This is a genomic window from Streptomyces sp. NPDC056296 (genome assembly GCF_042268605.1).
In the GTDB taxonomy this organism is placed as follows: Bacteria; Actinomycetota; Actinomycetes; order Streptomycetales; family Streptomycetaceae; genus Streptomyces.
The window spans coordinates 48642-135515 of record NZ_JBHJRX010000019.1 but is presented as its reverse complement, the minus strand read 5'-3'; the positions used below and the strand labels follow the sequence as shown (position 1 = coordinate 135515).

The following is an 86874-nucleotide window of genomic DNA, read 5'->3' as shown; positions in this document are numbered from 1 at the left end:
ACGGGGCGTCAGAGCGGCGTTAGCGTGAGACATGAAGGCCTCCTGGTTGGCGGAGCGGTTCCTCGACAGCTCCACTCCACAACCGGAGGCCTTCGCCGTCCTACAGATTCAGACCGTGTCGTCGCACAAACTCGACCAACCTGGCTGGGCAGTACAACTAGGCGAGCGTTCGCGCCTGGTGTCCGCTAGCCGTTGAAGACGGCTTTCTGCACCTCGTTCGGCCCGTCGAAGCTGTTCTCCTTGAGACCGTCGAGACGGCTCACGACCTTGTCGTCGGCCTTGTTGTTGCGGGCGCAGTCGACGAGCGACTTCTTGTCCGCCGGGTAGTCCATACCGCTGAGGGCCTTCTGCAGGTCGATGGGGCTGAGGTCAGCCATGGCAGGCTCCTTGTCATGCTGGTCACTGGGGCGGAATGTCCGCTATGTCGCGGTACCCATCCCCGTCCGGCGCATGCGCCCCTCTACTTCGCCGTCCGCTCCAGCACCGCCATCGCCGCGTTGTGTCCCGGCACGCCGCTGACCCCTCCCCCGCGCACCGCGCCCGCCCCGCACAGCAGTACGTTCGCCTGCCCGGTCTCCACGCCCCAGTGGCCGGTGCCCTCCTGGGCGTGGGGCCAGGCCAACTCGCGGTGGAAGATGTTGCCGCCGGGCAGGCGCAGGTCGCGTTCCAGGTCGAGCGGCGACCTGGCCTCGACGCAGGGCCGCCCGTCGGCGTCGGTCGCCAGACAGTCGGCGAGGGGCTCGGCCAGGTGGGCGTCGAGCTGGGCGAGGGTCGACTTCAGCAGTTCCTCGCGTACGGCGTCGTTGTCACGGGCGAAGAGGCGGGCGGGCGTGTGCAGGCCGAACAGGGTGAGCGTGTGCATGCCCTTCGCGGCCAGGTCCGGGCCGAGGATCGTGGGGTCGGTCAGCGAGTGGCAGTAGATCTCGGAGGGCGGGGCGGCGGGCAGCTCGCCGACCGCGGCACTGGCGTGCGCGGTGGCCAGTTGTTCGTAGCCCTCCGCGATGTGGAAGGTCCCGGCGAACGCCTCGCGCGGGTCGGCCGCGGGGTCGCGCAGCGCCGGGAGCCGCGTCAGCAGCATGTTGACCTTGAGCTGGGCGCCCTCGGCGGGCGGCGGCGGCGCCTGCCCCGTGAGCGCCGCCAGTTCCCGCGGAGAGGCGTTCACCAGGACGTGGCGTGCGGCGGCGACGCCCTCGCCGTCGGCCGAGCGGTAGGTGACCTCGGCCGTGCGCCCGTCCGTGTCGATCCGCACCGCCTCGTGCCCGGTGGCGAGCACGGCGCCCGCCGCGCGCGCCGCGCCCGCCAGGGCGTCGGTGAGGGCGCCCATGCCGCCGACCGGCACGTCCCAGGCGCCGGTTCCGCCGCCGATCACGTGGTAGAGGAAGCAGCGGTTCTGGCTCAGGGCGGGGTCGTGGGCGTCGGCGAAGGTGCCGATCAGGGCGTCGGAGAGGACCACTCCCCGTACCAGGTCGTCCGCGAAGTGCTCCTCGATCGCAACGTCGATCGGTTCCTCGAACAGCGCCTTCCAGGCGGCATCGTCGTCGACCCGGCGGCGCAGCTCGTCCCGGGTGGGCAGCGGCTCGGTGAGGGTCGGGAAGACCCGCTGGGCGACGTGTCCGGTCATCGCGTAGAAGCGCTGCCAGGCGCCGTACTCCCGCTCCGAGCCCGTCAGCCGGGCGAACGACTCCCGGGTCCGCCGCTCGCCCCCGCCGACGAGGAGCCCGGTGGGCCGGCCGTTCCGCTCGACGGGCGTGTACGAGGAGACGGTGCGTCCACGCACCCGGAAGTCCAGGTCCAGGTCCCGCACGATCTTCTTCGGCAGCAGGCTGACCAGGTACGAGTACCGCGACAGCCGCGCGTCGACCCCGGCGAACGGCCGGGTGGACACGGCCGCCCCGCCGGTGTGGTCCAGCCGCTCCAGCACCAGCACGGAGTGCCCGGCGCGGGCCAGGTAGGCAGCGGCGACCAGACCGTTGTGACCACCGCCGACGATGACGGCGTCGTAGGTGCGGGATGCTCGGGGCTCGGTGGGCGGCGTCATGGCTCTTGGTAACACGGGGTGGCAGTGGGCTGCCAGAGGTCCGTCGGGGCAGGACCGGGCGGCGCGGGTGCCCACGGGCACAGACACGTACGGCCGCCCAGCTCCGGCTCGGGTCGCCCGCTTGCCCGAGCTCACCGACACGGGCGCCCACGGGGCGGTGCCCGGCGCGGGGCTGGTCCCGGATCGGCGCAGTCGGAACTCGGCACGGGCCGGACGCGGCGCAGGCCGGACGCGGCACGTGCCGAAGGTGGCACGGGCCCAAGCGCAGCACAGGCCGGACGCGGCGCGGGCCCGAGCGCGGCGCGGGCCCGGACTCCCCGCGTCCCGCCTCGGACGTGCCGCGCCCCGTCCGGCTCAGCGTGCCCCCGTGGGCAGGGCGGCGCGCGGTGCCTACGGGGCATGGACGCGTACGGCCGCCCAACTCCGGCTCGGGGCTCCCGCTGCCCAGGCTCACCGGCGCGAGCGCCCACGGTGCGGTGCACAGCGCGGGGCTGGTCCCGGATCGGCACGGGCCGGAACGCGGCACGGGCCCGGACGCAGCATGGCCCGGACGCGGCACGGGCCGGACGCGGCGCGGGCCCGAGCGCGGTGCGGGCCCGGACTCCCCGCGTCCCGCCTCGGGCGGGTCGTGCCCCGGCCGGGTCAGCGTGCCCCCGCGCCGCGCAGTACCGCCACCCTGCGGTACAGCTCCACGGCCTCGGCGCCGCGGCCGAGTTGTTCCAGGCAGTGGGCCTCGTCGTCGCGCCCGGCGAGGGTGTCGGGGTGGTCGGGGCCCAGGACGCGTTCGCGGGCGGCGGCGACCCGGCGGTACTCGGTGAGGGCCACGGCCCAGCGGCCCAGCCAGCCCAGGCCGACGGCGACCTCGCGGCGGCTGACCAGCGTGTCCGGGTGGTCGGGGCCGAGGACGCGTTCGCGGATCGCGCACACTTCGCGGGACTCGGCGAGGGCCTCCTCCCAGCGGCCGAGCCGGCCGAGGTTGACGCCCAGGCCGTGCCGGGCGCGCAGGGTCTCGGGATGCTCGGGGCCCTGGGCGCGGGTGCGGTCGTCGATCAGGTCCTGGTAGAGCGCCAGCGCTTCGGCGCTGCGGCCGAGGCGGCCGAGGCTGATGCCGATCTCGTAGCGGGCGGCGAGGGTGTCGGGGTGGTCCGGGCCGAGCGCGCTTCCACGGGCCTCGGCGACCTCCCGGTAGGTGACCAGGGCCTCCTGCCAACGGTCCAGCCTGCTGAGTTCGTAGGCCACCTCGTAGCGGGTGACCAGGGTGTCGGGGTGCTCGGGGCCGAGCACGCGGGCGCGGGCGGCGGCCACCTCGCGGGCCATGCGGTGGGCGTCCTCGGGGCGGCCGAGCCGGCCGAGGTTGAAGGCGAGGTTGTGCCGGCAGCGCAGGGTGTCGGGGTGGTCGGCGCCCATGACGCGCTCGCGGGCCGCGAGGACCGACGTGTAGACCTGGTGGGCGTCGGCGTGCCGGCCCAGCCGACCCAGGGCGTACGCCATCTCCTGCCGGACGGCGAGCGTGTCGGCGTGGTCGGTGCCCAGCACCCGGATCCTCGCCTCGGCGACACGTTTGTACGCGCGCAGTGCGTCGGCGGCATGTCCCGTGCGGCTGAGCGTGAAGGCGACCTCGTAGCGGCTGGCCAGCGTGTCGGGGTGGTCGGGCCCGAGCAGGCGCTCGCGCTCGTCGGCCACCGCACGGTGCACCTCGCCCGCCTCCTCCCAGCGGCCGAGCCGTCCCAGGCTCAGGCCGGCGCCGTGCCGACCGGCCAGCGCGGCGACCGCCTCGGGCGCCGGGGCGGGACGCTCGTCGGGGACGGGTGCGGCGGCCTCGTCGCCCGCGGGCCGCGGAATCCACTCGCCGGACAGGCCGGCGGCCGGGTCCGGGGGTGTGGAGCGCGGCCCCGTGCCGGTCGCCTTGTGGCCGGTGGTCATGCCGTGGGTCCAGGACGGCAGCGCGGCCCGGCCCCCGACCGGCTGGGGCATCCGCGTCCGGGGCGAGACCACGGCCGGCGCGTACGCCGGTGCCGTGCGGCCGGCGGTGATCCGGCGGCCCAGCTCTCGGGCGTCGTGCGGACGCTGTTCCGGCAGTTTGGCGAGCAGGTCCAGGATGATCCGGTCCAGGTACCCGGGCAGTTCGGCGCGGTGGGTGCGGGGCGGTTCGGGCTCGGTGTCGCGGTGGCCGACGAGGATCGCCCAGGCGTCGTCGAGGTCGAACGGCGGGACGCCGGTGGCGATCTCGTAGAGCACGCAGCCCAGCGAGTACAGGTCGCTGCGCCGGTCGACGTCGTCGCCGCCGATCTGCTCGGGCGACATGTAGTGCGGGGTGCCCATGGCGATGCCGGTGCCGGTCAGCCGGGCGGTGAACCCGACGTCGTGGCCGAGCCGGGCGATGCCGAAGTCGCAGATCTTCACGGTGCCGCCGGCCAGCCGGACGATGTTCGCCGGCTTCAGGTCGCGGTGCACGATGCCCTGTTCGTGGGTGTAGGCGAGCGCGGACGCGACCTGTTCGGCGATGTCGACGACGTCGGGCACCGGCAGTGGATGGTGTTTGTTGTCCTCCAGGAGCCGGCTCAGGTCACGGCCCTCCAGCAGCTCCATCACGAGGAAGAGCACACCGTCCGACTCACCGAAGTCGTGGACGACGGTCACCCCGCGGTGCTGGAGCGCGGCGGCCACCCGGGCCTCGCGCCGGAACCTCTCCCGCAGGACGCGGGTGAAGGAGTGGTCGTGCTGAGTGCCCAGTGGCTTGAGGCACTTGACGGCGACGCGACGGCCCAGTGACTCGTCCCGCGCCCGCCACACCTCGCCCATGCCGCCGCGCCCGATCCGCTCCAGCAGCCGGTACCGGCCCTGGATCAGCGTGCTGTCCCCCATCTCGCTGCCCGCCCCCGTAGCAGTCCGCCCCGCCCTCCCCTGGCCGGTCCAGTATGGCGGCTTATGGTCCGAGTTTGTATGGTGCCGGGCGCGCGGCCGGTCCGAGCCGCGCCATGGCGCGCAGAATGTGTTTGGGCGGCAGCTGCCAGCGCAGACGTGCGGGGATGCCGCGCAGCAGGGTGCCCGTGGCGCGCAGTCGCCGGGTGACGGTGGCGGGTGCGGGGGCCGGTCTGCCGTAGAGCTCGTGCGCGTGCCGCGGTAGGGAGTCGTACGCCAGATGTGCCACCCGCCGCCACAGCAGCTCGCGTGCCGGGACCAGGAGGGGGTGCGTGGGCGGACGGAGCGGGAAGTCGTCCACCTCGTGCGCGTCGTCGCCCGCGGCCAGCTCGGGCCGTACCCGCGCGAAGTAGGCGGCCAGCTCGGACCGGCTCGCGGGTACGGCGTCGGGGTCGAGTCCGACGAGGCGGGCACTGTGCCGGTGTTCGGCGAGGTAGCGGTCGGCGTGGGCGTCCGTGAGCGGGAATCCGGAGCGGCGCAGCACGTGCAGGTAGGAGTCGATCTCGGCGCAGTGCACCCACAGCAGCAGCGCGGGTTCGTCGACGCCGTAGCGGGGTGCATCGCCCCGAGCATGCGGTGGATCTTCCGCACCCGGGCGCCGGCCCGCTCGGCGGCCTCGGTGGTGCCGTACGTCGTCGTGCCGACGAAGCTCGCGGTGCGCATCAGCCTGCCCCAGGTGTCGCGCCGGAAGTCGCTGTTCTGCATCACGCCGCGCACGGCGCGCGGGTGCAGGGCCTGGAGGTAGAGGGCGCGGATGCCGGCGACCCACATCATCGGGTCGCCGTGCGCCTGCCATGTCACCGAGTCGGGGCCGAACAGTCCCGGATCGCCTGCCGGGTCACCCGCCCGATCACCCGTCGGTATGGCCGTCATACCGGCAGGCCAACGCCCCGCGCCCGGCCGACCCCAGGGTCTCAGCGCAGGGTGGCCAGGAACTCTCCGCAGGCCCGGGCGCAGGCGCGGCAGGCCTCCGCGCTCTCCTCGGCTCCCGGGTGCTGGTCGAAGACGTGCGCGCTCTCCAGGCACACCTGCCGGCACCACTCCAGCTGGACGCGGATCGCGGCCTCGTCCACCTGGTTCTGTTCGGACAGCACCCGGCAGGTCGCGTCGCACACCTCCGCGCACATGATGCCCTTGCGTCGTACGAGCTCCTGGTTCTCGGTCCCGTCCGGGTCCACGAGGCTCGCCCGCAGCGCGCACGCCCGTGCGCACTCGGTGCACGCCTGTGCACAAGCGAAGCGGTCCTCCAGGAAGCGGAACAGTTCCTGCTGGGAAGTCGTCGTCGATGTCACACCGCGCGGGTTGCCGCTGCGGAGTGCGCCAAACCGCCGGGCCCGTTGTTCCCAAGGGTTCCGGCCCGTTTTCCGGGCGCGCTGCCGGGCACCCGTGGACTCTTCCGAAGCTGGTGACAGCGACGACGTCGACCGCACACGGAGGTGCCCGACATGCCGGGACGACAGGAACTGCCGTCGACCCTGGAACGCTCCCCCCGGGAGGCCCAGCGCACTTGGATCAAGGCCCATGACTCGGCCGTGGAGGAGTACGGCGAGGGCGAGCGCGCCCACCGGGTGGCGTACGGGGCGCTGAAGCACAAGTACGAGAAGGTCGGCGACCACTGGGAGCGCAAGGAGGGCGGCCGCAAGGGCCCCTCCGACCCCCAGTCCGGGCGGCCCCGCGGACAGGGCGGACGCAGCGGCGAGGGCATCGACGAGAAGGCCTCGAAGGAGCACCTGTACGGCGTCGCCAGGCGACTGGGCGTCGAGGGCCGGTCGCGGATGTCCAAGGCGGATCTGCTCACGGCGATCCGGAAGGCAAACCGTTCGCAGACGCGAGCGGCCCGGTCGAGCTGAGCTGGTTGGTGACCTGGTCCGGGGGTACCCGCGCCCCATGACCAACGCATGGATGGACCTGGCGGTGAGCTCCAGCGGGATCGGCATCGGGATCGGTGCTGCGGCCGTCGTGGTGGTGGGCCTGCTGATCGGCGCGTTCGCCTTCGGCAGCCGGCAGAAGCGCAAGGAGTCGCCGCCGCCGCGTCCCGAGGAGCAGCCTCGTATGCCCGATGAGGGGCCCGTCCACGAGACGCGGGAGCGGCGGGAGCCCGACGAGATGACCAAGAGCGACGACCGGACGCTGCCGCACGACCTCGGGCACCAGGGCAGCCGCACCGCCGCCGATCAGGAGCGGCCCCGCTGGGACGAGGGCAGCAGCGGTTCGTTCGGCAGCGGCGGACCGGGCGGACGCTGATCCCGAGGATGTCGTACAGGTCGTACAGAGGGAAGTGAGAACAGAGGGAAGTGAGAACCATGGCCGACCCCGCTCGCAACACCCTGCCGTTGCCGGACTACGACCAGCTGCCGATCGGCGGGCTGGAGAGCCGGATCCGGTCACTGGGCACGGAGCAGGTGGAGGATCTGCTGGCGTACGAGAGGTCGCACGCCGACCGCCTCCCCGCCACGGAGGTGCTGGCGGCCCGGCTGGAGCAGCTGAAGTCCGGTGCGGAGCCGTCCTTGGGCGATCCGAACGCCGTACGCCCGGAGCAGGGGCAGGGCCGCACGGGCTCCCCCGTCTCGCCCGCGACCTCCCCGGAGCCGTTCTCCCCGCCGCCGCACGGCACCCCGGACCAGCCGGGCAAGCCGAAGGGTGACCGTACGTAGTCGGTGTCCGGTGCGGGCGTAGTTTCCGGCCCGGGCGGCGGGGAACTCATGCGCCGTGCTGTTGCAGAGGAGAAGGGCCCGCGCGGGTGCGCGGGCCCGCTACGCGGCCGAACACACCGTCAACTGGGCCGACGGGCGGTTTCCCGTTTCCGAGGGCGGTGGGCTGCTGCGCAAGGCCTTCCCGGAACACTGGTCCTTCCTCCTGGGCGAGATCGCCCTCTACAGCTTCGTCGTGCTGCTGCTGACCGGGGTGTGGCTGACGCTGTTCTTCAAGCCGTCGATGACGGAGGTCGTCTACGACGGGTCGTACGAGCCGCTGCTCGGGCTGAGCATGTCGGAGGCGTACCGGTCGACGGTGGACATCAGTTTCGACGTGCGCGGCGGGCTGCTGATCCGGCAGCTGCACCACTGGGCGGCCCTGGTGTTCCTGTCGGCCATCGGGGTGCATCTGCTGCGGATCTTCTTCACCGGGGCGTTCCGCCGTCCGCGTGAGGTGAACTGGCTGATCGGTGTGACGCTGTTCGTGCTGGCGCTCGCCGAGGGCTTCGCCGGCTACTCGCTCCCCGACGACCTGCTGTCCGGGACGGGGCTGCGCATCGCGCAGGGCATCATGCTGTCCATCCCGGTGGTGGGGACGTACATCAGCATGTTCGTGTTCGGCGGCGAGTATCCCGGCGACGACGTGATCCCGCGGCTGTACTCGCTGCACATCCTGCTGCTCCCCGGACTGCTGCTGGCGCTGGTCACGCTCCATCTGATCCTGGTCTTCTACCTGAAGCACACCCAGTGGGCGGGCCGCGGCCGGACCAACCGCAACGCCGTGGGCAAACCGATGTTCCCGCAGTTCATGACGAACTCGACGGGTTTGTTCTTCATGGTCTTCGGCGTCCTGACGGTGCTCGCGGCGGTGGCGCAGATCAATCCGATCTGGGCGTACGGCCCCTACCGGCCCGACATCGTCTCCTTCGGCTCGCAACCGGACTGGTACGTCGGCTTCCTGGAGGGGTCGCTGCGGCTGATGCCGCCCTTCGAGACGGAGGTGGCGGGGCACACCGTCATGTGGAACGTGCTGGTGCCCGCGGTCGTGCTGCCGGGCGCCCTGTTCGCGGTGCTGTACGCCTACCCGTTCTTCGAGCGCTGGGTGACGGGCGACCACTCGGAGCACCATCTGTGCGACCGGCCCCGGAACAAGCCCGTGCGGACCGGGCTGGGCGTCGCCGCGATCTGCTTCTACGGGGTTCTCCTCCTCGCGGGCGGCAACGACATCCTCGCCCACGTCTTCGACGTCTCGATCAACCTGCTGACCTGGGTGTTCCGGATCTCCCTGGTGCTGCTGCCGCCGATCGCCTTCATGGCGACCAAGCGTGTCTGCCTGGCACTGCAGGAGCGGGAGCGCGAGCGGCTGGCGGAGGGCGAGGAGACGGGCGATCTGGTGCAGACCCTGGCGGGCGGCTACGTCGAGAGCCACGCACCCCTCGACGCCGAGGAGCGGTACGTGCTGCGGTCGCGCAAGGAGCCCGAGCCGCTGGCACCGACGGCGCCCGACGAGGGCGCACCGCAGGTGGGGCGGCTGCGGGCGACGCTCAGCGAGTGGTACTACGGCGACCGGGTCGACGTGGAGGAGACGGAGTCCGAGCCGGGATCCTCCTCGGGCGAGTTGGAGCGCTGAGCGTCCCGGCCGGCGTACTGGAAGACGAGGCCGAAGACGGCCAGGGCGAGCACGCCGAAGCCGATCAGCGCGAGCCACAGGCCGTAGACGATGCCGAGCGCGAGGACGACGGCGCCGAGGGCGGCGACGATGGGCCAGGGGCTGTGCGGCGGGAAGAAGTCCAGTGGGCCCGCCGTCTCCAGGACCTCGGCGTCGCCGCGGTCCTGTGCCCGCGGACCGCGCTTGCGGTGCTGCACGTACAGGAAGAACGCGACGAGCGAGGCCATCAGGAAGGCGAGGGTCAGTGCGGCGGTACCGGCGGGTTCCTCGGAGAACCAGCCGTACCCGGCCGCGGTGACGGCGAAGAAGGCCGCCACGCCGGTGAACAGACGGGCTTCGGTCTTCACTACTGGTACCTCTACTCGTTCCTCTGCTGGTGCCTCTGGTCGTGTCGGCCGATGTCGGGGTGGTGCAGGTCGAACGCCGGGGACTCGGAGCGGACCCGGGGCAGCGACGTGAAGTTGTGCCGCGGGGGCGGACAGGTGGTGGCCCATTCGAGGGAACGTCCGTAGCCCCAGGGGTCGTCGTGCTCCACCCTCGTGCCGTACTGGCGGGTGCGCCACACGTTGTAGAGGAACGGCAGCGTGGAGAGGCCGAGCAGGAAGGCGCCGATGGAGCTGATGGTGTTCAGCGTGGTGAAACCGTCCGCCGCCAGGTAGTCGGCGTAGCGGCGGGGCATGCCCTGCTGGCCGAGCCAGTGCTGGACGAGGAACGTGGTCTGGAAGCCGACGAAGAGCGTCCAGAAGTGGATCTTTCCGAGGCGTTCGTCGAGCAGTTTGCCGGTGAACTTCGGCCACCAGAAGTAGAAGCCGGCGAACATCGCGAAGACGACCGTGCCGAACAGCACGTAGTGCAGGTGGGCGACGATGAAGTACGAGTCCGTCAGGTGGAAGTCCAGGGGCGGTGAGGCGATGAGGACACCGCTCATGCCGCCGAGCAGGAACGTCATCAGGAAGCCGGTCGACCACAGCATGGGTGTCTCGAAGGACAGGGAGCCGCGCAGCATGGTGCCGATCCAGTTGAAGAACTTCACTCCCGTCGGCACCGCGATGAGGAACGACATCAGGGAGAAGAACGGCAGCAGCACGGCCCCGGTGGCGAACATGTGGTGGGCCCACACCACGGCGGACAGCATGGTGATGGCGATGGTGGCGCCGACCAGGCTGACGTAACCGAAGATCGGTTTGCGGCTGAACACCGGGATGATCTCGGAGACGATACCGAAGAACGGCAGCGCGACGATGTACACCTCGGGATGCCCGAAGAACCAGAACAGGTGCTGCCACAGCAGCGCCCCGCCGTTCGCCGCGTCGAAGATGTGCGCGCCGAACTTCCGGTCGGCCTCCAGCGCGAGCAGCGCGGCGGTCAGCACGGGGAAGGCCGGCAGCACCAGGATCGACGTGAACAGCACGTTCCAGGTGAAGATCGGCATCCGGAACATGGTCATGCCGGGGGCGCGCAGACACAGGATGGTGGTGATGAAGTTGACCGCGCCGAGCGTGGTGGACACGCCGGTCACCACCAGCCCCATGGTCCACAGGTCACCGCCCGTGCCGGGACTGAACACCGCGCTGTTCAGCGGCGCGTAGGCGAACCAGCCGAAGGCGGCCGCTCCCCCGGGCGTCAGGAAACCGGCCACCACCATCAGGCCGCCGAACAGGTACAGCCAGTAGGAGAGCGCGTTGAGCCGGGGGAACGCCACGTCCGGGGCGCCGATCTGCAAGGGCATGATCGCGTTGGCGAACCCGGCGAACAGCGGGGTCGCGAACAGCAGCATCATGATCGTGCCGTGGACGGTGAAGAGCTGGTTGTACTGGTGGTTGGTGACCAGCTGGAGTCCCGGACGGGCCAGTTCACTGCGCATCAGCAGGGCGAGCAGGCCGCCGAAGAGGAAGAACCCGAAGGCGGTCGTCATATAGAGGTTGCCGATCGCCTTGTGATCGGTCGTCGTCGCCCACCGGGCCAGCGCCCGCCCGAGCGTGCGGTTCGTCCGCTGCCGCGCCGGCGCCCGGCGCGGCGGCTCGGTCCTCCTGTCCACCGCCATGCGGCGGAGGGTACCCAGGCGTTGTGGGCTCAGTCGTACGGCCACGCCGGAGCCGGTGTCACGCGTCCGGGCCCTCGTCCGCACGGAAGACGTCGTCGGTGTGTTCGCCCAGCTCAGGCGGTGCGAGCCGGTAGCTCGCCGGGGTGGTGCCGAGGCGGATCGGATGGGCCACCTGGCGGGTACCGCCGACGTCCACCACGGCCTCGACGCCCAGTCGTTCGGCGTAGGCGAAGGCCTCGTCGAGGGCGTTGACCGGACCGGCAGGCACTCCGGCCGCGGGCAGCACGTCGGCCCAGTGGTCGGCGGTGCGGGTGCGCAACCGGTCCTGGAGGAGCGGGCGGAGTTCACTCCGGTGGGCCACGCGGTCGGGGTTGGTGCGGAACCGGGCGTCGTCGGCGAGCCGGGGTGCGCCGAGCAGCGCGGCGAGCGCGGCGAACTGCCGGTCGTTGCCGACCGCGAGGGCGATCGGCCGGTCCGCCGTGGGGAAGGTCTCGTACGGGGCGATGCTCGGGTGGGCGTTGCCGAGCCGGCCCGGGACGACGCCCGCCGCGAGGTAGCCGGAGGCCTGGTTGGCCATCGCCGACAGCAGCGAGCCGAGCAGGCTGACCTCGACGAGCTGGCCCTCGCCGGTGCGTCCCGGTGCCGGAGGGCGGCGAGGATGCCGACCGTGGCGTGCAGTCCGGTGATGACGTCGACGAGGGCCACGCCCGTCTTGGTCGGTTCCCCGTTCGGGGCCGGCTCGCCGGTGACGCTCATCAGTCCGCCGACGGCCTGCACCAGCAGGTCGTAGCCGGGCAGTCCGGCGCCCGCTCCGGCACCGAACCCGGTGACGGAGCAGTGGACGAGCCGCGGGTCGGCGGAGCGCAGCTCCTCGTGGCCGAGGCCGAGCTTTTCCATGGTGCCGGGGCGGAAGTTCTCCACCACGACGTCCGAGCCGGCGATCAGCGCGCGGGCCCGGTCCCGCCCCTCGTCGGTGGTGAGGTCCAGGGCGACGGACCGCTTGTTGCGGTTGACGCCCAGGAAGTACGTGGAGGTGCCGGAGGCGTCGGCGGGCGGGCGCCAGGCCCGGGTGTCGTCGCCGGTGCCGGGCCGTTCCACCTTGACGACCTCGGCGCCCAGGTCGGCGAGGAGCATCGTGGCGTACGGCCCGGCCAGCACGCGGGAGAAGTCCGCGATGCGCACACCCTGGAGGGCTCCCGTGCCGTGCGTGCTGTTGGTGCCGGTGTCGGTGTCGGGTGTGCCGTTCTCGGACGGGGTGTTCATGGGCATGGCGCGGCTCCTCGTGGGGTCCGGTTCGTCGGCTCCGGTCTCCTGATCGGCATGCGCGCTCACCGGTGTCCTCACACGTGACCTGCGCCACGTGCACGCGGACCCGGTCCGGGCGGTGCCGGTGAGGCGACACCGGGCGGCAGTTCGGCGGTGCCGTTCAGCTCCCGCCGGAGCCGGCCGTCCCACTGTTCCGGTCGGCCTCCCGGGCCGTGCCCGTCGGGCAGTCGTCGCTGGACCGGCCCGCCAGCCGGCCGCCGGGCTGCTCCACGGTCACCTGCGCGCTGCCCAGTGCCGGGTCCTGGCGCAGACGGGCGACGGCGACCGTGCAGGCCAACTGGTCGACGGCCGTGCCGCTCAGACTCCCGGCGCTCCGCGGCAGCTGGACGACGACCGCCGCTCCGTCGGTCCGGATGGTGGGCACCACGGAGGCCGGCGGCAGTTCGGTCGTCAGCCCTCTCTTCCGCTCCTCCTCGTCCGGGCCCTCGAACAGCATGAGTACGGTGCTGCCGAGGTCGGCCGCGCCGGGCGTCGTGCGGGAGACCGCCACGAGGGCGCCGTCCGTGACGAAGTAGAGCGGGACCGCGGTGACGGGCACGGCAACGGACTCGGCCGGCGACGGGGTGGGGGCCCGGCCCGGTTCCAGGACGCCGGTCGCGGGTTCGCCCGCCTCGACCACGCCGGTCGCGGGGATGCCGCAGGCGGAGAGCGGGAACAGCGCCGCCGCGAGCAGGAGGGGGAGCCTGCGTCGGGCGCTGTCGCCTGCCGGTCCTACGCCCGGGGCCGTCGTGGTCGCCGGTGGTGGGGTCGGCGGGTTCATGGTTGTTCCTCCTTCGCCGCGTGCGGCGCCCGGTCCTCCGTCGCGTCCGCTCTCAGCGGGAGGACGACCGTGAAGACGGCGCCGCCGTCCGGATGGTTGGCCGCCCGGACGGTGCCGCCGTGCAGGCGTACGTTCTCCGCGGTGATGGCCAGCCCGAGGCCGCTGCCCTCGCTGCGGGTCCGGGCGCTGTCCGATTTGTAGAAGCGGTCGAAGACATGCGGCAGGACGCTGTCGGGAATGCCGTCCCCGCCGTCGCCGACCACGACGACCGCCTGCCTCCCCGGGTGGGGGTCGTCCTCTTCGTAGAGGTGCAGGCGAACGGGGGGTGCGCCATGACGGAGGGCGTTGGCGACGAGGTTCGCGACGACGACGTCGACGCGGCGCGGGTCCACCCGGCCGCGCAGCGTGCCCGGTTCCGGCAGGCCGGCCTCCACCGTGTCCAGCCAGCCACGGGAGGCGAGCGTGCGTCGTACGGACTCGGCGAGGTCGATCTCGTCGAGGTGCAGGGCGGCGGCGCCCGCGTCGAACCGGGAGATCTCCATCAGGTCGTCCACCAGGCCGGCCAGTTTCGTGGTCTCCTCGCTGATGAGGCGTACGGCCATCGCGGTGTCGTCGTCGAGGCCGGCCGCGTCCTCGTCCAGCACGTCGGTCACCGCCGACATCGCCGCCAGCGGGGTGCGCAGTTCGTGCGAGACGTCCGCGGCGAAGCGGCGGGCGCCGGCCTCCATGCGCCGCAGTTCCGCCACCGACCCCTCCAGCGCGGCGGCCGTCTCGTTGAAGGTGCGGGACAGGTCGGCGAGTTCGTCGGAGCCCTGCACCGCGAGCCGGGTGTCCAGACGGCCCTCGGCGATACTGCGGGTCGCCCGGCGCAGCGCCCGTACGGGTCGCAGCACCCCGCGCGCGGCCAGGAGGGCGATCAGCACGGCCAGGGCCAGGGCGGGCACGGTGGCGCGTTCGATGGCGGTGACCAGCGCGTCGACGTAGCCCTGTTCCTCCCGCTGCGGCACGGTCAGGTAGACCTCCAGTCCGGAGGCGCGCCGCTCGGTGCCGTACTGGCCCGCGTAGGTGACGGGCATGCCGACGACCAGTGAGGGGTGGCCGTCCCGCGTCACCCGTTGGAACACGGTGGCGCGGCGGGTACGCACGGACTCGCGCATCGCCGGGGACAGTTCCCGGAAGGAGTCCCCGGGGCCGGACGTGGCGCTCGCGTCCCGGTAGGCGACCAGCACCCGCCAGTTCTGGGACCGCCCGCCGCGCGACACGTCGACGGCGAACGACCGCAGGTCGGACTGGTCGGGCGGGAAACGGTAGTTGGGGACCAGGGTGTTGACCCGGTGCCGGAAGTCCTCGATCACCGTGTCCTGGCTCTGCTGCAGGACCCCGGTACGTGCCTCACGGAAGGTCAGCGCGCCGGTGGTCACCGTGGCCACGACGGCGACCAGCGTGAAGGCCACCACCAACCGCACGCGCAGGCCGCTCAGCGCGCGCAGCACCCGGGGAACTCTCACCGGGTCCCGAACCGATAGCCGAAGCCGCGCACGGTGTGGACGTAACGGGGTCTGCCCGCGGGTTCGCCGATCTTGGCCCGCAGGCGCTTGACGCAGGCGTCCACGAGCCGCGCGTCCCCGTGGTAGCTGTGCTCCCAGACGGCTTCCAGGAGCTGTTGGCGGCTGAACACCTGCCCGGCCGAGGCGGACAGCGTGAGCAGCAGCCGCAGTTCGGAGGGGCCGAGGGCGACGGGCCGCCCCTGGTGGGTGACGGTGAGTCCGGCCCGGTCGATGACCAGGTCACCGTGGTGTTCGGTGCGGGGCGTGCCGTGCTCGTCCGACGCGCCGCCCACGCGGCGCAGCACCGCGCGGATGCGTGCGTCCAGTACGCGGGCGCGGACCGGCTTGACCACGTAGTCGTCCGCTCCGGCCTCCAGTCCGACGACGATGTCGGTGTCGTCACCGCGGGCGGTGGCCATGATGATCGGCACCTGGTCGTGGGCGCGTATCCGTCGGCACACCTCCAGGCCGGACACGCCCGGCAGCATCAGGTCGAGGACCACGGCGTCGGGCCTGAAGGACCGCAGCTGCTCCAGTCCGTCCTCGCCCGTGGCGGCCGCGGCGACCTCGTGTCCCTGGCGGCGCAGGGCGAGGCGCACGCCCTCCCGGACGGCGCGGTCGTCTTCGATGATCAGGACCCGTGGCATGGATCTCAGTATGCGTATGAACGTGCGAACGTCCGCGCGTGGGTGGCGGCTGTTACACAGCGGTCCAAAAGCCGTCCACGGGCGATCACACGACGACGGCACGCTTCGTGATCATGAACGAGCACCGATCGACGTCCTCGCCGACCTCCGACGCGGGCCACCGACGCGGCCGCGGCAGCCGCGCCCGCCGCCGACGGGGCGGGAAGCCGCCGAGGCTGTGGGCGGGGCTCGCGGCCGGCGTCGTGCTGCTGCTCGCCGGCGGTCTGGTCCTCAAGGAGCGCGCGGACACCTCCCCTCGCTCCGTCGACGCGACAGACGCGACCGATGCCGCCGGGCCGTCCTCGGCGTCCGAGCGGCCCGCGTCGCGCGAGGTCGTCGAGACGGAGGCGGCGAAGGAGGACGAGCCCGAGGTCGGGACGGAGAAGGAGAAGAAGAAGGAAAAGAAGGAGGAGGGGTCAGAGAGCCGCCCGGATCCCGGCTCGATTCCGTCGTCGGGCCCGGGGACGTTCGCCACCGCGAGCGGCGGCGGCGACCGGGTCGGCGGGAGCGGGCGGACGCTGACCTACGTGGTCCAGGTCGAGGACGGCATCGGGATCCCGGCGCGGGACGTCGCGACCGAGGTCGAGCGGATCCTCGCCGACGAGCGGGGCTGGACGGCCGACGGGAAGGTCGGGTTCCGGCGGGTGTCCGGCGGCACGTCCGACTTCCGGGTACGCCTCGCCACGGCGGAGACGGTGGACGACATATGCGGCCAGTACGGTCTGGACACCGGCGGCGAGGTCAACTGCAACGTGGGTCAGGACGTCATGGTCAACCTCAAACGGTGGCTGCTGGCCACGCAGTACTACGCGGACGACGTGACGTCCTACCGGGCCCTGATCATCAACCACGAGGTCGGGCACTTCCTCGGCCACGGCCACGAGGGGTGCCCCGGGGCCGGGCAGCCCGCTCCGGTGATGATGCAGCAGATCAAGGGACTGCACGGGTGCCGGACCAACGTCTGGCCCTACGACAGCGAGGGCCGGCCCGTCACCGGACCGGCCGTCGGCTGAGAAGAGCGTGCGTACGCGTCGGAGGGCCGCCTCGGAGCGGGCCCGGCCGCTCAGGCGGTGGTGGTCCGCTCCACGGGAATCCACAGCTCCGCGTCGGCCTGCGCCCCGTCGTCCGACAGACGGACGCGCAGGATCTCGGGGCCGGGCCTGCTCCGGTACGGGTTCGAGGGGAACCACTGCGTGAACACGTCCCGCCACAGGTACTGGAGGGCCTGCGGGAACGGACCGGAGCTCTCGAACACGGCCCACGTCCCCGCCACGACCGGGAGGGCGTCCAGGTCCGGGGGTGTCTCCGCGCGGGTCACGACGCCGTGGTAGTAGTCGAGTTCGGTGCCCTCCGCGCGGCTCGGGTCGATCTGGTCGGAGACCCCTACGATCCCTTCCGGCTCCTGGTCGGAGAGCGACGTGATCCGCTCCAGCGTGCCGGGACCGATGCCCCGGATGAACTGGGCGATCGCGGGGTTGGCCCCCTCGTGGACCAGGGGGACGCGGGCCTTCTTCCCGACGACACGGAATTCCTCCTTGTCCTGGACCCGGTATCGCATGCTGCTGCTCCCTTCGATGATGAGGCGGAAGGACATCCGGGGCTGGGACTGCAGAGCCGCGCCGGTTCGCCGGGCCTCGCCCGGGCCCACACCGTGCATGGCGCGGAACGCCCGCGCGAAGGCCTCGCCCGAGCCGTAGCCGCAGCGGACCGCGATGTCCAGCAGCGTCCGCTCACCGGCGAGCACCTCGGCGCCCGCCACGGTCAGCCGCCTGCGGCGGACGTACTCCGAGAGCGGTATGCCGGACAGCGCGGAGAACATGCGCCGGAAGTGGTACTCCGACGTCACCGCGATGCGCGCGAGTTCGGCGACGTCGACCGGCCGGTCGAGATGCGCCTCGATGTGTTCCATGGCCTGGTTCAGGCGTTCCAGCACCCCGGGCTCCTTCCCTTTCGCTCATCACGTTAGGGAGCCCGCGTCCTTTGGGACCCGACATCCTGTGCCCGGCGCGGTCGGGTCGTGCCAGGTCTCGCGGCGCCGAGGAGCGCACGGCGGCAGCCTGCCGGCGGAGGTCGTCGGCAGGCTGGGGGCCGCGTCGTTGTGGTGAACCGGCGGTTACTGATGCCGGTCGGGTGCGGACTCGGCGCAGTCGGGGTTCCGGCAGGTGCCCCGGTGCCACTCCGGGACGTAGATCCCGAGGGTCTTGTGCCGTTTGATCTCCGCCGGGACGTGGTGGCCGCAGGACGGGCAGGTGTGCCCGCGCTGCACGTCGGCCTGCCGCGGTTCGGCCTGTGTCGTCTTCGTGTGCTGCGTGTGACTGCTCATGATTCTCACGTCCACGCTAGGAAGAGCCTTTTAGAAGCTTTTGCCCCTACTTTACGTTCCCATGTCCGGGGGGACCAGTCCTGTGCCGCGTCGGGCTTCACCGGGGGTCCTGCCGCCCTCCTGGGGGTGGCGCCAGGGCCTCCTCCTCGTCCGGGCCGTCCGTGTCCTCGCCGGCCCCGTCGGCCCCGTCGGCCGTGTCGGCGGGGCGTCGCAGGCTCAGGATCACCGAAACGGTCAGGACCACGACGATGACCGCCAGGCTCACCGGGGAGGGGATCTCCGGCACGGAGGGGCTGACCATCTTGTGGAGCGCCTGGAGGATGAGCTTGACGCCGATGAAGCCGAGGATGATCGCCAGGCCCTTGCTCAGGTAGTGGAAGCGGTCCAGAAGCCCCGACAGCAGGAAGTACAGGGCCCGCAGGCCGAGGATGGCGAAGGCGTTGCTGGTGTAGACGATGAAGGCGTCGTCACTGACGGCGAGCACGGCCGGCACGCTGTCCACGGCGAAGATCAGGTCGGCCGCCTCGATCGCGGCGACGACGGCGAGCAGCGGCGTCGCCACCCGCTTGCCCGCCTCCTTCACGAAGAACTTCGGGCCCGCGTAGGTGTCCCGCACGGGGATGACCTTGCGCAGCAGCCGGACGGCGAAGCTCTTGCCCGGGTCGAAGCTCTCCTCCTCACCCTTGAGGATCTTGTAGACGCTGTAGAAGAGAATGGCCGCGAAGACGAACAGAACGGCGGTGAACCGGCTGACCACGGCCACGCCCGCGGCGAGGAAGATGCCCCGGAACACCAGGGCGCCGATGACGCCGAAGAAGAGAACACGGTGCTGGTAGGCGCGGGGCACCTTGAAGTAGGCGAAGATCAGGGCGAAGACGAAGAGGTTGTCGACCGAGAGGCTCTTCTCCAGCAGCCACGCGGTGGTGTACTCCGTGCCCGCCGTCCCGCCGAGGACGAGGAAGACGACCCCGCCGAAGACGAGGGCGAGGCCGACCCACAGCGCGCTCCAGGCCGCGGCTTCCTTGAAGCCGATGACGTGCGTGTCGCGGTGGGCCAGCAGGTCGACGGCGAGCGACACGACGACGGTGGCGGCGAAGGCTATCCAGAGCCAGAACGGCACATCGAACATGCGGGCCTCGCAATGATCCTCAGGGACACACCCCTACACCCGAGTGTGCCCCACGCGACGGCCGGGGACGATCTCAGCGGTCCTCGGGCAGGGGGGCGGGGCGCAGCGCCTCGGACGGCACCCTGTTGGCCTTGGCCGCGTCGGCGAGGGCCTGGGCGGCCGCCTCCGCGGCCTGCGCCGTGTCGTCGGCCGCCTGGGCCGCGCCGTCGTCGGAGTCCTTCTCGCGGGTGGCGGGCGACTGGGGCAGCGCTTCGGTGAAGGCGCGGGAGACCCCCTGGAGTGCGGAGGTGACCTCGCTGGGGATGACCCAGAAGGTGCTGCCCGACCCCTGGGCGAGCTGGGGCAGCACCTGGAGGTACTGGTAGGCGAGGAGTTTGGGGTCGGGGTCGTTGCGGTGCACGGCCTGGAAGACCTCGTCGATCGCCCGGGACTGTCCCTCGGCCTTGAGGATCTCGGCGGTGCGGTTGCCCTCCGCGCGCAGGACGGCGGCCTGCTTGTCGCCCTCGGCGGTGAGGATCTGCGACTGGCGCTGCCCTTCGGCGCCGAGAATGGCGGCCCGCTTGTCCCGCTCGGCCCGCATCTGCTTCTGCATCGCGTCCTTGATGGACTGCGGGGGGTCGATGGCCTTGATCTCCACCCGGTTCACTCGCAGCCCCCATTTACCGGTGGCCTCGTCGAGCACACCGCGGAGCTGGCTGTTGATGGTGTCGCGTGACGTGAGGGTCTTCTCCAGATCCATGGAACCCACGACATTGCGCAAAGTGGTGACGGTGAGCTGCTCGACCGCCTGGAGGAAACTGGCGATCTCGTAGAAGGCCGCGCGTGGATCGGTGACCTGGAAATACAGCACGGTGTCGATCTCGACGACCAGGTTGTCCTCGGTGATGACCGGCTGCGGTTTGAAGGAGACGACCTGTTCCCGAAGATCGATCACCGGGTAGACGCGATCGATGTACGGAATGACGAGGCTCAGGCCGGGTTTCAGGGTGCGGTGGTAGCGGCCGAGCCGTTCGACGTTGCGGGCGCGGGCCTGGGGCACGATGCGTACCGCCCGCACCACGGTGAAAACCGCGAGAAGCGCGACGATCACACCGGCGACGAGGAACGCCGAGACTTCCATGGTCACTCCCGGGGGTAGACGAGCGCGGTGGAACCGCTGATCTCCATGACGTCGACGGTCGTTCCCCGCGGAATCACCAGCGTCTCGTCATAGGAACGGGCCGTCCACTCCTCACCGCCGATACGGACCCTGCCCTCCATGCCCGTCACCTCGGAGACGACGTAGGCGGCTTTCCCGACCAGCGCTTCCACCCCGAACCGCTCTCTCTGGGGCTGGATGACGTGGCGCAGCGCGATGGGGCGCACGAAAAGGAGGGTGACCGTGGCGACGACGGTGAAGACCACGAACTGGAAAGGCGGTGAAAGTCCGGCCGCGGCGGACCCGGCCGTGATCAGCGCGGCCGCGCCCAGCATTCCGAGCGCGGCGGTGAGAGTGAAGATCTCCGCCACGATCAGCACCACCGCGACGATCAACCAGATCAGCCATGGATCCATTACGACCCCCTCCTGGAGGGTGCGGGTACGCGAATGGCTGGGCGTAACCTCTATACCTCTGTTTTACCTTCTTCCAGGAAAACAGAACCCTTTCGGTGCTGTCACGGTTCCGTACGTAGAAACGTCCCGGACCGAAGTGGGAGTCGAGGCCGTACGAGTGCCCCTTGCGCCGCGTGGTGCCGTGCAGTGGGCTGTCCCCATGAAGAAGAGAAGCCTTGCGGCGCTGACCGCTGCCCTGGTCGTCACCCCTCTCTTAGCGGCGGGTGCGCCGGGGCAGCGCGCGGCGGCCGCCGAACCGGGCACCGCCGGTCCGTCGCCGTCCGCCGACGCGCCCCTCGCGCCCCTCGCGCCCCTCGCGCCCCTCGCGCCCCTCGCGCCCCTCGTCGACGGGGGGGACCTCGACACGGTGACGATCCCCGAGTTGCAGGCACGCATGAAGCGCGGGTCGCTGACCTCGTCGGCGCTGACCCGGGCGTATCTGCGCCGGATCGAGGCCATCGACCCGAAGCTCGACGCTGTGCTGCGCACCAGCCCGACGGCCCTGCGCCAGGCCGCCGCCAGCGACGCCAGGCATCGTCACGGCGAGGTCCGCGGCCCGCTCGACGGCATCCCCGTCCTGCTCAAGGACAATGTGAACACCCGCGACATGCCGACTACGGCCGGGTCGCTGGCCCTGGCCACCAGCCCGCCGGAAACGGACGCGGTCCTGGTCGGGAAACTGCGGGCGGCGGGCGCGGTGATCCTCGGCAAGACCAACATGTCCGAATGGGCCAACTTCCGCGCGGCGAAACCGACGTCGGGGTGGTCCGCGGTGGGCGGGCAGACCAACAACCCGTATGTGCTGGACCGGAACCCCTGCGGTTCGTCCTCCGGTTCGGCCGCCGCGCTCGCCGCGTCCTTGGCGCAGGTGGCGATCGGCACCGAGACGGACGGCTCCATCGTGTGCCCGGCCGGGATGAACGGGGTGGTCGGCCACAAGCCCAGCCTCGGCCTGGTCAGCCAGTCCGGTATCGTCCCGATCTCCGCCGAGCAGGACACGGCCGGCCCGATGGCACGCAACGTGATCGATACGGCGCTCACGCTTTCGGTGCTCACTGGCCGGGACACCGTGCGGGCGGGCAGCGCTCTCGGCCTCACGGACGCGGGCCCGCGTCCCGGCGGTCTGCGCGGCAAGCGGATCGGCCTGTGGCGGCTTCCCTCGCTCGGCACGGAGGTGGACGCCCTGATGACCGGCACGGCGGCACGGCTGCGCGCCGCGGGGGCCCGGGTCGTCGAGGTGACCCCGCCGTACCAGGAGCGGCTCGCCGAACTCGAGTTCCCGGCGCTGCTGAGCGAGTTCCACCGGGACATCGACGCCTACCTCGCCACCCGGGACGGGCCCCGGAACCTCGCCGAGCTGATCGAGTTCAACCGCACACACCCGGCCGAGCGGACCTGCTTCGCCGGTCAGGAACTGTTCGAGCAGGCCCTGGCCGCTCCCGAGACCACCGACCCGCGATACCGGGCCATGCGCGCCGAGTTGACGGACCTCTCCCGGCGCTCCATCGACGAGACCATGACCGAGCACGACCTGGACGCCATCGCCTCCCCGACGAATCCGCCCGCGTGGACGACCGACTGCGCACGGGGCGACAACGACGTCATCCCGTCCTCCACCCCGGCCGCCGTCGCCGGGTACCCGTCGCTTTCCGTGCCCGCCGGGTTCGTCGGCGAACTGCCGGTCGGCGTGCTTCTGATGGCCGGCGACCACCAGGACGCCGAACTGCTGTCGCTGGGCGCGGCGGTGGAGGACCGGCTGGACGCCTGGCGGGCGCCCCGGTACCTGCCCACGTTGCCCCACGAAACGTCCCGGCCGGAAGGTCGCTGACGGTACCGGGTCGGCGTGCGCCCCGCCGAGCGCGCGCCGACCCGGCCACGGTCACGCGGCCGTGCAGGCTCCGAGGTCTTCCCAGACGCCCCACTCACCGGAGGTGCCGGGCTCCTCGCCCGTCACCCACCATTTGGCGCGCCAGTTGTGGCCGCCGAAGGAGACCGTGTCGCCGCCGGTGTAGACGCTCCCGTCGTTCCACGGCGGGGCGGTGCAGTCGCCCGGATCGCCTCCACCGTCGCCGCCGCCGTCGTCGCCGCCACCGTCACCGCCGATGTTGACGTCGATGCAGGAGTAGAAGGCGTTGCCGGTGTCCGCCACGTTCCAGACCGCGAGTACCTTCTGACGGCCGGTGAAGCCGCCGAAGTTCACCTGGTGGCTGACGTCCGGAGCGGGCTGTGCGCCGTGGCCGTCGAATTCGGCGACCTTCTGGCTGCCGATGAAGTACTGCCAGGTGTCGGTGGCGTGCCGTGCCGTGTGGTGCCAGGTGAAGGTGTGCGTCGTACCGACCGGGGTGACCCGCCAGCCCTTGCTGTCGTCGTCCAGTTCGGCGAACTGGCTGTTCCCGCCGCTGCAGCTGCGCAGGCCCTTCGGCCCCTCGACGCTCTGCGGCTCGTACTTGATCTGGCCGCAGTCGACGATGCCCGCGGCGCACTGGTCCTGTCGACTGCCGGGTGAGGTCACCCAGCCGTGGGCGTTCGCCGTGCCGGCCGGAAGGCTGACGGCGAGCAAGGGAGCCACCAGCGCTCCGACCGCGAAAGCCGTCCGTCTTTTCGTGTTCATGCCATGCCCTTTCCTCGAAAGCGTCGATGCCGCCGCCCGCGAGGCCCCTCACCACCGGGCGCGACCGGCGGTGGAGACCGGGGACGGAGGCCGATATAGGTCTAGACCTAGCGGCACTAGGTCTAGACCATAGTCATCGACGGGATCCGGTCAAGGGCCTGCGCAACGTCCTGCCGAGATCGCCCAGCGAGAGAGGAGCCCCCTGTGGAAGCACTGGAAAGAAGCCGGGAGCACGTGATCGGACTCTTCCGCATCGTCGTAGGCCTGCTGTTCGCCTGTCATGGCGCCGCCACCCTGTTCGACGTGCTGGGTGGTCCGCACGGAGCCGGGCCCGGCCTCGGCGAGTGGCCCGGCTGGTGGGCGGCCGTCATCCAACTGCTCGGCGGCACTGTGGTTCTGTGCGGAGCGGGGGCCCGGGTCGCGGCCGTCCTGTGCTCCGGGTCCATGGCGTACGCCTACTTCACCGAGCACCAGCCCGACGCGCTCTTCCCCATCGAGAACGGCGGCGAGACGGCAGCCATGTTCTGCTGGTCCTTCCTGCTCATCGCCGCCATCGGACCGGGCCGCTGGACACTCGCCCCCCTCGTGCGCCCCCGGCGGCGGACCGCCACCCGGCGGATCGGGACGACGTCACTTCACTGAGCGAGGTCGGTTCTCGTCCGTCCCGGGGCGGCGGGGTCGTCATCGGCCGGCGCCGTGCTGGCGCGGACGATCAACGTGGGCTGGACGGACGCGGGTTCCGGCGCCGCCCCCGGGTCCGCGATGTGCCGCAGCAGGTGGCCGACCGCGAGGGCCCCCATCTCGGTGAACGGCTGGGCCACCGTGGTCAGCGAGGGCGAGCAGTACTCCGCCAGCGCGATGTCGTCCACACCGACGACGGAGATGTCCTCGGGCACCCTCCGGCCGAGTTCGTGCAGGGCGCGGATCACCCCGAAGGCCATCTCGTCGCTCGCCACGAACACCGCGGTGACGTCGGGAATCTTGCCCAGGATCAGCCCGTTGCGGTACCCGGAGGCGGGTGTCCAGTCGCCCTCCAGCACCGGCGGCACGGACAGTCCGGCCTCCTCCAGGGTGTCGCGCCAGCCGACGCGGCGGCTGGCGGCGTCGAGCCACTCCTCGGGCCCCGCGACGTGCCAGACGGTCTCGTGGCCCAGCCCGATCAGATGACGTGTCGCCAGACGTGCCGCCAGGGTCTGGTCGACGGCGACGACCTCGGTGGCCGAGGTCCTCGATCCGTCGACGGTGACGGTCGGCACCGAGCGGGTGAGCTGCTCGATCCTCGGGCTCACATGGACCAGCGGCACCGAGAGGATGACCCCCTCGACGCCCTGCTCCGCCAGCCGGGACAACGCCCCCTCGATGGCCGCGGTGTCCAGCGACGCGGTGGTCGCGGTGCTGACCGCGTACCCGGCCTCGCGTGCCGCGGTCTCGATGCCGAAGGTCAGGTTCGTGCGCGAGTAGAAGTTGGTCTGCAGCGTCACGACGCCGATCGTCCGGCTGCGCCCCGACGACAGCACGCGCGCCGCGTTGTTCTTGCGGTAGCCGAGCTGTTCGACGGCGGCGAGCACCTTGGCGCGGGTCTTCTGCTGGACGTTGGGATGACCGGCCAGGGTCCGGGACACCGTCTGGGCGGAGACCCCGGCGAGCCGGGCCACGTCCGCCATGCCGGGCTGCCGCGCGACGCCGTCGTCGGCCGTCGGCCTGCTCACGGGCCTCTTGCCGGCCGCCGGTGTTTCCGATGACATCGCTCGCCTCTCCGGAGACGACGCGGTCCTGGCCGCGCCGTCGCAGATGGTGGTCCCGCACGGCAGTCTAGCCACGTGAGCACTATTCGTTAGCACTATTGGCATCGATAACATTGTCTGCCATAGTTCCCGCCAGCGCATGGAGCCGAGCCGATCGGTTCCGTGCGGAGAGCCGTAGCCGACGCCGAGGAGGCGGAATGGCACCAGGGTGGCAGCGATAACATCGCAGGCGGCCCCATGAACGGCGCTCCGGCCCGGGAGGACCCCGCGCCCAACCGCCTCGATGTGCGCCCACTGCTGCCCGCTCCGCCGGTACCGCGCGACCGGCCCCCGGCGCGTCCTCCCCCTGCCCGCCCCTCGCCCGCGTCTCCGGGCCGGTGCCGGCCGCGCGTCACGAACTCGCCGCCGTCTCCGTCCCTCATCCGATCCGAGGAGGAAGCACCAAGTGGAAACCATGACGTCCCCATCACCTCGCCCACCGGGGCGCGGACGAGTGCCACGCCCCGGCGCCGTCGCCGCGGCGCTCGGCCTCACCCTCGGCATGCTGTCGACCGCCGCGGTCCCCGCGGGCGCGGCTCTGCCCCGGGCGGTCGCCGCCCCGGCGCCGGCGGGGACGCCGGTGGAGCTGAGCCGCGGCGGGCTGACCGTCACCGTGGCGAAGGAGTTCCCCCAGGTCATCTCGTACCGGCTGGGTGAGCGCGGCCTCGGCGGGCAGGCGTCCGCCCTGGACAGCTTCACCATCAACGGCACACCGCACCGCGCCACCACGACCATGCGGGCGAAGGACGGCAGGGCGACCTACACGTCCACCTTCGAGGACCTGCCCCACCTCACCATCACCTCGACCATCACGGTGACCGAGGAGACGACGGTCGTCTTCGCCGTCGAGAAGATCTCCGGGGAGGCCGCCGCGACGGTGCGCACCCTCTCGATCCCCGGTCAGTCCCTCGTCTCGGTGGACTCCTCCGAACCGGGCGCGAACCTCGCCCGGACGAAGATCTCCACGGACTCGACGACGACCGCCGACCGGTTCATCCCCATCACCGCCGACACGGCCCCGGACAAGGAGCCCGTCGGCACCCCGTACGCGTTCGTCGGCAACTCGCAGCTGTCGGCGGGCGTCATCACCAACGCGACCGAGGATTCGCCGCAGAACGACAACACCAACTGGAACACCCGCCTGCGGTCGCGCGTCGTCGACGCCGGCGACGGCAGGCGACGGGCGGAGCTGTCGGTCGGCACCTACACCTACCGGCCCGAGGGCGCGACCGATCCGCGGGTCGACACCTACGAGCTGCCCCGGGCGACCGTGGTCCTCGCCGCCGACGCCAACGACGACGGCACGGTCGACTGGCAGGACGGCGCGGTCGCCCACCGGGAGCACATGCGGCGCCCGCTCGGCGCGGACCGGGTGCCGGAGCGGGTGGTGCAGCGGATCCCGTTCAACTTCGCGAGCCAGGCCACCAATCCGTTCCTGAAGACGCTGGACAACACCAAGCGCATCTCCATGGCCACCGACAACCTCGGGCAGTGGGTGCTGGAGAAGGGCTACGCGAGCGAGGGCCACGACTCCGCCCACCCCGACTACGGCGGCAACGAGAACGTCCGCGCGGGCGGCCTGAAGGATCTGAACCGGCTCACCGGAACGGGCGCCGAATACAACGCCGACTTCGCCGTGCACGTCAACGCCACCGAGGCGTACGCGCAGGCGGAGACCTTCAGCGAGGAACTGGTGGCGGGCCAGAAGAACGGCTGGGACTGGCTCAACCAGGCCTACCACATCGACCAGCGCAAGGACCTCGGCACCGGCGCCGTCCTGGACCGGTTCAAGAAGCTCCGTGAGGAGGCGCCGGGCATCAGGACCGTCTACATCGACGCCTACTACTCCAGCGGCTGGCTGGCCGACGGACTGGCCGCCGAACTGCGGAAGATGGGCTTCGAGGTCGCCACCGAGTGGTCGTACAAGTTCGAGGGCTCCTCGGTGTGGTCGCACTGGGCCGCCGACAAGAACTACGGCGGCGCCACCAACAAGGGCATCAACTCGAACATCGTCCGCTTCATGTCCAACTCCGACCGCGACGTGTGGAACGTCGACCCGCTGCTCGGCGGCGCCAACATCGTCGAGTTCGAGGGCTGGACCGGTCAGGACGACTGGAACGCCTTCTACCGCAACATCTGGACCGACAACCTGCCGACCAAGTTCCTCCAGCACTACCAGGTGATGGACTGGGACCTCGGCAAGTCCGCGACGCTGACCGGCGGCGTGCGCGTGAAGTCCGTCGACGGCGAGCGGCGGATCTCCATGGGCGACGCCGTCGTCCTCAAGGGCGACACCTACCTGCTGCCGTGGGGCAACGCCAAGAAGGGCGACGGCACCTCCTCCCCCGGCGACGCCGACAAGATGTACTTCCACAGCGCCTCCGGCGGCACGCACACCTTCGAACTGACCGAGCAGTTCGCGGGCAACAAGAACTTCACCCTGTACGAACTCACCGACCAGGGCCGGGTGAAGAAGGCCGGGGTGAAGGCCGACGACGGGCGGGTGACGCTCACCGCCGAGAAGGGGCAGCCGTACGTCCTGGTGCCGAACGGCGGCAAGGCGCCGCACAAGGACCCGCACTACGGCGAGTTCACCGGGCTGTCCGACCCGGGCTTCAACGGCGGGGACCTGGACGACTGGAACGCGCGGGGCGGCGCGGAGATCGTCCGGGCCGGCAACGGCGACAACGTCGTCCGGCTGGGCGGCGACGCCTCCGGCATCTCCCAGAAGATCTCCGGCCTCACCCCGGGCAAGCGGTACACGCTCGGCGCGGACGTCGAGATCGGTCCCGGCGAGCGGCGGGACACCACGCTCCGGGTGCGCGGCGGCAAGGACCTGGCGGTGAAGACCTTCGACATCACTCCGGCGATCAACAAGATGGCGGCCGACGAGAAGCGGGACACCTACTCCCAGCGGGCCTCCGTCGCCTTCACGGCACCGCGTGGCGGCAAGGTCACCGTGGAGCTCGGAGCCGTCGCGGGCAGTGCCCCGGTCGTCCTGGACGACGTGCGTGTCATGGCGGACACCACCGCGCCACTCCCCCGCGGCGAGGACGGCACCGTGATCGCCCATGACGACTTCGAGGGCAACCAGCCGGGCTGGGGGCCGTTCGTCAAGGGCGACGCCGGCGGTGTCACCGACCCCCGCACGAGCGTCAGCGACCTGCACGAGCCCTACAGCCAGAAGGAGTGGAAGAACACCTACTCCCCCTACGACACGGGTGCGTTGAAGGGCAAGGCGGTCGACGACGTGCTCGCCGGGCGGCACTCGCTGAAGTCCCACGCGGAGAACACGGGGCTGGTCCACCGCACGACCCCCGCCACGGTGCCGTTCGAGGAGGGCCACAAGTACAAGGTGTCCTTCTCGTACCAGACCAACATCGAGGGCCAGTGGGCCTGGGTCACCGGCGCGGACCGGGTCGCCGACGGGAAGACCGCCTCTCGGGACATCACCCGTGACGTCCTGGAGCCGGCCCTGGACACGGCGACCTACTCCCGTGAGATCGTCGCCGGCTGCGGGGACACCTGGGTCGGGCTGCGCAAGCTCGGCAGTGCCCGGGGCACGGACCTGGTGATCGACGACTTCACCGTGACCGACCTGGGCAAGGCCGATGCCGGGGCCGCCTGCGCCGGTGTCACCGCCCCGTCCGGCGCGGAGCTGAGCCCCGGCGTGCCCGGTGAGTACGTCACCACGTTCACCAACCACGAGTCGGCCGACGCCGTGAACGTCGGTGTCCGGTTTCAGGGGCTGCCCGAGGGCTGGAAGGCCGAGGTGAAGGAGAAGGACGGCAACCTCTTCGAGCGCGTGCGGCCGGGCGCGAGCGTGCGCACCGCATGGCTCCTCACACCACCGGCCGACACGTCCGACACGTCACCCGCCTGGAAGGTGACGGCCACGTACGCCCACGCGGGGGCGACCAAGACCGTGTCGGCGGACGCCCGGGCCGCGGTGACCGACGACCCCGTGCTCTCGCCCGGCTCGATGACCGCGACCGCCGACTCCGAGAACGGCTCCTCCGGTTCCGGTGAAGGGCCGGTGTCCAACGTGCTCGACGGTGACGCCGGCACCATCTGGCACACCGACTACACCGCCTCCCAGGCCCCGTATCCGCACTGGGTGACGCTGAAGCTCGACGGCGCGGCCGACATCGACGGCTTCGGCTGTCTGGGCCGGCAGAGCGGCGGCCAGAACGGACGCGTCGCCGACTACGAGGTGGCGGTGTCCCAGGACGGCGAGGAGTGGACGACCGTGGCCGACGGCACCCTGAAGGACGTCCCGGGGACGCAACGGGTCTCCTTCGACCGGGTGCGCGCCTCCCATGTGCGGTTCACCGCGCTGAACGCGCTCAACGGGCAGCCGTACGCGGCCGCCGCGGAGATGCGGGTGTACGGCGTGCCGGTGGACCTGCCGACGGGCTACCCCCCGGGCGAACGCCCTGCCGACGCACGAGGCCGTGAGGAGGTCAGTCGAACGTCTCGACGTACTCCTCCGCCGGTCCGAGGCCGGGTCGGTCGTGCAGGGTGATCCGGGCGCCGAAGCGTTCGAGTTCCAGCACGGTCAGGGTGTTGTCGCCTGGGTGCAGCAGCGGGCCGGGCAGGTAGAGCGTGGCCTGCGGTCCGATCTCCCAGTAGCGGCCCAGCAGGGTGCCGTTGACCCAGAGGAAGCCCTTCCCGAAACCGGGCAGGGCGACGAAGGTGTCCGCCGGCTCGTCCACGGACAGGGTGGCGGTGGCGAAGCCGGCCCGGCCGTCCGGCGGGGCCGCCGCGGCGGCGCGGGCCGTGTCCTGTCGTGTCCACTCGTCGAGCGGCAGCGGACGGATCGTCCAGCCGTGCACCAGCCGGCGTTCCACCCGCACCCCGCCGAGGATGCCCTTGCCCTGGCCGAGCAGCGGGCCGTAGTTGATCCGCCCCTGGTTCTCCACCAGCAGCGCCAGCCGGACGCGCGCTCCGGTGCCGGAGACGGTGAACGAGGCGCTCTCGCGGTCCAGTACGGCCACGGGTGTGCCGTCGACGAACACCTGGGCACGGTCGTGCAGACCCGTGACGGTCAGTTCGTGGCTCCCCGGCGGCAGCAGCGGCTCGGCCTCGTAGAGGACCAGGCCGGAGGCCAGGGAAAGTTCCTCGAAGCTCAGGGGCAGCGGTGCGGGTACCGGTTCGGCCGCCGCGCGCAGCGCGGCCAGCAGGGCCGCTCGCCGGGTGACCGGGAGTTCGCGGGGTGCCAGCAGCGGCGGATCGGCGGGCAGCGGGCGCCTTGCTCCGGCGCCGTCGAGCCCGGTCAGCCTCTCCCTGAGGGCGAAGAACTTCGGTGTCAGGGCGCCGTTCTCGGCGATGGGTGCGTCCGAGTCGTAGCTGGTGACGGTCGGCTGGATCCCGCCGCCGTCGTGGTTGGCGCCCGCCCACAGCCCGAAGTTGGTGCCGCCGTGCGCCATGTAGAGGCTCACGGAGCCGCCTTCGTCGAGGATGCCGTCGACGGCCTCGGCGGCGCTCTCGACCGACCTGACGTGGTGCTTCTCGCCCCAGTGGTCGAACCAGCCGTTCCAGAACTCGGCGCAGAAGAACGGCTCCCCGGGCCGGCGCGAGCGCAGCAGCGCCGCGGCCTGAGCGGGACGTGAGCCGAAGGTCGCCGCCGCCAGTTCGCCCGGCAGGGCGCCGCCGTCCTGCATCAGCGGGGTCGGTCCGTCGGCCGTGTAGAGCAGTTCGGTGATGCCCCGCGCGACGAGGGCGTCACGAACGTGGCGGACATAGGCCTGGTCGTCGCCGTAGCTGCCGTACTCGTTCTCGATCTGGACGGCCACGACCGGCCCTCCCCGACCGGCCTGGAGGTCGGCGACGCGCGGGATCAGCTCGTCGAACCAGCGGTCGACCGCTGCCAGGAAGGGGCCGTGGGAGGTACGCAGCCGCATGCCGGGAGTACCGGTCAGCCAGGCCGGCAGACCGCCGTTGTCCCACTCGGCGCAGATGTACGGGCCCGGCCGCACGATGACGTCCAGCCCCTCCTCCTGGGCGAGCCGGACGAACCGGGCCAGATCGCGCGGGCCGTCGAAGCGGACGGCACCCTCGGTGCGCTCGTGGAAGTTCCACGGCACGTAGGTGTCCACGGTGTTCAGGCCGAGGGCGGCCAGCCGCCGGAGCCGGTCGGCCCACTGCTCGGGACGGACCCGGAAGTAGTGCAGCGAGCCCGCCAGGACGCGGTGCGGGCGCCCGCCCCGCAGGAGGACGCCGTCGCCGTACGCCAGGGTGGCCGCGGCCGGCGGCGGGGAGGCCGGGGAGGAGGTGCTCACTTGACGGCTCCAGCGGTCAGGAGGGGAGGAGGACACCAGCGATCGGAAGTTGGAACTATGGCAGAGAATGTTATCGATGCCAATCCATGCGCGATGCCGGCGTCTGTGCTCCTGGTCGAGCAACTTTCTCCCTATGAGACCGATGCCACCACTCCCCTCCACGGTGCCGCGTCCTCCAGCTGCGTCGCCAGCGCCAGCAGGAGGCCCTCTCCGCCGAGGGGTGCGGCGAACTGCGCCCCGAGCGGCAGGCCCTCGCCGTCGCGGCCGAAGGGGACGGACATCGCCGGCATCCCGGTGACGTTGTGGACGCTGGTGAAGGCGGCGTAGACGGAGGCATGCCGGTGGATCGACTCCGGGTCGGCCGTGTCGAGGGTGCCGAGCAGCGGGGTCGGCTGCGCGAGGGTCGGGCTGAGCAGCACGTCGGACTCGCGGAAGGCGGCGCCCACTTCCCAGCCGATCTCCTGGGCCCGGCTGATGGTGGTGGCGTGGAAGTGCCTGGACGGGGAGAGGGCGGGGGCGCCGTTGCCCTTGGGGTTGGCGACGGGACCGCCGTGGCCGATCTGCGCCGAGACCGCGGCACCCTCGGCGTGCACGGCGTCGGTGAGGACGCGCAGGCCCGGCATCGCCTCGTCGGTCCAGTGGATCTGGTGGCGGTCGGTGCGTCCCTCCTTGGCGACGGCGCAGTAGGCGACGGTCGTCATGCCGACGCCGCCGCGGGCGTAGGCGACGTGGAAGTCGACGAGGTCCCTGGTGACCAGGGACTTGTGGCTGAGTCCCTCGTAGGTGGCGGCCTTGATGACGCGGTTGCGCAGCTCGACGGGGCCCAGCTTGGCGGGGGCCAGGACGTCGGGGGCCTCGGGGGTGTGGGAGGCGTCGGGAGTGTCGGATGTCTCGCTGGTGGTCACGAGTGGTTCCTCCTCGGTTCGGCGTGGTGGCAGGCGATCCGGTGGCCGGGGCGGATCTCGCGCGGCGCGGGTTCCTCGGCGGCGCACCGTTCGGTGGCCAGCGGGCAGCGGGTGCGGAAGCGGCAGCCCGACGGCGGGTTCAGGGGGGAGGGGAGTTCGGCGGCCGGGTCGGAAGCGTCGTCGGTGGCGGCGGCCCGGTCGGTGCCGAGCTGGGCCTCGGGGAGGGAGGCGAGCAGCAGCCGGGTGTAGGGGTGCGCGGCCTGGTGCTGCATGCCGTCGGAGGGCAGCACCTCGCAGACCTTGCCGAGGTACATGACCATGACCCGGTCGCTGATGTTCTTCACCACGGACACGTCGTGGGCGATGAAGACCATGCTCAGCGCGCGCCGACGGGTCGTCGTCTCCAGCAGGTTGAGGATCTGCGCCTGCACGGACACGTCCAGGCTGGAGACGGGTTCGTCGCAGATCAGCACCTCGGGGTCGAGCATGAGGGCGCGGGCGACGCAGACCCGCTGGCACTGGCCGCCGGAGAGTTCGTGGGGCCGGCGGTCCCGTACGGTCGCGGGGTCGAGGCCGACGTCGCGCAGGGCGGCGTCGACGCGGACGTCCTTGTCGCGGGTGTCCTTCCCGGCCCCCCAGATCGACGGGCCCTCCCACACCAGGTCCCTGACCCTGCGGCGCGGGTTCAGGGCGGAGACCGGGTCCTGCATGATGATCTGCATCCGGGCGCGGGCGCGGCGCAGTTCACGGGGGGCGAGTCCGGTGAGGGTGACGTCGCCGAGGCGCACGGTGCCCGAGTCGGGGGGCGGCAGCTGGATCAGGGAGCGCCCGACGGTGGACTTGCCGCAGCCCGACTCGCCGAGGATGCCGAGGGTTTCGCCCGCCGCGACCTCCAGTGTGACGCCGGAGACGGCGTGCACCTTCTGCCCGCGTCCGGCCGGGAACTCCACGACCAGGTTCTCCGCCGTCAGCGCGGGCCGGCGGTCCGGTGCCGCGGGGGCGTCTTCGGTGGTGGTCACTGGTGGCCTCCTCGGCGGCGCCCAGGGGGTGGTGGCAGGCGACGACGCCGCCGGCGTCGCGGTCACCGGCGTATCCGGTGAGGCGGGGGGCCTCGGTGGCGCAGCGGTCGGTCGCCGCGTCGCAGCGCGGGGCGAACCGGCATCCGGGGGGGGCGGGTGCAGCAGGTTGGGCGGGCGGCCCTCGATGGCGGGCAGCAGGGTGTGCGGGGGCAGGTCCAGGCGCGGGATCGACGCGATCAGGGCGCTGCTGTAGGGGTGGCGGGGGCGGTCGAAGACGGCGGCGGTGTCCGCGTACTCGACGAGGCGGCCCGCGTACATGACGGCGACGCGGTCGGTGCGGCCCGCGACGGTGGCGAGGTCGTGGCTGATGAGAACGGTCGCCATGCGCAGTTCCTCGGCGAGCGAGGCCAGCAGGTCCAGGATCTGCTTCTGCACCGTGACGTCGAGCGCGGTGGTGGGCTCGTCGGCGATGAGCAGCCGCGGGCCGCAGGCGAGGGCCATGGCGATGACCACGCGCTGGCGCATTCCGCCGGACAGTTCGTGCGGGTACTGGCCGGCGCGCCGGGAGGGCTCGGGAATGCCGACCTGCCGGAGCAGCTCGACGGCCCGGTCCCGGGCGTCGGCGCGGCCCACGTCGATGACCCGGACCTCGTCATTGAGAGCAGTCATCTTGTCCCTCCAGTGTGGGATGGGGTCCTCCGCGGTGGGCGTCGAGCTGTTCCGGGAGGCTAGGCGGGGCGCGGCGCGAGCGGGGAGCGCGAATTCCCGCTCACCGGGAAAGGCGACGGCGTGCGGGCTCGGAAGGGTCCCGGGAACCGTGGCGCGCTGCTACCTTCCGCCAAACAAACGCTTGGTGGTCACCGTGCCCGTTCCCGGGCGACGCCCTCCCGGCGCCCCGCACCCCGCCCCCTCTCCACCCCACCCTTCCGGAGAAGTCCCCTCCCACCGCTTGGAGTTGTTCGCATACGTGGTTCCCGTATCCGTCGTACGGGCGGAGCGTTGATGTCCGCCTTCCTCCTCGGTTCCCTCCCCGCCTGCGCGGTGCCCGAGGCCACGGCACAGACCACCGCCGCCGCCTCGCGCCCGGCCACCACGGCCGCCGGCTCCGTCCGCCACATCGCGCTCCAAGGCGCGGTCAACGTCCGCGACCTCGGCGGGTACCGCACCGGCAAGGGCCGTCAGGTGCGCTACGGACAGGTCTTCCGCGCCGACGCGCTCGCCAGGCTCACCGACCGGGACCTCTCGAAGCTGTCCGGGCTGAAACTGCGTACCGTGGTGGACTTCCGTCTCCCGGCAGAGGTCCGGCGCGACGGCGCCGACCGCCTCCCGGAAGGCGTCACCGCGGCCTCCCGGCCGGTGGACGATCTGGGGCTGTACGCCAGGACGACGGAGGTCATCGGTTCCAAGGACCCGGTCGAGCAGCAGGCGGCGCTCGGTGACGGCAAGGCCGAGCGGATGATGCGGTCCATCTATCGCACCTTCGTCACCGACGCGGACAATCGACGCCAGTTCGCCACGGTGGTGAGGGACGTGGCGCGCGCCAAGGGCACACACCGCTGCTCTACCACTGCACCTCCGGCAAGGACCGCACCGGCTGGATGAGCTATCTCCTGCTGCGCGCCGCCGGCGTCCCGGCCGAGACCGCCGAAAGGGACTTCCTGCTCTCCAACACCTTCTGCCGCGAGCCTGACCGCAAGGTCCGCGAGGAGCTGAGGAAGTCCGGCTACATGCGCGACCCGGACCTGCTCATCCCCCTCCAGGAAGTCCGCGAGGACTATCTCGAGGCGGCGCTGGAACAGGCCGAGGAGGACTACGGCGATCTGTACGGCTATCTGACGGAGGGCCTCGGTCTGGACACCCGGACCCTGGCACGGCTCCGCGCCCGGCTCCTGCGGTAGGCACCGGATCTGCGCCCGACGGCGACGGCGCCCTCGCGCGGTTCCGGCCGCGGCGGCTCGCCACTACCGCACGGCCGCTACCGACAGGACAGCGCTCCGGGGCGGCGGGCCAGGTGCCGCCCCGGAGCTGATGGTGGTCCGCTCGTCAGAGCGCGAGCGGTGCGGTGAGGCGGATATCGGCGAGGGAGCGGGCCGCGTGGACGTCATAGGTGCCCTCGACGCGGCGCCAGCCGTCGCCGTCCCAGATCTCGAAGGCGCGGTCGGGCAGCTCGACCGTCACCGCGGCGCTCTCGCCGGGCGCGGCCGTCACATGGGCCAGGCCGGCGAGCCACCGGGCCGGGCGGTCCGGGCCCGGGCCGGTCGGTGAGACGTACAGCTGCACGACTTCCCGGCCCGTCCGGCTGCCGGAGTTGCGGACGGTGACGGTGACCGAGGTGCCGTCCAACTCGATCGACTCGTATGCCCAGTCCGTGTAGCCCAGCCCGTGGCCGAAGGCGTACGAGGGTGTCCGCCCCGCCCGCTCCCAGGCGCGGTAGCCGATGAACACGTCCTCGTCGTAGTCGAGTTCGCCGTCGGTGGGGACGACGTTGGTGACCGGTGCCCGGTCCAGGTCGCCCCACGTGGTGGGCAGCCTGCCGCCGGGTTCCGCCACGCCGAGCAGCACATCGGCGAGCGCGGCACCGCCTTCCTGGCCGGGGAACCAGCCCAGCAGCACGGCGGCGACCTCGTCGCGCCACGGAAGCTCCACCGGTGAACCGGAGTTGACGACCACGATCGTGTGCGGGTTCACCGCGGCCACCGCCCGTACGAGGTCGTCCTGGCGGCCGGGCAGCTTCAGGTCCACGCGGTCGAACCCCTCGGACTCGACGCGTTCGGTCGTCGCGACGACGACCACGGCCGCGTCCGCGTCCCTGGCCGCCTCGACGGCCTCGGCGATCAGCTCGTCCGGGTCCCGACGCGGCCCGAGGTGCGTCAGCGAGAACATCACGCCGAACACCGGGGCGGCGGACCCCTGGGGCAGGGTGTGCAGCAGCGACACCTCCACCGGTTCACCCTCGGTCAGCGCGGCCCTCCCGCGCTCGACGGGCGCACCGAAGAACGCCTCGAACGGATCGGCCTCCGAGTCCAGCGGCTGCCCCCCGTCGAACAGCGTCTCGCCGGCGACCGTCAGCCGGTAGCCGCCGATGCCCCGCGTGCCGAAGGTGTGCTCGCCGCTCTCCCGCGGCCGGAACGTGCCGGTGACCTCGATGCTGTGCAGCGCCTCGCGGGTCACGCCGTCGGGCAGGTCGTCGCCGATCCACTGCACCTGGCCGCTCGGCAGCCGGCCTTCGCCGAGCACGTTCCCGGCGGCGTCCCGGCAGACCGCCCGCAGGGTGAACCCCTGTCCGGCGACGGCGAGTTCGTCACTCGGGTCGGCCCCGACCGCGAACGACAGGGTGCCTTGGGGCAGCGCGGCGGTCAGTCCGTCGAGCGGGGAGACGATCCGGGCGGGGAACACGGTCGCGGAGCCGCCACCCAGGATCCTCGCGTCCCGCGCCGCCGCACCGAGCAGCGCGACCTTGCGCGTGCGGGCCGGGTCCAGCGGAAGCCCGGGGCCGGTGTCCCGTACGGGCTCGTTGCGGAGGAGCACGAAGGCGCGGCGCGCGATCTCGCGGGCCAGCTCGATGCCGTCGACCTCGGCCGGGGGCTCGACGACCACCGGGTCGGCGCCCTCCAGGACGCCGACCCGGGCGGCGAGACGCAGCACGTTGCGCACCGCCTCGTCGACCGCGGCCTCCTCGGCCTCGCCCGCCCGCACGGCGGCGGCCAGCGCCTCCCCGTAGACGGTGTGCGGGCCCGGCATGGCCACGTCCAGGCCGCCCTCGATGTCGCCGGTGGTGGAACGGGCCGCCATCCAGTCGGAGACGTTGACGCCGTCGAAGCCCCACTCGCCGCGCAGCACCTCGCGCACCAGACGGCGGTGTTCGGTCATGGTCGAGCCGTTGACCCGGTTGTAGGCGGTCATGATGCCCCACGGGTGGGCGTTCGCGACGATCGCCTCGAACGGCGCCAGGTACAGCTCGCGCAACGCCCGTTCCGACACGAGATTGTTCACGGTGAAGCGGTCGGTCTCGGCGTCGTTGGCGACGAAGTGCTTCACCGTGGTGCCCACCCCACCTGACTGCACGCCCCGCACATACCCGGTGCCGATCTCGCCCGTCAGGCGCGGGTCCTCGCTGTACGCCTCGAAATGGCGTCCGCCGAGCGGTGACCGGTGCAGATTGACCGTCGGCGCGAGCAGCACGTGTACCCCCTTGCGGCGCGCCTCCTGGGCCAGCAGCACTCCCGCGCGCCGGGCCAGTTCCGGATCCCAGGTGGCGGCGAGCGCGGTGGGGGACGGCAGCGCGATGGACGGGTCGTCGGCGGTCCAGCGCACACCGCGCACACCGATCGGGCCGTCCGACATCACGATCGACGCCAGGCCGATCTGCGGCATGGCCGGCAGCGACCACATGTCCTGGCCGGCCAGCAGCCGGGTCTTGGAGTCGAGGTCGAGCTTGCCGAGCGCGGCCTCGACCGCCGCCTCGCGGGCCTGGTCCGGATCCGCCGCTGCGGTGTGCGCTGCCGTGACGTGCGGTTCGGGCATGGCGGTGCCTCCTTGTTCGTGTGCGTGGCGACCTGGATTGGGTGCGCGTCGCTCCGGCCATAGTGGTCCACCTACCTGTTGATCGGTAGGTTTCGTTACTCACCCGTTATTACCAGATGTCTCTTGCGTATTCAGGGATTGAACGAGAATGCTTACACGTGTAACCACTACTCGCTTCCCCTGAAAGGTCTCGTCCCGATGAAGCTGAACGTCCATGAGCGCGGCTCCGGCGACAAGGTGGCGCTGCTGATCCACGGCGCCATGTCCGACCACCGCACCTGGCATGCGATCGAGGACCACCTCGTCGGCCTCGGCTACCGCGTCGTCGCCCCCGATCTGCGCGGTCACGGCCGCAGTCCGCGCGGCGAGTACCGCCCGGAGCTTCTCGCCGACGACCTCGTGGAAAGCCTGCCGACCGGCGCCGACGTGGCGATCGGCCACTCGATGGGCGGCCTGTCCCTCGCCCTCGCGGTTTCCCGACTGCGCCCCGCGCGCGCCGTCTACTCCGACCCCGGCTTCCAACTGCGCAACGTACCGGCCGGGGCTACGGCCGGCATGCGGGAGATGGTCGCCGCCGCGACCGCCGAGAGCGTACGGGCCATGAACCCGCGCTGGTCGGACGAGGACGTGGCGGCCGAACTGGCGGGCTTCGGCCTCTTCGACCCCCAGTTCCTGACGGCCACGAGCCGGTTCGCGCAGGACTACCTGCCGGAGACGGCCGTCGTCCCGTCCCTGGTCCAGCTGGCCGACCCCAGCCTTTGTGTCGACGCGCGGGGCGCGGCGCTGCTGAAGGAACGCGGGCTGGAGGTACGCGTCGTGCCACGGACGGGGCACTGCATCCACCGTGACGATCCGCAGGCTTTCCTGAAGTCCCTGGACGGCTGGATCTGACGTCTCCTGGAGTCGTGACAGGCCCCCGGCGCTTCCCCTCCTGGGCGCCGGGGGCCTCTGCGGTGGGTGGCGACGGAACTCGCGGGCTCCGCCGCCACCCACCGGGTTCCGTCAGCGCCCGCCGCGTACGAACCGCTGAAGCCTCCAGGTGTCCCGCCCGGTGTGCGTGCGGTCCGGGCTGATCGGGGTGACCGTCACATGGCCCCGCTGGAGAAGAGCGAAGTCCGGGCGGCGCTTGGTCTCGGGACGGCAGTCCGGGGCGCCCGGCGGGCAGAGTTCGCCACCGATGGTGAAGGTGTCACCCTTGGCCGTGTAGCGGAACCTCACGAGCTTCTGGGTGCCCACCGACGTCCACTCGGTGCTCTTGGGGCGCTGTCCCTTCTCCCGGTGCGGGTAGTTGACGTTCACGACGAACTTCGCGGTCAGCAGGCCGCGTTCACGCAGGTCGCCGATGAACTTCGCCCCGAACTCGGCCGTATCGCGGTACGTGTGGTCCGCGACCTCCAGGGAGTCCGTGACGGCCGGGTCGTACGAGCTGTTGAGCACGACCGCCGGCACCCCCTCGTCGATCGCGGCGAGCGCGGCACCGACCGTGCCCGACTCGTTGACGACGGAGGCGACGTTCGGGCCGTAGTTGCTGCCGGTGACGACCAGATCCGGACCGTCGGCCCAGCCGGCCTTCGCCGCCAGTCCGCCGCCGATCCCGAGGCGCACGGTGTCGGCGGGCGTCGCGCTCGGCGTGGACGGGCCGCAGGGCGCGCTCCCCTTGCACACCCCGTAAACCGCGCCGCCACTCGGCGCTCCGGAACAGTCGCCCTCGTAGCCGGCGGGCAGCGCGCTCCGGCGCTGGACGGTCAGTTGACCACCGCCCGTGGCGCTGGTGCCGACGCCGCTCTGATTGGCCCACGGCGCCATGACGACCACATCCGCACCGGCCGCGCACAGGGCGCGGCGCACCTCGTACAGGCCCTTGCCGTCGGAGGCGTTGGGGCGGGCCATCTGCATGGAGTCGTCGTTGCTGAGCAGGACGCGCAGGCCCGCGAGGGACCGCCGGTCGTCGTCAGGCTCGGGCCGGTCGTGTGCCGCCTGCGCCTGAGTACAGGCGAGCAGCACGGCGCCTGTGGCTGCGAGGGCGGCGAGTGTTCTGCGGTGGGTCACGGTGACCTCCGTGGGTGTTGGGGGTTGGGGTCGGGGTTAGGGCCGGGGGCCGGGGGCGACTGCGGGACCCCGGCCGTGCGATCCCCGCTCACCGCACCTTCCGCACCGGCAGCACCCCGAGCGCGCCGATGAGGGAGACGGCCGCGGCGACCGGGAAGATCGCCGCGTAACCGCCCGCCGCGACGATCCAGCCGGCGATGCTGGGGGCCAGGATCTGCGGGCCGGCGTTGGCGATGTTGATGACGCCCATGTCCTTGCCCGCGTCGGCGGTGCGCGGCAGCACCTTCGTGATGAGCGCCATGTCGACGGCCATGTACACACCGAACGCCAGGCCGCCGAAGATGTTGTAGGCGAGCATGCCGCCCTCCGTCGGCCACACCATTGGCACCGCCAGTGCCAGCGCCGCCGCGATCCCGGACGTGAGGACGAAGGGCTTGACCCTGCCGACGCGGTCGGCGATCGGACCCACCAGGAGGGCGGCGATGACGGTGCACACGGCGTTGACGATCATCAGGAAACCCTGGGTCGGCAACAGGTCCACCGCCGGGATCTTGATGTGCTCGGCGAGCAGGTACATGTTGTACGTGAGCACGATCATGTAGCCGAGCATCACCCCGAGCCGCGACAGGAAGGCCCAGCCGAAGTCGGGGTGGTCCTTGGGACTGACCCAGAAGTTGGCGAGGAATGCCTTCGCGGAGAACCGTTCCCGCGGGAGGGCACGGGCGTCCCGGTCGGGCGAGACGGTCACGAAGACCAACGCCGCGACGACCACGATCGCCGCGATCAGGTAGTAGCCGTTCTCCCCGGCGAACCGGCCGCCGAAGCCGCCGATGACCCCGTCCAGACCGAACTTCCCCCCGGGCACACCGCCGATGACCAGCGCGGCGACGATCGTGCCCAGCGGCACGCCGAGCCCTACCAGTGCGGAGAACGTGCCGTACTTGCGGGCGGGTACGCGGTCGGGCATCGCTGCGGTCAGGGCCGCCTGGTAGCCGTTCATGATGAACTGCACCACGCCCCAGCTCATCCCCAGCATGGCGATGCTCGCCGCGTGGGCCTGCATGACCAGGGCGAGCGCGCCGAGCAGCGCGCAGAACAGGATCCACGGGGCGCGGCGCCCGAACCGGGACCGGGTGCGGTCGGAGAGCTGGCCGAAGATCGGGTTGCCGACTGTCGCGAGGACGGCGCCGATGGTGCTGGCCGTGGACAGCGCGGTGGTGTCGTTCGTGCCGGTGATGTGGGCGACCTGGATGGGAAGCAGGAAGCCGCCCACGCCCATCCACACCAGGTACAGGGCGACGTTGGCCATCGGCAGCGTCAGGTGGAGCGGCCCGAGCCGCGAGGGGACGGCGGGCGCGTCTTCGGTGCCCGCGGGCGCGTCGCCGATGCCTACGGGCGCTTCGTCGGTGCCGGCGGCGGGATCGGCCACGGCGGTCGACGGCGGGATGTTTCCAGGAAGTGAATGAGTCATGTGGGGCCCCTTGGAAGGCGATGCCGAAAGAGCGGGACGCGGCTGGGGCACGCGTTCGGCAGGAGCGTAGGTGACACGTGTAAGCATGGCTAGATGTCGCGCATCACGCGATGGTTTCGTTACTTGTCGGCGAGGGGCCCGTGCAGGGGGCGCCGATCAAGGATGCGTTGAGAAGTTGAAGGCCCTAAGACGCGCAACAGCGCGCCGAATCAGGCCGATTCGCGCACGACGAGACTCGTACGGAGGATGTCGTGCGTCTCCGGAGGTGTGCCGGGGGCGCCGATCAGCCGGTTGAGCAGCTGGGCGATCTCCCGCGACGGCGGGTAATCCATGCGCACGGTCGTGAGCCGGGGCCGGAGCAGCCGGCCGATCAGCAGATCATCGGCACCGACGACCGCGACGTCCTCCGGCACCCGCTTCCCCGCGTCCTGCAAGGCGCGGACGGCGAGCGCGGCGTACTCGTCGTTGTACGCGAACAGGCCGTCGATCCCGGCCTCGGCGCACTGCCGCGCCCAACGCGCCGCCGCGCCCTCGTCAAGCGCGAGGTCCTGCCGTACGACGGTGACGGCGTCCTGCGCCCGCGCACCCTTCTCGGCGCCTGCCAGCCGGGGCTCGGCGAATCCGCGCAGCGAGGCGTCGGCGGGCACGATCACGCCGAGGGTCCGGCGGCCGACCGCGGCGAGATGTTCCACCGCACGGAACCCGACCTGCTCCTGGTCGGCCACCAGCGCGTGCGCGCCCGGAACCGGCACCGGACCCCAGCCGAGGACCACCCCGACGCCTGCCTTGTGCAGCACGGCGACGGCGTCCTCGTCCATGCTGTCGTCCATCAGCGACAGCACGGCGTCGGGACGCAGCTCGGCCCAGCGCCGGCCGGCCTCCGCTCCCCGCGCCCCGGTCGGGCCGTAGAGCACGGCGGTGTGGCCCAGTTCGGCGAGGGCCTGCTGGAGGTCGGCGTAGGCGTGCGCGAACAGCGGTCCCACGGTCACCGCGGGCGCGGTCAGCAGCACGATCCCGCTGCGCCCGGCGCGCAGGGCGCGCGCCACGGCATGCGGCACATAGCCGAGCTGCCGGGCCGCGTCCCGCACCCGCTCGCGAGTGGCCTCGCTGACCCTCCCGCCCTCGGTGTTGTTGAGGACGTAGGAGACGGTGGCCCGGGACACCCCCGCGACGCGCGCCACATCACCACTGGTGGGCGGGGTGCCGGCGGCGCGGAGCGGGGGCGTGGAGGCCATGCCGGTCATCATCGCAGAAGGGTCGTGAGTCATGATGGGCCACCTGGTGGCGAGAGCGTATGCCGGGCGTACGGGAACCGTCGTCAGCCGTCTCGTGTGACGGTCACGCCCGCGAGCAGCGTGATGAAGTCCCGGAACGCCTGGGGCATGTCGACCTCGTCGGGCGCGAGCAGCCACTGGTACTGCAGGCCGTCCATCACGGCGGTGACCAAGGGCGCCACCTGCTCGGGCGTGAGCCCTCCGGGCAGGCGGTCGCCGTACTCGGCTCGCAGCAGGGCGGCCATGGTCTCGCGTACGGCCTCGTAGCGGCGGGTGAAGAACTCGCGCGCCGGGTGGTCCTCGGTGACGCTTTCGCCCAGGAGGGCGGAGAAGGTCTGGATGACGGTCGGTCGCATCGCGTTGTAGTCGACCAGCGATGTCAGCAGGTCCAGTCGCCATTGGCTGTCGGGCATGGCGTCCCATTGGTCCCGCTCTCCGAGGACGGCGATCAGCAGCGCCTCCTTGGTGGGGAAGTAGTGCAGGAGGCCCTGCTGGGTGAGCCCGACGCGCTCGGCGATCGCTCCCAGGCTGGCTGCCCGATATCCACGTTCGGCAATGACCTCGAACGCGGCACGCAGAATCTCCGCGCGCCGCTCCTCGCCCCTCGTCCCGGCTCCCACTGTGCCCCTTCCCGAAGCTGACCGCGCCCGCCGCCGCCTGTCGGCCCAAGGGGACCGTACGTCAGTCGCTCGCGAGGTGAGGACAACGACCATTCTTCGCAGCCATCGCGTTCGCGCTTCGGCGGATGGGCCGCATTGAACCCGTGCCTCGTGGGACGAAGCCGTCGGAGCCGGGATCCTGAACTCAGTGAGGGATCCGGGCCTCTGGGTACAACGCACGGACCTCTTCGGTGAACGGAGTGGCAGCAGCCGCTCTTCAGGTCTACGGCGACTTTGCGAAGGGCAGTTGCCTGCCACGCTTGCTGATGGGGGCGGGCGGCGGGCGGGCGTGCCTGGACGTTGCGGACACGGGCGAGGCTGGTCTCCGTCGCTTGTGGGTGTGGGTCACCACCGGGCATTGCGCCGGACGACCTCGCCCATGGGCTTCGGCCCGGCCCCAGCCGGTCTTCCGTCTCTCATCGAGCAGGACCCGACGCTCCGCGCCGTCGAACCATACGGGTGGTCAGTTCACCTCGGCTTCCCGGAATGCGCCGGCGCCCCATCAAGGGGAGGAGCGGGGCGCGTGCCCTCACAGGCCATGTGGGACGAGGCCGGTCCAGCCGGTGCACAAAAACACCGGCATCCGGCCTCAGCCGAACACCTTCTGATCGGTCCGGGGGCGCGCCCATGACGTTCTCGCGCGTGACCTTCGCTGCCGCAAGGCCGATACTGCCGACAGCAGCACGGACCGCCAAGAACAGGAATGACCCGAACTACGTCTGAGCAGTAGAAACGCAGGCCAAGGACTCGCCTGTCGCCCCTTCCCAGGAGGTACCCATGAAAATGCTCATCAACGTCCCGGAGACCGTGGTCGCGGACGCGCTGCGCGGTATGGCGGCCGCCCATCCCGAGCTGACCGTGGATGTCGAGAACAGGGTGATCGTGCGGCGGGACGCTCCCGTCGCCGGGAAGGTGGCGCTGGTGTCGGGGGGCGGCTCCGGGCACGAGCCGCTGCACGGCGGGTTCGTGGGGCCCGGGATGCTGTCGGCGGCCTGTCCGGGTGAGGTGTTCACCTCGCCGGTGCCGGACCAGATGGTGCGGGCGGCGGCGGCCGTGGACAGTGGGGCCGGTGTGCTGTTCGTCGTCAAGAACTACACCGGTGACGTGCTCAACTTCGACATGGCCGCCGAGCTGGCCGAGGACGAGGGCATCCAGGTCGCCAAGGTGCTGGTCAACGACGACGTGGCGGTGACGGACAGTCTGTACACGGCCGGGCGGCGCGGTACGGGAGCGACGCTGTTCGTGGAGAAGATCGCCGGAGCCGCGGCGGACGAGGGCCGGCCTCTGGAGCGGGTGGAGGCGATCGCCCGGCAGGTGAACGACAGCTCCCGCAGCTTCGGTGTCGCGCTCAGCGCCTGCACCACGCCGGCCAAGGGCAGCCCCACCTTCGACCTGCCGGCCGGCGAGCTGGAACTGGGCATCGGCATCCACGGGGAGCCCGGCCGGGAGCGCCGCCCGATGATGACCTCGGGAGAGATCGCCGAGGCCGCCGTGGACGCGGTCCTGACGGACCTCACCCCGCGCAACCCGGTCCTGGTCCTGGTCAACGGCATGGGCGCGACGCCGCTGCTGGAGCTCTACGGCTTCAACGCCGAAGTGCAGCGCGTACTCGGCGAGCGCGGCGTCGCCGTCGCCCGCACCCTCGTCGGCAACTACGTCACCTCGCTGGACATGGCGGGGGCCTCGGTCACCCTGTGCGAGATCGACGAAGAACTGCTCGGGCTGTGGGACGCGCCGGTGAAGACGCCTGGTCTGAGGTGGGGCATGTGACGGCGGACGGGGAAGGGATCGCAACGTATCTACCAGGCAAGGAGATCCAGTGCTCGACGCCGAATTCTTCCGCCGTTGGATGACGGCGACCGCCGCGTTGGTCGACCGCGAGGCGGAACGGCTCACCGCCCTCGACTCACCCATCGGCGACGCCGACCACGGCAGCAACCTCCAGCGCGGGTTCACGGCCGTGGCGGCCACCCTGGACAAGGAGGCACCCGACACGCCCGGCGCCGTACTGACCCTGGCCGGGCGGCAGCTCATCTCCACGGTCGGCGGTGCCTCGGGGCCGCTGTACGGGACGCTGCTGCGCCGCACCGGCAAGGCGCTCGGGGACGCCGCCGAGGTGAGTCGGGAGCAGCTGGCCGAGGCGTTGCGGACGGGAGTGGACGCCGTCCGGACTCTCGGGGGTGCCGCGCCGGGTGACAAGACCATGATCGATGCCCTGGTGCCCGCCGTGGACGCCCTCGGCGACTCGTTCGCCGCGGCCCGCGCCGCGGCCGAGGAGGGGGCCGAGGCGACCGTGCCGTTGCAGGCGCGCAAGGGCAGGGCGAGCTATCTCGGCGAGCGCAGCATCGGGCACCAGGACCCCGGGGCGACCTCGGCGGCGCTGCTCGTCGCGGCGCTGGAGGAGGCGGCCGGTGAGTGACGAGAAGCTGGTCGGGATCGTGCTGGTGTCGCACAGTGTCGAGGTCGCCGCGTCCGTGGCCGAACTGGCGAAGGCCCTGTCGGGCGGTGGCGTGACGGTGCCGATCGCACCGGCGGGCGGGACCGCGTCCGGCGGATTCGGGACCAGCTCCGAGCTGGTGTCGGCCGCCGCCGCGTCCGTGGACCGGGGCGCGGGGGTCGCCGTCCTCACCGACCTCGGCAGCGCGGTACTCACCGTCAAGGCGCTGCTCGCCGAGGGCGACGAACTCCCGGAGAACACCCGTCTGGTGGACGCCCCCTTCGTCGAGGGTGCGGTGGCCGCGGTCGTGACGGCCGCGACGGGCGCCGACCTCGCGGCCGTGGAGGCGGCGGCCGCGGAGGCGTACTCCTACCGGAAGGTCTAGCCGCAGACGTCCGATGCCCGCAGACGTCCGGTGCTCCGGGAGGCGGCGGGAGGAGCCGCCCCCGCCGCCACCCCGCCGTCTCCCACGCCCCGCCGTCTCCCCCGCCTGGCGTCTTCCCCGCCCCGGCCACGCCACCGGCGTGGTGCGTCAGGTGAGGCCGTCCGCCGCTGCCCGGACAGCGGTGCGCAGGGTCGCGGCCAGTTCCGTCCGCGCCGTCGCGGCGTCGGCGCGGGTGTCGGCCGTGTGCCAGGCGTGGTGTTCGACCGCCGCGCGCAGCGCCGCGTTGAGGGACCCCGCGCCCACGAGGCGCCGGGGGTTCACTCGCCGTCCACGAACTCCCGCGCCAGGCGCTCCCCCGCCTTCTCGGCAGCCGCCTTGTCCTCGATGGGCTCGACCTCGCTGTCCTTGAAGACGATGTACGTCACACCGGACGCGGCACCGCCCCCGTGCGGGTCGGCCGGGATGCCGAGCGACTCCGCGGCGGCGTAGGAGGCCTCGCCGATGAGGTCGCGCGGACCGACGTCGCCGACGACGGCGTAGCGCACCCGGTCCCCGTGGACGAGCGCCGCGACCGATCCGCCGTGGACGTCGGACTCGCGGTGGTTCCAGATGTCGCTCGGCTCGGGCACGACGACGTAGGGCAGGCGTTCGGCGTCCAGCGGACGGCCGTCCGACCGGGTGTAGGCGGTGGCGGGGGTGAAGTGCGGGTCGGTACCGCTGTTGCACCGGTCACCGGGGCGGCCGTCGCAGTCGACGTCCAGGTCGGCCTTCCAGTACACGGCGTCCCGCGTTTCGCAGACCGGGATGTCCGCCGGCGTTCCGGCGTCGGCGCGGTAGCGCCCGCGCGAGACGGGGCCGCAGTCCCGCACCTTGGCCAGCAGATCGGCGGCGCGGACGGGTCCGTCGTGCCGGGCCCCCTTCGACCGGTCACCGTCACCGGCACCGACACCGGCCTCGGCCCCGGGCCGGACCCCGGACGGCGGAACGGGCCCGGCCTGGGACGGCGGAACCGGCCCGATCCGGGCGCCGGACCTGCCCGCGCGGACCGGCCGGGCCTCGTGCTGGTGACCGGACCTGAGCTCGGGCTGGGGGCCGGGACGGGGCGGGAGCGGAGCGCCGGGGAACGTCGTGGGGGCGAGCAGGGCGGCGCTGGCCGCGACCAGTGTCAGCGACTGGACACGCACTATGTGGCCTCTCCTGGGGGACATGGACGGTCACTCGGCCACATCTGTCCCCGAATCGTGCGCGCGGCCACCTTTTATGGGCCAGACGGTGCACGTCCGTGCCCGGCGGGCTGCGGGGGGGCGGGTGCGCTCCCGGGCCCCGGGGGGGACTCACGGGCGCGGGAGCGGCGGACTCAGGGGGCTCGCGACCGGCGGCCGGGCGGGCCGGGCCCGTACCGGCTCCGGTCCGCCCGGTCGCCCGCGTCGGCGCGGCATCAGCGACGACAGCGTTCCCGCGCCACCGGCCCGAACTCCTCTGATGCACCGGGGACTTCGGCCGTGAGGAGATTCAGCATACGTAACCCTTCCGAGGGGTCACCAACGACGCCATCTTGATGTGATCGCGTCACGGGCGCATATTGGTCCGGACCATTGCTGTCGAGCCGAAGCCCTCCTGGAGGCAGAGCCGTGCGAGACGCACCCGTTCCCGCTGTTCCCGCCCGCCTCTCCGTACCGCGCCGCTGCGCCCTGCTCTGCGGAGCACTCGTCCTGGTCACGTCCTGCGGCTGGGGCATGGGCGACGACGGCGAGGGAAGCGGCGCGCCGCCAGGGGCGCCGACGGGCGTCACCGCCGAGGCGGGCAGCGCCACGACCGTGCACGTGATGTGGAACGCGGTCGACGGCGTCGAGACGTACGAGGTCTATCGCGGCGGCACGTTGGTGAAGGAGGTGGAGGCGTCCGACCGCATGGTGGACGTCACCCGGCTGCGCCCCTCGACGGCCTACGCCTTCACCGTGCGGGCGCGCGACACCGACGGGCGACTGGGGCCGCGCAGCCAGGAGGTACGGGCGACCACCCCCGCCGCCGTCGCCGACGACTCCGCCCCGACGCGCCCGGCGGACGCCCGCGGCCGGGCGGCGGGCAGCCGGGCGGTCCAGCTCAGCTGGTCCGCCGCGACCGACGACCGCGGGGTCGTGTCGTACGACGTCTACCAGGGCGCGACGAAGGTGCACAGCGTCGGCGGCGGCCAGACGGCGGCCGTGGTCACGGGGCTGCGCGCGGGCACCAGGTACTCCTTCACGGTCCGGGCGCGGGACGCCGCCGACAACGTCTCCCCCGCCAGCGCCACCGTCCGGCTCACCACCTCGGGCTCCGACGACGGCCGCGCCACCGCGCCCACCGGTCTGCGCGCGGCCTCCCACCACGCCGACGGCGGCTACTACATCGACCTCACCTGGACCCCGCCGCGCACCGACGGCCTGGTCACCGAGTACCAGATCCACCTGGACGGCCGCCCGGCGACGTCACTCGTCTACGGCGCGGACGCACCACGCGACCGGGCGGAGTACAGCTTCTACGCGGGTCCGGAGGCCGGGGTCACGCACCGGGTGCGGGTCCGGGCCAGGCTGTCCGACGGCACCTGGGGCGGACTGTCGGCGGAGCGGAAGGTGACCACGGGCGACGGCGGGTGACGCCCCGGCAGTCGTGCGGCCGGTCGGCGCGTCACCTGGGCGGTCGCGCTCGGCATGCGGGCAGGGCCGCCGCCCTGTTGGCTGCCCGTGAGGCAGCACGGGCGTTTCCGTTCTCGGCGGCGCAACCGGATGTACCGCCGACCGTGCCGCCGGAGGGCAGTCCACATGCGCATCTCATCGCCACTTCTCCGCTCCGGCCTGACCGTGGCAGCCACCGCCGCGCTGCCCGTCGCCCTGGCCGCCGGGCCGGCTTCCGCGGGCCCGGGCATCTCCGTGAGCACCACCGGGACCACCGTGTCGGTCACGACCACCGCCTGCGCCCAGCTCAACGGCAGTTGGGGCACCGCCTCGCTGCTCACCGGCAACCAGCGGGACTTCGCCCAGGGGCGCCAGGTGGCGCTGTCCGGCACCAGTTCCGGGCAGTCCGCCTCCTGGTCGGGCATCAGCCCGGGCACGTACACGGTCATCGTCATGTGCTCCAACAACAGCACCGCCGGCACCCAGACCGTCATCGTCTCCGCGGCACCCTCTCCTTCGCCCAGCCGCTCCGCCTCCCCCTCGCCCTCCGCGTCGCCACGCGGCGTCATGGGCGGTCTCGGCGGGGCCGTCCAGGACTACGGCACGGCCACCCTCGTGGCGGGCGGCGCGCTGGTCGGCGCGGGCGTCATCGCCGCGGCGTGGTTCATGCGCCGGCGCCAGAAGCCGTACCGGTTCTGAGCCGTGGACGCCCTCACGCCCGCTCGTCACCCGGCAGCCCGGCGAACTCCGCCAGCGCGTGCCTGAGCCACTGGGTCCAGAAGGTCTCCAGGTCGATACCGGCGCGCAGCACCAGATGCCGCAGCCGGTCCTCGGTACTGTCCCTCTCGGGCGGGAAGTCCCGCTTCTCGATCTCCTCGTACTCGGCCAACTGCCTCTCGTGCAGCTCCAGATGGCGGCGCAGGTCCGTCTCGATACCGGTGGTGCCGACCACGGCCGCGGCACGCAGCCGCAGCAGCATCGTGTCCCGCAAGGGCTTGGGGTCCTGTGCGGCGGCGGCCCAGCGGGCCAGCTCGGCGCGGCCCGCGGGCAGGACCTCGTAGGACTTCTTCTGCCCGCGGGCCGGCTGCTGGCCGGGCAGCGCGCGGATCAGGCCGTCCGCCTCCAGTTTTCCCAGCTCGCGATAGATCTGCTGGTGCGTCGCCGACCAGAAGTAGCCGATCGACCTGTCGAACCGGCGGGTCAGCTCCAGCCCCGACGACGGCTTTTCGACCAGGGCGGTGAGGATCGCGTGCGGGAGTGACATGGGCTCATCCTAGGGACGGCCCACGCGCCTTCCGGGCCACGCCGCCCTACAGCGCCGCCGCCAGCTCGGTGCCCTGCTTGATGGCGCGCTTGGCGTCCAGTTCGGCGGCCACGTCGGCGCCGCCGATGAGGTGCGCGCTGCGCCCGGCGGCGACCAGGTCGTCGTACAGCTTGCGGCTCGGCTCCTGGCCCGTGCACAGGACGACCGTGTCGACCTCCAGGACGGTGGACTCGTCGCCGATCGTGACGTGCAGTCCGGAGTCGTCGATCCGGTCGTAGCGCGCCCCCGGGACCATGGTGACGCCGCGGTGCTTCAGCTCGCTGCGGTGGATCCAGCCGGTGGTCTTGCCGAGGCCGGCGCCGACCTTCGAGGTCTTGCGCTGGAGCAGGTGCACGGTGCGCGGCGGTGCGGGGCGCTCGGGCGCGGCGAGGCCGCCGGGTGCGCGGTAGTCCATGTCGACGCCCCACAGGCGGAAGTACGTCTCGGGGTCCTCGTGCGCCTTGTCGCCGCCGTCGGTGAGGTACTCGGCGACGTCGAAGCCGATGCCGCCGGCGCCGAGGATCGCGACGCGGTCGCCGACGGGGGCGCCGTCGCGGAGCACGTCGAGGTAGCCGACGACGCTCGGGTGGTCGACGCCGGGGATGTCCGGGGTACGCGGGGTGACGCCGGTGGCGACGACGACCTCGTCGTGGCCGGTGAGGTCGTCGGCCGCGACCCGGGTGTTCAGGCGTACGTCGACGCCGTGTTCCGCCAGTTGGGTACGGAAGTAGCGCAGCGTCTCGTCGAACTCCTGCTTGCCGGGGACCTTGCGGGCGACGTTGAGCTGGCCGCCGGTCTCGCTCGCGGCGTCGAAGAGGGTGACCTCGTGGCCGCGTTCGGCCGCGCTCACCGCACAGGCCAGCCCGGCCGGCCCGGCGCCGACGACCGCGACGCGCTTGCGCCGCCGGGTCGGGGTGAGGACCAGCTCGGTCTCGTGGCAGGCGCGCGGGTTGACCAGGCAGGAGGTGATCTTCCCGCTGAAGGTGTGGTCCAGGCAGGCCTGGTTGCAGCCGATGCAGGTGTTGATGGCCTCCGGGCGGCCCGCCGCGGCCTTGGCGACGAAGTCGGGGTCGGCGAGCATCGGGCGGGCCATCGACACCATGTCGGCCGTGCCCTCGGCGAGCAGTTGCTCGGCCACCTCGGGGGTGTTGATGCGGTTGGTGGTGACGAGGGGTACCGACACCTCGCCCATCAGCCGCTTGGTCACCCAGGTGTAGGCGCCGCGCGGCACGGAGGTGGCGATGGTGGGGATGCGGGCCTCGTGCCAGCCGATGCCGGTGTTGATGATGGTCGCGCCGGCGGCCTCGACGGCCTTGGCGAGGGTCACGACCTCGGCGAGGGTGGAGCCGCCCGGGACCAGGTCCAGCATGGAGAGCCGGTAGACGACGATGAAGTTCTCGCCGACCGCCTCGCGCACCCGGCGGACGATCTCGACGGGCAGGCGCATGCGGTTCTCGTAGGAGCCGCCCCAGCGGTCGGTGCGGTGGTTGGTGCGCGCGGCGATGAACTCGTTGATCAGGTAACCCTCGGAACCCATGATCTCGACGCCGTCGTACCCGGCCTCGTGGGCGAGGCGGGCGGTGCGGGCGTAGTCGTCGATGGTGCGCTCGACGTCGGCGTCGGCCAGCTCGCGGGGCACGTGGGGGCTGATCGGCGCCTGGAGGGGGCTCGGGGCGACGAGGTCGGCGTGGTAGGCGTAGCGGCCGAAGTGCAGGATCTGCAGGGCGATCCGGCCGCCCTCGCGGTGCACGGCGTCGGTGACGACCCGGTGCTGCTCGGCCTCCGCCTCGGTGGTGAGCTTGGCACCGCCCTCGTACGGCCGGCCCTCGTCGTTGGGGGCGATGCCGCCGGTGACGATGAGGCCCACTCCCCCGCGGGCCCGGGCGGCGTAGAAGGCGGCCATGCGCTCGAAGCCGCGCTCGGCCTCTTCCAGGCCGACGTGCATGGAGCCCATCAGGACCCGGTTGGGCAGCGTGGTGAAGCCCAGGTCCAGCGGGCTCAGCAGGTGGGGGTAACGGCTCATCGGGCCCTCCGTGCGCGGTGTCGTGCCTCTGTTGTAGAGGACGGCCGCCTCTTTGTGCAACTAGTTGCACAAAGAGGCGGCGCACACCACACCGGCGCGTCGGCGGGCCTCGGTCAGTGACTCTCCAGCCGTACGTGCAGTTCCCGCTCCTGGTCCCCGGAGGCCGTGCTCAGGTCGTGCACGGTGAACAGGGAGTCCAGGGTGGTGCGGAAGCGCTCGATCGCCCAGTAGCCGCCCTGCACGTCGGCCTCCACGGACGCCGCGAGCCGGGCGGGGTCGCACTCGCCCCGCGCCTCGGCCACGTCGAAGGTGCCGAGCCACACGGTGGGGCGCACCTCGTGGTAGTCCCGGGGCACCTCGTCCGAGCGCCGGTCGGACGAGAAGCACGTGCCCAGAGCGTCGAACACGGTCCGGGCGTCCTCCTTGCTGCACCCGCTCAGCTCCACCGAGACGGACTCCGGATGCAGTCGCTCACCGTCCATCGTGATCGCTCCTCTCGTGGCCCATACCACCAGAAAAGCACCACTCGCCGCCCGATGCGAAGGGGGCGGGTCAGCCCCGTGTGAAGCGGTAGGTCTTGCTGTCCGTCAGCACGCAGAAGCCCGGCGACACGACGATCACCCGCAGGGTGCCGGTACGGCGGTCATAGTCGATGCCCTCCGTCTCGAAGCCGCCGGAGCAGGCGCTGCGCAGGGGCAGCTGCCGCAGGGCGGTGACGTGGCCGGTGACGTCGGAGGTGCCGTTCGGCGCGGCGGACAGGTCGATCCGCAGCAGTGGCTTGGTGATGCCGAAGAGGGTGCCCGCCGGGTCGTCGGAGGAGCACAGCAGCGTGGTCGCGTCGAGGAAGTCGCAGCCCTGGACGTCGCGCACGGCGTGGTCCAGGTGGACGGTGGCCGCCTGCGGCAGGTTCGCCGAGGGCGAGGTGCTCGCGTTGACGCCGGGTGTCGGGAAGACCAGCAGCCGGTTCATGGTGCCCCACTCGCCCGCCAGCATCCACTGGCCGTCCGGGGAGATCGCGGACCAGGAGTTGTTCAGCGCCTCGCCGGGACTCAGCGTGTGCACGTACTCCGACCAGCGCCCGTCCGGCGCCTGCACGCGGAACATCTTGGTGTTCCCGTCGTCCCGCTGGTACGGCTCGACGTAGTGGCCGTCGTAGGAGGCGTCGGGGTCGCCGACGTGGTTCCAGCCGCGGCTGCTGAGCCCCAGGGGAATGGTGCCGATGCCCGTGTAGCGGTTGGGGCTGCCGGCCGGGACCTCGACCGAGGCCAGGCCCTGGCTCTCGGTCAGCGGGTCGGCGCGGTCGGAGCCCACCTCGGTCCAGGTGTCGGCGGTCGGCGCCGCCGAGGCGGCCGGACCGGCGATTCCGACGGCGAGGGCGAGGGCGGCGAGTCCGGTCAGGGCGGCGTGACAACGTTGCCGGGCGCGCAGGGGCATGGGCGGGCTCCTCGGTGGGGGGTGGGGCGGTACGCACTCGGCGCACAGTCTGTCCCGCTCGCACGGTCATGTACAGACCAACCTCGGCCGTGCTCCGTGCGGCGGGCGCCGCCGTGCCGGGTGATGCTGGAAGGAGACGGCAGAGCCCCGGAGAAACGGCCCTGTGCGCGGTGGAACGCGGTAGAACAAGGGAGTCGGCATCAAAAGGGCGTGCCGCGTGGAACGGCGAAGGCGGGGCGTGGGATGAGTGCAGCCGGGTCTGCCGGGTTCGGGGGCGACGCGTCGCCGCGCGGACCGGTGCGGCCCAGCGGGCTGCTCGACGTGCTGAACGTGGCCTCGGTCGTACTGGACACCGAGGGCCGGATCGTGCTGTGGAGCCCGCAGGCCGAGGAACTGTTCGGATACACCGCGCCGGAGGCGCTGGGGCAGTACGCCGCCCGCATCATGGTGCACGAACGCCATCTCGACCTGGTCGTGAAGCTGTTCGCCGAGGTCATGAAGACCGGCCAGAGCTGGGCCGGCGCGTTCCCCATCCGGCGCAAGGACGGCGACACCCGGCTGGTGGAGTTCCGCAACATGCGCCTCCTGGACGACCGGGGGGACGTCTACGCGCTGGGACTCGCCGTCGACCGGTCCACCGTGCGCCGGCTGGAGCACGACGTGGCGCTGTCCACGCGGGTGATCCGGCAGTCGCCGATCGGGCTGGCCGTCCTCGACACCGAGCTGCGGTACGTCTCGGTCAACCCGTCCCTGGAGGCCATGAACGGCATGACCGCCGAGGACCACCTCGGCCGGACGGTCCGCGAGGTGCTGCCCCTGGTGGACGCGGGCCCCCTGGAGGAGGCGGCACGCCGGGTGCTGGAGACCGGACGGCCGATCGTCGGCCAGCCCGCGACCGGGCGGACCCCCGCCGACCCGGAGGAGGACCACGTCTGGTCGCTCTCGCTGTACCGGCTGGAGGACGCCGTCGGTGCCGTACTCGGTGTCGCCGTCTCGGTCCTGGACGTCACCGAGCAGCACCGGGCCGGCGTCGAGGCCGAGGCCGCCCGGCGCCGGCTGGCCGCTGTCGCCGACGCCTCCGCGCGGATCGGCACCACGCTGGAGCTGGACCGTACCGCGCACGAGTTGGCCGATGTGGCCGTGCCGGACCTCGCCGACATCGCGGCCGTGGACCTGCTGGAGGCCGTGGTGAAGGGCCGGCGCAGCACCCTGGGCCCGGCCGAGCCCGCGGTGATCCGGGCCCTGGCCGTGCAGGCGGACGACGCCCCTCAGGCGCTGCGGGCGGCCGACCCGCCCGGCCAGGTCGCCCGGTACGGGCCGGACCGCCTGGTCACCGAGTGCGTGCGCACCGGCCGGCCGGTGATGGTGGAGCGGGTGACGGAGGAGGACCTGCCGCGCATCGCCCGTTCACCGGAGGCGGCCGAGCTGCTGCGCCGGGCGGGTGTGCACTCCTACCTGGCCGTTCCGCTGATCGCGCGGGGCGAGGTGCTGGGCGCCCTGGATCTCAAACGGATCGGCAATCCGCTGCCGTTCGGCGAGGACGACCTGCTGCTGGCCCGGGAGCTGGCCGTCCGTGCGGCGGTGCAGATCGACAACGCCCGCTGGTACCAGAACGCCCGCGACACCGCTCTCACCCTCCAGCGCAGCCTGCTGCCGAGCCATCCTCCGGTGACGGGCGGGCTGGAGGTCGCCTCCCGCTACCAGCCCGCCGAGGCGACCAGCGAGGTCGGCGGCGACTGGTTCGACGTGATCGAGCTGGAGGGCTGCAAGACCGCGCTCGTGGTGGGTGACGTGATGGGCAGCGGCATCGCGGCGGCGGCCTCCATGGGGCGGCTGCGCACCGCGACGAACACCCTGGCCGCCCTCGACCTCGATCCGGCCTTCCTGCTCGGGCATCTCGACCGGACCACGGCCGGACTGGACCAGGCCATCGCCACCTGCCTCTACGCGGTCCACGACCCGCACCGGCGGCAGTGCCTGATCGCCAACGCCGGGCACCTGCCGCCGGTCCGCCTGCGCGCCGGCCGTCCGCCGGAGCTGCTGGACCTGCCCACCGGGGTGCCGCTGGGGGTGGGCGGCGTCGCCTTCTCGACCACCACCGTCGATCTGGAGCCGGGCGACCGGCTGGTGTTCTACACCGACGGTCTCGTCGAGACGCGCCGGCATCCGCTGGACGAGCGGCTGGACGCGCTCCTCGCCCTGCTGGAGGGCCCGGACCGCCCGCTGGAGGAGGTCTGCGACCTGCTCCTGCGCACACTGCACGAGCCGGAGAACTCCGACGACGTGGCCCTGCTGATCGCCCGGGCCACGACGCCGGACGGGCCGTAGCGGGACCCGCCGCTACTCCCTCACGCCGATCACCACATGGGCGTACAGCTCCTCGCAGACCGCGAGGCGGGTGGTCAGGCCGGCGCGGGTGAAGGCGTCTACGGCCGCCGGTGCCTGGCGTTCGCTGGTCTCGGCCAGCAGGCAGCCGCCGGGCGCGAGCCAGCGGGGCGCCTCGGCGGCGACCCTGCGCAGCACCTGGAGGCCGTCGGTGCCGCCGTCGAGGGCGACCAGCGGCTCGTGGTCCCGGGCCTCGGCGGGCAGCAGGGCGACCTCGCCGGTGGGCACGTAGGGCACGTTGGCCGCGAGTATGTCCACCCGGCCGCGCAGCGTCGCGGGCAGCGCGTCGAACAGGTCACCGGCGTACACCCGGCCCCCGGCGTCCGCGAGGTTGCCGCGGGCGCAGTGCACGGCGGCCGGGTCGACGTCGGCGGCGTGCACCTCGGGCCGGTCGAGCGCGGCGGCCAGGGCGGCACCGACGGCGCCGGAGCCGCAGCACAGGTCCACGACGACGGCCGCGTCGGGCGCGTGCGCGAGGGCCTCGGTCACGAGGAACTCGGTACGGCGGCGGGGCACGAAGACACCGGGGGTGACGGCGATACGCAGGCCGCGGAACTCGGCCCAGCCCAGGACGAGTTCGAGGGGCAGTCCGGCGACGCGGCGGTCCACCAGGGCGTTGAGTTCCCCGGCGGTGCGGGCGGCGCCCAAGACCAGTTCCGCCTCGTCCTCGGCGAAGACGCAGCCCGCGGCGCGGAGCGCGGCCACGACGGAGTCACGCGACGGGAACGACGCGGAGAAAGGGGAGGGAAAGGAAGAGGTCGAGGAGGATGTGGAGGTGGGGGTGGAGAACAGTTGAGGCATGGAAGCCGAGAGCCTTTCGGGAACCGAAGGGCGCTCTCCCGGTCACCCGTTGGCGGTGACCGTACTGCCGTGAGGTGAGAGCACCCGGGCCGACACAGCGGTAATGGGTCTCACCTCCCAGGCGTCCGGCGGCCGGGAGTGTCCTCGGCCGCCGGTCACACTACCCCAACGATCAGACGCCGACGGCCTCCTCGGCCTCTTCGTCAGGCTCCGCCGCTTCCTCCGCCGGTGCCGCACCGCCCCGCTCGCGGAGGGCGGCGACCGCCGTCACCAGGAGGCCGAGCAGCAGCCAGGCGACCAGCGTCCAGACGCCGCGGCCCAGCCCGTCGCCGTCGAAGTACAGCAGGCTGCGGGCGCCCTCGACGAACCCGGCGCCGTTCCAGAAGGCGTGCAGGGTGCCGAAGAAGCCGTTCTGCAACTCGGGCCGGAACAGGCCGCCGGAGCTGGTGAAGTTGAGCATCACGAACAGCACCATCATGGCGAGCGTGGTCCACCTCTTGAGGAAGGTGTGCAGGCCCACGCCGATGAACAGGATGCCCGCGGCGTAGAGCCAGGCCAGGCCCCAGACACCGGCGAGATCGTGGTGTGCGAGGTGGAACACCGGCCCGGCGAGCAGGGCGCCGATCCCGCTGACCACGACGGAGACGCCGAGGGTGAGCAGGGCTCGGACGCGCATCGACAGGGCGCCACCGGCGGCGCCGAGGGCGGCCACGGAGGCGTAGGAGCCGATACTGACCGCGATCAGCAGGAAGAACAGGCCCTGGCCGGTGGGGTCGTCGTCGACCGGGGTGGCCACGTCGGTCACCTTCAGCGGGACGCCCTGCCGTTCGGCCAGCGGGGTGAAGACCTTCTCCGCGGCCATGGCGCCCATGTCGGACGCGGCGGTGGCCACCACGACCTCGGGCGCCTTGCCGTCGGGCACGTAGGCGCCGGTGATGTCGCGCGCCTTCAGCAGGTCGACGGCGTCGGCGCGGGTGGCGACGGTCCGTACGTCGAGGTCGGCGCCGGCCTTGTCCTTGACCGACTGGGCGAGCACCTTCGCCTCGGGTCCGGAGCCGACGACGGCGACCGGCAGGTGGTTCGGCTCGGGGGTGACGAAGGCCCCCATGTACGCGAGTCCCATCCCGACGCACATCAGCAGCGGGGTGATCAGGTGCGTGAGCACGTGGCGCAGGGCGTGCGACCTCATCGCTCACATCCTCCAATGACTGGTTTCAGCGGTGGCAGGTGGTTGGCCGGGCGGTCGGCCAGTTAGTTGGCTTATACAACTCTCTCTTCAAGTTGTACTATACAACTAGCAATGTGGAGGAGGACCCGTGACGGCAGCCGAGATGCCCGATGAGACGACTGTCACCCCCGGCGGCCGCCCTGCGGAGGCCGTGGAGACCATCCAGCGGGAGATGACGGCCTTCGCCCGCCGCGCCCGCGCCTCGGCGGGTCGCATGCACCCCGAGCTGTCGCTGGTCTCGTACACGCTGCTCGGCCACCTGGAGGAGCGGGACGGCTGCCGGGCCACCGACCTGGCCGCCCACTACGCCCTGGACAAGTCCACCGTCAGCCGTCAGGTGTCCGCCCTGGAGCGCACCGAACTCGTCGAGCGGCGCGTCGACCCGGACGACCACCGCGTCCAGGTCCTGCACCTGACGGAGGCCGGACGGCACATCCTGGCCCAGGTCACCGAGAGCCGCCGGACGGCCTTCCGGGAGCGGCTCGCCGACTGGCCCGAGGAGGACCTGGTCCGCTTCGCCGCGTATCTGGAGCGGTACAACGCGTGGCGGCAGGCCGCACCCGGCGAGGACCAGGGCTGAGGATCGCCCCTGGAGCACGTACGGTTGACCGCGTACGCACTGATCACGCCGGCCGCGGGCATCCCCTCGCGGCGGCCCGAAAGGCCCCCCGCATGAACACCACCCGAGGCTTCACCGGGCGCCCGCGCGCCGCCCGGCCGGGGCTGCCGCCCGGCCAGTACGACGCCGGTGACGACTGGCCCGTGCTGTCCGCCGAGGTCACGCCCGACGTGTCGCCCGCCGACTGGACCTTCCGCGTGAGCGGGCTGGTGGCCGAGCCCCGTACCTGGGACTGGGCCGGGGCGCACCGGCTGCCGTCGTCGGCGTACTCGGGCGACATCCACTGCGTGACCGGCTGGTCGAAGTTCGGGGTGCGGTTCGGGGGCGTGTCCCTGGACGCCTTCCTGGAGACGGCGCGCCCGCTGTCGTCCGCCACGCACGCCGTGGCCTACGCGCACACCGGCTACACCGCGAACCTGCCGCTCGCGGACCTGCTCGGCGGGCGCGCCTGGATCGTGTGGGATGACGACGGGCAGCCGCTGGCCCCCGAGCACGGCGGCCCGGCGCGGCTGGTGGTGCCGCATCTGTACTTCTGGAAGAGCGTCAAGTGGATCGCGGGCCTGGAACTCCTCGACCACGACGAGCCGGGCTTCTGGGAGCAGAACGGCTACCACGCGCGCGGCAATCCCTGGGAGGAGCAGAGGTACTCCGGTGACTGAGGCGGCGACGCACACGGCAGGGGCCTTCACTCCCCCGACGCGGTTCGCCGTGCCCGGGCGCATCGAGGTGAACGGCCGGGCGGCCGGGACGTGGCAGACCGCCACCCTCACGGAGATCCGTCGCGAGACGCACCGCGCGTCCACCTTCCGGTTCGCCGTGCCCGGCTGGGCGGGCCATCTGCCCGGCCAGCACCTGATGCTGCGGCTGACCGCCGAGGACGGGTACGTGGCCCAGCGCCACTACTCGCTGGCGTCGGCGCCGGACGACTCCGGGCACATCGAGCTGACCCTCGACCGTGTCGAGGACGGCGAGGTGTCCGGCTGGTTCCACACGGTCGCCCGGCCCGGTGACCGGATCGAGGTGCGCGGCCCGCTGAGCGGCTTCTTCGCCTGGCCGGGCGACCGGCCCGCCCTGCTGCTGGGCGCGGGCTCCGGGGTAGTACCGCTGATGTCGATGGTGCGGCACCACCGGGCGCTGGGACTGACGGTGCCGCTGCGCCTGCTGGTGTCCGCGCGCACTCCCGAGGAGCTCATCTACGCACGCGAACTCGGCGCGGAGACGACTCCCGTGTTCACCCGCGGCGCGCCGGCCGGGACGCCCGTGGGCCGGATGACGACCGCGCACCTGGCACCGCTCCTGGCCGAAGCGCCCGCCGACGGCTGGGAGGCCTACGTGTGCGGCTCCAACTCCTTCGCGGAGCACACCTCACGGCTGCTGGTGGCGGCCGGTCAGCCGGTGGACCGGATCCGGATCGAACGCTTCGGCTGACCCACGGCCGGTGCCCCGGTTTCTCCCGGGCGCCGCTGGGCACCTGTCCGCGGTGCGGAGCAGTCGTCCGGCGTTCCGGGGGTGGGCGACATGGTGAGCGAGGCGCGCCGAACGGGGTACCAGACCTGTGCGGGCACTCGCACGCGTGGCGCGACGCGGAGACACGGCGGCCCCCGCTCTCGTACGGCCGTCCGCCCGGCCCTCCGGTCGCTGTGATCGCGAGGAGGTCGACATGCGAACCCGGGTGCGCGGCTGGCGTATGCGGCGCAATACGCTGCGGCGCCGGTCGGACGTCGTCGAGGCGTGGACCGTGCTGTTCGTCGCGGTCCTGCTGATCGTGGGGGCACCGGTGCTCGGAGCCGCCACGGGCTGGTGGGCCCACGGTCAGGCCCAGGCGGTCGCGGCGGAGCAGCGCGCGGAGCGGCACCGCGTCCGCGCCGAGGTGGTCGGCCGGACTCCCGACACGCTGGCGTCGGTGCAGGCCGGCGGGCAGCACTCGTACCGCGCGACCGTCAGCTGGAGCACGTCGGACGGTGCCGACCGGAGCACCACGACCCGTGTCCCGACCGGCACCCGGCACGGTGACACGGTCGACGTGTGGCTGGACTCCCGGGGCGAGAGCGTGCCGCCGCCGACGGCCCGTTCCGCGGTCTGGCAGCACAGCGTCACGATCGGCGTGTGCACCACCGTGGGGGCGGCGCTCACGGTGCTCCTCGCACACTGCGCCGTACGCAAGGTGGCCCTCCGGCACCGGATGGCCGAGTGGGACCGCGACTGGGCCCTCACCGAACCCCAGTGGACGCGCCGCCGGGCGTGACGGGACGCCGGTGATCCGACCACCTGGCCCCAACCCGGGGCTCCGGCGCGACCCTCGCCGACGTTCGATCCGTCGAACCGCAGGTCAGGTCGGTCTCTGCCCGCCGACGATCTGGCGAGACCTCCGACCATTCACGTACGGTGTGATCACCCGCACGGTCCGGCACTGTCTCCCCGCAAAGGCGGTTCTCGATGGCCCTGTTCGACCTTCCGCTCCAAGAACTCCGCACCTACCGCAGCGCGTCGGCCGAACCCGAGGACTTCGACGCGTTCTGGAGCAAGACGCTCGACGAAGCCCGCGCGTACGACCTGGACGCCCGCTTCGAACCGGTCGACACGGGACTGTCCACGGTGCGGGTGCACGACGTGACGTTCGCCGGGTTCGGCGGTCACCCGGTGAAGGGGTGGCTGATCCTGCCGACCGCGGCGGAGGAACCGTTGCCGCTGGTCGTGGAGTTCGTCGGGTACGGCGGCGGGCGCGGGCTGCCGCACGAGCACCTGCTGTGGGCTTCCACGGGCCGGGCGCACTTCGTGATGGACACCCGCGGCCAGGGGAGCGCCTGGGGCGGCGGTGGCGGGACGGCGGACCCCGTCGGCGGCACGCCCGCCTACCCGGGCTTCATGACCCGCGGCCTGGACGCCCCCGAGAACTACTACTACCGCCGCGTCTTCACCGACGCCGTGCGCGCGGTCGAGGCGGCCCGCTCGCACCCGCTGACCGACCCGGCACGTACGGTCGCCCTCGGCGGGAGCCAGGGCGGCGGCATAACGATCGCCGTGGGCGGCCTGGTGCCGGACCTCACGGCCGTCGCGCCGGACGTGCCGTTCCTCAGCGACTTCCCGCGCGCGACCAAGCTCACCGACCGGCACCCCTACCGGGAGATCGGCCTGTACCTCAAGACGCACCGCGGCCGCACCGAGGACGCGCTGCGCACGCTGTCCTACTTCGACGGCGTGCACTTCGCGGCGCGCGGCCGGGCGCCCGCCCTGTTCTCGGCGGCCCTGGAGGACCAGACCTGCCCGCCGTCGACCGTCTTCGCGGCGTTCAACGCCTGGGCGCACGCCGAGAAGGCGATCGAGGTGTACGACTTCAACGACCACGAGGGCGGCGGGCCCTTCCAGGAGGCGGCGAAGCTGCGCTGGCTGCGCTCGTACCTCTGAGTCCGCCTTTCGCCGGCCCGCCCGACCGGCTGCCCGGCTGCCCGGCCGCCTCGCCGCGATCCCGCCTCGTCCGGGTCGGCGGGCTTCCGTCCAGTCCGACCAGTCGGTACGTTCATGGAGCCGGGCCGCGACGGTGCGGCCCGGCTTCCTGCGTACGACGGAGGGCCCCATGTCCGAGGACGAGGCGCAGGTTCACGGCCACTGCGACACCCGCTTCGCGGCGGTACGCACGGTGTTCGAGGAGAACTTCCGGGACCGCGGCGAACTGGGCGCCGCGGTGACCGTCACCGTGGACGGCGCGACGGTGGTGGACCTGTGGGGCGGATGGGCCGACGCGGCCCGCAGCCGGCCGTGGGAGCGGGACACGCTGGTCAACGTGTGGTCGACGTCCAAGGGCCCGACCGCCCTGTGCGCCCACGTCCTCGCCGACCGAGGACTGCTGGACCTCGACGCGCCGGTGGCCGTGTACTGGCCCGAGTTCGCGGCGGCGGGCAAGGAGAAGGTCCTCGTGCGGCATCTGCTGTCGCACCGCGCCGGCCTGTCCGGGCTGCGTGAGCCGCACTCGGCGGCGCAGTTGTACGACTGGGACCTGACCACCGGTCGACTGGCGGCCATGGAGCCCTGGTGGGAGCCGGGTACGCGGTCCGGGTACCACGCGATCACCTACGGCTTCCTGGTCGGTGAGGTCGTGCGGCGGGTGTCGGGGCTGCTGCCCGGGGCGTTCCTGGAGCGGGAGGTGACCGGGCCGCTCGGCATCGACTTCACCATCGGACTGCCGGAGAAGGAGTCGGGGCGGGCGGCCGAGCCGGTGCATCCGCGGGTGGCCTCCGACAGCGAGCAGGCCGCGGTCTTCGCCCAGTTGGCGCCCGCGGCCGTGGCGGCGCTCACCAATCCCCCGATCGGCGCCACGGAGGCCAATACCGCCGCGTGGCGGGCCGCCGAGATACCGGCGGTGAACGGACACGGCACCGCGCGGGCGGTCGCCGCGCTGTACGGGATCCTCGCGGGCCGGGGCTCGTACGACGGCCACCGCGTGCTGTCCCGGGAAGCCGCCGAGCGGGTGCGCGAAGGACAGGGTGCCTGCCGCGACCTCGTCCTCGGCGCCGGCTTCGCGCACGAGACCGAGGTCGGGCTGGGGCTGTGGCTCAGCGGCCCCAACGGCTCCTACGGCCCCGATCCGCGGGCTTTCGGACACGACGGCTTCGGCGGCTCCTGCGGTCTGGCGGACCCGGACGCGGGGGTCTCGCTGGGCTACGTCATGAACCGCATGGGACCGCACATCGCCGACGACCCGCGGAAGACGGCACTGGTGGACGCCCTGTACAGCGCCTTGTGAAGGGGTGACGGACGGCCGACGCGCGGGTGAGGTTTCGGCCGAACCGGCGGACCGCTCTTCCCGGTTGGTTTAGACCAATGATACTTCTGGTGGCGCACCGAGCCCGCACGGCTACCGCACGTCACCAAACAGGAGGGCGCGGCATGGCCCGCACCACCCCGCACGACCACCCCGTCACCGACGCACAGCCCCTCTACCGGCGGGTGGCCGTACAGCTGCTCGGCGAGTTGCATGACGGGACCGTCCCACCGGGCGCACGACTGCCGGGCGAACGCCGACTGGCCGAGCACTTCGGGGTGAGCCGGGAGACCGTACGGCAGGCCCTGGAGGTGCTGCGCCGGGACGGCCTGCTCGCCACCGACCGGCGGGGCAGCCACGCCGCCCTGCCCGGCCCACCGGCACAGAGCCCGGCGTCCCTCACGTTCCCGGTCGGCGCCCGGACCGCGGAGCCGTGCACCGGCGACCGTGCCACCGTGACCTGGGAGGCTCCGCCGCCGGAGCACGCCGCGGCACTGGGGCTGGCGCCGGGCCGGCCGACCCTGGTGCACCGCTACCTGTCCGCGACCGCCGACGGGACCGGCCGGCGGACCGCGGTGACCTCGTTCTCCGCCGTGGCGCTCGCCGAGGTCGAGGAGTTGGCCCGGTACCGCGACCGCGCCGACGGCACCGCCTCGGCGCAACTGCGGCGGGCCTACGACTGGATGCGCCGGGCGGGCCTGACCCTGCATCACCGCGACACGATCAGCCGCCTCGCGGACACGCCGTCGGTGCGGGTCGTCCGGCGGGTGCACGACCAGTACGCACGGCCCCTGGAGATCACGGACCTCCTCGTGGACGCCCGACAAGACGCGCTGGTCTATGAGTTCACCCTCCCGGCGGCCGGCTGATCCCGCCCGCGCACACCGTCAGGGCAGCCGCCGGGCCACGACCATCCGGACGCGCGGGCTGCCGTCGGGCCGGCGCCCGAAGCCGGGCAGGGCGTGCAGGTCCGTCCGGAAGCCGGCGCGCGCCAGTTCCCGGCCCACGTCCCCGAGCCGGAACGTCCGGTAGTACATGACGAACGGCGGCCGCCACAGCGCGTTGCGCGCCCGCATCACCGCGTCGAAGCCGAGCAGCGTCCAGTAGCCGCGGGAGCCGGGGCGGGGCGGCGCGACCACGGGGAAGGCGAAGCAGCCGCCCGGTCGCAGTACGGAGCGCACCTGGGTGAACAGGCCCGGCAGTTCACGGGGCAGGAAGTGTCCGAACGCACCGAAGCTGACCACCAGGTCGAACTCGGGACCGAACGGCAGAGCGCGGGCGTCCGCGCGCACCCAGGAGACCGCCGGCCCCTCGGGCACGACGCGCCCCCGCGCGACCTCCAGCATGCCCGCGCTGAAGTCGACCCCCGTCACGCGTTCCCGGCACACCCGGGCCAGTACGTCCACTCCCGCGCCGGTACCGCAGCACAGGTCGAGTCCGGCACCGAACGGCCCCATCGGCGCCAGTGCCGAGGCCACGGCGTCGAGCACCCGGTCCGGCGTCCGGTACGGGGTGTGCTCGAACTTCGGGGCGAGCAGGTCGTAGCCGCGCTCGACCGACGACAGTGCCTGGACGGCGAGTTCGCGCAGGGTGGGGCCTTCGGGGCTGAACATCAGGTCAGCCTAGAGGCTGCCCGGCGGGCCCGGTGGGGGCGCGCCGCTCCCGCAGCACCGTGAGGACGCGCTCGCACCAGCGGGCGTTCTCGCGCTCGAAGGTGATCCCGGCCAGCAGCGTGAGGTAGGGCCCGACACGGTCGGAGTCACGCAGGTACTCCTCCTCCCCACGGCCGTCCAGGAGGCGCTCTCGGACGCGCTCGTACCGGGCGAGTTTCCCCAGGGCCCAGGCCCGGCGCTCCTCCACCAGGGCGTGGACCCGGTCCGGGTCCACGCCGTCCATGGCCTGCATCTTGATCAGGAACTCGTCGCGGATGGCGGTGGGGCGCCGGGTCGGCTCGGCGGCGAAGGCGCCCAGCTGTTCCCGGCCCGCCTCCGTGAGCGAGAACAGCCGCTTGGTGGGCCGGCGTTCCTGCGGCACCGTCCGGGCCTCGATGAGTCCGTCGCCCGCGAGGCGCTCCAGCTCCCGGTAGAGCTGCTGCGGCGTGGCGGGCCAGAAGTTGGCGAGCGAGACGTCGAACACCTTGGACAGCTCGTAGCCCGAGGCCTCGCCCTCCAGCAGGGCGGCCAGGACGGCGTACTTGAGAGACATGTCGACACGCTAGCAAGTAAGGACTACTCTACTCTGCACCTATTCAAATAGTTCAGTACTTCTCACCGATCAGTACCTCTCACCGAGGAGATGTGATGCAGGCATTCCGCGCGGCGGTCGAGGCCCACGACCTCGACGCCGTCGAGGCACTACTGGCCGAGGACGTCGTCTTCACCAGCCCCGTCGTGTTCAAGCCCTACCACGGCAAAGCGATCACGACCGCGATCCTGCGCGGCGTCACCCGCGTCTTCGAGGACTTCCGCTACGAACGCGTCATCGGCGAGGCTGACGGCCCCGACCACGCGCTGGTCTTCACGGCGCGGGTCGGCGACCGCGAGATCGGCGGCTGCGACATCCTGCACCTCGACGAGTCCGGCCGTATCGACGAACTCACGGTGATGGTGCGCCCGCTGTCGGGCGCGCAGGCGCTGCAGGCCGCGATGGGCGCTCAGTTCGACCGGATCGCGCAGGAGGCACGGGAGGCTCAGGAACGTTCGGGCGACTGAGTCCGGCCCGGCATACGCGGAAGACGGAACAGAAGGCCGCCCCGGCCTCGTTGAACGGGGTGGGACGCGTGGAACGTCCCGCCCCACCGCCACTTCGCCCATTCCCGTGGTACGGTGTGGTCAGCACTTGTGTACGCCCTCCTGGGGCGCCGGTGCCAGTTTCCCTTCGGTTCGCCGACCCGCCCGTCCTTGTGCGACCGGCGCGTCCGCTTCTCAGCACAACCTCGTGAGCAGGGTCTTTCCCCGCCGTACCCGAGGTGCTGTTCCCGCCGTCCGGAGGCGTGTCGTCCGACCCCTCGCACGGCTTCTCCCCTTCCTTCCTTCCTTCCTTCCGCATGAGCCATGCCCGTGTCCTCGAAAGGACCGAACACCATGACCACCACACTCGAACGCCCCCCTGTGCAGCAGTCCCCGGCCGAGATCGCGAACGGTGTCCTCGACATCGACGCGGGCGGGAAGGGGCACCTGCGGGGCAGCAGCCTCCAGCCCGAGCCGTCCGACCTCTCCCTCTCCCCCGCGCTGATCCGCCGCCACGGCCTGCGCAAGGGTGACCTGGTCGAGGGCGTGCGCGGTGACCGGCGCACCCTGACCGACGTCGTCCGCGTCAACGGCCGCACCCCCGACCGGCAGGGCGGCCGACGGCACTTCCATGATCTGACACCACTGCACCCGCACGAGCGGCTGCGCCTCGAACACCCGGCGGCCGGCCTGACCGGGCGGGTCGCCGATCTGATCGCCCCGGTCGGCAAGGGCCAGCGCGGCCTGATCGTGGCCCCGCCGAAGACCGGCAAGACCGTCCTCCTCCAGCAGCTCGCCGCCGCCGTCGCCGGCAACCACCCCGACTCCCACCTGATGGTGGTGCTGCTCGACGAGCGGCCCGAGGAGGTCACCGACATGCGCCGGTCCGTGCGGGGCGAGGTGTACGCCTCGACCTTCGACCGGAGCGCCAAGCAGCACATCGCGCTCGCCGAGCTCGTGATCGAGCGGGCCAAGCGCCTGGTCGAGACCGGTGAGGACGTCGTCATCCTCCTCGACTCCCTCACCCGGCTGTGCAGGGCGCACAACAACGCCGCCTCCTCCGGCGGCCGCACGCTCAGCGGCGGCGTCGACGCCGGGGCGCTGCTCGGGCCGAAGCGGTTCTTCGGTGCCGCCCGGACGGCCGAGGAGGGCGGTTCCCTCACCATCCTCGCCACCGCCCTGGTGGAGACCGGCTCGCGTGCCGACGACTTCTACTTCGAGGAGCTCAAGGGCACCGGCAACATGGAGCTGCGGCTGAGCCGGGAGCTCGCCTCCCGCCGCGTCTTCCCGGCCGTGGACATGACCGGCTCCGGCACCCGCCGCGAGGAACTCCTGCTGTCCACCGCCGAGTCGACCGCCGTACGCGGACTGCGGCGCGCCCTGGGAAGCCGGGACGAACAGTCCGGCCTGGAGACACTGCTGGAGCGGATGCGCCAGACGCCGGACAACGCCACGTTCCTGCGACGCGTCCAGCCGACGCTGCCCGCCGCCTGACAGCGCACGTCCGCCGACGCTCCCCTGGCCGGCCGGTCGCCCCTACGGCATCCGGGTGCTTGCGAGCGCGACTCGGCCCGGGCAGCGTGGCGGTCCGGGGGCCCGTTCCTACGTTTGCGGTATGACTATCGGATTCTCATCCCGGGCGGCTCGATCCACCTGCGTGCTCTGTGTGGCAGGGCTGCTCACGCTCATGCCCGCCGCCGCGGCCGCCCGTGCGGTGCTGCCGGACCCAGGTCCGCCCGGCGGGCCACGCGCGGCGACAGCGCAGGCGACGCTGCTGTACCGCTCCGGGACACAGGTCCGGCCCCGCCCCGGCGCACCCGGGGTCCCCGATGTCTCCGCGCTGTCCTGGGTGGTCGCCGACGCCGGCACCGGTGACGTGCTGGCGGCACACGACGCGCATCGCAAGCTGCCGCCGGCCAGCACCCTCAAGACCCTGTTCGCTCTCACGGTGCTGCCGGTCCTGCCGGGCGGCATCCGCCACGAGGTGAGCGCCGACGAGCTGACCGGCATCGGCCCCGGCAGCAGCCTGGTCGGTGTCGTCGAAGGCCACACATACCGGGTCTCCGACCTGTGGAACGGCGTCTTCCTCAACTCCGGCAACGACGCCGTCCACGTCCTCGCCTCGCTCACCGGAGGCTGGAGCGCCACGGCCGCCCGGATGCAGGCCGAGGCCCGCGCCCTCGGCGCCCACGACACCCACGTGCGCTCACCCGACGGCTACGACGCGCCGGGCCAGGTGTCGTCGGCGTACGACCTGGCGGTCTTCGGCCGGGCGGGGCTGCGCAACCCGGACTTCGCGCGGTACTGCGCCAAGGTCGACGCGATGTTCCCCGGCCGGAACGGGGACTCGTACGGGATCATCAACACCAACCGGCTGCTCACCGGGGCGGACGGCGTGGAGCCGTACCCGGGGCTGATCGGCATCAAGAACGGCTACACCAGCAATGCCGGCAACACCCTGATCGCCGCCGCCCGCCGTGACGGGCGGACCCTGGTGGTGACCGTGATGAACCCCCAGGAGGGCGGCGGCCACGCCGTGTACGAGGAGGCCCGCTCACTGCTCGACTGGGGATTCGAGGCCGCCGGGCACGTCGACCCGGTGGGTTCGCTGGCGCCCGCGGGCGCCCGGCCTCGGCCGGGCCCGGAGGCCGTGCCCGCGTCGGTCACGGGGGCGCGGCCGTCGCAGCACGATCCGGGCTGGCCGGAGACCGGTGCGATCCTGGGCGTCGCCGGGCTCGGCGCGGGGGCCATGGCACTGGCTCTGCGGCTCAAACTGGTCCGGGTCCAGGACAGTTGACGTCTTCGCGCTCCGCTCAGAAGACCGACAGGCCCGTGAGCGTCGTGAAGCGGTCCAGCGCCGCCACCCCGGCCACCGAGTTGCCCCGCTCGTCCAGGCCGGGGCCCCACACGCACAGCGTGCAGTGGCCCGGCACCACCGCGATGATGCCGCCACCGACCCCGCTCTTGCCCGGCAGGCCCACCCGGTAGGCGAAGTCGCCGGCCGCGTCGTACGTCCCGCAGGTCAGCATCACCGCGTTGACCTGCTTGGCCTGGCTGCGGCTCAGCAGCCGGGTGCCGTCCGCGCGGATGCCGTGCCGGGCCAGGAACCCGGTCGCCAGGGCGAGGTCCGCGCAGGAAGCGGCGACGGAACACTGGCGGAAGTACTGCTCCAGCAGGACGGGCACGGGATTGTCGATGTTGCCGTACGCCGCCATGAAGTGGCCGAGGGCGGCGTTCCGGTCGCCGTGCGCGGTCTCGGAGGCGGCGACCTCCTCGTCGTAGGTCAGGTCCGGGTTGCCGCTCTCCGCGCGCAGGAAGGCGAGCAGTTCGCCCGCCGCGTCCCCGGTACGGGTGTGCAGGCGGTCGGTGACGACGAGGGCGCCCGCGTTGATGAACGGGTTGCGCGGGATGCCGTTCTCGTACTCCAGCTGCACCAGGGAGTTGAACGGGTTGCCGGACGGTTCGCGGCCCACGTGCTCCCAGAGCGCGTCGCGCTCGCGGGACAGGTCGAGGGCAAGGGTGAAGACCTTGGTGATGGACTGCGCGGAGAACGGCTCCCGCCAGTCCCCCACCCCGTACACCGTGCCGTCCGGCTCGGCGACGGCCATGCCGAAGCGGCGCGGGTCGCAGGCGGCGAGCGCCGGGATGTAGTCGGCGGGCCGGCCACTGCCTGGGGTCCGCTCGATCTCCTCGGCGATGCGCTCCAGGACCGGCTGGAAGGTCGTCCGCGTACTCATGCTCGCCATTCTTCCTCCGGGCCGGTCCCGGCGCGCGGTCGGGCGGGAGTGGTGCCGCTGCCGGTAAGGATCTCCGGCCGCAGCAGGGCGGTGCGCCGCTCGGCGGGCAGCAGCCCCTTCTCCAGGACGAGTTCGGCGACCCCGCGGCCGCTCACGAGGGCGGTGAGGGTGAGCGCCCCCGAGGGGCTCGGGCTGTGTCGCGGTGCGGCTCCGCCGCGCGGGCGGCGCGACCGGCCACGGCCGCGGCTCCCACGGGCGGCACCGAGCGGCGCTCTACCCGCACGAGGCGAGCGGAACGGCGTCCAGCGCGGGCACCGGACGTATGCGTCCCACCGGCTCCCCGCCTCCGAGCAGCGGTTCACCCGCGAACTCCGTGAGCAGCCGCGGTGCGACACCGGCCCGCGCGAGCGCAGCCGCGGCGACCGGGACGCGGGCCCGGTCGGCGCCGTCGGCTATCTTCACGGCGATCGCACCGCCGTCGGGCCGGGCGGCGACCTGGACTCCCTCGAAGCCGTCCTTGGCGAGCAGCCCGGGCACGGCCCGCATCAGCGCGGCGACGTCCCGGCCGGAACCGGAGGCCATCTCGGCGTGCTCGCGCATCGCGTCCGCCACGCGGGCCTCCGGGGTGCCGGGGACGGCGGTGGTGAGGCGGGCGGCGGCGCGGGCGAGACCGTGCAGGGAGATCGCGAACAGGGGCGCGCCGCAGCCGTCGACGGTCACTCGGGCGACGCGCTGCCCGGTGAGGTCCTCGACGATCTCGGCGATCGCCTGCTGGAGCGGGTGGCCGGGGTCGAGGTAGTCGTCCAGGGACCAGCCGTTGAGCACGCAGGTGTACAGCATGGCGGCGTGCTTGCCCGAGCAGTTCTGGGCGAGCCGGGACGGGAGGCGGCCCTCCCTGACCCAGGAGTCCCGGACTACCGGGTCGAAGGGCAGGTCGGGGATGTTGCGCAGGTCGCTCTCGGTGAGTCCGGCGAGTTCGAGGACGCGCCGGGCGCCGGCGAGGTGGCGTTCCTCGCCGGAGTGGCTGGCGGCGGCGAGCGAGAGCAGCTCGCCGTCCAGCGGCAGACCGGCGCGGACCATGGCGACGGCCTGGACCGGCTTGAGCGCGGAGCGCGGGTAGCAGGCGGCCTCGATGTCGCCGAGCTGGAGGCGTATCTCTCCGTCCGGGGCGAGGACGACGACGGAGCCGTGGTGGACGCCCTCGACGACGCCGCCGCGTACCAGGTGGGCGACGGGTGTGTGGAGGGGTTCACGGACGGGGGGCGGGTCCGCGGGGGAATAGCCGTACATCACTGCCTGGGGGTCGGGGTCGGGGGCCGGCGCGGTCGCCTGCGGCGGTCGGTGCTCGCTCACGCCTCGGGTGCGCCTTCCGTGGGGGTGTCCGTGCGGGTGGGGCGCACGATGTCGGTGAGGGTGGTCTCGACGCGGTCGAGATGGTGGGCCATGGCCTCTTCCGCGTCGTGGTCACTGCCGTCGAGCAGTGCCTCGACGATGGCCCGGTGCTCCCGGTCGGACTGTTCGCGCCGGCCGCCCAGTTCGTTGAGGAAGGCGGACTGGCGGGCCAGCGCGTCGCGGATCTCCTCGATGACCCGGCGGAAGACCGGGTTCTGGGCGGCCTCGGCCACGGTGAGGTGGAAAAGGGTGTCCATCGCGACCCACGCGGTGGTGTCCGTCTCCCGCTCCATGCGGTCCAGGAGGTGGGCGAGGCGGTCGAGGTTCTCCGGGGTGCGGCGGCGGGCCGCGTAGCCGGCCACCGGGATCTCGACGTGGCGGCGCACCTCCAGCAGGTCGCCGGCCGTGTAGTCGCCGAAGGTGGGGTCCTCGACGGCACTGGCGACGACGAAGGTGCCCTTGCCGGTCCTGGAGACGGTCAACCCCATGGTCTGCAGGGCGCGCAGGGCCTCGCGGAGCACCGGCCGGGAGACCTCCAGGGTGCGGCACAGCTCCGCCTCGGAGGGGAGCTTGTCGCCGATCGCGTACTCGCCGCGCTCGATCGCGCCGCGCAGGTGGCCGAGCACCGCTTCCATGGCGCTGACGCGCCGCGGGACCGCAGCGGCTGTCCGGCTGCCTGCTGTCTGGCTGTCTGACAGGTTCACGGAGTGATCCTGCGGGTCGGGCGGGAGTGCTGTCAAGGGAGGACCACAGGGCCGGGGGTGGTGCTAGCCACACCCCGCTTCGGGTGGCAGCCGTCATTCTGCGGCCGGGAAAACCGCCCGCATACTGAGGCACATGGCAACTCCAACGGTGCTCATCGAGAGCCCGCCCACGCGCGCACCGGAAAAGGGACGCGCAAAGGGAAGCGACTTTTCCGAACTCTCACGGCGTATAGCCGACGAGGGGCTGCTCCGGCGCCGCCCGCTCTACTACACGGTGCGTTTCGGTGCCGTCGCCCTCGCGCTCGCGGGCGGTGTCGCCGCCTTCGTCACGCTGGGGAACAGCTGGAGCCAGCTGTTCGTCGCGGTGGCGCTGGCCGTCGTCTTCGGCCAGCTCGGGCTGGCCGCTCACGACCTCGCCCACCGGCAGGTCTTCTCGCGCCGGCGTCCCAGCGAGATCGGCGGTCTCCTGGTGGCGAACCTGCTGCTGGGCATGAGCTACGGCTGGTGGATGAACAAGCACACGCGCCACCACGCGAATCCCAACCACGAGGAGAAGGACCCGGACGTCTCCCCCGACATCCTGGTGTGGTCACGGCGCCAGGCGAGCAGGGCCGAGGGGCTTCCCCGCTTCGTCGGGAAACACCAGGCCGCCCTGTTCTTCCCGCTGCTGACGCTGGAAGGTCTCAATCTGAGTTTCAGCAGCTTCAAGGCGCTGCGCAGCCCGTCCATGAAGCGGCCGGTGCTGGAGGGCACGCTCCTCGTCGCCCATTTCGCCCTGTACTTCGGCGGTCTGTTCACGGTCCTCTCCCCTGGCAAGGCGCTCGCGTTCATCGCCGTGCACCAGGGGCTGTTCGGGATCTACCTCGGATCGGTCTTCGCCCCCAACCACAAGGGCATGCCGATGATCGAGGAGGGCATGCGGCTCGACTTCCTGCGCCGCCAGGTCCTCACCTCCCGCAATGTGCGGGGCGGCGTGCTCGTCGACGCCTTCATGGGCGGCCTCAACTACCAGATCGAGCACCACCTCTTCCCCAGCATGCCGACGCCCGCCCTCGGCAGGGCCCAGGTCATCACCGAGCGGTACTGCGCCGAGCTGGGCGTCCCGTACTACCAGACGGGCCTGCTCGCGTCGCACCGCGAGGCGCTGCGGCACCTCAGGAGCGTCGGGGAGCCGCTGCGCGACGCCCACTGAGCAGCGGGGGGGGGCGTGCCGGTCCGGCCGCGCGGTCAGCTGTGCAGCACGCCCGTGCCGAGCAGCCCGAAGAGCAGGACGCCGACCGCGATCCGGTAGATGACGAAGGCGTTGAAGGAGTGCTTGGCGACGAACTTAAGCAGCCAGGCGATCGAGGCGTAGGCGACCACGAAGGAGACGAGGGTGCCGACCGCCAGGGGGGCCGCGCCCGCCCCGGTGCCCAGGGCGTCCTTCAGCTCGTACAGACCGGCGCCGGTCAGGGCCGGGATGCCGAGGAAGAAGGAGAGCCGCGTGGCGGCCACCCGGTCCAGGTCGAGCATCAGGGCGGTGGACATGGTGGCCCCGGAGCGGGAGAAGCCCGGGAAGAGCAGGGCGAGGATCTGGGAGCCACCGACCAGCATCGCGTCTTTGAACGAGGTGTCGTCCTCGCCCCGCTTGTGCCGCCCCGTGCGGTCCGCCACCCACATCACGCCGCTGCCGACGATCAGCGAGCCGGCGACCACCCACAGCGAGGCGAGCGGTCCCTTGATCAGCGGCTTGGCCGCCAGGCCCACGAGCACGATCGGGATCGTCGCGATGATGACCCACCAGGCGAACTTGTAGTCGTGGTGGTAGCGCTCCTCCCGGTCGGTCAGCCCGCGCACCCAGGCGGAGAGGATCCGCACGATGTCCTTGAAGAAGTAGACCAGCACGGCGGCGATCGCACCGACCTGGATGACCGCCGAGAACCCGATGACGGCGTCGTCGTCGACGGGGATGCCCATCAGCCCCTCGACGATCTTGAGGTGACCGGTGGAGGAGACCGGAAGGAACTCGGTGACCCCCTCGACGACTCCGAGGACGACGGCCTGGCCGATACTGATGACGCTCATGAAGTCCTGTCCTACTACACGCGGGGCGGTGCCTCGTGTCAGGCCCAGAGCGCGTCGGCCAGTGTCACCCCCGCGAACGCCGCCCCCAGGCCGGCCGCCACACTCGCCGTCACGTTCACGGCGGCCAGGAGGCGTGCGCCCGTCTCGGTCAGCCGGAGCGTCTCGTAGGAGAAGGTCGAGTACGTCGTGAGGGCACCGCACAGCCCGGTCCCGAGCAGGAGCCGCAGGTCGGAGCCCGCGGCTCCCGCGAGTGCCGCGCCGGTCAGCAGGCCCAGCACCAGACAGCCGACGACGTTCACCGTGAAGGTGCCCCAGGGAAAGACCGAGTCGTGCCGGGACTGCACCGCGCGGTCGGTGAGGTAGCGGAGCGGGGCACCGACCATGCCGCCCGCGACGACCAGCAGCCAGTTCACGACGACCTCTCACCCTTCGTGTCCGTGCCCCCGCGTGTTCCGGGCGGCGACACGCGGCGGGTCGCCCAGGTGGCGAGCCACACCGCCGCGAGCGCCGCCAGAGGGGTGGCGGCGAGGTAGAGGAGACCCGTACGGACCTGGTCGGCGGCGAACAGGTGACGGATGTCGACGGCGTAGGTGGAGAAGGTGGTGAAGCCGCCGAGGACTCCGGTGCCCAGGAACGGCCGGACGAGGCGGTGGGCGTCCCGCACCTCGGTGACGACCACCATCAGCACGCCGATCAGGGCACAGCCGGCGACATTGACCCAGAAGGTCGTCCAGGGGAAGCCACCGGTCTGCGTCGGCCACCACAGGGAGGCCGCGTAGCGGGCGGCGGCGCCCGTGCCGCCGCCCAGGGAGACGGCCGCGACGACCGGCGCCCGGCCGCGCCGGGCGGGCCGGACTGCGGCGCTCTCGGTGTTCGGGGCTGTCACGGTCGTACGTCTCCTACTCGCCGGGCAGGGGGAAGCCCCCGTTCGCAAGTAGGGACCGTTGGCGGCGTCTGCCGCGGTTCGGGTACGGCGGGCCCCACCGCCGCGCCGCGCGCACCGGGGCGGCGGCTGGGGTCAGCTTAACGCCGGTGCGGCTCCGGGTCACTCGTCGGCGCCGCGCGGCCGCCGGTCTGCCAGCCCTTCTCGAACATCCGCGCCACCTCGGCGATCCGCACCTCGTCGCGCCGGTAGTACGTCCGGCCGCGGATTCCGCCGGTGCGGAGCAGACCGATGCTCGCGAGCAGGTCGAGGTGGGTTCCGGCCGCCCGGCGGGACACGCCGAGCTTCGCGGCGACGAGCTCCACGCGGACGCCGTGCGCGACGACGTCCGCGTGGTGCTCGGGCGGGAAGTGGGCGGCCGGATCCTTGAGCCACTCCAGGATGTCGAGACGCGTGCCGTGCACGGGGGTCCTCAGCATCTCGTCCTCCCTTCGTCCGGGCCCGCCCGTACCGTGTCCTTCCACTGTCCCGCAGTCGGCGCCCCGCTGTCCGGGACTCCGGCGCCTTGTCCGGTACCGGGCGGTCCCGTCCGGCACAGGAGGTGTCAGCGGTGACGGAACCACGCCATGGCCGGCAGCGCCCTGTCGTCGTAGCCGAACAGGGCCTGGTTCTCCCAGCCGTTGCCGGAGGACGGGTCGGTGGGGTCCCAGCCGTTGCCGTCGACGGCGGTCCAGGTCGCCTCCCAGTAGAAGACGCCGAGGCCGCGGCCGTTCGGGACGGCCTCCACGATGTCCGCCACGGTGTTCATCCACGCCGTCTGCCCGGCCGGGGTCGCCGGGTAGCCGGGGACCAGCTCACCGGTGACGTCGATGATGTTCTCGTGCGCGTCCTCACTGTCCAGCCGGAACGGGTAGGCCGTCTCGGCGACGAAGACCGGCTTGCCGTAGCGGGCGGCCGCGTCGTCCAGGGTGGTCTGGAAGTCGGACAGCGGGCCGTGCCAGTACCCGTAGTACGACAGGCCGATGGCGTCGAACCGGACGCCGTGCGCGACGGCGTTGTCGAACCACCAGCGGGTGCCCGCCAGGTCGCCGCCCTTGGCCAGGTGCAGCGCGACGGGGGTGGCCGCGTCGACGCTCTTGACCGCGTCGTATCCACTGTTGATCAACCCGGCGAGCTGCGTCCAGTTGTCCGTGGAGCCCTCGTTCCACAGCATGCCGCCGTTGATCTCGTTGCCGACCTGCACCATGTCGGCGCCGGTGCCCTGCGCCTTGAGCGCGTTGAGTACGTCGTGGGTGTGGTCGTACACGTCCGTCTTCAGCCGGCCGTAGGAGTGGCCGGCCCAGGCGGCGGGCTTGCTCTGGGCGCCCGGGTCGGCCCAGGTGTCCGAGTAGTGGAAGTCGACCAGCAGCTTCATGCCCCGGTCCTTGACGCGCTTGGCGGTCGCCAGCACGCGCGCCTTGTTGTTGTAGCCGTCGGCCGGGTTCACCCAGACCTTGAGGCGGGCGTAGTTCATGCCGGCGGACTTCAGGATACCGAGCGCGTCACCCGCCGATCCCGAACTCGTCCGGTAGGCGCCGCCCTTGGCCTCGCTCTTGGCCAGGGAGGAGACGTCGGCCCCCTTGACCGGCACTCCGGAGGACGTGCCCGGCGTGAAGGTCAGGTCGTCGACATTGATCCAGTTGCCGGCGTTCGCGTCACTGTTGACGCTGATGGTGCACTGGTTGGCAGTCACATTGACCGGCACGACGATCCGGATCCACCCACCGGCTGACACCGGCAGGTCGGTGCGCTGCTCGGCTCCGCCGCAGTTCTTGAGGGCTATCCAGGCGGCGTTCTGGCCGCCTCCCGAGCGGACCCAGGCGGTCAGCCGGTAGCTGCCGTTGGCCAGCCCGGAGAGGTACTGGTACGTCTCGACCTTGTACGCGGACGAGGACCAGTGGCTCAGGCGGTTGCCGCCGCCGTGGCCGCCGGCCTCGGTGTACGAGGCGCCGGTCGAGCCGTACTCGGACCAGCCGGCGGGCGCGGCCGCGCCGCCGGCGTCGGTCTCGAAGCCGCCGTTGGTGAGGGTGCTCGCCGCCTGGGCGGTCTGGGCCGGCAGGGCGGTGAGGGCGAGCCCGGCCACGAGGAGCGGCAGGAGGGCCCTGAGGGTGCGTCTGGGATGGAACATCGTCGTCCGTGGTCCCTTCGACTTGGGGATGGGGCGGAAATCAGCGGTGACCGGGGGGCTAAGGGATGTCGAGCCGTACGATCCGCACGGCGCCGGCCGGGATCGCGAGGCGGCCCGCGGCGCGCTCGCCGGTGAGCAGTTCGGTGCCGTGCGCGTCCAGCGGCACTTTGGCGTCCGAGGCGGTGTGGTTGATCGCGAACAGGTAGGTGCCCGACTCGCCGGTGCGGCGCACCACTTCGACGTCGCGGGGCAGGTCGGCGCGGGGGCTGATGCCCGCGTCCTCGGCCGCCCGGCCGAGGACGGCGTCCAGGCCTTCGGCGCCGAGGCGGGTGGAGACGTACCAGGCGGTGCCCTCGCCGAGGCGGTGGCGGGTGACGGCCGGGTGGCCCGCGGTGAGGCCGTCGGTGTACGTCCACACCGGCTCGGCGCCGCGCGGCACGACGAACTCCGTCCACACGTCGCCGGTCTGCCCGGAGCCGTCCGGGCCGGTGAGCCCGACCCGCTCGCCCGCGAGCAGCGGTGAGAACTCCTCGACGGTGAGGCCCAGCACGTCTCTGAGCGCGCCCGGGTAGGGGCCCTCGTGGACGGCGTCGTGCTCGTCGACGATGCCGGAGAAGTACGAGACGACGAGGGTGCCGCCGTTCTCGACGTACTCGCGGAGGTTGTTCCCGGCCGCCTCGGTCGCGAGGTACAGCGCGGGGACGACGACAAGTGGATAGGCCGACAAGTCGGCTTCCGGGTGGGCGAAGTCGACGGTCAGGTGGCGGTCGTAGAGGGCTTCGTAGAAGGCGTCGGCGCGTTCGCGGGGGTCGTGGTCCTCGCTGGGGCGCCACTGGAGGTTCTGGGCCCACCAGGACTGCCAGTCCCAGACCATGGCCACGTCTGCTTCGGTGCGGGTGCCGCGGACGGGGGCCAGTGAGCCGATCGAGGCGCCCAGTTCGGTCACCTCGCGCCAGACGCGTGTCCCGGTTCCGCCGTGCGGCAGCATCGCCGAGTGGAACTTCTCGGCGCCGCGCCTCGACTGCCGCCACTGGAAGAACATGGCGCCCTCGGAGCCGCGGGCCACGTGGGCGAGGGAGTTGCGGGCCATCTGGCCGGGGGCCTTGGCGGGGTTGCGGGGCTGCCAGTTGACGCCCGAGGTGGAGTGTTCGAGCAGCAGCCAGGGGGCGCCGCCCGCGACGGAGCGGGTGAGGTCGGCGGCCATGGCGAGGTTGACGTGGGTGCGGCGGCCGTCGGTGATCAGGTAGTGGTCGTTGGTGACGAGGTCGACCTCGCGGCCCCAGGCCCAGTAGTCGACGGAGTCGCACTGGCTGAGCGCGGTCATGAAGTTGGTGGTGACGGGGACGCCGGGTGAGAGGCGGTGCAGGATGTCCCGCTCGGCGCGGAAGTTCTCGCGCATGGTGGCGTCGGCGAAGCGCTTGTAGTCCAGCGCCTGGGCCGGGTTGCCCACCGTCGGGGTCGTGCGCGGCGGGTTGATCTGGTCGAGGTCCGTGTAGCGCTGGCCCCAGAAGGCGGTGCCCCAGGCCTCGTTGACGGCGTCGACGGTGCCGTACGTCGTCGCCAGCCAGCGGCGGAAGTGCGCGGCGCAGGAGTCGCAGTAGCAGGCGGAGACGGGGACGCCGTACTCGTTGTGGACGTGCCAGAGCGCGAGGGCCGGGTGGGTGCCGTAGCGCTCGGCGAGCCTGGTGGTGATGTTCGCGGCGGCGACGCGGTAGTCGGCGTCGCTGTGGCAGATGGCGCCCCGGGAGCCGAACTCGTACCGCACCCCCTCGGCGGTCACGGGCAGCGCCTCGGGGTGGGCCCGGTAGAACCAGGCGGGCGGGGCGACGGTGGGCGTGCCGAGGTCGGCGCGGATGCCGTTGTCGTGCAGCAGGTCGAGGAGGCGGTCCAGCCAGCCGAAGTCGTAGGTGCCGGGGGCGGGTTCCAGCAGCGCCCAGGAGAAGATCCCGGCGCTCACCATCGTCACGCCGGCCTCGCGCATCAGCCGGACGTCCTCCTGCCAGGTCTCCTCCGGCCACTGCTCGGGGTTGTAGTCCCCGCCGAAGGCGAGCCCGGCCAGGCCCCTGGGGGTGGTCTCCGGCATGGATGGTCTCCCGATGTGATCGATCAATTGGGAACGTGCACACACACTGTCGGCGGTGCGAGCCCAACATAACCGCACAGCAACAACCATTGACAAGTGTCCGGGATGTTTCTCTACTGTGAACGCTCACAGAAGCATGGCAGGTCTTCGCAGCGGGCGGAGACCCCAGGTCAGGGGAGAGTTCCATGCCGTACACGAAGCGCCGTCGCCTGGTGACCTCCGCCGTCGCCGTCGCCCTCGGGGCCACCACCCTCGCCGCCTGCGGCTCGTCCGACGACGACAGCGACGCCCAGTCGGGCCCGGTCTCGCTGACGTACTGGACGTGGACGCCCGGCATGGACAAGGTCGTCGACCTGTGGAACAAGGGGCCGGGCAAGGAGCAGCGGATCACGGTCACGGTGAAGAAGCAGGCGTCCGGCGACACGCTGGTCACCAAGATCCTCACCGCGCACAAGGCCGGCCAGGGGCCCGACCTGGTGCAGGCCGAGTACCAGGCGCTGCCGACCCTGGTCAGCAACGACGCGCTCGCCGACATATCGGGCGAGGTCGGTGATGTGAAGGGCAAGTTCGCCGAGGGAGTGTGGCAGCAGACCACACTGGGCACGGACGCCGTCTACGCCGTCCCGCAGGACATCGGGCCAATGATGTTCTACTACCGCGAGGACCTGTTCAAGAAGTACGGCCTGAAGGTCCCGGCCACCTGGGACGAGTTCGCCGAGACCGCGCGCGAGCTGAAGAAGGCGGCGCCCGACAAGGACCTCACCACCTTCTCCGCCAACGACTCCGGACTCTTCGCGGGCCTGGCCCAGCAGGCGGGCGCCCAGTGGTGGACGACCGAGGGCGACCAGTGGAAGGTCGGCATCGACGACGCGGCGACGAAGAAGGTCGCCGACTTCTGGGGCGGCCTCGTCGAGGAGGGCGCCGTAGACAACCAGCCGATGTACACCCCGGCCTGGAACAAGGCGCTCAACACCGGCAAGCAGATCGCCTGGGTCAGCGCCGTGTGGGCGCCCGGCACGCTGACCACGGCCGCGCCCGACACCAAGGGCAAGTGGGCCATGGCCCCGCTCCCCCAGTGGTCCGACAGCGAGAACCGCACCGGCAGCTGGGGCGGCTCCTCCACCGGCGTCACCACCGACTCCGAGCACAAGGACGCCGCCGCCATGTTCGCCGAGTGGCTGAACACCGACGGTGACGCGCTCAGCGCCCTGGCCACGGAGGGAGGCATCTACCCGGCCTCCACCTCCGCCCAGCTCAGCGGTGCCTTCTCCAACCCGCCGGAGTTCTTCGCCAACCAGCCGGACTTCTACACCAGGGCCGCCGCCATCGCGAAGACGACGGCGCCGGCCGCCTGGGGGCCGAACGTCAACGTCGCCTACACGGCCTTCAAGGACGCGTTCGGCGCCGCCGCGAAGAACAAGTCGGACTTCACCGCCGCCCTGGGCACCATGCAGGAGGAGACGGTCGCCGACCTGAAGAAGCAGGGCTTCGAGGTCGCCCAGTGACCAGCACGACGGCACGCCGGAGGCCGTACGGGGTCAAGGGCGCCCCGTATGCCTTCCTGATCCCCGCGATCGCCCTGTTCCTGCTCTTCTTCGCGCTGCCCATCGGCTACGCCGTCCACCTCAGCTTCCGCAAGGTGGAGGTCTCCGGGCTCGGACTGGGCGCCGGGGCACGCGAGGAGGTGTGGGCCGGTCTCCAGAACTACACCGACGCCCTCACCGACAGCGAGCTGCTGGACGGGGCGCTGCGCGTCCTGGGCTACGGCTGCGTCGTCGTGCCGGTGATGCTGGGCCTCGCCCTGCTGTTCGCCCTGATGCTCGACTCCGAGAAGGTGCGGTTCACACCGGTCACCCGGCTCGCGATCTTCCTGCCGTACGCCATTCCCGGAGTGGTGGCGGCGCTGCTGTGGGGCTTCCTGTACCTGCCGGACGTCAGCCCCTTCTACTTCGTGCTCGACCGGCTCGGTCTGCCGCAGCCGGACCTGCTGGACGGCGGTCCGCTCTATCTCGCGCTGGCGAACATCGCGGTCTGGGGCGGCACCGGCTTCAACATGATCGTCATCTACACCTCGCTGCGGGCCATCCCGGCCGAGGTGTACGAGGCGGCGAAGCTGGACGGCGCCTCCCCGCTGCAGATCGCGCTGCGGATCAAGATCCCGATGGTGGCGCCGTCGCTGGTGCTGACGTTCTTCTTCTCGATCATCGCCACGCTCCAGGTGTTCAACGAGCCGACCACCCTCAAACCGCTCACCAACTCCGTCTCCACCACCTGGAGTCCGCTGATGAAGGTGTACCAGGACGCCTTCGGCAAGGGTGACATCCACGCCGCTGCCGCCCAGGCGGCGATCATCGCGCTCGTCACCCTGGTGCTGTCCTTCGGCTTTCTGCGGGCAGCGAACCGTCGCAACAAGCAGGAGGCAGCACGATGAGTTCTCTTGCCGTACGCAAGGCGCGGCCGGCGGCGGGCACCACGCCCGGGACGGCGCAGGGACCGCCGCGGCGCCGCCGCATCGCGCCGGTCCCGACGCTCACCCTGCTGCTCGGCGCGGTCTACTGCCTGCTGCCGGTGGCCTGGGTGGTCGTCGCGGCCACCAAGTCGGGCAGCGAACTGTTCTCCACCTTCACCTTCCTGCCGGGCACGGGCTTCGCCGACAACGTGAGCGACCTGAGCGCCTACCGCGATGGCGTCTACTGGCAGTGGATGGCCAACTCGGCCCTCTACGCCGGTCTCGGCGCCCTGCTGTCCACGGTCGTGTCGGCGTTCAGCGGCTACGCGCTGGCGACGTACCGCTTCCGCGGCCGGGAGACGCTGTTCAACGTGCTGCTGGCGGGGGTGCTGATGCCGCCGGTGATCCTCGCCGTGCCGCAGTACCTGCTGCTGGCCGAGGCGAACCTGACGGACTCGTACCTGGCCGTGCTGCTCCCCCAGATCCTCTCCCCCTACGGCGTCTACCTGGCGCGCATCTACGCCGCGGCGGCCGTGCCCGCCGACGTGGTGGAGGCCGGGCGGATGGACGGGGCGAGCGAGTGGCGGATCTTCACCCGGGTCGCGCTGCCGATGATGGTGCCGGGACTGGTGACGGTGTTCCTGTTCCAGTTCGTGGCCGTGTGGAACAACTTCCTGCTGCCCTACATCATGCTCAGCGACGACGAGAAGTTCCCGATCACGCTCGGTCTCTACACGCTGCTGGAGCAGGGCGCGAACACACCCGCGCTCTACACACTGGTGATCACCGGCGCCTTCCTCGCGGTGCTGCCGCTCGTCGCCCTCTTCCTGGTCGTCCAGCGGTTCTGGAGCCTCGACCTGCTCTCCGGGGCCGTAAAGTCATGACCATGAGCAACACGGGGGGCCGGCGCCGACCGCCCACGATCCACGACGTGGCGCGCGAGGCGGGAGTGTCGCGGGGCACGGTGTCACGGGTGCTCAACGGCGGGCACTACGTCAGCCCGGCCGCGCAGGAGTCCGTCAACGCGGCCATCCGCAAGACCGGTTACGTCGTCAACCGGCACGCCAGGTCGCTGATCACCGGGCGGTCCGACTCGGTGGGCTTCCTGCTCACCGAGCCGCAGGAGCGGTTCTTCGAGGACCCCAATTTCAACGTCCTGCTGCGCGGCTGCACCCAGGCGCTGGCCGCGCACGACGTGCCGCTGCTGCTGATGCTGGCCGGCACGGAGGACGAGCGGCGGCGCATAACGCGGTACATCACGGCGGGGCACGTCGACGGCGTGCTGCTGGTCTCCAGCCACTCCGGGAACCCGGTCGCCGAGGAACTGCGCGCGGCGGGTGTGCCGCTGGTGGCGTGCGGCAAGCCGATCGGGCTGGGTTCGAAGGTGAGTTACGTGGCCGCCGACGACCGGGACGGCGCCCGGGACATGGTCCGCCATCTGCTGTCGCTGGGGCGGCGGCGGGTGGGTGTGGTCACCGGCCCGCTCGACACCCCCGGCGGTGTGGAGCGCCTGGCCGGGTACCGGGAGGTGCTCGGCGAGGCGGGCGTCGCCGTCGACGAACGGCTCGTCGTCTCGGGCGACTACAGCCGGGCCAGCGGTGAGGCGGGGGCGGAGCGGCTGCTGGCGCAGGCGCCGGACGTGGACGCCGTGTTCGTGGCGTCCGACCTGATGGCGCAGGGGGTGTTGGCGGCGCTGCAACGGGCAGGGCGGCGGGTGCCCGAGGACGTGGCGGTGGGCGGTTTCGACGACTCCCCCGCGGCGCTCGCCGCCAGTCCCGAGTTGACCACCATCCGGCAGCCCTGGGACCGGATCAGCGCGGAGATGGTCCGGGTGCTGCTGGCCCAGATCGGCGGGGACGACCCGGCGGCGGTGATCCTGCCGACGGAGCTGGTGAAGCGCGACTCGGCCTGAGCGAGCCCGGTGCCCCTCCGTACCCCTCGTGGTCCTTGCACGCACACTAGTTGCACGGACAAGGAACAGTCGCTTCGGTGTTACCGTGCAGGTATGGCAGTCAAGACGGCCGGTGGGCGGCTCGAGGAGCGGTGGCGGGAGATTCTCTCGGTGCACGCGCGCACGATGTGCGAGATCGACCGTGTGCTGCACCCGCACGGTCTGGGCGCGAGCGACTTCGAGGTGCTCGACATCCTCGCGACCGAGACGCCCGAGGAGGGCGCCCAGTGCCGGGTGCAGAACCTGGCCGGCCGGGTCCACCTGAGCCAGAGCGCGCTGTCCCGGCTCATCGCCCGGCTGGAGAAGGACGGGCTGGTGGAGCGCTCGATGTGCGCGGAGGACCGGCGCGGTGTGCATGTCGCCCTGACGCGTGGCGGCCGGGACCTGCACAGCGAGGTGCTGCCGCTGCAGCGGGCCGCACTGGCCCGCATGCTCGGCGACGTGGACGATGTGGAGGACTCCCGCCCCTAGGGACGGGCCGGCCCTCTAGGGACGGGCCAGCAGGGTGCGCACGCCGTCCGACGTGAGCGTGAGGCGGTGCTCCGAGCCCGCGTCGATGGACAGGGAGAGGTCGTCGGCCGGCCACTGCGCGGCGAGGGCGCCCAGCGGCACCATGCGGTAGCGGGAGACGTACGGCAGCAGGTCGGCCATCTCCAGCTCCGAGGTGAACACGGGCACCACCTGGCGGCCGCCCTGCTGTTCCAGCACCGGCAGTGCCAGCATCCCGGGGTCGGCGGCGTCCTGGTCGTTCGCGTCGTCGGGCACCGGGACGAGGACGTCACTGCTCGCGAGGGTGTCGAGCGCCGTCGTGTCCTCGGTGTTCTCGGCAAGTGCGTCCAGCGCCCGCTGGGCGGGCGAGACGGAGTTGTCGTTCGCGGGTGTTTCCATGGCAGATCCCTGGTAGCGACGGTGGTGGGCCCGCCCGATGATCGGCACGGGGCGGTCCAGGCTCGCGTACCCGATCGCCCAGGGCGCAATCATGTTCGACGCCGGGCGCCGGGCCGACCGAGTTCGATCGGCCCCTCGCCCCCTCGGCGTTCCCGACGGCCCCGCCGACAGTGCAACCTTCCGGTCAATTCGCTCGTCCCACCCAATACCGGAACATCCATACCCCGGGGGACACAATGCGACGAAGCAGATCAGCATGGGTGGCGGTCCTGGTCGCGGGCGCCGCCTTGGGAACGGCCACGGTCGCGGCCGACGCGGCCCCGGCCGCCGACGCGCGGAGCACCGTACGGAACACCGCGCACACCACTGCGTGCCCCACCGGCTGGGGCAGCCGGGACAAGACCCGCGTCGCGGGCACGACGACGCCGGTGACGGACGTCAGGACCGGACGCCACGCGTGCTTCGACCGGATGGTCGTCGACGTACCCGGCGCGGACGCCGGGCGTCTCGGCTACTTCGTCCGGTACGTCGACCGGCTGCACCAGGACGGCTCGGGCCGCCCGATCGCGGTGGGCGGCGGAGCCGTGCTGGAGGTCCGGGTCGCCGCACCCGCCTACCGCCCGGAGACCGGCGCCGCCACGTATCCCGGCCGGACCGGCCGGCCCCTGCCCGATGTCGACCTCACCGGATACCGCACCTTCCGCGACACCCGGTTCGCCGGCAGCTTCGAGGGCGAGACACAGATCGGTCTCGGCGTCCGCGCCCGGCTGCCCTTCCGGGTGCTGGCACTGGATGGCCGCGTGGTGGTGGACGTCGCCCACTCCTGGAGCGGCGCACGCTGAGGCGGGTCGGGCCGACGGGCGGGCGGGCGGGCGGGCGTTTCGAGGATCGGCGCCTGTCGGCCCCACCGGCACTCATCTGAACAGCAGGGGGCCCACTTGATCGATCAGAAGGGCGGTCGGGTTAGCATATGAGCGCCGCCTAGCTCGAAAGATAGAGACGTGACTGCCAACGACGACTCGTTCACCAACTGGAAGAACCGCGAAGAGATCGCGGAATCGATGATCCCGATGATCGGGAAGCTGCACCGGGAGCAGGACGTCACGATCCTGCTGCACAGCCGTTCCCTGGTGAACAAGTCTGTGGTCAGCATCCTCAAGACCCACCGCTTCGCCCGCCAGATCGCCGGCGCGGAGCTGTCGGTCACCGAGACGATGCCTTTCCTGCGGGCCCTCGCCACGCTCGACCTCGGTCCCTCGCAGATCGACATCGGCATGCTCGCCGCGACCTACAAGAGCGACGACCGCGGACTGACGGTGGAGGAGTTCACCGCAGACGCCGTCGCCGGGGCCACGGGCGCCAACAAGATCGACCGGCGCGAGGGGCGCGACGTCGTCCTGTACGGCTTCGGCCGCATCGGCCGGCTCGTCGCCCGTCTGCTCATCGAGAAGGCCGGCTCGGGCAACGGCCTGCGGCTGCGCGCCATCGTGGTACGGGGCGGCGGAGAGCAGGATCTCGTCAAGCGCGCCTCGCTGCTGCGCCGCGACTCCGTGCACGGCCAGTTCCAGGGCACGATCACCGTCGACGAGGACAACAGCACGATCTTCGCCAACGGCAACGCGATCAAGGTGATCCACGCCGACGACCCGACGCAGGTCGACTACACGGCGTACGGCATCAAGAACGCCATCCTGATCGACAACACCGGCAAGTGGCGCGACCGCGAGGGCCTGTCGAAGCACCTGCGCCCCGGCATCGACAAGGTCGTCCTGACCGCGCCGGGCAAGGGCGACGTCCCCAACATCGTGCACGGCGTCAACCACGACACCATCAAGCCGGACGAGCGGATCCTGTCCTGCGCGTCCTGCACCACCAATGCGATCGTCCCGCCGCTGAAGGCGATGGCCGACGAGTACGGCGTGCTGCGCGGCCACGTGGAGACGGTCCACTCGTTCACCAACGACCAGAACTTGCTGGACAATTACCACAAGTCCGACCGCCGCGGCCGCAGCGCGCCGCTGAACATGGTCATCACCGAGACGGGTGCCGCCTCCGCCGTCGCCAAGGCCCTCCCGGACCTCAAGGCGAAGATCACCGGCAGCTCGATCCGCGTGCCCGTGCCGGACGTGTCGATCGCGATCCTCAACCTCCAGCTGGCCCGCGAGGCCACCCGCGAGGAGGTCCTCGACCACCTGCGCGACGTGTCGCTGACCTCGCCGCTCAAGCGCCAGATCGACTTCATCAGCGCCCCCGACGCGGTCTCCAGCGACTTCATCGGCTCGCGCCACGCCTCGATCGTCGACGCCGGCGCGCTGAAGGTCGAGGGCGACAACGCGATCCTCTACCTCTGGTACGACAACGAGTTCGGCTACTCCTGCCAGGTCGTGCGCGTCGTGCAGCACGTCTCCGGTGTGGAGTACCCGACGTTCCCGGCCCCGGCGGTCTGATCCGGAGCAGAGCGGGTGTGCGCGAGGGGCGGTGGGGCATGGCTC

80 protein-coding genes and 2 pseudogenes are annotated in these 86874 nt (G+C 72.0%); 35 read left to right on the top strand and 47 right to left on the bottom strand.

Going from position 1 to position 86874, the window contains the following annotated elements; translation table 11 throughout:
- Nucleotides 1-185: 185 nt before the first annotated feature.
- The 5 genes and pseudogenes from ACFCZF_RS16585 to ACFCZF_RS16565 all read right to left on the bottom strand — a co-directional run bounded on the left by ACFCZF_RS16585 (nucleotide 186) and on the right by ACFCZF_RS16565 (nucleotide 6252).
- On the bottom strand, nucleotides 186-377 hold the full coding sequence (locus tag ACFCZF_RS16585) for a DUF2795 domain-containing protein (RefSeq protein ID WP_376672256.1): 192 nt from the start codon (nucleotides 375-377) through the stop codon (nucleotides 186-188).
- Between the two features lie 83 nt (nucleotides 378-460).
- A complete protein-coding gene (locus ACFCZF_RS16580; RefSeq protein WP_376672255.1) occupies nucleotides 461-2038 on the bottom strand; it encodes a phytoene desaturase family protein in 1578 nt (525 codons plus the stop codon).
- Nucleotides 2039-2680: 642 nt separating this feature from the next.
- Nucleotides 2681-4903: a tetratricopeptide repeat protein gene (locus tag ACFCZF_RS16575; RefSeq protein WP_376672254.1), complete on the bottom strand. Its 2223-nt coding sequence runs from the start codon at nucleotides 4901-4903 to the stop codon at nucleotides 2681-2683.
- 61 nt (nucleotides 4904-4964) lie between these two features.
- Nucleotides 4965-5731: pseudogene (locus tag ACFCZF_RS16570) on the bottom strand (oxygenase MpaB family protein).
- A gap of 143 nt (nucleotides 5732-5874) precedes the next feature.
- Nucleotides 5875-6252 (bottom strand): four-helix bundle copper-binding protein, encoded by a 378-nt coding sequence (locus ACFCZF_RS16565; RefSeq protein WP_375917548.1) that lies wholly within the window; start codon nucleotides 6250-6252, stop codon nucleotides 5875-5877.
- 153 nt (nucleotides 6253-6405) lie between these two features.
- On the opposite strand from ACFCZF_RS16565, the gene ACFCZF_RS16560 reads away from it, so the two are divergent.
- Genes ACFCZF_RS16560 through ACFCZF_RS16545 form a run of 4 tightly spaced genes read left to right on the top strand, consistent with a single transcriptional unit; the run spans nucleotide 6406 to nucleotide 9283 of the window.
- A complete protein-coding gene (locus ACFCZF_RS16560; RefSeq protein ID WP_376672253.1) occupies nucleotides 6406-6810 on the top strand; it encodes a ChaB family protein in 405 nt (134 codons plus the stop codon).
- Nucleotides 6811-6847: 37 nt separating this feature from the next.
- Nucleotides 6848-7204, top strand: a complete 357-nt coding sequence (locus ACFCZF_RS16555) for a DUF6479 family protein (protein ID WP_376672252.1) — start codon at nucleotides 6848-6850, stop codon at nucleotides 7202-7204.
- A gap of 59 nt (nucleotides 7205-7263) precedes the next feature.
- Nucleotides 7264-7614, top strand: a complete 351-nt coding sequence (locus tag ACFCZF_RS16550; RefSeq protein WP_376672251.1) for a hypothetical protein — start codon at nucleotides 7264-7266, stop codon at nucleotides 7612-7614.
- A 55-nt stretch (nucleotides 7615-7669) separates the two neighbouring features.
- Nucleotides 7670-9283 carry a cytochrome bc complex cytochrome b subunit gene (locus ACFCZF_RS16545; protein ID WP_376672250.1) on the top strand — a complete coding sequence of 538 codons (1614 nt, stop codon included), beginning with the start codon at nucleotides 7670-7672 and terminating at the stop codon, nucleotides 9281-9283.
- Here ACFCZF_RS16545 and ACFCZF_RS16540 read toward each other — a convergent pair.
- From ACFCZF_RS16540 to ACFCZF_RS16515, 6 genes and pseudogenes are all read right to left on the bottom strand, one after another.
- Nucleotides 9211-9669, bottom strand: a complete 459-nt coding sequence (locus tag ACFCZF_RS16540) for a cytochrome c oxidase subunit 4 (protein ID WP_376672249.1) — start codon at nucleotides 9667-9669, stop codon at nucleotides 9211-9213. The two genes, ACFCZF_RS16545 and ACFCZF_RS16540, sit on opposite strands and share 73 nt — an antisense overlap.
- An 11-nt stretch (nucleotides 9670-9680) precedes the next feature.
- A complete protein-coding gene (ctaD, locus tag ACFCZF_RS16535) occupies nucleotides 9681-11411 on the bottom strand; it encodes a cytochrome c oxidase subunit I (RefSeq protein ID WP_376672248.1) in 1731 nt (576 codons plus the stop codon).
- A 13-nt stretch (nucleotides 11412-11424) separates the two neighbouring features.
- Nucleotides 11425-12629 (bottom strand): annotated as a pseudogene (locus ACFCZF_RS16530) (CaiB/BaiF CoA transferase family protein).
- Between the two features lie 163 nt (nucleotides 12630-12792).
- Nucleotides 12793-13452, bottom strand: coding sequence for a hypothetical protein (locus tag ACFCZF_RS16525; protein WP_376672247.1), 660 nt, complete (start codon nucleotides 13450-13452; stop codon nucleotides 12793-12795).
- Nucleotides 13449-14945, bottom strand: coding sequence for an ATP-binding protein (locus ACFCZF_RS16520; RefSeq protein ID WP_376672246.1), 1497 nt, complete (start codon nucleotides 14943-14945; stop codon nucleotides 13449-13451). Before ACFCZF_RS16520 ends, ACFCZF_RS16525 begins: the two co-directional genes overlap by 4 nt.
- 11 nt (nucleotides 14946-14956) lie before the next feature.
- Nucleotides 14957-15646, bottom strand: a complete 690-nt coding sequence (locus ACFCZF_RS16515) for a response regulator (RefSeq protein ID WP_376672245.1) — start codon at nucleotides 15644-15646, stop codon at nucleotides 14957-14959.
- Between the two features lie 113 nt (nucleotides 15647-15759).
- Between ACFCZF_RS16515 and ACFCZF_RS16510 the strand changes: the two genes are divergently transcribed.
- A complete protein-coding gene (locus ACFCZF_RS16510) occupies nucleotides 15760-16698 on the top strand; it encodes a DUF3152 domain-containing protein (protein ID WP_376672244.1) in 939 nt (312 codons plus the stop codon).
- A 50-nt stretch (nucleotides 16699-16748) separates the two neighbouring features.
- On the opposite strand, the gene ACFCZF_RS16505 is transcribed toward ACFCZF_RS16510, so the two are convergent.
- The 5 genes from ACFCZF_RS16505 to ACFCZF_RS16485 form a co-directional block, all read right to left on the bottom strand.
- On the bottom strand, nucleotides 16749-17618 hold the full coding sequence (locus ACFCZF_RS16505; RefSeq protein ID WP_376672243.1) for a GyrI-like domain-containing protein: 870 nt from the start codon (nucleotides 17616-17618) through the stop codon (nucleotides 16749-16751).
- Nucleotides 17619-17798: 180 nt separating this feature from the next.
- The gene (locus tag ACFCZF_RS16500) at nucleotides 17799-18008 is read right to left on the bottom strand and encodes a hypothetical protein (protein WP_375917514.1); all 210 of its coding nucleotides are present in this window, start codon (nucleotides 18006-18008) and stop codon (nucleotides 17799-17801) included.
- A 97-nt stretch (nucleotides 18009-18105) separates the two neighbouring features.
- Entirely contained in the window at nucleotides 18106-19137 is a 1032-nt protein-coding gene (locus ACFCZF_RS16495; RefSeq protein WP_376672242.1) for a TerC family protein, read from the bottom strand.
- Between the two features lie 73 nt (nucleotides 19138-19210).
- Entirely contained in the window at nucleotides 19211-20257 is a 1047-nt protein-coding gene (locus ACFCZF_RS16490) for an SPFH domain-containing protein (protein WP_376672241.1), read from the bottom strand.
- Nucleotides 20258-20259: 2 nt separating this feature from the next.
- Nucleotides 20260-20691, bottom strand: a complete 432-nt coding sequence (locus ACFCZF_RS16485) for an NfeD family protein (RefSeq protein WP_376672240.1) — start codon at nucleotides 20689-20691, stop codon at nucleotides 20260-20262.
- Between the two features lie 199 nt (nucleotides 20692-20890).
- Here ACFCZF_RS16485 and ACFCZF_RS16480 point away from each other — a divergent pair, with 199 nt between their 5' ends.
- The gene (locus ACFCZF_RS16480) at nucleotides 20891-22558 is read left to right on the top strand and encodes an amidase (protein WP_376672239.1); all 1668 of its coding nucleotides are present in this window, start codon (nucleotides 20891-20893) and stop codon (nucleotides 22556-22558) included.
- Between the two features lie 51 nt (nucleotides 22559-22609).
- Here the strand turns inward: ACFCZF_RS16480 and ACFCZF_RS16475 are convergent, their stop codons facing one another.
- Nucleotides 22610-23341, bottom strand: coding sequence for a lytic polysaccharide monooxygenase (locus tag ACFCZF_RS16475; RefSeq protein WP_376672238.1), 732 nt, complete (start codon nucleotides 23339-23341; stop codon nucleotides 22610-22612).
- A 204-nt stretch (nucleotides 23342-23545) separates the two neighbouring features.
- On the opposite strand from ACFCZF_RS16475, the gene ACFCZF_RS16470 reads away from it, so the two are divergent.
- Nucleotides 23546-23983 carry a DoxX family protein gene (locus ACFCZF_RS16470; RefSeq protein ID WP_376672237.1) on the top strand — a complete coding sequence of 146 codons (438 nt, stop codon included), beginning with the start codon at nucleotides 23546-23548 and terminating at the stop codon, nucleotides 23981-23983.
- On the opposite strand, the gene ACFCZF_RS16465 is transcribed toward ACFCZF_RS16470, so the two are convergent.
- Nucleotides 23977-25005 (bottom strand): LacI family DNA-binding transcriptional regulator, encoded by a 1029-nt coding sequence (locus tag ACFCZF_RS16465; protein WP_376672260.1) that lies wholly within the window; start codon nucleotides 25003-25005, stop codon nucleotides 23977-23979. The genes ACFCZF_RS16470 and ACFCZF_RS16465 overlap by 7 nt on opposite strands.
- A 574-nt stretch (nucleotides 25006-25579) precedes the next feature.
- On the opposite strand from ACFCZF_RS16465, the gene ACFCZF_RS16460 reads away from it, so the two are divergent.
- A complete protein-coding gene (locus tag ACFCZF_RS16460) occupies nucleotides 25580-29650 on the top strand; it encodes an endo-alpha-N-acetylgalactosaminidase family protein (RefSeq protein ID WP_376672236.1) in 4071 nt (1356 codons plus the stop codon).
- On the opposite strand, the gene ACFCZF_RS16455 is transcribed toward ACFCZF_RS16460, so the two are convergent.
- The 3 genes from ACFCZF_RS16455 to ACFCZF_RS16445 form a co-directional block, all read right to left on the bottom strand.
- Entirely contained in the window at nucleotides 29589-31406 is a 1818-nt protein-coding gene (locus tag ACFCZF_RS16455; RefSeq protein WP_376672235.1) for a glycoside hydrolase family 35 protein, read from the bottom strand. The genes ACFCZF_RS16460 and ACFCZF_RS16455 overlap by 62 nt on opposite strands.
- Nucleotides 31407-31537: 131 nt before the next feature.
- Nucleotides 31538-32311 carry an amidase family protein gene (locus tag ACFCZF_RS16450; RefSeq protein WP_376672234.1) on the bottom strand — a complete coding sequence of 258 codons (774 nt, stop codon included), beginning with the start codon at nucleotides 32309-32311 and terminating at the stop codon, nucleotides 31538-31540.
- On the bottom strand, nucleotides 32308-33999 hold the full coding sequence (locus tag ACFCZF_RS16445; RefSeq protein ID WP_376672233.1) for a dipeptide ABC transporter ATP-binding protein: 1692 nt from the start codon (nucleotides 33997-33999) through the stop codon (nucleotides 32308-32310). Before ACFCZF_RS16445 ends, ACFCZF_RS16450 begins: the two co-directional genes overlap by 4 nt.
- A 333-nt stretch (nucleotides 34000-34332) precedes the next feature.
- Between ACFCZF_RS16445 and ACFCZF_RS16440 the strand changes: the two genes are divergently transcribed.
- On the top strand, nucleotides 34333-34932 hold the full coding sequence (locus ACFCZF_RS16440; protein WP_376672232.1) for a tyrosine-protein phosphatase: 600 nt from the start codon (nucleotides 34333-34335) through the stop codon (nucleotides 34930-34932).
- Nucleotides 34929-35228, top strand: a complete 300-nt coding sequence (locus ACFCZF_RS16435; protein WP_376672231.1) for a tyrosine-protein phosphatase — start codon at nucleotides 34929-34931, stop codon at nucleotides 35226-35228. Before ACFCZF_RS16440 ends, ACFCZF_RS16435 begins: the two co-directional genes overlap by 4 nt.
- Before the next feature lie 145 nt (nucleotides 35229-35373).
- Here ACFCZF_RS16435 and ACFCZF_RS16430 read toward each other — a convergent pair whose 3' ends face one another.
- Entirely contained in the window at nucleotides 35374-37854 is a 2481-nt protein-coding gene (locus ACFCZF_RS16430; protein WP_376672230.1) for a glycoside hydrolase family 3 protein, read from the bottom strand.
- Nucleotides 37855-38052: 198 nt separating this feature from the next.
- Between ACFCZF_RS16430 and ACFCZF_RS16425 the strand changes: the two genes are divergently transcribed.
- Entirely contained in the window at nucleotides 38053-38745 is a 693-nt protein-coding gene (locus tag ACFCZF_RS16425; protein ID WP_376672229.1) for an alpha/beta fold hydrolase, read from the top strand.
- A gap of 111 nt (nucleotides 38746-38856) precedes the next feature.
- On the opposite strand, the gene surE is transcribed toward ACFCZF_RS16425, so the two are convergent.
- From surE to ACFCZF_RS16405, 4 genes are all read right to left on the bottom strand, one after another.
- A complete protein-coding gene (gene surE, locus ACFCZF_RS16420) occupies nucleotides 38857-39903 on the bottom strand; it encodes a 5'/3'-nucleotidase SurE (RefSeq protein WP_376672228.1) in 1047 nt (348 codons plus the stop codon).
- 88 nt (nucleotides 39904-39991) lie between these two features.
- The gene (locus ACFCZF_RS16415; protein WP_376672227.1) at nucleotides 39992-41374 is read right to left on the bottom strand and encodes an MFS transporter; all 1383 of its coding nucleotides are present in this window, start codon (nucleotides 41372-41374) and stop codon (nucleotides 39992-39994) included.
- A 209-nt stretch (nucleotides 41375-41583) separates the two neighbouring features.
- Complete coding sequence (locus ACFCZF_RS16410; RefSeq protein ID WP_376672226.1) at nucleotides 41584-42642, bottom strand: LacI family DNA-binding transcriptional regulator; 1059 nt, start codon at nucleotides 42640-42642, stop codon at nucleotides 41584-41586.
- A gap of 50 nt (nucleotides 42643-42692) precedes the next feature.
- The gene (locus ACFCZF_RS16405) at nucleotides 42693-43268 is read right to left on the bottom strand and encodes a TetR/AcrR family transcriptional regulator (protein WP_376672225.1); all 576 of its coding nucleotides are present in this window, start codon (nucleotides 43266-43268) and stop codon (nucleotides 42693-42695) included.
- An 816-nt stretch (nucleotides 43269-44084) separates the two neighbouring features.
- Here ACFCZF_RS16405 and dhaK point away from each other — a divergent pair.
- The 3 genes from dhaK to ACFCZF_RS16390 are packed head-to-tail and all read left to right on the top strand — an operon-like array spanning nucleotide 44085 to nucleotide 46129.
- Nucleotides 44085-45077 carry a dihydroxyacetone kinase subunit DhaK gene (gene dhaK / locus ACFCZF_RS16400; protein ID WP_376672224.1) on the top strand — a complete coding sequence of 331 codons (993 nt, stop codon included), beginning with the start codon at nucleotides 44085-44087 and terminating at the stop codon, nucleotides 45075-45077.
- 49 nt (nucleotides 45078-45126) lie between these two features.
- A complete protein-coding gene (gene dhaL / locus ACFCZF_RS16395; protein WP_376672223.1) occupies nucleotides 45127-45726 on the top strand; it encodes a dihydroxyacetone kinase subunit DhaL in 600 nt (199 codons plus the stop codon).
- Nucleotides 45719-46129 carry a PTS-dependent dihydroxyacetone kinase phosphotransferase subunit DhaM gene (locus ACFCZF_RS16390; RefSeq protein ID WP_376672222.1) on the top strand — a complete coding sequence of 137 codons (411 nt, stop codon included), beginning with the start codon at nucleotides 45719-45721 and terminating at the stop codon, nucleotides 46127-46129. The genes dhaL and ACFCZF_RS16390 overlap by 8 nt, the downstream gene beginning before the upstream one ends.
- 147 nt (nucleotides 46130-46276) lie before the next feature.
- On the opposite strand, the gene ACFCZF_RS16385 is transcribed toward ACFCZF_RS16390, so the two are convergent.
- Nucleotides 46277-46450, bottom strand: a complete 174-nt coding sequence (locus ACFCZF_RS16385; protein WP_376672221.1) for a hypothetical protein — start codon at nucleotides 46448-46450, stop codon at nucleotides 46277-46279.
- Complete coding sequence (locus ACFCZF_RS16380; RefSeq protein ID WP_376672220.1) at nucleotides 46447-47313, bottom strand: glycoside hydrolase family 75 protein; 867 nt, start codon at nucleotides 47311-47313, stop codon at nucleotides 46447-46449. Before ACFCZF_RS16380 ends, ACFCZF_RS16385 begins: the two co-directional genes overlap by 4 nt.
- Nucleotides 47314-47760: 447 nt before the next feature.
- On the opposite strand from ACFCZF_RS16380, the gene ACFCZF_RS16375 reads away from it, so the two are divergent.
- Complete coding sequence (locus ACFCZF_RS16375) at nucleotides 47761-48765, top strand: fibronectin type III domain-containing protein (RefSeq protein ID WP_376672219.1); 1005 nt, start codon at nucleotides 47761-47763, stop codon at nucleotides 48763-48765.
- A 165-nt stretch (nucleotides 48766-48930) separates the two neighbouring features.
- Nucleotides 48931-49482 (top strand): hypothetical protein, encoded by a 552-nt coding sequence (locus ACFCZF_RS16370; protein ID WP_376672218.1) that lies wholly within the window; start codon nucleotides 48931-48933, stop codon nucleotides 49480-49482.
- A 13-nt stretch (nucleotides 49483-49495) separates the two neighbouring features.
- Here ACFCZF_RS16370 and ACFCZF_RS16365 read toward each other — a convergent pair whose 3' ends face one another.
- From ACFCZF_RS16365 to ACFCZF_RS16350, 4 genes are all read right to left on the bottom strand, one after another.
- On the bottom strand, nucleotides 49496-50047 hold the full coding sequence (locus ACFCZF_RS16365; RefSeq protein WP_375908407.1) for a PadR family transcriptional regulator: 552 nt from the start codon (nucleotides 50045-50047) through the stop codon (nucleotides 49496-49498).
- A 46-nt stretch (nucleotides 50048-50093) separates the two neighbouring features.
- Nucleotides 50094-52109: an FAD-dependent oxidoreductase gene (locus tag ACFCZF_RS16360; RefSeq protein WP_376672217.1), complete on the bottom strand. Its 2016-nt coding sequence runs from the start codon at nucleotides 52107-52109 to the stop codon at nucleotides 50094-50096.
- Between the two features lie 113 nt (nucleotides 52110-52222).
- On the bottom strand, nucleotides 52223-52591 hold the full coding sequence (locus ACFCZF_RS16355) for a hypothetical protein (RefSeq protein ID WP_375908413.1): 369 nt from the start codon (nucleotides 52589-52591) through the stop codon (nucleotides 52223-52225).
- 70 nt (nucleotides 52592-52661) lie between these two features.
- Complete coding sequence (locus tag ACFCZF_RS16350) at nucleotides 52662-53543, bottom strand: hypothetical protein (RefSeq protein WP_376672216.1); 882 nt, start codon at nucleotides 53541-53543, stop codon at nucleotides 52662-52664.
- 243 nt (nucleotides 53544-53786) lie between these two features.
- Between ACFCZF_RS16350 and ACFCZF_RS16345 the strand changes: the two genes are divergently transcribed.
- A complete protein-coding gene (locus ACFCZF_RS16345) occupies nucleotides 53787-55871 on the top strand; it encodes a SpoIIE family protein phosphatase (RefSeq protein ID WP_376672215.1) in 2085 nt (694 codons plus the stop codon).
- A 12-nt stretch (nucleotides 55872-55883) separates the two neighbouring features.
- Here the strand turns inward: ACFCZF_RS16345 and ACFCZF_RS16340 are convergent, their stop codons facing one another.
- Entirely contained in the window at nucleotides 55884-56729 is an 846-nt protein-coding gene (locus ACFCZF_RS16340) for a putative protein N(5)-glutamine methyltransferase (RefSeq protein WP_376672214.1), read from the bottom strand.
- 172 nt (nucleotides 56730-56901) lie between these two features.
- Nucleotides 56902-57918 (bottom strand): hypothetical protein, encoded by a 1017-nt coding sequence (locus ACFCZF_RS16335; protein ID WP_376672213.1) that lies wholly within the window; start codon nucleotides 57916-57918, stop codon nucleotides 56902-56904.
- A 142-nt stretch (nucleotides 57919-58060) separates the two neighbouring features.
- Between ACFCZF_RS16335 and ACFCZF_RS16330 the strand changes: the two genes are divergently transcribed.
- The 7 genes from ACFCZF_RS16330 (at nucleotide 58061) to ACFCZF_RS16300 (ending at nucleotide 64204) form a co-directional block, all read left to right on the top strand.
- The gene (locus ACFCZF_RS16330) at nucleotides 58061-58537 is read left to right on the top strand and encodes a MarR family winged helix-turn-helix transcriptional regulator (RefSeq protein WP_376672259.1); all 477 of its coding nucleotides are present in this window, start codon (nucleotides 58061-58063) and stop codon (nucleotides 58535-58537) included.
- A gap of 92 nt (nucleotides 58538-58629) precedes the next feature.
- Nucleotides 58630-59235: a sulfite oxidase-like oxidoreductase gene (locus ACFCZF_RS16325; RefSeq protein WP_376672212.1), complete on the top strand. Its 606-nt coding sequence runs from the start codon at nucleotides 58630-58632 to the stop codon at nucleotides 59233-59235.
- A complete protein-coding gene (locus ACFCZF_RS16320; RefSeq protein ID WP_376672211.1) occupies nucleotides 59228-60004 on the top strand; it encodes a ferredoxin reductase in 777 nt (258 codons plus the stop codon). Before ACFCZF_RS16325 ends, ACFCZF_RS16320 begins: the two co-directional genes overlap by 8 nt.
- Before the next feature lie 232 nt (nucleotides 60005-60236).
- Nucleotides 60237-60821 (top strand): hypothetical protein, encoded by a 585-nt coding sequence (locus tag ACFCZF_RS16315; RefSeq protein WP_376672210.1) that lies wholly within the window; start codon nucleotides 60237-60239, stop codon nucleotides 60819-60821.
- A gap of 191 nt (nucleotides 60822-61012) precedes the next feature.
- Complete coding sequence (locus ACFCZF_RS16310; RefSeq protein ID WP_376672209.1) at nucleotides 61013-61981, top strand: acetylxylan esterase; 969 nt, start codon at nucleotides 61013-61015, stop codon at nucleotides 61979-61981.
- A gap of 169 nt (nucleotides 61982-62150) precedes the next feature.
- Nucleotides 62151-63317 (top strand): serine hydrolase domain-containing protein, encoded by a 1167-nt coding sequence (locus ACFCZF_RS16305; protein ID WP_376672208.1) that lies wholly within the window; start codon nucleotides 62151-62153, stop codon nucleotides 63315-63317.
- Nucleotides 63318-63460: 143 nt separating this feature from the next.
- Complete coding sequence (locus ACFCZF_RS16300; protein ID WP_375908441.1) at nucleotides 63461-64204, top strand: GntR family transcriptional regulator; 744 nt, start codon at nucleotides 63461-63463, stop codon at nucleotides 64202-64204.
- Between the two features lie 18 nt (nucleotides 64205-64222).
- On the opposite strand, the gene ACFCZF_RS16295 is transcribed toward ACFCZF_RS16300, so the two are convergent.
- On the bottom strand, nucleotides 64223-64948 hold the full coding sequence (locus ACFCZF_RS16295; RefSeq protein ID WP_375908444.1) for a class I SAM-dependent methyltransferase: 726 nt from the start codon (nucleotides 64946-64948) through the stop codon (nucleotides 64223-64225).
- Nucleotides 64949-64952: 4 nt separating this feature from the next.
- Nucleotides 64953-65540, bottom strand: a complete 588-nt coding sequence (locus ACFCZF_RS16290) for a PadR family transcriptional regulator (RefSeq protein ID WP_376672207.1) — start codon at nucleotides 65538-65540, stop codon at nucleotides 64953-64955.
- A gap of 95 nt (nucleotides 65541-65635) precedes the next feature.
- Here ACFCZF_RS16290 and ACFCZF_RS16285 point away from each other — a divergent pair, with 95 nt between their 5' ends.
- The 3 genes from ACFCZF_RS16285 to ACFCZF_RS16275 all read left to right on the top strand — a co-directional run bounded on the left by ACFCZF_RS16285 (nucleotide 65636) and on the right by ACFCZF_RS16275 (nucleotide 68861).
- The gene (locus ACFCZF_RS16285; RefSeq protein WP_376672206.1) at nucleotides 65636-66046 is read left to right on the top strand and encodes a nuclear transport factor 2 family protein; all 411 of its coding nucleotides are present in this window, start codon (nucleotides 65636-65638) and stop codon (nucleotides 66044-66046) included.
- A 372-nt stretch (nucleotides 66047-66418) separates the two neighbouring features.
- Nucleotides 66419-67558: a transcription termination factor Rho gene (rho, locus tag ACFCZF_RS16280; protein ID WP_376672205.1), complete on the top strand. Its 1140-nt coding sequence runs from the start codon at nucleotides 66419-66421 to the stop codon at nucleotides 67556-67558.
- Nucleotides 67559-67679: 121 nt separating this feature from the next.
- Nucleotides 67680-68861 carry a D-alanyl-D-alanine carboxypeptidase family protein gene (locus ACFCZF_RS16275; protein WP_376672204.1) on the top strand — a complete coding sequence of 394 codons (1182 nt, stop codon included), beginning with the start codon at nucleotides 67680-67682 and terminating at the stop codon, nucleotides 68859-68861.
- A gap of 16 nt (nucleotides 68862-68877) precedes the next feature.
- Here the strand turns inward: ACFCZF_RS16275 and ACFCZF_RS16270 are convergent, their stop codons facing one another.
- The 4 genes from ACFCZF_RS16270 to ACFCZF_RS16255 form a co-directional block, all read right to left on the bottom strand.
- Nucleotides 68878-69801, bottom strand: a complete 924-nt coding sequence (locus ACFCZF_RS16270) for a glutaminase (protein ID WP_376672203.1) — start codon at nucleotides 69799-69801, stop codon at nucleotides 68878-68880.
- Nucleotides 69798-69956, bottom strand: coding sequence for a hypothetical protein (locus tag ACFCZF_RS16265; RefSeq protein ID WP_375908509.1), 159 nt, complete (start codon nucleotides 69954-69956; stop codon nucleotides 69798-69800). Before ACFCZF_RS16265 ends, ACFCZF_RS16270 begins: the two co-directional genes overlap by 4 nt.
- 118 nt (nucleotides 69957-70074) lie before the next feature.
- On the bottom strand, nucleotides 70075-71091 hold the full coding sequence (locus ACFCZF_RS16260; protein ID WP_376672258.1) for an asparaginase: 1017 nt from the start codon (nucleotides 71089-71091) through the stop codon (nucleotides 70075-70077).
- A 59-nt stretch (nucleotides 71092-71150) separates the two neighbouring features.
- A complete protein-coding gene (locus tag ACFCZF_RS16255; RefSeq protein ID WP_376672257.1) occupies nucleotides 71151-71828 on the bottom strand; it encodes a FadR/GntR family transcriptional regulator in 678 nt (225 codons plus the stop codon).
- Nucleotides 71829-72030: 202 nt separating this feature from the next.
- On the opposite strand from ACFCZF_RS16255, the gene ACFCZF_RS16250 reads away from it, so the two are divergent.
- Nucleotides 72031-73089, top strand: coding sequence for a fatty acid desaturase family protein (locus tag ACFCZF_RS16250; protein ID WP_376672202.1), 1059 nt, complete (start codon nucleotides 72031-72033; stop codon nucleotides 73087-73089).
- Nucleotides 73090-73124: 35 nt separating this feature from the next.
- Here the strand turns inward: ACFCZF_RS16250 and ACFCZF_RS16245 are convergent, their stop codons facing one another.
- The 6 genes from ACFCZF_RS16245 to ACFCZF_RS16220 form a co-directional block, all read right to left on the bottom strand.
- A complete protein-coding gene (locus ACFCZF_RS16245; protein ID WP_376672201.1) occupies nucleotides 73125-73961 on the bottom strand; it encodes an undecaprenyl-diphosphate phosphatase in 837 nt (278 codons plus the stop codon).
- A 38-nt stretch (nucleotides 73962-73999) separates the two neighbouring features.
- Nucleotides 74000-74374, bottom strand: coding sequence for a fluoride efflux transporter CrcB (crcB, locus tag ACFCZF_RS16240; protein ID WP_376672200.1), 375 nt, complete (start codon nucleotides 74372-74374; stop codon nucleotides 74000-74002).
- Nucleotides 74371-74847, bottom strand: coding sequence for a fluoride efflux transporter CrcB (gene crcB / locus ACFCZF_RS16235; RefSeq protein ID WP_376672199.1), 477 nt, complete (start codon nucleotides 74845-74847; stop codon nucleotides 74371-74373). Before crcB (ACFCZF_RS16235) ends, crcB (ACFCZF_RS16240) begins: the two co-directional genes overlap by 4 nt.
- Nucleotides 74848-74984: 137 nt before the next feature.
- Entirely contained in the window at nucleotides 74985-75323 is a 339-nt protein-coding gene (locus ACFCZF_RS16230) for an ArsR family transcriptional regulator (protein WP_376672198.1), read from the bottom strand.
- 125 nt (nucleotides 75324-75448) lie between these two features.
- Nucleotides 75449-77011 carry an arabinogalactan endo-beta-1,4-galactanase gene (locus tag ACFCZF_RS16225; protein WP_376672197.1) on the bottom strand — a complete coding sequence of 521 codons (1563 nt, stop codon included), beginning with the start codon at nucleotides 77009-77011 and terminating at the stop codon, nucleotides 75449-75451.
- 58 nt (nucleotides 77012-77069) lie between these two features.
- Nucleotides 77070-79094 (bottom strand): beta-galactosidase, encoded by a 2025-nt coding sequence (locus ACFCZF_RS16220; RefSeq protein ID WP_376672196.1) that lies wholly within the window; start codon nucleotides 79092-79094, stop codon nucleotides 77070-77072.
- A 185-nt stretch (nucleotides 79095-79279) separates the two neighbouring features.
- Here ACFCZF_RS16220 and ACFCZF_RS16215 point away from each other — a divergent pair, with 185 nt between their 5' ends.
- From ACFCZF_RS16215 to ACFCZF_RS16195, 5 genes are all read left to right on the top strand, one after another.
- Nucleotides 79280-80599: an ABC transporter substrate-binding protein gene (locus tag ACFCZF_RS16215; RefSeq protein WP_376672195.1), complete on the top strand. Its 1320-nt coding sequence runs from the start codon at nucleotides 79280-79282 to the stop codon at nucleotides 80597-80599.
- Entirely contained in the window at nucleotides 80596-81525 is a 930-nt protein-coding gene (locus ACFCZF_RS16210; protein ID WP_376672194.1) for a carbohydrate ABC transporter permease, read from the top strand. The genes ACFCZF_RS16215 and ACFCZF_RS16210 overlap by 4 nt, the downstream gene beginning before the upstream one ends.
- A complete protein-coding gene (locus ACFCZF_RS16205) occupies nucleotides 81522-82427 on the top strand; it encodes a carbohydrate ABC transporter permease (RefSeq protein WP_376672193.1) in 906 nt (301 codons plus the stop codon). The genes ACFCZF_RS16210 and ACFCZF_RS16205 overlap by 4 nt, the downstream gene beginning before the upstream one ends.
- The gene (locus ACFCZF_RS16200; RefSeq protein WP_376672192.1) at nucleotides 82424-83455 is read left to right on the top strand and encodes a LacI family DNA-binding transcriptional regulator; all 1032 of its coding nucleotides are present in this window, start codon (nucleotides 82424-82426) and stop codon (nucleotides 83453-83455) included. The genes ACFCZF_RS16205 and ACFCZF_RS16200 overlap by 4 nt, the downstream gene beginning before the upstream one ends.
- Nucleotides 83456-83548: 93 nt before the next feature.
- Complete coding sequence (locus ACFCZF_RS16195) at nucleotides 83549-83965, top strand: MarR family winged helix-turn-helix transcriptional regulator (RefSeq protein WP_376672191.1); 417 nt, start codon at nucleotides 83549-83551, stop codon at nucleotides 83963-83965.
- 15 nt (nucleotides 83966-83980) lie between these two features.
- Here the strand turns inward: ACFCZF_RS16195 and ACFCZF_RS16190 are convergent, their stop codons facing one another.
- The gene (locus ACFCZF_RS16190; RefSeq protein WP_121750554.1) at nucleotides 83981-84382 is read right to left on the bottom strand and encodes an SseB family protein; all 402 of its coding nucleotides are present in this window, start codon (nucleotides 84380-84382) and stop codon (nucleotides 83981-83983) included.
- 236 nt (nucleotides 84383-84618) lie between these two features.
- On the opposite strand from ACFCZF_RS16190, the gene ACFCZF_RS16185 reads away from it, so the two are divergent.
- Both ACFCZF_RS16185 and ACFCZF_RS16180 read left to right on the top strand, forming a co-directional pair.
- Nucleotides 84619-85224 carry a hypothetical protein gene (locus ACFCZF_RS16185; RefSeq protein ID WP_376672190.1) on the top strand — a complete coding sequence of 202 codons (606 nt, stop codon included), beginning with the start codon at nucleotides 84619-84621 and terminating at the stop codon, nucleotides 85222-85224.
- Nucleotides 85225-85383: 159 nt separating this feature from the next.
- A complete protein-coding gene (locus ACFCZF_RS16180) occupies nucleotides 85384-86829 on the top strand; it encodes a glyceraldehyde-3-phosphate dehydrogenase (protein ID WP_376672189.1) in 1446 nt (481 codons plus the stop codon).
- Nucleotides 86830-86874: the final 45 nt, after the last annotated feature.

Coding starts and splice junctions, on each gene's coding strand:
- ACFCZF_RS16410 (WP_376672226.1), bottom strand. CDS start 42,642: ATGACTCACGACCCTTCTGCGATGATGACCGGCATGGCCTCCACGCCC.
- ACFCZF_RS16475 (WP_376672238.1), bottom strand. CDS start 23,341: ATGAACACGAAAAGACGGACGGCTTTCGCGGTCGGAGCGCTGGTGGCT.
- ACFCZF_RS16185 (WP_376672190.1), top strand. CDS start 84,619: ATGCGACGAAGCAGATCAGCATGGGTGGCGGTCCTGGTCGCGGGCGCC.
- ACFCZF_RS16260 (WP_376672258.1), bottom strand. CDS start 71,091: ATGTACGGCTATTCCCCCGCGGACCCGCCCCCCGTCCGTGAACCCCTC.
- ACFCZF_RS16245 (WP_376672201.1), bottom strand. CDS start 73,961: ATGAGCGTCATCAGTATCGGCCAGGCCGTCGTCCTCGGAGTCGTCGAG.
- ACFCZF_RS16425 (WP_376672229.1), top strand. CDS start 38,053: ATGAAGCTGAACGTCCATGAGCGCGGCTCCGGCGACAAGGTGGCGCTG.
- ACFCZF_RS16215 (WP_376672195.1), top strand. CDS start 79,280: ATGCCGTACACGAAGCGCCGTCGCCTGGTGACCTCCGCCGTCGCCGTC.
- ACFCZF_RS16305 (WP_376672208.1), top strand. CDS start 62,151: ATGTCCGAGGACGAGGCGCAGGTTCACGGCCACTGCGACACCCGCTTC.
- ACFCZF_RS16255 (WP_376672257.1), bottom strand. CDS start 71,828: ATGGAAGCGGTGCTCGGCCACCTGCGCGGCGCGATCGAGCGCGGCGAG.
- ACFCZF_RS16495 (WP_376672242.1), bottom strand. CDS start 19,137: ATGTTCGATGTGCCGTTCTGGCTCTGGATAGCCTTCGCCGCCACCGTC.
- ACFCZF_RS16250 (WP_376672202.1), top strand. CDS start 72,031: ATGGCAACTCCAACGGTGCTCATCGAGAGCCCGCCCACGCGCGCACCG.
- ACFCZF_RS16270 (WP_376672203.1), bottom strand. CDS start 69,801: ATGAGTACGCGGACGACCTTCCAGCCGGTCCTGGAGCGCATCGCCGAG.
- ACFCZF_RS16430 (WP_376672230.1), bottom strand. CDS start 37,854: ATGCCCGAACCGCACGTCACGGCAGCGCACACCGCAGCGGCGGATCCG.
- ACFCZF_RS16485 (WP_376672240.1), bottom strand. CDS start 20,691: ATGGATCCATGGCTGATCTGGTTGATCGTCGCGGTGGTGCTGATCGTG.
- ACFCZF_RS16435 (WP_376672231.1), top strand. CDS start 34,929: ATGAGCTATCTCCTGCTGCGCGCCGCCGGCGTCCCGGCCGAGACCGCC.
- ACFCZF_RS16230 (WP_376672198.1), bottom strand. CDS start 75,323: ATGCTGAGGACCCCCGTGCACGGCACGCGTCTCGACATCCTGGAGTGG.
- ACFCZF_RS16515 (WP_376672245.1), bottom strand. CDS start 15,646: ATGCCACGGGTCCTGATCATCGAAGACGACCGCGCCGTCCGGGAGGGC.
- ACFCZF_RS16360 (WP_376672217.1), bottom strand. CDS start 52,109: ATGAGCCGTTACCCCCACCTGCTGAGCCCGCTGGACCTGGGCTTCACC.
- ACFCZF_RS16555 (WP_376672252.1), top strand. CDS start 6,848: ATGACCAACGCATGGATGGACCTGGCGGTGAGCTCCAGCGGGATCGGC.
- ACFCZF_RS16310 (WP_376672209.1), top strand. CDS start 61,013: ATGGCCCTGTTCGACCTTCCGCTCCAAGAACTCCGCACCTACCGCAGC.
- ACFCZF_RS16315 (WP_376672210.1), top strand. CDS start 60,237: ATGCGAACCCGGGTGCGCGGCTGGCGTATGCGGCGCAATACGCTGCGG.
- ACFCZF_RS16580 (WP_376672255.1), bottom strand. CDS start 2,038: ATGACGCCGCCCACCGAGCCCCGAGCATCCCGCACCTACGACGCCGTC.
- ACFCZF_RS16525 (WP_376672247.1), bottom strand. CDS start 13,452: ATGAACCCGCCGACCCCACCACCGGCGACCACGACGGCCCCGGGCGTA.
- ACFCZF_RS16340 (WP_376672214.1), bottom strand. CDS start 56,729: ATGCCTCAACTGTTCTCCACCCCCACCTCCACATCCTCCTCGACCTCT.
- ACFCZF_RS16225 (WP_376672197.1), bottom strand. CDS start 77,011: ATGTTCCATCCCAGACGCACCCTCAGGGCCCTCCTGCCGCTCCTCGTG.
- ACFCZF_RS16285 (WP_376672206.1), top strand. CDS start 65,636: ATGCAGGCATTCCGCGCGGCGGTCGAGGCCCACGACCTCGACGCCGTC.
- ACFCZF_RS16490 (WP_376672241.1), bottom strand. CDS start 20,257: ATGGAAGTCTCGGCGTTCCTCGTCGCCGGTGTGATCGTCGCGCTTCTC.
- ACFCZF_RS16500 (WP_375917514.1), bottom strand. CDS start 18,008: ATGAGCAGTCACACGCAGCACACGAAGACGACACAGGCCGAACCGCGG.
- ACFCZF_RS16350 (WP_376672216.1), bottom strand. CDS start 53,543: ATGCCCCTGCGCGCCCGGCAACGTTGTCACGCCGCCCTGACCGGACTC.
- ACFCZF_RS16190 (WP_121750554.1), bottom strand. CDS start 84,382: ATGGAAACACCCGCGAACGACAACTCCGTCTCGCCCGCCCAGCGGGCG.
- ACFCZF_RS16560 (WP_376672253.1), top strand. CDS start 6,406: ATGCCGGGACGACAGGAACTGCCGTCGACCCTGGAACGCTCCCCCCGG.
- rho (WP_376672205.1), top strand. CDS start 66,419: ATGACCACCACACTCGAACGCCCCCCTGTGCAGCAGTCCCCGGCCGAG.
- ACFCZF_RS16290 (WP_376672207.1), bottom strand. CDS start 65,540: ATGTCTCTCAAGTACGCCGTCCTGGCCGCCCTGCTGGAGGGCGAGGCC.
- ACFCZF_RS16335 (WP_376672213.1), bottom strand. CDS start 57,918: ATGAGGTCGCACGCCCTGCGCCACGTGCTCACGCACCTGATCACCCCG.
- ACFCZF_RS16345 (WP_376672215.1), top strand. CDS start 53,787: ATGAGTGCAGCCGGGTCTGCCGGGTTCGGGGGCGACGCGTCGCCGCGC.
- ACFCZF_RS16275 (WP_376672204.1), top strand. CDS start 67,680: ATGACTATCGGATTCTCATCCCGGGCGGCTCGATCCACCTGCGTGCTC.
- ACFCZF_RS16510 (WP_376672244.1), top strand. CDS start 15,760: ATGAACGAGCACCGATCGACGTCCTCGCCGACCTCCGACGCGGGCCAC.
- ACFCZF_RS16200 (WP_376672192.1), top strand. CDS start 82,424: ATGACCATGAGCAACACGGGGGGCCGGCGCCGACCGCCCACGATCCAC.
- ACFCZF_RS16330 (WP_376672259.1), top strand. CDS start 58,061: ATGCCCGATGAGACGACTGTCACCCCCGGCGGCCGCCCTGCGGAGGCC.
- ACFCZF_RS16465 (WP_376672260.1), bottom strand. CDS start 25,005: ATGGCGGACGTGGCCCGGCTCGCCGGGGTCTCCGCCCAGACGGTGTCC.
- ACFCZF_RS16550 (WP_376672251.1), top strand. CDS start 7,264: ATGGCCGACCCCGCTCGCAACACCCTGCCGTTGCCGGACTACGACCAG.
- ACFCZF_RS16445 (WP_376672233.1), bottom strand. CDS start 33,999: ATGACTGCTCTCAATGACGAGGTCCGGGTCATCGACGTGGGCCGCGCC.
- ACFCZF_RS16575 (WP_376672254.1), bottom strand. CDS start 4,903: ATGGGGGACAGCACGCTGATCCAGGGCCGGTACCGGCTGCTGGAGCGG.
- ACFCZF_RS16220 (WP_376672196.1), bottom strand. CDS start 79,094: ATGCCGGAGACCACCCCCAGGGGCCTGGCCGGGCTCGCCTTCGGCGGG.
- ACFCZF_RS16355 (WP_375908413.1), bottom strand. CDS start 52,591: ATGGACGGTGAGCGACTGCATCCGGAGTCCGTCTCGGTGGAGCTGAGC.
- dhaK (WP_376672224.1), top strand. CDS start 44,085: ATGAAAATGCTCATCAACGTCCCGGAGACCGTGGTCGCGGACGCGCTG.
- ACFCZF_RS16205 (WP_376672193.1), top strand. CDS start 81,522: ATGAGTTCTCTTGCCGTACGCAAGGCGCGGCCGGCGGCGGGCACCACG.
- ACFCZF_RS16370 (WP_376672218.1), top strand. CDS start 48,931: ATGCGCATCTCATCGCCACTTCTCCGCTCCGGCCTGACCGTGGCAGCC.
- ACFCZF_RS16295 (WP_375908444.1), bottom strand. CDS start 64,948: ATGTTCAGCCCCGAAGGCCCCACCCTGCGCGAACTCGCCGTCCAGGCA.
- ACFCZF_RS16585 (WP_376672256.1), bottom strand. CDS start 377: ATGGCTGACCTCAGCCCCATCGACCTGCAGAAGGCCCTCAGCGGTATG.
- ACFCZF_RS16480 (WP_376672239.1), top strand. CDS start 20,891: ATGAAGAAGAGAAGCCTTGCGGCGCTGACCGCTGCCCTGGTCGTCACC.
- ACFCZF_RS16195 (WP_376672191.1), top strand. CDS start 83,549: ATGGCAGTCAAGACGGCCGGTGGGCGGCTCGAGGAGCGGTGGCGGGAG.
- ACFCZF_RS16300 (WP_375908441.1), top strand. CDS start 63,461: ATGGCCCGCACCACCCCGCACGACCACCCCGTCACCGACGCACAGCCC.
- ACFCZF_RS16440 (WP_376672232.1), top strand. CDS start 34,333: ATGTCCGCCTTCCTCCTCGGTTCCCTCCCCGCCTGCGCGGTGCCCGAG.
- ACFCZF_RS16325 (WP_376672212.1), top strand. CDS start 58,630: ATGAACACCACCCGAGGCTTCACCGGGCGCCCGCGCGCCGCCCGGCCG.
- ACFCZF_RS16415 (WP_376672227.1), bottom strand. CDS start 41,374: ATGACTCATTCACTTCCTGGAAACATCCCGCCGTCGACCGCCGTGGCC.
- ACFCZF_RS16365 (WP_375908407.1), bottom strand. CDS start 50,047: ATGTCACTCCCGCACGCGATCCTCACCGCCCTGGTCGAAAAGCCGTCG.